At 67.3% G+C, this 112915-nt stretch carries 110 protein-coding genes and 3 pseudogenes (2 of these 113 only partly in view); 55 read left to right on the plus strand and 58 right to left on the minus strand.

What is annotated here, in order from left to right:
- From NI2_RS07070 to NI2_RS07080, 3 genes are all read left to right on the plus strand, one after another.
- A protein-coding gene (locus NI2_RS07070; protein WP_133734169.1) for an RsbRD N-terminal domain-containing protein crosses the window boundary here: on the plus strand, nucleotides 1-462 show its 3' end. Its footprint begins 759 nt before the window's first position; 462 of the gene's 1221 nt are visible here — the last part of the coding sequence; its start codon lies beyond the left edge, outside the window; its stop codon occupies nucleotides 460-462.
- Nucleotides 463-669: 207 nt separating this feature from the next.
- Nucleotides 670-837, plus strand: a complete 168-nt coding sequence (locus NI2_RS34375; protein WP_166655812.1) for a hypothetical protein — start codon at nucleotides 670-672, stop codon at nucleotides 835-837.
- A gap of 93 nt (nucleotides 838-930) precedes the next feature.
- Nucleotides 931-2193 carry a PucR family transcriptional regulator gene (locus NI2_RS07080; RefSeq protein WP_067487859.1) on the plus strand — a complete coding sequence of 421 codons (1263 nt, stop codon included), beginning with the start codon at nucleotides 931-933 and terminating at the stop codon, nucleotides 2191-2193.
- An 80-nt stretch (nucleotides 2194-2273) separates the two neighbouring features.
- Here NI2_RS07080 and NI2_RS07085 read toward each other — a convergent pair whose 3' ends face one another.
- Together NI2_RS07085 and NI2_RS33615 are read right to left on the minus strand one after the other, a co-directional pair.
- Nucleotides 2274-3209 (minus strand): Rossmann-fold NAD(P)-binding domain-containing protein, encoded by a 936-nt coding sequence (locus tag NI2_RS07085; RefSeq protein WP_067487645.1) that lies wholly within the window; start codon nucleotides 3207-3209, stop codon nucleotides 2274-2276.
- The gene (locus tag NI2_RS33615; protein WP_133734168.1) at nucleotides 3206-3619 is read right to left on the minus strand and encodes a hypothetical protein; all 414 of its coding nucleotides are present in this window, start codon (nucleotides 3617-3619) and stop codon (nucleotides 3206-3208) included. The genes NI2_RS07085 and NI2_RS33615 overlap by 4 nt, the downstream gene beginning before the upstream one ends.
- Nucleotides 3620-3763: 144 nt before the next feature.
- Here NI2_RS33615 and NI2_RS07095 point away from each other — a divergent pair, with 144 nt between their 5' ends.
- Nucleotides 3764-4426 (plus strand): TetR/AcrR family transcriptional regulator, encoded by a 663-nt coding sequence (locus NI2_RS07095; RefSeq protein WP_067487647.1) that lies wholly within the window; start codon nucleotides 3764-3766, stop codon nucleotides 4424-4426.
- 229 nt (nucleotides 4427-4655) lie between these two features.
- Entirely contained in the window at nucleotides 4656-6716 is a 2061-nt protein-coding gene (locus tag NI2_RS07100) for an AMP-binding protein (protein WP_067487650.1), read from the plus strand.
- 23 nt (nucleotides 6717-6739) lie between these two features.
- Here NI2_RS07100 and NI2_RS07105 read toward each other — a convergent pair whose 3' ends face one another.
- A complete protein-coding gene (locus tag NI2_RS07105; protein WP_067487652.1) occupies nucleotides 6740-7408 on the minus strand; it encodes a hypothetical protein in 669 nt (222 codons plus the stop codon).
- Between the two features lie 605 nt (nucleotides 7409-8013).
- Between NI2_RS07105 and NI2_RS07110 the strand changes: the two genes are divergently transcribed.
- Genes NI2_RS07110 through NI2_RS07120 form a run of 3 tightly spaced genes read left to right on the plus strand, consistent with a single transcriptional unit; the run spans nucleotide 8014 to nucleotide 11479 of the window.
- The gene (locus NI2_RS07110) at nucleotides 8014-8952 is read left to right on the plus strand and encodes a polyprenyl synthetase family protein (RefSeq protein WP_243750058.1); all 939 of its coding nucleotides are present in this window, start codon (nucleotides 8014-8016) and stop codon (nucleotides 8950-8952) included.
- Between the two features lie 41 nt (nucleotides 8953-8993).
- On the plus strand, nucleotides 8994-10520 hold the full coding sequence (gene crtI, locus NI2_RS07115) for a phytoene desaturase family protein (RefSeq protein ID WP_067487863.1): 1527 nt from the start codon (nucleotides 8994-8996) through the stop codon (nucleotides 10518-10520).
- Entirely contained in the window at nucleotides 10517-11479 is a 963-nt protein-coding gene (locus tag NI2_RS07120) for a phytoene/squalene synthase family protein (protein ID WP_067487656.1), read from the plus strand. Before crtI ends, NI2_RS07120 begins: the two co-directional genes overlap by 4 nt.
- Before the next feature lie 36 nt (nucleotides 11480-11515).
- Here NI2_RS07120 and NI2_RS07125 read toward each other — a convergent pair whose 3' ends face one another.
- Genes NI2_RS07125 through NI2_RS07135 form a run of 3 tightly spaced genes read right to left on the minus strand, consistent with a single transcriptional unit; the run spans nucleotide 11516 to nucleotide 13934 of the window.
- Entirely contained in the window at nucleotides 11516-12991 is a 1476-nt protein-coding gene (locus NI2_RS07125) for an SDR family oxidoreductase (protein ID WP_067487658.1), read from the minus strand.
- Between the two features lie 6 nt (nucleotides 12992-12997).
- Nucleotides 12998-13465 (minus strand): hypothetical protein, encoded by a 468-nt coding sequence (locus tag NI2_RS07130; protein WP_067487659.1) that lies wholly within the window; start codon nucleotides 13463-13465, stop codon nucleotides 12998-13000.
- Nucleotides 13466-13472: 7 nt separating this feature from the next.
- Nucleotides 13473-13934 (minus strand): SRPBCC family protein, encoded by a 462-nt coding sequence (locus NI2_RS07135; RefSeq protein ID WP_067487661.1) that lies wholly within the window; start codon nucleotides 13932-13934, stop codon nucleotides 13473-13475.
- 246 nt (nucleotides 13935-14180) lie between these two features.
- Here NI2_RS07135 and NI2_RS07140 point away from each other — a divergent pair, with 246 nt between their 5' ends.
- From NI2_RS07140 to NI2_RS07155, 4 genes are all read left to right on the plus strand, one after another.
- Nucleotides 14181-14852, plus strand: a complete 672-nt coding sequence (locus NI2_RS07140) for a TetR/AcrR family transcriptional regulator (protein ID WP_067487663.1) — start codon at nucleotides 14181-14183, stop codon at nucleotides 14850-14852.
- Nucleotides 14853-14858: 6 nt separating this feature from the next.
- Nucleotides 14859-15863 (plus strand): SDR family NAD(P)-dependent oxidoreductase, encoded by a 1005-nt coding sequence (locus NI2_RS07145; RefSeq protein WP_084476054.1) that lies wholly within the window; start codon nucleotides 14859-14861, stop codon nucleotides 15861-15863.
- The gene (locus NI2_RS07150) at nucleotides 15853-17505 is read left to right on the plus strand and encodes an AMP-binding protein (protein WP_067487664.1); all 1653 of its coding nucleotides are present in this window, start codon (nucleotides 15853-15855) and stop codon (nucleotides 17503-17505) included. Before NI2_RS07145 ends, NI2_RS07150 begins: the two co-directional genes overlap by 11 nt.
- Nucleotides 17506-17722: 217 nt before the next feature.
- The gene (locus NI2_RS07155; RefSeq protein ID WP_067487665.1) at nucleotides 17723-19048 is read left to right on the plus strand and encodes a lipase family protein; all 1326 of its coding nucleotides are present in this window, start codon (nucleotides 17723-17725) and stop codon (nucleotides 19046-19048) included.
- 96 nt (nucleotides 19049-19144) lie between these two features.
- On the opposite strand, the gene NI2_RS33620 is transcribed toward NI2_RS07155, so the two are convergent.
- Nucleotides 19145-19372 carry a hypothetical protein gene (locus NI2_RS33620; RefSeq protein ID WP_133734166.1) on the minus strand — a complete coding sequence of 76 codons (228 nt, stop codon included), beginning with the start codon at nucleotides 19370-19372 and terminating at the stop codon, nucleotides 19145-19147.
- A gap of 778 nt (nucleotides 19373-20150) precedes the next feature.
- A complete protein-coding gene (locus NI2_RS07165) occupies nucleotides 20151-20504 on the minus strand; it encodes a histone-like nucleoid-structuring protein Lsr2 (protein WP_067487667.1) in 354 nt (117 codons plus the stop codon).
- A 200-nt stretch (nucleotides 20505-20704) separates the two neighbouring features.
- Here NI2_RS07165 and NI2_RS33625 point away from each other — a divergent pair, with 200 nt between their 5' ends.
- Nucleotides 20705-20863, plus strand: coding sequence for a hypothetical protein (locus NI2_RS33625; RefSeq protein WP_157104653.1), 159 nt, complete (start codon nucleotides 20705-20707; stop codon nucleotides 20861-20863).
- A 38-nt stretch (nucleotides 20864-20901) separates the two neighbouring features.
- Nucleotides 20902-21699 carry an SDR family NAD(P)-dependent oxidoreductase gene (locus tag NI2_RS07170; protein WP_067487669.1) on the plus strand — a complete coding sequence of 266 codons (798 nt, stop codon included), beginning with the start codon at nucleotides 20902-20904 and terminating at the stop codon, nucleotides 21697-21699.
- Here NI2_RS07170 and NI2_RS07175 read toward each other — a convergent pair.
- Nucleotides 21686-22351, minus strand: a complete 666-nt coding sequence (locus NI2_RS07175; RefSeq protein ID WP_084476097.1) for a cyclase family protein — start codon at nucleotides 22349-22351, stop codon at nucleotides 21686-21688. The genes NI2_RS07170 and NI2_RS07175 overlap by 14 nt on opposite strands.
- A 374-nt stretch (nucleotides 22352-22725) precedes the next feature.
- Between NI2_RS07175 and NI2_RS07180 the strand changes: the two genes are divergently transcribed.
- Nucleotides 22726-23349, plus strand: coding sequence for a hypothetical protein (locus NI2_RS07180; protein ID WP_067487671.1), 624 nt, complete (start codon nucleotides 22726-22728; stop codon nucleotides 23347-23349).
- Nucleotides 23346-24419, plus strand: a complete 1074-nt coding sequence (locus tag NI2_RS07185) for an NAD-dependent epimerase/dehydratase family protein (RefSeq protein ID WP_067487673.1) — start codon at nucleotides 23346-23348, stop codon at nucleotides 24417-24419. Before NI2_RS07180 ends, NI2_RS07185 begins: the two co-directional genes overlap by 4 nt.
- Nucleotides 24420-24584: 165 nt before the next feature.
- Here the strand turns inward: NI2_RS07185 and NI2_RS34980 are convergent, their stop codons facing one another.
- Nucleotides 24585-24707, minus strand: a complete 123-nt coding sequence (locus NI2_RS34980; protein WP_243750057.1) for a hypothetical protein — start codon at nucleotides 24705-24707, stop codon at nucleotides 24585-24587.
- A 193-nt stretch (nucleotides 24708-24900) separates the two neighbouring features.
- Between NI2_RS34980 and NI2_RS07190 the strand changes: the two genes are divergently transcribed.
- The 4 genes from NI2_RS07190 to NI2_RS07205 are packed head-to-tail and all read left to right on the plus strand — an operon-like array spanning nucleotide 24901 to nucleotide 27808.
- Nucleotides 24901-25641, plus strand: coding sequence for a hemerythrin domain-containing protein (locus NI2_RS07190; protein ID WP_067487675.1), 741 nt, complete (start codon nucleotides 24901-24903; stop codon nucleotides 25639-25641).
- A complete protein-coding gene (locus NI2_RS07195; RefSeq protein ID WP_067487677.1) occupies nucleotides 25638-26156 on the plus strand; it encodes an SRPBCC family protein in 519 nt (172 codons plus the stop codon). The genes NI2_RS07190 and NI2_RS07195 overlap by 4 nt, the downstream gene beginning before the upstream one ends.
- 15 nt (nucleotides 26157-26171) lie before the next feature.
- Nucleotides 26172-27341: a zinc-dependent alcohol dehydrogenase gene (locus NI2_RS07200; RefSeq protein ID WP_067487679.1), complete on the plus strand. Its 1170-nt coding sequence runs from the start codon at nucleotides 26172-26174 to the stop codon at nucleotides 27339-27341.
- The gene (locus NI2_RS07205; protein ID WP_067487681.1) at nucleotides 27338-27808 is read left to right on the plus strand and encodes a DUF1360 domain-containing protein; all 471 of its coding nucleotides are present in this window, start codon (nucleotides 27338-27340) and stop codon (nucleotides 27806-27808) included. Before NI2_RS07200 ends, NI2_RS07205 begins: the two co-directional genes overlap by 4 nt.
- Before the next feature lie 188 nt (nucleotides 27809-27996).
- Here the strand turns inward: NI2_RS07205 and NI2_RS07210 are convergent, their stop codons facing one another.
- Both NI2_RS07210 and NI2_RS33630 read right to left on the minus strand, forming a co-directional pair.
- A complete protein-coding gene (locus NI2_RS07210; protein ID WP_067487683.1) occupies nucleotides 27997-29190 on the minus strand; it encodes an MFS transporter in 1194 nt (397 codons plus the stop codon).
- The gene (locus NI2_RS33630) at nucleotides 29187-29369 is read right to left on the minus strand and encodes a hypothetical protein (protein ID WP_133734165.1); all 183 of its coding nucleotides are present in this window, start codon (nucleotides 29367-29369) and stop codon (nucleotides 29187-29189) included. The genes NI2_RS07210 and NI2_RS33630 overlap by 4 nt, the downstream gene beginning before the upstream one ends.
- A gap of 91 nt (nucleotides 29370-29460) precedes the next feature.
- Here NI2_RS33630 and NI2_RS07215 point away from each other — a divergent pair, with 91 nt between their 5' ends.
- Complete coding sequence (locus NI2_RS07215) at nucleotides 29461-30045, plus strand: helix-turn-helix domain-containing protein (protein ID WP_067487685.1); 585 nt, start codon at nucleotides 29461-29463, stop codon at nucleotides 30043-30045.
- 96 nt (nucleotides 30046-30141) lie between these two features.
- Here NI2_RS07215 and NI2_RS07220 read toward each other — a convergent pair whose 3' ends face one another.
- The 3 genes from NI2_RS07220 to NI2_RS07230 form a co-directional block, all read right to left on the minus strand.
- A complete protein-coding gene (locus NI2_RS07220; RefSeq protein ID WP_067487687.1) occupies nucleotides 30142-30447 on the minus strand; it encodes a hypothetical protein in 306 nt (101 codons plus the stop codon).
- A 160-nt stretch (nucleotides 30448-30607) separates the two neighbouring features.
- Nucleotides 30608-31831, minus strand: coding sequence for an ABC transporter substrate-binding protein (locus NI2_RS07225; protein ID WP_084476055.1), 1224 nt, complete (start codon nucleotides 31829-31831; stop codon nucleotides 30608-30610).
- A gap of 131 nt (nucleotides 31832-31962) precedes the next feature.
- Nucleotides 31963-32844 (minus strand): DMT family transporter, encoded by an 882-nt coding sequence (locus NI2_RS07230; protein WP_067487689.1) that lies wholly within the window; start codon nucleotides 32842-32844, stop codon nucleotides 31963-31965.
- A 404-nt stretch (nucleotides 32845-33248) separates the two neighbouring features.
- On the opposite strand from NI2_RS07230, the gene NI2_RS07240 reads away from it, so the two are divergent.
- Nucleotides 33249-34181: a phosphotransferase family protein gene (locus NI2_RS07240; RefSeq protein ID WP_208115392.1), complete on the plus strand. Its 933-nt coding sequence runs from the start codon at nucleotides 33249-33251 to the stop codon at nucleotides 34179-34181.
- Nucleotides 34182-34254: 73 nt separating this feature from the next.
- Here the strand turns inward: NI2_RS07240 and NI2_RS07245 are convergent, their stop codons facing one another.
- On the minus strand, nucleotides 34255-35127 hold the full coding sequence (locus NI2_RS07245) for a TetR-type transcription factor C-terminal domain-containing protein (RefSeq protein WP_067487696.1): 873 nt from the start codon (nucleotides 35125-35127) through the stop codon (nucleotides 34255-34257).
- A 128-nt stretch (nucleotides 35128-35255) separates the two neighbouring features.
- Between NI2_RS07245 and NI2_RS07250 the strand changes: the two genes are divergently transcribed.
- From NI2_RS07250 to NI2_RS07270, 5 genes are all read left to right on the plus strand, one after another.
- Entirely contained in the window at nucleotides 35256-36464 is a 1209-nt protein-coding gene (locus NI2_RS07250; protein ID WP_067487698.1) for an acyl-CoA dehydrogenase family protein, read from the plus strand.
- Nucleotides 36461-37483 (plus strand): phosphotransferase family protein, encoded by a 1023-nt coding sequence (locus tag NI2_RS07255; protein WP_067487700.1) that lies wholly within the window; start codon nucleotides 36461-36463, stop codon nucleotides 37481-37483. The genes NI2_RS07250 and NI2_RS07255 overlap by 4 nt, the downstream gene beginning before the upstream one ends.
- On the plus strand, nucleotides 37480-38217 hold the full coding sequence (locus tag NI2_RS07260; protein ID WP_067487703.1) for an SDR family NAD(P)-dependent oxidoreductase: 738 nt from the start codon (nucleotides 37480-37482) through the stop codon (nucleotides 38215-38217). Before NI2_RS07255 ends, NI2_RS07260 begins: the two co-directional genes overlap by 4 nt.
- A 228-nt stretch (nucleotides 38218-38445) precedes the next feature.
- Nucleotides 38446-39993: an MFS transporter gene (locus NI2_RS07265; protein WP_067487705.1), complete on the plus strand. Its 1548-nt coding sequence runs from the start codon at nucleotides 38446-38448 to the stop codon at nucleotides 39991-39993.
- A complete protein-coding gene (locus NI2_RS07270; RefSeq protein ID WP_067487707.1) occupies nucleotides 39993-40628 on the plus strand; it encodes a TetR/AcrR family transcriptional regulator in 636 nt (211 codons plus the stop codon). The genes NI2_RS07265 and NI2_RS07270 overlap by 1 nt, the downstream gene beginning before the upstream one ends.
- A gap of 23 nt (nucleotides 40629-40651) precedes the next feature.
- Here NI2_RS07270 and NI2_RS07275 read toward each other — a convergent pair whose 3' ends face one another.
- Nucleotides 40652-41011, minus strand: a complete 360-nt coding sequence (locus tag NI2_RS07275) for a nuclear transport factor 2 family protein (RefSeq protein WP_067487709.1) — start codon at nucleotides 41009-41011, stop codon at nucleotides 40652-40654.
- Between the two features lie 17 nt (nucleotides 41012-41028).
- On the opposite strand from NI2_RS07275, the gene NI2_RS07280 reads away from it, so the two are divergent.
- Nucleotides 41029-41400, plus strand: coding sequence for a YybH family protein (locus tag NI2_RS07280; RefSeq protein ID WP_067487712.1), 372 nt, complete (start codon nucleotides 41029-41031; stop codon nucleotides 41398-41400).
- Between the two features lie 51 nt (nucleotides 41401-41451).
- Here the strand turns inward: NI2_RS07280 and NI2_RS07285 are convergent, their stop codons facing one another.
- The 3 genes from NI2_RS07285 to NI2_RS07295 form a co-directional block, all read right to left on the minus strand.
- Entirely contained in the window at nucleotides 41452-42033 is a 582-nt protein-coding gene (locus tag NI2_RS07285; RefSeq protein ID WP_067487714.1) for a TetR/AcrR family transcriptional regulator, read from the minus strand.
- Nucleotides 42020-43540 (minus strand): MFS transporter, encoded by a 1521-nt coding sequence (locus NI2_RS07290; RefSeq protein WP_067487715.1) that lies wholly within the window; start codon nucleotides 43538-43540, stop codon nucleotides 42020-42022. The genes NI2_RS07285 and NI2_RS07290 overlap by 14 nt, the downstream gene beginning before the upstream one ends.
- A gap of 338 nt (nucleotides 43541-43878) precedes the next feature.
- Nucleotides 43879-45312 carry an FAD-dependent oxidoreductase gene (locus NI2_RS07295; RefSeq protein ID WP_084476059.1) on the minus strand — a complete coding sequence of 478 codons (1434 nt, stop codon included), beginning with the start codon at nucleotides 45310-45312 and terminating at the stop codon, nucleotides 43879-43881.
- Between the two features lie 225 nt (nucleotides 45313-45537).
- Between NI2_RS07295 and NI2_RS07300 the strand changes: the two genes are divergently transcribed.
- Complete coding sequence (locus NI2_RS07300) at nucleotides 45538-47487, plus strand: ABC transporter ATP-binding protein/permease (RefSeq protein WP_067487717.1); 1950 nt, start codon at nucleotides 45538-45540, stop codon at nucleotides 47485-47487.
- Between the two features lie 46 nt (nucleotides 47488-47533).
- Here the strand turns inward: NI2_RS07300 and NI2_RS33635 are convergent, their stop codons facing one another.
- The 3 genes from NI2_RS33635 to NI2_RS07310 all read right to left on the minus strand — a co-directional run bounded on the left by NI2_RS33635 (nucleotide 47534) and on the right by NI2_RS07310 (nucleotide 49531).
- The gene (locus NI2_RS33635; RefSeq protein WP_157104654.1) at nucleotides 47534-47704 is read right to left on the minus strand and encodes a hypothetical protein; all 171 of its coding nucleotides are present in this window, start codon (nucleotides 47702-47704) and stop codon (nucleotides 47534-47536) included.
- 66 nt (nucleotides 47705-47770) lie between these two features.
- Nucleotides 47771-48262 (minus strand): DUF4189 domain-containing protein, encoded by a 492-nt coding sequence (locus tag NI2_RS07305; protein ID WP_243750056.1) that lies wholly within the window; start codon nucleotides 48260-48262, stop codon nucleotides 47771-47773.
- 111 nt (nucleotides 48263-48373) lie between these two features.
- Nucleotides 48374-49531: an MFS transporter gene (locus NI2_RS07310; protein WP_067487719.1), complete on the minus strand. Its 1158-nt coding sequence runs from the start codon at nucleotides 49529-49531 to the stop codon at nucleotides 48374-48376.
- 57 nt (nucleotides 49532-49588) lie between these two features.
- Between NI2_RS07310 and NI2_RS07315 the strand changes: the two genes are divergently transcribed.
- Nucleotides 49589-50326 carry a helix-turn-helix transcriptional regulator gene (locus tag NI2_RS07315; protein WP_084476060.1) on the plus strand — a complete coding sequence of 246 codons (738 nt, stop codon included), beginning with the start codon at nucleotides 49589-49591 and terminating at the stop codon, nucleotides 50324-50326.
- Nucleotides 50327-50442: 116 nt separating this feature from the next.
- Here NI2_RS07315 and NI2_RS07320 read toward each other — a convergent pair whose 3' ends face one another.
- Nucleotides 50443-50850, minus strand: coding sequence for a hypothetical protein (locus NI2_RS07320; RefSeq protein ID WP_067487722.1), 408 nt, complete (start codon nucleotides 50848-50850; stop codon nucleotides 50443-50445).
- Between the two features lie 256 nt (nucleotides 50851-51106).
- On the opposite strand from NI2_RS07320, the gene NI2_RS34990 reads away from it, so the two are divergent.
- Complete coding sequence (locus NI2_RS34990; protein WP_255284004.1) at nucleotides 51107-51229, plus strand: hypothetical protein; 123 nt, start codon at nucleotides 51107-51109, stop codon at nucleotides 51227-51229.
- Nucleotides 51230-51338: 109 nt separating this feature from the next.
- Here the strand turns inward: NI2_RS34990 and NI2_RS07325 are convergent, their stop codons facing one another.
- From NI2_RS07325 to NI2_RS07345, 5 genes and pseudogenes are all read right to left on the minus strand, one after another.
- Entirely contained in the window at nucleotides 51339-52541 is a 1203-nt protein-coding gene (locus NI2_RS07325) for a Dyp-type peroxidase (protein ID WP_067487724.1), read from the minus strand.
- Nucleotides 52534-53094 carry a copper chaperone PCu(A)C gene (locus NI2_RS07330; RefSeq protein ID WP_067487726.1) on the minus strand — a complete coding sequence of 187 codons (561 nt, stop codon included), beginning with the start codon at nucleotides 53092-53094 and terminating at the stop codon, nucleotides 52534-52536. The genes NI2_RS07325 and NI2_RS07330 overlap by 8 nt, the downstream gene beginning before the upstream one ends.
- A gap of 57 nt (nucleotides 53095-53151) precedes the next feature.
- Entirely contained in the window at nucleotides 53152-53703 is a 552-nt protein-coding gene (locus NI2_RS07335; protein ID WP_067487727.1) for a hypothetical protein, read from the minus strand.
- A gap of 275 nt (nucleotides 53704-53978) precedes the next feature.
- Nucleotides 53979-54732: pseudogene (locus NI2_RS35595) on the minus strand (nucleotidyltransferase domain-containing protein).
- Nucleotides 54733-54790: 58 nt separating this feature from the next.
- The gene (locus NI2_RS07345; RefSeq protein ID WP_067487729.1) at nucleotides 54791-56041 is read right to left on the minus strand and encodes a flavin-containing monooxygenase; all 1251 of its coding nucleotides are present in this window, start codon (nucleotides 56039-56041) and stop codon (nucleotides 54791-54793) included.
- Between the two features lie 242 nt (nucleotides 56042-56283).
- Here NI2_RS07345 and NI2_RS07350 point away from each other — a divergent pair, with 242 nt between their 5' ends.
- The 5 genes from NI2_RS07350 (at nucleotide 56284) to NI2_RS07370 (ending at nucleotide 61020) form a co-directional block, all read left to right on the plus strand.
- Nucleotides 56284-56718, plus strand: coding sequence for a RidA family protein (locus tag NI2_RS07350; protein ID WP_243750055.1), 435 nt, complete (start codon nucleotides 56284-56286; stop codon nucleotides 56716-56718).
- The gene (locus NI2_RS07355) at nucleotides 56715-57383 is read left to right on the plus strand and encodes a DUF1028 domain-containing protein (RefSeq protein WP_067487731.1); all 669 of its coding nucleotides are present in this window, start codon (nucleotides 56715-56717) and stop codon (nucleotides 57381-57383) included. Before NI2_RS07350 ends, NI2_RS07355 begins: the two co-directional genes overlap by 4 nt.
- A 4-nt stretch (nucleotides 57384-57387) precedes the next feature.
- Complete coding sequence (locus NI2_RS07360; protein ID WP_067487733.1) at nucleotides 57388-58560, plus strand: M20 family metallopeptidase; 1173 nt, start codon at nucleotides 57388-57390, stop codon at nucleotides 58558-58560.
- On the plus strand, nucleotides 58557-60011 hold the full coding sequence (locus tag NI2_RS07365; RefSeq protein WP_067487735.1) for an aspartate ammonia-lyase: 1455 nt from the start codon (nucleotides 58557-58559) through the stop codon (nucleotides 60009-60011). Before NI2_RS07360 ends, NI2_RS07365 begins: the two co-directional genes overlap by 4 nt.
- Before the next feature lie 91 nt (nucleotides 60012-60102).
- On the plus strand, nucleotides 60103-61020 hold the full coding sequence (locus NI2_RS07370; protein ID WP_084476099.1) for a LysR family transcriptional regulator: 918 nt from the start codon (nucleotides 60103-60105) through the stop codon (nucleotides 61018-61020).
- 3 nt (nucleotides 61021-61023) lie between these two features.
- Here the strand turns inward: NI2_RS07370 and NI2_RS07375 are convergent, their stop codons facing one another.
- On the minus strand, nucleotides 61024-62457 hold the full coding sequence (locus tag NI2_RS07375; protein WP_067487872.1) for a purine-cytosine permease family protein: 1434 nt from the start codon (nucleotides 62455-62457) through the stop codon (nucleotides 61024-61026).
- A 232-nt stretch (nucleotides 62458-62689) separates the two neighbouring features.
- Nucleotides 62690-63328 carry a TetR/AcrR family transcriptional regulator gene (locus tag NI2_RS07380; protein WP_067487738.1) on the minus strand — a complete coding sequence of 213 codons (639 nt, stop codon included), beginning with the start codon at nucleotides 63326-63328 and terminating at the stop codon, nucleotides 62690-62692.
- Between the two features lie 100 nt (nucleotides 63329-63428).
- Here NI2_RS07380 and NI2_RS07385 point away from each other — a divergent pair, with 100 nt between their 5' ends.
- Both NI2_RS07385 and NI2_RS07390 read left to right on the plus strand, forming a co-directional pair.
- The gene (locus tag NI2_RS07385) at nucleotides 63429-64913 is read left to right on the plus strand and encodes an aldehyde dehydrogenase family protein (protein WP_067487740.1); all 1485 of its coding nucleotides are present in this window, start codon (nucleotides 63429-63431) and stop codon (nucleotides 64911-64913) included.
- Nucleotides 64914-64957: 44 nt separating this feature from the next.
- On the plus strand, nucleotides 64958-67033 hold the full coding sequence (locus NI2_RS07390) for an oxidoreductase (RefSeq protein ID WP_067487742.1): 2076 nt from the start codon (nucleotides 64958-64960) through the stop codon (nucleotides 67031-67033).
- A gap of 303 nt (nucleotides 67034-67336) precedes the next feature.
- Here the strand turns inward: NI2_RS07390 and NI2_RS07395 are convergent, their stop codons facing one another.
- Together NI2_RS07395 and NI2_RS07400 are read right to left on the minus strand one after the other, a co-directional pair.
- Entirely contained in the window at nucleotides 67337-68215 is an 879-nt protein-coding gene (locus NI2_RS07395) for an MEDS domain-containing protein (protein WP_084476062.1), read from the minus strand.
- A 3-nt stretch (nucleotides 68216-68218) separates the two neighbouring features.
- A complete protein-coding gene (locus NI2_RS07400) occupies nucleotides 68219-69211 on the minus strand; it encodes an MEDS domain-containing protein (protein WP_084476064.1) in 993 nt (330 codons plus the stop codon).
- A 425-nt stretch (nucleotides 69212-69636) separates the two neighbouring features.
- Between NI2_RS07400 and NI2_RS07405 the strand changes: the two genes are divergently transcribed.
- The gene (locus NI2_RS07405) at nucleotides 69637-71142 is read left to right on the plus strand and encodes a hypothetical protein (protein WP_067487749.1); all 1506 of its coding nucleotides are present in this window, start codon (nucleotides 69637-69639) and stop codon (nucleotides 71140-71142) included.
- Nucleotides 71143-71320: 178 nt separating this feature from the next.
- On the opposite strand, the pseudogene NI2_RS35005 reads toward NI2_RS07405, so the two are convergent.
- Nucleotides 71321-71479 (minus strand): annotated as a pseudogene (locus NI2_RS35005) (alpha/beta fold hydrolase); the annotation flags it as partial.
- A gap of 353 nt (nucleotides 71480-71832) precedes the next feature.
- Between NI2_RS35005 and NI2_RS07410 the strand changes: the two are divergent.
- Nucleotides 71833-73422 carry an ABC-F family ATP-binding cassette domain-containing protein gene (locus NI2_RS07410; protein WP_067487751.1) on the plus strand — a complete coding sequence of 530 codons (1590 nt, stop codon included), beginning with the start codon at nucleotides 71833-71835 and terminating at the stop codon, nucleotides 73420-73422.
- 57 nt (nucleotides 73423-73479) lie between these two features.
- Here the strand turns inward: NI2_RS07410 and NI2_RS07415 are convergent.
- Nucleotides 73480-73752: pseudogene (locus tag NI2_RS07415) on the minus strand (alpha/beta hydrolase); the annotation flags it as partial.
- 378 nt (nucleotides 73753-74130) lie between these two features.
- Here NI2_RS07415 and NI2_RS07420 point away from each other — a divergent pair.
- On the plus strand, nucleotides 74131-75006 hold the full coding sequence (locus NI2_RS07420; RefSeq protein WP_084476069.1) for a nitrilase-related carbon-nitrogen hydrolase: 876 nt from the start codon (nucleotides 74131-74133) through the stop codon (nucleotides 75004-75006).
- Between the two features lie 333 nt (nucleotides 75007-75339).
- On the opposite strand, the gene NI2_RS07425 is transcribed toward NI2_RS07420, so the two are convergent.
- On the minus strand, nucleotides 75340-75804 hold the full coding sequence (locus NI2_RS07425; protein WP_067487757.1) for a pyridoxamine 5'-phosphate oxidase family protein: 465 nt from the start codon (nucleotides 75802-75804) through the stop codon (nucleotides 75340-75342).
- Nucleotides 75805-75876: 72 nt separating this feature from the next.
- Complete coding sequence (locus NI2_RS07430) at nucleotides 75877-76785, minus strand: universal stress protein (RefSeq protein ID WP_067487759.1); 909 nt, start codon at nucleotides 76783-76785, stop codon at nucleotides 75877-75879.
- A 277-nt stretch (nucleotides 76786-77062) separates the two neighbouring features.
- On the opposite strand from NI2_RS07430, the gene NI2_RS07435 reads away from it, so the two are divergent.
- The 3 genes from NI2_RS07435 (at nucleotide 77063) to NI2_RS07445 (ending at nucleotide 79301) form a co-directional block, all read left to right on the plus strand.
- Nucleotides 77063-77866: a ribosome hibernation promotion factor gene (locus NI2_RS07435; protein ID WP_084476071.1), complete on the plus strand. Its 804-nt coding sequence runs from the start codon at nucleotides 77063-77065 to the stop codon at nucleotides 77864-77866.
- Nucleotides 77866-78633: a dienelactone hydrolase family protein gene (locus NI2_RS07440; protein WP_133734164.1), complete on the plus strand. Its 768-nt coding sequence runs from the start codon at nucleotides 77866-77868 to the stop codon at nucleotides 78631-78633. Before NI2_RS07435 ends, NI2_RS07440 begins: the two co-directional genes overlap by 1 nt.
- Before the next feature lie 236 nt (nucleotides 78634-78869).
- Nucleotides 78870-79301, plus strand: coding sequence for a pyridoxamine 5'-phosphate oxidase family protein (locus tag NI2_RS07445; protein ID WP_067487876.1), 432 nt, complete (start codon nucleotides 78870-78872; stop codon nucleotides 79299-79301).
- 101 nt (nucleotides 79302-79402) lie between these two features.
- Here the strand turns inward: NI2_RS07445 and NI2_RS07450 are convergent, their stop codons facing one another.
- From NI2_RS07450 to NI2_RS07480, 7 genes are all read right to left on the minus strand, one after another.
- Entirely contained in the window at nucleotides 79403-81157 is a 1755-nt protein-coding gene (locus tag NI2_RS07450; RefSeq protein WP_067487763.1) for a GAF domain-containing sensor histidine kinase, read from the minus strand.
- Nucleotides 81158-81215: 58 nt separating this feature from the next.
- Nucleotides 81216-81848, minus strand: coding sequence for a response regulator (locus NI2_RS07455; RefSeq protein ID WP_067487766.1), 633 nt, complete (start codon nucleotides 81846-81848; stop codon nucleotides 81216-81218).
- Between the two features lie 86 nt (nucleotides 81849-81934).
- Nucleotides 81935-82789, minus strand: a complete 855-nt coding sequence (locus tag NI2_RS07460; protein WP_243750054.1) for a universal stress protein — start codon at nucleotides 82787-82789, stop codon at nucleotides 81935-81937.
- 82 nt (nucleotides 82790-82871) lie between these two features.
- A complete protein-coding gene (locus NI2_RS07465; RefSeq protein ID WP_067487770.1) occupies nucleotides 82872-83321 on the minus strand; it encodes a hypothetical protein in 450 nt (149 codons plus the stop codon).
- A gap of 17 nt (nucleotides 83322-83338) precedes the next feature.
- The gene (locus NI2_RS07470; RefSeq protein WP_067487772.1) at nucleotides 83339-83602 is read right to left on the minus strand and encodes a hypothetical protein; all 264 of its coding nucleotides are present in this window, start codon (nucleotides 83600-83602) and stop codon (nucleotides 83339-83341) included.
- Between the two features lie 130 nt (nucleotides 83603-83732).
- Complete coding sequence (locus NI2_RS07475) at nucleotides 83733-84611, minus strand: universal stress protein (protein WP_067487773.1); 879 nt, start codon at nucleotides 84609-84611, stop codon at nucleotides 83733-83735.
- A 96-nt stretch (nucleotides 84612-84707) separates the two neighbouring features.
- Entirely contained in the window at nucleotides 84708-85121 is a 414-nt protein-coding gene (locus NI2_RS07480) for a hypothetical protein (protein WP_067487776.1), read from the minus strand.
- A 127-nt stretch (nucleotides 85122-85248) separates the two neighbouring features.
- Between NI2_RS07480 and NI2_RS07485 the strand changes: the two genes are divergently transcribed.
- Nucleotides 85249-86973: a SulP family inorganic anion transporter gene (locus NI2_RS07485; protein WP_067487777.1), complete on the plus strand. Its 1725-nt coding sequence runs from the start codon at nucleotides 85249-85251 to the stop codon at nucleotides 86971-86973.
- Nucleotides 86974-87051: 78 nt separating this feature from the next.
- Nucleotides 87052-87954 carry a universal stress protein gene (locus tag NI2_RS07490; protein WP_067487779.1) on the plus strand — a complete coding sequence of 301 codons (903 nt, stop codon included), beginning with the start codon at nucleotides 87052-87054 and terminating at the stop codon, nucleotides 87952-87954.
- 77 nt (nucleotides 87955-88031) lie between these two features.
- Here the strand turns inward: NI2_RS07490 and NI2_RS07495 are convergent, their stop codons facing one another.
- The 6 genes from NI2_RS07495 to NI2_RS07520 all read right to left on the minus strand — a co-directional run bounded on the left by NI2_RS07495 (nucleotide 88032) and on the right by NI2_RS07520 (nucleotide 93662).
- Nucleotides 88032-89030, minus strand: coding sequence for an Acg family FMN-binding oxidoreductase (locus NI2_RS07495; protein ID WP_067487781.1), 999 nt, complete (start codon nucleotides 89028-89030; stop codon nucleotides 88032-88034).
- 83 nt (nucleotides 89031-89113) lie between these two features.
- Entirely contained in the window at nucleotides 89114-90022 is a 909-nt protein-coding gene (locus NI2_RS07500) for a universal stress protein (RefSeq protein WP_067487878.1), read from the minus strand.
- A gap of 26 nt (nucleotides 90023-90048) precedes the next feature.
- Entirely contained in the window at nucleotides 90049-91557 is a 1509-nt protein-coding gene (locus NI2_RS07505) for a bifunctional aminoglycoside phosphotransferase/ATP-binding protein (RefSeq protein WP_067487783.1), read from the minus strand.
- Nucleotides 91554-92297, minus strand: coding sequence for an SDR family NAD(P)-dependent oxidoreductase (locus tag NI2_RS07510; protein ID WP_067487785.1), 744 nt, complete (start codon nucleotides 92295-92297; stop codon nucleotides 91554-91556). The genes NI2_RS07505 and NI2_RS07510 overlap by 4 nt, the downstream gene beginning before the upstream one ends.
- A 91-nt stretch (nucleotides 92298-92388) precedes the next feature.
- Entirely contained in the window at nucleotides 92389-93045 is a 657-nt protein-coding gene (locus tag NI2_RS07515) for a hypothetical protein (RefSeq protein WP_067487881.1), read from the minus strand.
- Between the two features lie 59 nt (nucleotides 93046-93104).
- Nucleotides 93105-93662 carry a flavodoxin domain-containing protein gene (locus NI2_RS07520; RefSeq protein WP_067487787.1) on the minus strand — a complete coding sequence of 186 codons (558 nt, stop codon included), beginning with the start codon at nucleotides 93660-93662 and terminating at the stop codon, nucleotides 93105-93107.
- A gap of 351 nt (nucleotides 93663-94013) precedes the next feature.
- Between NI2_RS07520 and NI2_RS07525 the strand changes: the two genes are divergently transcribed.
- The 3 genes from NI2_RS07525 to NI2_RS07535 are packed head-to-tail and all read left to right on the plus strand — an operon-like array spanning nucleotide 94014 to nucleotide 99479.
- Nucleotides 94014-94319, plus strand: a complete 306-nt coding sequence (locus NI2_RS07525) for a hypothetical protein (protein WP_067487789.1) — start codon at nucleotides 94014-94016, stop codon at nucleotides 94317-94319.
- Nucleotides 94316-96631 carry a PEP/pyruvate-binding domain-containing protein gene (locus NI2_RS07530; RefSeq protein WP_067487791.1) on the plus strand — a complete coding sequence of 772 codons (2316 nt, stop codon included), beginning with the start codon at nucleotides 94316-94318 and terminating at the stop codon, nucleotides 96629-96631. The genes NI2_RS07525 and NI2_RS07530 overlap by 4 nt, the downstream gene beginning before the upstream one ends.
- Nucleotides 96612-99479, plus strand: coding sequence for an alkaline phosphatase D family protein (locus tag NI2_RS07535; protein WP_067487793.1), 2868 nt, complete (start codon nucleotides 96612-96614; stop codon nucleotides 99477-99479). Before NI2_RS07530 ends, NI2_RS07535 begins: the two co-directional genes overlap by 20 nt.
- On the opposite strand, the gene NI2_RS35640 is transcribed toward NI2_RS07535, so the two are convergent.
- The gene (locus NI2_RS35640) at nucleotides 99439-99846 is read right to left on the minus strand and encodes a three-helix bundle dimerization domain-containing protein (RefSeq protein WP_371851941.1); all 408 of its coding nucleotides are present in this window, start codon (nucleotides 99844-99846) and stop codon (nucleotides 99439-99441) included. The two genes, NI2_RS07535 and NI2_RS35640, sit on opposite strands and share 41 nt — an antisense overlap.
- Nucleotides 99847-100024: 178 nt before the next feature.
- Between NI2_RS35640 and NI2_RS07540 the strand changes: the two genes are divergently transcribed.
- The 4 genes from NI2_RS07540 (at nucleotide 100025) to NI2_RS07555 (ending at nucleotide 104261) form a co-directional block, all read left to right on the plus strand.
- Complete coding sequence (locus NI2_RS07540) at nucleotides 100025-101038, plus strand: Acg family FMN-binding oxidoreductase (protein WP_067487795.1); 1014 nt, start codon at nucleotides 100025-100027, stop codon at nucleotides 101036-101038.
- Nucleotides 101035-101958, plus strand: coding sequence for an ABC transporter ATP-binding protein (locus NI2_RS07545; protein ID WP_067487797.1), 924 nt, complete (start codon nucleotides 101035-101037; stop codon nucleotides 101956-101958). Before NI2_RS07540 ends, NI2_RS07545 begins: the two co-directional genes overlap by 4 nt.
- Nucleotides 101955-103559, plus strand: a complete 1605-nt coding sequence (locus NI2_RS07550; RefSeq protein ID WP_243750053.1) for an ABC transporter permease — start codon at nucleotides 101955-101957, stop codon at nucleotides 103557-103559. The genes NI2_RS07545 and NI2_RS07550 overlap by 4 nt, the downstream gene beginning before the upstream one ends.
- 123 nt (nucleotides 103560-103682) lie before the next feature.
- Nucleotides 103683-104261: an Rv1733c family protein gene (locus tag NI2_RS07555; protein WP_133734163.1), complete on the plus strand. Its 579-nt coding sequence runs from the start codon at nucleotides 103683-103685 to the stop codon at nucleotides 104259-104261.
- 37 nt (nucleotides 104262-104298) lie between these two features.
- Here NI2_RS07555 and NI2_RS07560 read toward each other — a convergent pair whose 3' ends face one another.
- On the minus strand, nucleotides 104299-105522 hold the full coding sequence (locus tag NI2_RS07560; RefSeq protein ID WP_067487885.1) for a globin domain-containing protein: 1224 nt from the start codon (nucleotides 105520-105522) through the stop codon (nucleotides 104299-104301).
- A gap of 100 nt (nucleotides 105523-105622) precedes the next feature.
- Nucleotides 105623-106024 (minus strand): hypothetical protein, encoded by a 402-nt coding sequence (locus tag NI2_RS07565; protein WP_067487801.1) that lies wholly within the window; start codon nucleotides 106022-106024, stop codon nucleotides 105623-105625.
- A gap of 424 nt (nucleotides 106025-106448) precedes the next feature.
- On the opposite strand from NI2_RS07565, the gene NI2_RS07570 reads away from it, so the two are divergent.
- Nucleotides 106449-107426 (plus strand): CHAD domain-containing protein, encoded by a 978-nt coding sequence (locus NI2_RS07570; protein WP_067487803.1) that lies wholly within the window; start codon nucleotides 106449-106451, stop codon nucleotides 107424-107426.
- 25 nt (nucleotides 107427-107451) lie between these two features.
- Here the strand turns inward: NI2_RS07570 and NI2_RS07575 are convergent, their stop codons facing one another.
- The 5 genes from NI2_RS07575 to NI2_RS35860 all read right to left on the minus strand — a co-directional run bounded on the left by NI2_RS07575 (nucleotide 107452) and on the right by NI2_RS35860 (nucleotide 111665).
- Entirely contained in the window at nucleotides 107452-108225 is a 774-nt protein-coding gene (locus NI2_RS07575; protein ID WP_067487805.1) for a sulfite exporter TauE/SafE family protein, read from the minus strand.
- 60 nt (nucleotides 108226-108285) lie between these two features.
- Nucleotides 108286-108693: a DUF302 domain-containing protein gene (locus NI2_RS07580; RefSeq protein ID WP_067487807.1), complete on the minus strand. Its 408-nt coding sequence runs from the start codon at nucleotides 108691-108693 to the stop codon at nucleotides 108286-108288.
- 55 nt (nucleotides 108694-108748) lie between these two features.
- A complete protein-coding gene (locus NI2_RS07585) occupies nucleotides 108749-109018 on the minus strand; it encodes a metal-sensitive transcriptional regulator (RefSeq protein ID WP_067487809.1) in 270 nt (89 codons plus the stop codon).
- Between the two features lie 85 nt (nucleotides 109019-109103).
- Nucleotides 109104-111176, minus strand: coding sequence for an MMPL family transporter (locus tag NI2_RS07590; protein WP_067487811.1), 2073 nt, complete (start codon nucleotides 111174-111176; stop codon nucleotides 109104-109106).
- Between the two features lie 258 nt (nucleotides 111177-111434).
- Nucleotides 111435-111665 (minus strand): DUF8730 family Cys-rich protein, encoded by a 231-nt coding sequence (locus tag NI2_RS35860; protein ID WP_503826286.1) that lies wholly within the window; start codon nucleotides 111663-111665, stop codon nucleotides 111435-111437.
- A 73-nt stretch (nucleotides 111666-111738) separates the two neighbouring features.
- On the opposite strand from NI2_RS35860, the gene NI2_RS07595 reads away from it, so the two are divergent.
- A protein-coding gene (locus NI2_RS07595) for an MBL fold metallo-hydrolase (protein ID WP_067487813.1) crosses the window boundary here: on the plus strand, nucleotides 111739-112915 show its 5' portion. It continues 209 nt past the right edge of the window; 1177 of the gene's 1386 nt are visible here — the first part of the coding sequence; its start codon is at nucleotides 111739-111741; its stop codon lies beyond the right edge, outside the window.

A 112915-nucleotide genomic window follows, 5' to 3' on the forward strand; every position in this document is an offset into this window, starting at 1 on the left:
CGGTTGGCCCGGGAGCTGCGCGCGACACCGGTTCTGTCGATGGCCGTGGGGGATCCCGCGCCGGGGCTCGCGGGTTTCCGGCAAAGTTTCCACGACGCGCAGCGGGCTCGCTCGGTGGCGGTGGCCGCCCGATCGCGCGGCGTACTCGCCTACGCGGACGTGGCGCTCACCGGGCTGCTCGCCGACGACGCGACGCGGGTTCAGGTCTGGGCGGGGCGCGTGCTCGGCGGACTGATGGGCACCGACGAGACGGCGGCCAGGCTCCGGGAGACGGTGCGCGTATTCCTCGACGCGCGAGGCAGTTACACCGATGCCGCCGCGCGCCTGCACGTCCACAAGAACACCGTGCACTATCGGGTGCGCAAAGCCGAGGAGGTGCTCGGGCATTCACTCACCGAGCACCGGCTCGACATCGAGGTGGCGCTGCTGGCCTGTGCGCAGCTGGGGTTGCCGAGGCCCTGAACCGTCGCGGTGGCAGCGCTCGCATACATACCCGATGCGGGGCGGAAACGGCCGTCACCATTTGTTGTGGATTCCTCCGAGGATTGTGTGGCGAGCGAAATGGGAACGTCAAAACCTCGGCCGGACGAATGAGCTCCGGGAGTCGTCGTGATCTGATCGAGATGTCCCGAGGATGGGATGTTCACGAGCACAATCGAGGAAGTACATATGAACGCCAAAATCAGCCGCCCGCTCGCCGTTGCCGCGCTCGTCATGTCGGCCGCCGCGCTGAGCGCGGGCACCGCCACCGCCGCCGCGCCCGCACCTGTTTCGGGTTCGGTCGAGGTCTGCCTGCCGCTGCCGCTGGGGCCGCTGGAAGTGAGCTTCTGCCTCTGATCTGCCAGACCGTGCGGCGGGTGTGGGCGAGCGTCGGGGCGCCCGCACCTGCCCGTGCCCGGTAACTACGAACTCGGGTGGGAAGGATTCACCATGGCTGTTTCGACCTCCATCGAACCGTTCTTGACCGCCGCGGGCCGCCCGGTATCGACGCCCTTGAGCGATGTGCGCGCGATCTCGCGGCAGATGGTCGTCCATTTCATCGAAAACGTCGTCCCCTGCGGCACACTGCCCGGTGAAGCGCTCGACGGCGATATCACCACCGTCACCAGAATCTGCCTGGAACTCACCCGGAGCATGCTCGACGGCCGCGATCTGCCCGGCCGAGTGGAGCGCGTACAGGCCGCCGCCGCCGACTGGGCGCGCGAGGGCATTCCGATCGACACCATCCATCACGCCGTGTACGAAGGCTTCAAACTCGGCTTCGACCTCATCATCACCAATGTCACCAACCATGATCACGACACCATGGTCGGCGTGGTGCGGCGGCTGATGGACGCCCAGGACATGATCACCGCCGCGGTGTCGGCGGCGTATGTGCGGGAACTGCGTGCTGTCGTCAGCGAGCACCATACCGCCGTGCACACCCTCACCTCGGCGCTGCTCGGCGGCCAGAACACCGCGACGATGGCCAGGGAATGCGGCATCGAGATCGACACCGAATATCACGTCATGGCGCTCGAACTTCCACCCCATGCAAAAGAATCCGAACCGGGGTTGAACGCGAAAATAGTCGCCCGACGCAAGCTGCGGCGAGTCCAAGCCGAACTCGCCGACCGATGCGACGGCAAGGCACTCTCGCTGCTCAGCGTGGACGGCGGCACATTGCTGCTGCCTGCCTCCGAGTTCGCCGGAGCAGACCTCGACGACCTGGTGACACGCCTGTCCGCGGCCGCCCAGGTACCGCTCCGCGCGGTGGTGACGACGGCGGCGCCGACGGAGATCCCGCGCGCCGCCGAAGAGGTCCACGAACTCATCGAAATAGTGCACCGTCTCGGCGGGCCGAGCAAGGTGTACCGCCCGCGCGAATTGGCATTCGAATATCAGCTCACACGACCGGGACCCGCCCGCGACTATCTGAGTTCTGTCCTCGATTCCCTCGAACCGCATCCTGAATTGATGCAAACCCTCGAGGTGTATTTGGCGACGAATATGCAACGTGCGCGCACCGCGCGAAAAATGTTCATCCACACCAATACCGTCGATTACCGACTCAAGCGGATCACCCAGATGACCGGATTCGACCTCAACGACATCACCGGGCTGTGCTATCTCCGCGCGGCCCTGCTGATCCGAGCGCACCGCAGCACGAAAACCGTCGAAGTCCCCGAAGATCCCGGCACGCGCGCGAGCTGACCCGTCGCGACACGGGTCACTGCGCCGAGACCGTCGGCCCGCGAATTCATCCGACACCTCGCCGCTGTTGCGGAAGTCGGTCAGCGGCCCGGCTCCGGGATGTCGAGTTCGATGTCATCCATCGGCAGGTCGGCCAGTGTGAGAACGCGATGGAGAGAGTGGATTCCGTGGGGGAGGTGCGGCGCGTGAGTCGCGGCTGCGGCAGCCACGATCGCGGTCGCGCGGGATTGGTTTGTTCCGCGTGCCCAGCGCGTGGTCCCGTCGTGGCCGCGGGCCAGCACGATCCATCGGTCGGTCCCTGGGAAGTGGAGTCCGCGTGGCGCTTTCGCGGCGCCGGGGAGCCAGGTGAGTGCGGCGAGTGCGGTGGTGGCAAGTCGGGAATCGAGGCCGAAGAACGTGCGTACAGCAACTTCGAAGTCGCGCTGGAGGGTGTGCTGGTCGGCGAAATCGAGTCGGTAGAGCCGCCGTGGTCTCCGGTGCCCGGGTAGCAGGAAGGTCTCGGGCTGTGTGTAGTTGCGGATGTAGCCGTCACCGCCGCGGAAGTGCTTGCCCAGCAGCCGATATGACCATTCGACGGCGGCAGCGCCGTGATGTTCGCCGGCGCCGAGGAATACGGCGAGGTCGATCGGGCCCGGCGAGGTTCGGTGGACTGCTGCTGCGAGCAGGTTGGTGAGCCCAGGGGCGAGGCCGACCTCGACGACGACCGGAGACCCCACATTTGTCCGTGCGAGGTCGTCGAGATATTCGGAGGTGGCCGAGATTTGTATGAACGCGGACCCGTGGTCACCGGCGAGGGCGGCCAATCGTGGATTTTCGGCTCCCGAGGCGTTGACTGTCACATCGGTGCCGGGCAGCGCCGCACGATAGGCCGACAGCCGAGGGTCTTGGAGATCGATGACCATGTCCGAGCGGGCCGGATCGCGTCCGGCGACGACCACCGCGTCTCCTCGGCGGCGGAGCTCGGTGACGAGATGGCCGCCTACGGCGCCGTAGCCGCCGAGCACCAGGACCCTCATCGGTTTGTTCCGGGCGAGGCGTCGAGACGCGCGGATGGGTCGGTTGATTTCCTGGCTCGTAGTACGCCGACGCCGACGAACCCGTAGACGAGACCGGTGCCGATCTCGGTGATCGCGCTCAGCCAGGAGAACCAGGTGACGTTGGTGTGCGGCAACGAGATATAGCTGTCTTGATAGTCGGCCCAGAATGTCGGTAGCAGGTGGGCGTAGGTGAACACGGCCGCGCTGCCGAAACCGATGCCGATCGCCGCTTCCGGCGCCCGGTACCGGTAAGTCATCGTCATCAGAACGGCGACGGCGACAAGCACTGCCTGCACGTTGCCGCCGATCATGATCGACATCGGCGAAGCGTCCATGCCGCGGCGCAGATGATCCAAGCCGTGGACGCCGAACCCGATCGCGAACGTCACAGCGGCCAGTCGCAGGTTTCGTGTCCGACGTCGATTGTCTTGGATGGCCATTACCTACCTCTATACCCGGCGCAATATGTCCATACTGTTGTGCAATATGAACGTATCGTGACACAGTATGCTCGTATTGTCTATGGTTGATGCGTGCAGCCCACGTCGCCATTTCCCCTACCGGCAGACCCCGGCCCCTCGGCCGCGGACCGGATCCGCGCTGCCGCGTTGAAGTGCTTCGCCGTCGACGGGGTTTCGGCAACCTCGCTTCGTGCGGTGGCGGAGCAGGCGGGGGTGTCGATCGGGCTGGTGCAACATCACTTCGGCACCAAGGCCGGACTCGTTGCCGCTGTCGACGAGTACGTCCTGCGAGTCGTCGCGACAGCGGTCGCGTCTCGGCCCCTACCACCACCACCAGAGGATTCGCTCGGCGAGCTGGGGCACCGGGTCACCTCGATCATGACCGACCACCCAGAGGTCGTCGACTACATCGCCCACGCGTTCATAGAGGGCGACACCATCGGCACGACCGTCTTCGATGGACTGGTTTCCATCAGCTCCGCCCAGTGGAACCAGTTCGATGAACAGGGCCTGCTACGGCCCGACGTCGACCGCACGTGGGCATCGCTGCATCCATTGATCTTGGTCATCGGCACGGCCGTGTTGCGGAAACAGATCGGCCGGCACCTGCCCGAGCCCCTCACCGCACCGGCACAACTGCATCGCTGGGACGATGCGGTCGCCCAGCTCCTGCATGGCGGATTGTTCGCTGATCCGTCACCACCGACCGTCGATCCTGCCCAGCGAGTGGACTGAAGCGCGCAGGCCTACCCGCATTCGGATCGGCCGACGATTGGCAGTGTTCACAGCCGGTGCGCGTGTTCTTCGGTAACCGTCAAGCATCCGGAGAATTCGCGTTCGGCCACGGCGCCGTGCGCGACCATGACTTCTGGTGCAGTGCCTGACGAAAGGCGCCGTCGCGGCACAGTGGCCGGGATGCGTGGGCACTTCCCGGCAGCGTGGCCGGGCCGAGAGAGGCGCAGAGATGTCGAGTGATGTCGTGGATGTGACTGTGGACTTCGCCGTCGCGAGGCAGGCGTTGTGGGAGGTGCTGCTGGAACCGCAGAGCTATCCGCGGCTGTGGTCCGGCATCGGAGGATGCCAGCGGTTGACCGGCACCGAGGGGGACACGAGGTGGCAGGTCCGCATCGGCGACGCGGATGTCGGCGTGCGAACCATCGATCTGGCGTTGCGGATCGGTCGCTGGTACGAGAGTTTCGAACTGCACAACCCGGAGACGGGCAGTTTCGCGCTGATCCGGCTCGCCGGTGACCAGCAGCGAACCAGCGTGAGCGTCACCGCCTTCGCCGCGCCGCGGCTGCATCCGGCGCTGGCGGACGCTCGCGACGCCGAGACCGTCCGGTGGATCAGGGCCGGTTTGCGGCGTGCCGTCGATGTGGTGCGTGGGGCGCAGACATCGGTGGTGGGAAACGGCGACCGGGCGCCGATCCGCCGCAAGTCCGAGCTTGTGCGCTGGGTGGTGAATTCCGGGCTGGTCGCGCCGCCGGTGACCTCGGCGCGGCAACTGCGGTCCTTGTACCGGTGGGGTTTCAACCTGGCGGGCGGTTACGCGGCGGGCGCCGCGCACAGTCCCGACCAGCTCGCCCTGATCGACACCGTCAGCACGGCCACATTCGCCGAAACCGACAAGCGCACCACCGCGCTGGCCGGCGCTATGTACGAGGTCGGATTGCGCGCGGGCGACGCGATCGGGTTGCTCGCCGCCAACCACTGCGGCATGGTCGAGACGATGGTCGCGGCGGGCAAGCTGGGCGTGGACGTCGCACTGCTGAACGCCGGCCTGTCGGGCAGGCGGATCGAGGAGATCGTGCAACGTCACCGGCTTTCGGCGTTGTTCGTCGACACCGACCTCGAGCACCTCGTGCAGTATCTGCACAACGGCGTGCCGCGCTTCGTCACCGACGACCTGCCCGCGGACCCGGGCCGGATCACCATCGAGGATCTGATCGCCATGGGTAGCACGACTTTTCCGGTCCCCACGGTGCCTGGGCGTCAGATCGTGCTCACGTCGGGAACCAGCGGTACGCCGAAGGGCGCCAGGCGACCGCATCCGAAGGGATTCGACACCCTGGTCGCGCTCCTGTCGCGAATCCCGATCCACGTGGGCAGCACGATGATGATCCCGGCGCCGCTGTTCCACACGTGGGGGCTCTCGGCACTGCAATTGAGCACCGCCGTACGCGCCACCGTGGTGCTCGCTGAAGGATTCGATGCCGAGGAATGCCTTCGTCAGGTCGCCGCACACCGGGTGAACACCCTCATCGCGGTGCCGACGATGATCCAGCGCATGGTCGACCTGCCCGCCGCGGTGCGCGCTCGCCACGACCTGAGCAGTCTGCGTCATGTCGTCAGTTGTGGTGCTCCACTCGTCGCGGCGACCGTCGATCGCTTCCTCGAGGACTACGGTGATGTGCTCTACAACCTCTACGGTTCCACCGAGGTCTCCTGGGCGAGCGTGGCAGCGCCCGAGGACCTTCGCGCCGCCCCGACCACGGCGGGTCGTCCGCCGCTGGGGACTCGGATCGCGATCCTCGGCGCCGACAACCAGCCGGTGCCGATAGGGGTGACCGGACGGATCTTCGTCGGCAATCACATGCTGTTCGACGGCTACGTCAACGACACTCCGCCCGAGGAGGCCGACGGCATGCTGAACACCGGCGATCTGGGCTACCTCGACGCGGAGGGCAGACTGTTCGTGGACGGACGCGACGACGAAATGATCATCTCCGGTGGCGAGAACGTCTTCCCACGTCCGGTGGAAGAGGCGCTGTCGTATCTGCCGCAGGTCAGCGATGTCGCGGTGGTCGGGGTACCCGACCGTGAATTCGGTCAGCGATTGGCCGCATTCCTCGTCAAACAGGAAGGCTCCAGCCTGGATTCGGGCATGGTGCGCACCTACATCCGCAACCGGCTCAGCCGCTTTTCGGTCCCGCGCGATGTCACTTTCCTCAATTCGCTGCCCCGTGGGGAAACCGGCAAAGTGCTCAAGCGCCTGCTCGTCGATCCCGCGGGTTTCCCCGAGTGAACGATTGAATTCCGTTCACTCGATCACGAGGCATGCGGATATCCGATTTCGGAGATGTCTCGGGCCAGGTCCACCAGGGCGGCCTCTCCGTTCAACGAAGACACGAGTTCCTGGTCCAGCGGCCGCAAGGCATACACGTCACGCACCGCTTCCAGGTCGAGAGAGATCTCGTAATAGTCCTCGGCGAAGCGCTGGAACGCTTCAGGTGAGCGGTCGACCAGAAGTTGGAACAGATACTTCGCCCCATCAGGGTCGACATGGTCCGGGGGGAAGTCGATCGTGCCGTGGTGCCACTGGTCATCCGTCGCCTCCCGCCACAAGCAGGCCGTCACAGCAAGCACGCCGTCCTCGTCGGTGAATGCCGGTTCCTCGACCAAGGGCATGAAGACTTCGGGAACTTCGTCGATCACTCCCGGCCAGGGCAGGCGGTCATGGCCATACGGGCTCATCGGCGACTCGTGGCTAAAGCCCCGGACATATGCCCCGGCCACCGAGAAAACGATGGAGTATTCGTCTCCCGACCCGTTGCGCATCGAAGCCATCTCCTGGCCTTCGGACCAGGCGCCGTTGAAGGAGTAGTAACGGCTTTCCCAGTCCGGGGTCAGGATCGCGTCGAGCATCGCAAGCGAGCGGCACAGGTCCCGCAGGTCGGCGATGGCAGGAAGCCGACGGGCTACGTCATAGACAGTCACGCGCTCATCCAACCGGATCCCTCTGACACCCGGCCGCGGTGCGGAACAACTTGTGCCGGCGTGGCGCGAAGCCCCGGTGTACTCCTAGGCCGACGACGATAAGATCGCGGCGCTGGTGGCGCTGGTCGCCCAGATCAATCAATACGGCCACTCGGCTCGGCGTGATCTTGCGGCAGCAGGGTGGCTCCTACACGCCGGGGCATGTACGACGCCGAGACCGACTGAAGTTCGAAACCCGCTCAGGCCCCGGATCATTCACGCCGGGGCCGGGCTTCCACCGAGCGCGCGGCCGACAAGATCGGGGTCATCCGGGGCAAGGTCCGTCTTCGAGGATCGGTGTCACGGCGAGGCAGAGTCGACGCGGCATCAATCGACGCACAAACGATGCATTTTTGGAAAAACGGTGTCACAATCGTGGCGTGAATGCAGAGCGAGCTGCGACCGCAGCCGGACCTCGCGGACTCTCCACCGACGACGGCTCGAGGCAGTTCGAACGGTGGGTCGCGCAGACACAGAGATCGGTTCGCGATCACGTCGATGAGTTCGTCCGGGCGCGTTGCGCGGCGGAATTGGACCCGGCGGGGTTCTCGCTGCCAGGTCAGCTGATGATCGACTTCGCGTCGGGTGGCAAGTGCGTGCGGTCGGTGTTCGTCTATCTCGGCTGGCTGTGTGGTGGCGTCGGCGAGTCCGAACCAGCGCTGCGCGCGGCCGCAAGCGTGGAACTGCTGCACGCGTTCGCGCTCGTGCAAGACGACGTGATGGACGAGTCCCGCGTCAGACGGGGGCGACAGTCGACCCACCTGCGGCTGGCCGCGTGGCATACCGAGCAGGGGTTGTCGGGATCGGCGGCCCGATTCGGCGAATCCGCGGCGATCCTCCTCGCCGACCTGTACTTGGTGTGGGCCGAGCGCATGTTGCGCGAAAGTGGCGTCGGTACCGCCGCGTTGGATCGGGCATGGCCACGCTACGACGCGATGCGCAGCGAACTGGCAGTAGGTCAGCTCGCGGACCTGTCCAACGACGCGAACCGCTTTCCGTCCTTGACCGCGGTGATGGACATCGCACGCCGTAAGTCCGGCAATTACACCGTGCGCCGACCCCTGGAACTCGGTGCGGCGATGGCCGACTGCGACGACACCGTGATGGATGTTCTCGGTGCCTACGGCGTACTGGTCGGAGAAGCATTCCAGCTTCGCGACGACCTGCTCGGCGTCTTCGGCGACCCGTCGACCACCGGAAAGCCTTCCGGTGACGATGTCCGAGAACGCAAGGCGACCACGCTGATCGCACTGGCCGATCAGCTCGCCGGGCCGTCGGACCGCGCCCGGCTGCGAGATCTCTGGCGGGAAGAGCTGATCGACGAGCAGGGCGTCGCCTTCGCACAGGCGGTGATCGTCGACAGCGGCGCGCGGCAGTGCGCCGAGCGGATGATCCGCGACCGAGTCGAACACGCGCGTGGGCTTCTCGATCGCGCCGACCTCGAATCGTCGGTGGCCGACGCGCTGCACCGAATGGCGCTGTTGTGCACCGACCGTACGTCCTGACCGGCCCGCGTGCCATCGAGAAGTCCGACTGGAAGGTAGAGATGCGAACGATACCGGGAAGAACCGATGAGGTTGTCGTCGTCGGGGCCGGTCTGGCTGGTCTGGCCGCCGCGCTGCACTTGGCGGGACGCGGCCGCGGTGTCACGGTGGTGGAGCGTGACTCGGTCGCAGGCGGTCGAGCCGGACGGCGCGATATCGACGGTCTTATGCTCGACACCGGGCCGTCGGTACTCACCATGCCCGACATCGTCGCCGACACCCTCGCCGCGGTCGGGGAAAGTCTCGACTCCCGGCTGGACTTGCTGCCGGTCATCCCTGCCTACCGCGCGCACTTCGCCGACGGCAGCGGGCTGGATATTCACAGCGACGCCGCGGCGATGGAGGAATCGGTCGCGGCTTTCGCCGGGCCCGAGGAAGTCGAAGGGTATCGCCGACTGCGGGCGTGGTTGAGCGAGCTGTACCGCGTCGAATTCGATCGGTTCATCGCCACGAACGCCGATTCTCCGTTCTCACTGCTCACACCGGCGTTCGCGCGGTTGATCGCGTTGGGCGGCTTTCGTCGTCTCGACCGGGCGGTCGAGTCTTTCCTGACCGACGAACGGCTGCGGCGGGTGTTCACCTTCCAGTCCCTCTACGCGGGTGTGTCGCCACAGCGAGCCCTGGCGCTGTACGCGGTGATCTCCTACATGGATACCGTCGGCGGTGTGTACTTCCCGCGCGGCGGAATGCGTGCGCTACCGGACGCCCTGGCCGCCGCTGCCGTGGATGCCGGCGTGCGGTTCTGCTACGACGAAACCGTCCACGATCTGGAACGGAACGGTTCACGCATCACTGCTGTGTTCACCGAGAAGGGTCGCAGAATCCCCTGCGACGCAGTCGTTTTGGCAACCGAATTGGCCACAGCGTACGAATTGCTCGATCGCTCTCCGCGGCGTCCGATCAGCTGGCGTCCGGCACCGTCCGCGGTCGTCATGCATGTCGGCTTTCCCGTCGGCGTGCCGACCGCACATCACAACCTCGTCTTCGGTGCCGCCTGGAAACAGACCTTCGACGAACTGATCAATGGGGGAGAGTTGATGACGGACCCGTCGCTGCTGGTCACCCGACCCACCGCGACCGACCCGGCCCTCGCCCCTCAGGGGCAGGATCTGTTCACCGTTCTCGCTCCGGTTCCGAACCTGTACCGCAGCAAGGATCTGGACTGGGATCGCCGAGCCACCGCCTACAGCGAGGAACTCGCGGCGATTGTCGAGGACCGTTTGATTCCGGGCTTCGTTAGGAACTCTACGATCGTGCATGTGGACACCCCCGCCGATTGGCAACGGCAGGGCATGCTGGCCGGAACCCCGTTCTCCCTCGCGCATACCTTCGCCCAAACCGGTCCGTTCCGTCCCGCGAACATGCCACGGGGAGCGACCAATGCGGTGCTGGCCGGCTGTGGCACCGTTCCCGGCGTCGGCGTGCCGACGGCACTGTTGTCGGGTCGTCTCGCCGCCGACCGCGTGACCGGCACCGTGACTACCTCGCGGTCTTCGTTTTCCACCGTGACCAGGGACGGACGACGATGACTCGCACCGAACTCGACGCCGCCGGTATCCGTGACGCGGGGTTGCGCGCGTCCTATCAGAGGTGCCGGGAACTCAACGCCCGGCACGGGCGCACATTCTTCCTCGCCACCCGACTGCTCGCGCCCGCCCAGCGCCCAGCGATCCACGCGCTCTACGGCTTCGCCCGATGGGCGGACGACATCGTCGACGAACCCCCGACCGGCGACGCGACCGGTTCTGCGGCGGCACGCCTGGACGCGGTGGCGAAGACCATGCGCGACAGTCTTCGCGGTACCCACGACGGCGACCCGATCCTTGCCGCGCTCGCCGATACCGCCGCCAGATACGGGATCGAGCACTCGCTGTTCGACGATTTCCTCGACTCGATGCGGATGGATCTGACGGTGACCGACTACCCGGATCGGTCCGCGCTGGATCGCTATATCCACGGTTCGGCAGCGGTGATCGGCCTGCAGGTACTGCCGGTGCTCGGCACCATCGGCCCCCGATCCGATGCCGCGCCCTACGCGGCGGCGTTGGGAAAAGCCTTCCAGCTCACCAACTTCCTTCGCGACGTCGCCGAAGACCTCGACCGTGGCCGGGTATATCTGCCTGCCGACGAGCTGGCTGCTTTCGGTGTGGACCGCGCCCGCTTGCAGTGGTGCCGGACCAATCGGCGCACCGACTCCAAGGTGCGATCGGCGCTGGCCGCTCAACACGCCGTCGCCCGAGACTGGTACCGGTACGCCGATGCCGGAATCGCGTTGCTGCACCCCATATCGCGACCGTGCGTCGCCACCGCGGCCGTCTTGTATTCGGAGATCCTCGACCGGATCGAACGGAGCGAGTTCGCGGTGTTCACCGCGCGGGCGACCGTGAGCAACGCGCGCCGGACTCGCGTCGCCGGTTCGGCGCTGGCTCGTGCGTTGTGGGCGCGGCGAGGTAGCCGGGCACGGGCACTGACCCCCACCGAAGGCTGAGGCGATCGGGTCGAGCCGAAGGAAATCGCTGAATCTTCAACCTGTCGGCGTGCTATCGGGGGTGCGTTCCGCGGTGGTCGTGATGTTGCGGACCATGCCTCCGAAAACGGCGCTGTGGAAGGGACTGATCGCTTTCCAATACAGGTGCCCGGCGAGTCCGTGCGGTTGAAAGATCGCGCGCTGACGGTATCGCGAACCACCGTTCGGGGCGGGTTCGACACCGAGCTCGAGCCACGCCAGGCCCGGGACCCGCATCTCGGCGCGAAGGCGCAGCAGGTGTGGTCGGTCGATATATTCGACGCGCCACCAGTCCAACGCCTCGCCGGAGTGCAGGCGCCGCGGGTGTTTACGGCCGCGACGAAGTCCGACACCTCCGGCCACCCGGTCGATCCAGCCGCGTAGCGACCAGGCAAGCGGGAACGAATACCAGCCGTTCTCGCCGCCGATGGATTCGATCACCGTCCATACCGTGTCCGGGTCTGCGGACGTGTGATGTTCCCGAACGTCCTCATAGAGCGAGCCGCCGGACCAGTCCGGATCGGTGGGTAAAGGATCGGAGGGTGCGCCGTAGGTGCTGGCATCGGACCAACGGGTAGGCACCTCGGCGTTGCGGATACGGGTCAGCGCCAACTCCACGGCACATCCGTAGCGGGTGAGGCCCTCCGGGGGATCCGAGACGTACGCGGCGATGTCGTGCTCGCCACAGACGACCTCGTGGACCAGCGACTCGATGAGCGGCACGGCGAGCGCACGGGGCACCGGCGTCACCAGGTTGACCCACTGCGCGGACAGCCACGGCGTGAGCACCGGAACCGGCAGCACGACTCGACGATTCAGCCCGGCCACGACGGCGTATTCGCGCATCATGGTCAGGTAGGTCATCACGTCGGGCCCGCCGATATCGAAGGCGCGGTTGACGTCGGCCGGCAACTCCGCGGCGTGCACCAGGTAATACAGAACGTCTCGAACAGCAATCGGCTGAATCCTGTTGTGCACCCACCGCGGGGTGACCATTGCGGGCAGGCGTTCGGACAGATACCGCAGCATTTCGAAACTGGCCGACCCGGAACCGATGATCACCGCCGCACGCAACTCCGCGGTGGGAACACCGGACGCACGCAGGATCTCGCCGACCTCGGCACGGGAGGCCAGGTGGCGAGACAGTTCGGTGTGTGGCGGGACGATCCCGCCGAGATAGACGATGCGCCCGACCCCCGCCGACAACGCGGCCGCCCCGACGATCCGCGCGGCCTCACGATCGATATCGGCGAAGTCACGACGGGTCAAGGAGTGCACCAGGTAGTAGACGACGTCCTGACCGGCCACCGCCGAACGCACCTGGTCGCTGTCGGTGACATCTCCCTCGACCACCTCGACCCGATCGAGCCACGGCACTTCGGCCAGTTTCGCCGGTGTTCGGGCGACCACCCGGACATCATGACCGGCCTGCAGCAATTCGGGCACCAACCGGCCACCGATGTAGCCGGTCACCCCGAAGATCACACACCGCATGCTCGTTCAGCCTTCCGTGATATCCGGTCGGGCAGCGTGGCCCGGTAGGCCCTGAGTACGTCGTGCCTCCTTCATCTCGGCCTCGTAGACATGGGTGCGGCCGCCCACAAGGCGGTCACGAACTGTCCGCTCGAGCTCGCGAAACACCGAGTAGTAACCCTCGTCGTACTCTTCCACGACCTGGAAGGTCCAGCGGCCGGCCAGAACGTTGCGGCCTATCAGTTCGGTCGACAGCCGATCAGCGAGTCGGTTGTGGCCTGCCAGGCGAAGCATGTCGGCTGCTTCTCCGAGCGCGAGATCGGCTCCGCCGGTGAGTTGATGGAACTCGTAGAGGTGTCCGCGCGCGCGTTCCGTTGTCTCCAGCGCCTCCGACAACTTGCCGACCGCAGCGACAGTTTCGTCGCTGATACCGCTGGGCCGCCGGTGGCGGTCGGCCGGTCGGCCGTTGTCGGCCCGGTTCTCGTTCGTACTCATCGCACAGCTAGGGCTTGGGACGATCGACATCGCCACGCCACGCTCCCGTTTCCGATCCACGGCCTTCGATGAAGTCCTTGAAGCGGCGCATGTCCCCCTTGATGCGGCGATCGAGCACACCTGTTTTGTCCGCGATGTTCTCGACGAAGCCCTCCGGGTCGATGTCCATCTGCACGGTGACCCGGGTCGTCGAGTCATCGATGCGGTGAAAAGTGACCACGCCGGCATGCTCGGGACCCTCGTCGGACTTCCAGGCGATGCGTTCCTCGGGATGCTGCTCGGTGATGGTGGCATCGAATGTCCGGGTGGCACCGGCGATGTCGACGGTCCATCGGGTATGGGTGTCATCGAGTTGTTCGATCCGGTCCACCCCGTGCATGAACTGAGGGAACGATTCGAACTGGGTCCACTGGTTGTAGGCGGTCGCCACCGGCACGTGCACGTCGACAGCTTCGATGACAGTGCTCATTCTCGGCCTCCTCGGATCGAATTTTCTACATTCAGCGGCCGAGTGCCCACTCGCCCCGCGTTCACACCGATTGATGCAGATTCGCTTCAAAGTGGGCGCCTACTCCACTCGCGTGAGGCGGTTGCGCGACAGTATCGCCTCCCACCCCGTCGGATTTGAATCCTATTCAGGAAATCCTTGACCGGCGTCGATGATGCCGCCTACGCTCCAAGGTACTGAATCTAATTCAAGAACTTGGGAGGTGTGATGGTCGGCAATCGGCGCGGTGAGGCATCGCGTGCGGCGCTGCTCGCGGCAGGCAAGGCTGCGTTCAGCAGCGACCGCTACGAAGAGGTCTCCATCGTCGACCTCGCGCGCTCTCTGGGGGTGGCGGCCGGTTCGATCAGCTATCACTTCGGCGGGAAGCGAGGGTTCTACCTCGCGGTACTGGAGCAAGCCGCCGAGGAGTTCTGGGGAGATCTGCTGGCCATGCGCGGGCCGGCGCTGGATCGGCTGAACCGGGGCATCGACCGGCTGCTCGATGAAGCCGAGCAGCAGCCGCGCGCGTTCGAAGCGCTGTTCGCCGATGTCGCCGACGCCGAAGTGCGTCAGATCCGCGACCGGCACCGCACCCAATTGACCGAAGCTCTGCTCATCGAGGTGACCGGCTCGGACTCGTCACCGGTATTGCGGGCGGCGATAAGCGGTTTCGTGTCCTTCATCGAAGGTCTGGTCCTGCACTGGTCGCGCACCCGCGAGATCAGCCGCGAGCAGGTCAAGGACCTGGTCGTCGGCAATATGTTCGGCACGATCCTGGCCGCCCTGCGCACCGACCCCGATATCGAGCTGACCCAGCGGGCGATCGACGCCACGCTGTCAGATCCCCAAGCATTGGCCTTTCTGGGCTCCCTGTCCACCATGTCGAAGACGACGGAGTGATCACTGATGTCTGAAGTTCTGCCCACCGGTCCCTCGCGGATCGTCGAAACTCCGTTCGCCCGCGCGGTCGCCTGGGTCATCGGACCGCGCGGGTTGCGCAGTCAGGCGGCGTTGCGTCGTGAGGTCGAGGGCAAGGTGGTCGTGATCACCGGTGCGTCGTTCGGCGTCGGCGAAGCGACCGCGCGATGGTTTGCCGCGGCTGGTGCCCGGGTCGTGATCGCCGCTCGTTCGATGGACCGGTTGCTCGAGGTGGCCGAGGAGATCAATGCCGCTGGGGGAGAGGCCTATCCGTACCGGCTGGACCTGACCGATGAGCAGTCGGTCGCCGAGTTCGCGGCGTCTGTGCGTTACGACCTGGGCGAAGTCGATGTGCTTATCCACAACGCGGGCAAATCCTTGCGCCGTTCGGTCCACCTGTCCTACGACCGGCCCAAGGACATCACCGCCACCACCGGTGCGAACTATCTCGGGCCGATGCGCCTCACCCTGGCCCTGCTGCCGGGGATGCGGGCTCGCGGTAGCGGTCACATCGTGAACGTCTCCACGGTGGGGATCATGTTCCCGAATGCTCCCAAGTGGGGGTTCTACCTGTCGTCGAAGCTTGCTTTCGACTGGTGGATGCGTGCGGTGGGGATGGAAGCGCGCGCCGACGGGGTCACCTTGACCACGTTCTACGGCGGGTTGCTGCACACGCGGATGAGCGCGCCGAGCCGGTGGATGCGGGTGCTGCCCGGTCAGACTCCCGACGACGCGGCGAAGGTGCTGGCCAAGGCGGTGGTGAAGAAGCCGCGCACGATGACTCCGCTGTACGGATTCCCGTCGGCGATCAACGCGACCGTGTTCCGGTGGCCGCTGGAAGTGATCGTCGAGCGGATCTTCCGCAATCTCGGTGACACCGAGGCCTCGCTGTCCCGGCTGCGCCCGCACGTTCCGGTGACGCCGGCCGAGGCCACCGCACCGCCGGTCACCGACCCTTCCGGGAACGGGCAGGTGCGCACGGATGTCCGCTGACCTGAATCACAGTCTGCGTCAGTGGGGTTCGGCGATCCCGGCGGTCCTGTCGTCGGGAATGCTCACCCCGGTCGGCCCGCGCAAGGCCGTGGCATTGGCGCGCAGCTTCTACCGGTACGGCCCGACTCCGGCGATGTTGTTGGCGGCGACCGCCATCCGGCATCCGGACAAGGTCGCGATCATCGACGACACCGGGCAACTGACCTATCGCCGACTGCAGCAGCGGGCCGAAGCGATCGCCGCGGCCCTGTTCGCCGCGTGCCCGGCACCGCCGAAATCGGTGGGCATCATCTGCCGCAACCATCGCGGATTCGCCGAGGCGATGGGCGCGGGCGCGCAGCTGGGCGCGGAGCTGATCTTCATCAACACCGAACTGCCCGCCCCGCAATTGCACGCGATCCTCGCCCGGCACAAGCCGGATGTGCTGATCTACGACGACGAATACGCCGTGACTGTGGAGAAGGCGAACTTCACGGGCTTGCGGGTACTGGCATGGCGCGAACCCCATGCTGATCTCGCCGGGTTGCCGACACTCGACGACTTCGCGGCTCGAAGCCACCCGCGCCCGCCCCGGGTCCGGCACGCGGTGAAGCTCACCCTGCTGACCTCGGGGACCACCGGCCTCGCGAAAGGTGTCCCGCGCGCGGTCGAGCCGCAAGCGATCGTGGCGCTGACGTTGACCGCGATGGCGATCTTGCGCCTGCGTTCGACGGACCGCGTCTTGGTGGCGCCGCCGATGTTCCACGGCTTCGGGCTGTTGTCGCTGCTGGGACCCCTGGCACTGGGTGGGACGGCGATCTGTCGGCGGCGTTTCGACGCCACGACCGCGCTGGCCGACATTGCCCGTCATGAGGTGACTGTGGTGATGGCGGTGCCGGTGATGTTGCAGCGGTTGCTCGCCGCGGCAGGGGCGGCTGAGGCTGCCGCAGCGCGACGGCATCTGCGGATCATGGTGACCGGTGCGGCACCGATCTCCCCGACCACGATTTCGAAGCTGATCCAGGCCTTCGGCCCGATCCTGGTCAACGGGTACGGCTCGACGGAAGCGGGAATGGTCACCATCGCGACCCCGGCCGACCTGGTCGCCGCGCCCGACACGATCGGTCGGCCCGCGCTCGGGGTGTCCGTGCGTGTCCTGCGGGCCGACCGTACCGAGGCGGCGATCGGTGAGATCGGGGAGATCTTCGTGCGCAGCGGTCTGGAATACACCGGCTACACCCCTGACCCCGCGGCGAAGGTCTCGACCAAAGAGGTCATCGACGGACACGTCTCCACCGGGGACATGGGGCATTTCGATCCCGAACGCAGACTGTTCATCGATGGCCGCGCCGACGACATGATCGTCTCCGGTGGGGAGAACGTCTTCCCCGGCGAGGTCGAAGACCGCCTCGCCGCCCACCCCGACATCACCGACGCGGTCGTGATCGGTGTGCCCGATGCCGAGTTCGGACAGGTCCTCAACGCGTTCGTCGTGCTCGAGCCTGGTGCCGCCGTGCCGGGGGAGGACGCGCTCAAACAGCATGTGCGCCAGGGTCTCGAGCGCTACAAAGTGCCCAAACGGTTCGTCGTGCTCGACGAGATTCCCCGCAACGCCAGCGGCAAGGTCCTGCGGGCCGAACTGCACGCCGCGGCTGGTTCCTGAGCCCTTGCCGGTTCGAACCGACAACCCCATCCGTGGTGAGCGGTCACATCTCGATCGTGTGCCACCCGGGCAATGTGACCGTTGACACTCTCGCCATGGCATGGGAATCTGAATCGAATTCATATTGAATTCATTTCAAAAAGGGGAATCGATGTCCAGAGGCACGATCTCGGGTCGGCGAACACCGGGTATGGGCGGGAGCGGACGATGGCCGGCGATGCTCGCTGCGGTGGTTCTCACCGCCACCACGGCGCTGACCATCGGAGCCGGACCCGCCATATCGGCACCGGGCACCGGTTCAGCCTCGGGTTCGTCGCAAGGTGGAGACTTCTACCTCCCGCCCACGCCCCTGCCTGACGGCAAACCAGGCCAGATCCTGCGCAGCGAGCCGTATGCGCTGGCCTGGGCCATCCCTGGGCAGCAAGGCCAGCTACCCGCCGATGCCACCCGCATCATGTACCTGAGCGCCGACACCCACGGTGAACCGGCCGCAGTCACCGGTTCCTATCTGGAACCCACGCTGCCGTGGCACGGGCCGGGCCCACGCCCGCTGATCGCGGTCGCGCCGGGCACCCAGGGCCAAGGCGACCAGTGCGCACCGTCGAAAACCTTGGCCGAGCTGATCCACTACACCTTCCCCCTCGACATCTGGGTCAGCTACGAGATGATCACCGTGTACGCGCTGCTCGCGCGCGGTATGGCCGTGGTCATGACCGACTACCACGGCCTGGGCACCCCCGCCGTCCACGACTACGTCAACCGCGCCGCCGAAGCCCACGCTGTCCTCGACTCCATCCGCGCAGCCGAAGCACTGACCGGAATCTCCCGCCCCACCGGCATTTTCGGCTACTCCCAAGGCGGCGGAGCCGCAGCAGCCGCCGCCGAACTGCAGGGCGAATACGCTCCCGAACTCGACGTGCGCGGCACGTACGCCGGAGCTCCTCCTGCGGACCTGCACGATCTCATGCTCAGCGCCCCGGCCGTCAACGGGATCATCCCCGGTGTGATCGGCGGCTTCGGAACGGGATTGCTGGGCTATGTACTCAACGGAATCGTCGCCAACCATCCCGAAACAGCCCCGATCATCGACGCCGCGACCAACCCCGCCGGCAAGCAGATGATGGCGGAGCTGGCCGGCACCTGTATCGGCGAAGCCGTCTTCCGCACCATGCTGAGACCGGCAACCTGGTACATCACCAGCGGACGCACGCCCGCCGAGATCATCGAGAGCTCACCGGAATTGTCGGCCATTGTCGACGAGCAGCGCATCGGCAGGCGCAAGCCCATCGCACCGGTCCTGATCGCCGCAGGCACCAACGACGATGTCCTGACATACCCTCAGGTCCGCCAACTTGCCGTCGACTGGTGCGCACACGGCGCGGCCGTGCAACTCGACACCACCGCCTGGCTACCGCCACTGTTCCCCAGCACCGCGATCGGGCACCTGCTGGCATACCTACCCGCCACCTTCGCCGCCCATGACTGGCTCACCCAGCGCCTCGCCGGTGCGCCTGCACCGAGCAACTGCTCCGCACTGCCCTGATCTGCCGGAAGCCCCGCAACAGCAAGCCATCTGAGGCGCGCGATGATGGACACCGCCGATGGCTCCGCCTGCGATCGCGGCGAGTCCGACCGCTGTCTAACGACGTCGACGACGTGCTCGAAGGCGCAGACCTGCGGGCTCGAGGGTCAGGGTTTCGCGCACGTCGAGGTCATATTCAGGGTCGGGTTCCAGATCGAGCTGGTGCAGAAGTGATCGGCCGCAGAGCGTGGTGTCGTGCTTGGCGCGCCGGAAGCATCCGGGGCCGGTCTGCCATAGTCGCAGGGTCTCGTCGATGACGCGGCGCAGACTGCGGAGCTTGGCCACGTCGTCTTACCGGATATCGGGAATTCCGCTGTGGGCCAGCGCTCGTCGAGTTCGGCTCGGACGCCGGCGGCGATGTCGGGACGGGTCGAGAGGTAATGGAGAGCGAAGGCGATGGCCTCGACCCCGGTGACGATGACTGCGGGGTAACCGAACATCTTCAGCTCGAAGACCGCCCCCGACTCCCGCGCCTGCTCGGCGAGTCGCTGGCACGGCTTCGCGAAAGCGGTGGTCGAGACGTCACCGAGCAACGGCAGCCGAAACCGGGGATGCGGTAGCTTCTCGGAGAGCTCGGATGCGGGAATGCTCTCTCGCACTACGAAATTCGCGGACACGTCGGGTTCCGCATCGCGAGTGTGGGCGCAACTGGGTCGGCGAATGCCGAACGCAACGCTCCGGTCGATGACGCCCGGAGCGTTGCGTTTCGCGGGCAGGGGTCCGGCCGCACGAAGTTGACCTGCAACGCGGTTGAAATTGCACAGTGGCCGGATGCGGATGAATCAGATCACTATCGGTGTTACCGAGCTTGCGCGGTCCGAGCAGTTCTATGCGCCGCTCGGGCCGCACCTGATCGTCAAAACCGACCACTACCTGCGTTTCCGATGCAGTGCTGCGGGCGTGGTGTTCGACAGTTCGCCCGTCGACACACCATGGCTGTGGCGCGAGGCATGGCTGCAGCGTCAGCAAGCTCACCGACTGGCGATCGGCATCATGACAGGGCACCGGGCATCTCGGCGGGACTGGTCGAGGTTTCCGGGCTGGGGGCGCTCTCCACCCCTGCCTATGCCGAGGCTTCGTCGTAGGCGGCGATGATCTCGGCGGCGATGCGGCCGCGGGTGGAGACGGTGTGGCCGTTCGCGATCGCCCAGGCCCTGATGGCCGCGAGGTCGGTGCGGCGACCTGTCTGGGCGGCGGGGGTCGCGGTGGCGTGTCGGCGGGCGTTGCTGGTTTTGGCGCGGCCGGTTCGCCGGGCGTAGGGGATCCACTGTTCGAAGGTGTTGCGCAGTTTGGTGGCGTTGGTTTCGGACAGGTCGATCTCGTAGGTGTGTCCGTCGATGCCGAAGATGACGGTTTCTTCGGCGGCGGATGTGCCGTCGAAATCGTCGACGAGGGTGACAACGACCTTGCGCGCCATATGGATTCCTGTCAGTTGTGTATGAGGGTTCGGTTCGGCGATGGCCAGGGTAGTAGCACTCGGCGCGGGTCGTACATGCGGACCGTGCGATCCACTTGTCTGGTTGAGGCGGACCCCGTCCCCGCGGGCGGCGGATCGCCGACCCGGCGTCAGGATTGCGGCCGACCGGCAGTCGATCAGGGCTTTCGGTCACCGCGCGAGTGACTGCTCATCCTTCCTGCGGGTTCACCGATGCCCAGCGCCGCATCCCCCGGCCCTTCCTGCTGACCGGCCCGATCGGCTCCTATCGCGGAGACATCGGTAAAGCCCGCCGCGACTTCACCCCGGGCACCCGCGAGCTGCCCGGCACGCCCGCCTGACACCACTCACTTCTCGGCCGTATCCGAACGAAGGAATCATGACCACAAATCCCCGCACCGCGCTGATCACCGGCGCGTCCGCCGGCATCGGCGCGGCGTTCGCCCACCACCTCGCCGCGAACGGTTACCAACTGCTGCTCGTCGCCCGCCGCGCCGATCGTCTCCGGGAACTCGCCACACAGCTGACCGCACGCCACGATGTGCGGTGCGAGGTGTTCGCCGCCGACCTCACCGACAACGCCGCACCAGCCGCGATCGTGGACTACGCCGACCGGCAGGGCTTGCCCGTCGACGTCCTGATCAACAACGCCGGTCTCTCGGGCAAGACAGCATTCGCCGACACCCCGTGGAACGCCCTGGCTGGGGAGAACCAGTTGATGGTCACCGCCCCGACGGAACTCGCCCACCTGGTCATCCCCGGCATGAAGAAGCGCCACTGGGGTCGCATCGTCAACCTGTCGTCGGTCGCTGCCTTCGCCCCGCCCGGCGCCGGCTTGCTCTACACGGGCATCAAGTCCTACGTCCTCGACACCTCGCAGGCCCTCGACATGGAACTCGAACACCACGGCATCCACGTCACCGCGCTGTGCCCCGGCTTCACCCGCACCGAATTCCACGATGTCATGGGCACGCGCGACAAAGCCGACCATCTGCGCCGCATCCTCTGGCAGCAGCCCGACGCTGTAGTCGCCGAGGGCTGGGACGCTGTGATGAAAGGCAAGCCCGTATGTGTCCCGGGCATCGTCAACAAGATCTCCGCCGCCGCCATGAAGCCCTTGCCCGTCCGCCTGGGCTACCTCCTCGGAAAGACCTTCAACCCCTTCAAGAACAGCTGAGGTCGCCGACCCGGGCGACCGCCCGGATCGGTGCGCCGTCGGCCCCACGCAGCGGCAGCGGAAACAGCGAAACCTCGATCGATTCGCCTGACGCCTGCGCGTTCGACAGCTCGTCGAGTGCGGTGAGGTTCTCGGCGATCACGGCGTGCGCACCGCACAGGATCCGGTGTGCGGGGAGGTCAAGGTCGTCGGTCCCGGACGGATCGATGCTCGGCGCGTCGATGCCGATGGTCCGGATTCCCTTGTCCACCAGCAGTTGTGCGGCTTCCAGGTGCAGGTATGGGTGGGTGAAGTAGTCCGGGGTGCCCCATCGCGACGACCAACCGGTGGCGATCAGCACGACCGTGCCGGGTGGCAGGTCGACGTCGAACAGGGTCGGTCCGATCGCGGTGTGCGCGGGCACCGATCGCGCATCCACGATCCAGGCTGGTCCGACGAAGCGCTCGAGGGGCAGTTGGTCCAATGTCGGCAGACTGTCGTCCAGATGAGCGGGCGCGTCGACGTGCGTCCCGGATTGCGACCCGAGATGCACGCGCAGCACGTTCACCCCGTCGGTGGCGGCACGCAATGCCGGTTCCAGCAGAACTTCCGGATCGCCCGGGAACACCGGCATGCCGGTGTGGATCGGCCGGGTCAGATCGATCAGGCGCACCACGTCAGCATACGAGAGCCGTCGACCGTGCTGGGGCCGCTGTGCTCCAACCACGCGAAAACCGTTGGTGCTACGTGATATTCGACCGATAACCTGGATCAGACCCGCCGAGTAGCTCAGGGGAGGAGCGAAACTATGTGGGGTTGGGGGAAATCTGTCGCCGAGCACGCGGCCGCCACCGCGTGGACCACCTGGCCGCCGCCGGAAAAGCCACCGACCGTCGTCGACCCACCGCCGGGTCGCGCGGCACGACCATTTGAAGCCGGTCGTGCCGAGTGGTTCGACAGCGGGTCGGGTCGGTAGGTACGCAGCACCTGGTCGAAGGTCGGTTTCCGATCGTATTCAGGGGTATACGGGCCCCGAGGGAGGTGTCCATGTACGACCAGTTCACAGCGGCCGATGAGCAGCCCGTCTCGTCGGCCTACGCGCGCATCGCATTCGCCGACAATCTGTTGCGGGCCGCAACCCGACCGGAACGCATCGCCGAGGTGTTCGCGACGATCATCGGCGACCGCATCGAAACCGGCCCGATCACCGTCGGCCCGGGTGGGTTGGTCTCCGCGACCGCGGCAGGCCGCACCGAGCGCGCGCAGGTCACACCTTCACAGACGGATTGCTGCGAGATGGCGGTGTTGGTACCGGTCACGTTCCGGATTCAGGCAAGGCTTGGTGGAATCCCTGCCCACTACCTCGCCGCAGCATGTGTGCGGACTCGAGTCACCGTTGTCCCCGCCGCCCCGTGTGCGCTGGTGGTTCGGCATCAGTCGATCTCGCGGCACAATGTGACCATCAAGGTGCGAGCGAAGAACGCCCTCGCTCGACTCGCCGAGCCCTTCGCGCACCTGAACTCCCTGATCACCGATCAGGTGGTCAGCTACGTCAACAGGCTGGTGACGAGCCCGCGGGTGCGTGAGTTGAGCCGCATCGACGTAGCCCAGCTCATCGAACGCGCCTGGGACACCGGACTTGTCACCGGCCGCATGGTCGGTCATCAGTGAAGGTCGTGATCACCGGCGCGAGCGGCAGTGTAGGTACGGCACTGCTGCGCACCGTGCGTGCGGAGGGTTGTGAGGTGGTGGGTGTCGTCCGGCGCCCACCACCAGCAGACTGCCCTCCCTACACCGGTGTGCGCTGGGTTCGCTGCGATATCGGCGACCCGGCGGCGCTGCCGCGGCTGACTCACGCGTGCACCGGCGCGGATGCCCTCGTCCATCTGGCGTGGGCGATCAATCCGCGCACCGGAGATCCGCCGATGGAACGGACGAACCGCGTCGGCACGGGCAATGTGCTGCAAGCCGCCGCAGCCTGCGGGGTCACCCACCTGACATGTGCGTCTTCGGTGGCGACCTGCACACCGACCGCACGATGGCGACGAGTCGATGAGCGGTGGCCGCAGGACGGCATCACCACCAGCGCCTACAGCAGGGGGAAGGTCGTCCTCGAACAACAACTCGACGCCTTCGCCCGCGCGCACCCCTCGATACGAATCGCACGGATCCGTCCGTGTGCTGTCGCGCAAGACGCCGCCGCCGCCGAGATCGCCGACTGGGTACTGAGCCCGTGGCCGGCGCGTGCCGTCATCGGTCACCGCCTGCTGCCGGTGCCCCTGTGGCGCGATCTTCGCCTGCAGCTGGTGCACGCCGAGGACGTGGCCGCCGCGATCTGGCTGATCGTGCGCGAACGGGCGACGGGAGCCTTCGGTCTCGCCGCCGAACCGGTGCTTTCGGCGCCCGTTCTCGCCACGATCTTCGGCGGATTCCGGCTTCCTGTGCCACGGCCGGTGCTGGCCGCTGCCGCATGGGCAGGTTGGCGGCTGGGATTGCAACCGTTGCACCCCGGCTGGCTCGATCTGGCCGACCAGGTGTGCTTGGTCGACGCGGGCCGCGCCCACCGAGAGCTCGGCTGGTCACCGAAGCACGACGCCATCGCCGTCGCCACTGAACTCGCCGCCGGGTTTCGCGCGCACCGACGCGGCGACAGCCCGGCGCTGGCACCGCCACGAGTACCTTTTCATTTCGGATCGCCGACGCATCAGAGCCAGGCCCCGCCGCGCCGCGCCGGACCATGAGCGGAACGCAGCCTCGGTGCTCACTGAGCGCGCGCTACGACGGTGTGAGCAATGCCGGTCTTGTGGATGCGCACACGTGCCGGCCGCTGCGGCCTTGTCCAGCATCACCAGGCCCCGATCCGGAAACCGCTCTCTCCCAGCGAAACCGGTGATGCCCGTCGGCTGTCATCGCGTCGAGTCACGGCCGACGTGGAACCGGCCTTGCTCCGCGCCGAGGTCGGCGTACTTGCACAGCCTGCGCGCCACCCGACCCAGTGCAGGCCTCGGCCACCACGGCTCTGGACCCATCGTCGTCACCGACAATCCCGACTCCCGACATCACACGGTTCACTCCTGGATTGCCCGATCCGTGCGCGAGCAATATCGCGCCGCGATCACCTCGTGCAATCGACACCTCGAACACGCGCGCGGAACGTGGCGATGCGGTTTGTGGCCCCGAGCACCGGGTAGGCATCGCATACCCGCACTGGGAGGAGGACAGGTGCCACGGTCACTATCCGTCCAAACAGAAGACGAACTCGGTGGCGCGCTGAGTGTGTTGACGCTGCAACGCCGCGACCACCATCGGCTGGACCTGCTCTTGGAGCGCGTCGCGAACACCACCGGCAGTCAGCGCCAAGATGCTCTGACCGCGCTGTGCCGCCTCGTCTTCCCACATGCGTTCGCGGAGGAGGCGGTGCTGTGGCCGCTGGTTCGCCGGACCCTGCCGGACGGTCCGGCGCTGACGTTGCGGGTGGAACAGGAACATCAGGAGATCAACGAGCTGTTCGCCGAGCTGGAACGGACGGATCCAGACAGCCCGCAGCACCGTCGATTGTTCGAGCGTATCGCCCAGCTACTCCGGCAGGACGCGCGAGACGAGGAGGACCTACTTCTGCCGAAGCTGCAGGAGGCGCTGGATCCGCGTGCGTTGCGCCGGGCCGGCCTGCTGTGGTCGGCGCTGCGGTACACCGCTCCCACTCGTCCGCACCCGACCGTCTCGCGACGGCCACCGGGCAACGCGCTCGCCGCGCTGCCGCTGACCGGACTGGATCGGGCGCGGGATCGGCTCGACCAGGCTGCTCGACGAGCACCTGCCTCGTTGGCGGCCGGATGCCGAAACACCAGCCACGTCCTCGCCTCTGTCGCCGGAGCCGTCGAGCACCTGCCGCTGCTGCGTCGCGGCGAGCATTCGACCACGCGAGCTGGCACTTCCGAGAGGTTTCGAAAGGGAATGTCATGAGTTACATCGAGAAGGCCAAGGAACAACTGACAGATCTCGTGGGGAAGGTCGTCCATTCCGGCAGTAGCGGTGGCGGCGCGCAAACCGTCACGATCAGCCGCCCGCGCGCCGAGGTCGAACAGTTCTGGCACGATCCCGAGAAGCTGTCGCAGATGCTCGGTGACGTGGCCGGGGTCCGTTCGACGGGACCGACGAGCTACGAATGGGTTCTGCACCGCCGGGACGAGGACCCGATCACCTGGGACACCATTCTGGAGACCCAGGAAGACGGCCTGCGTTTTGTCGGTGCCACCGAGAACGGCGTCCACGCCGGGCCCGCCGAGATCCGCGTGACATTCCGGGACGCGCCCCGCGGTGCCGGGACCGAGGTGAGCTTGCGGGTCGAGTCACCGGTACCCGACTTTCTCATCGGCGCAGCCACATTCAAGGTGCTCTACCGGGCGCGCGCATTGCTGCAGACCGGTGAGGTACCCACCCTCGCCCACAATCCGAGCGCGCGTGCGGCCGCGCACTGACCTAGGAGGCGACACATGCGTGCACTCTGTTGGAACGGCGTCAACGATCTGGCGGTGGAAACGGTCGACGACCCGTCACTGCTCAACCCGCACGACGTCATCGTTCGGGTCGGCTTGACCACGACCTGCGGATCGGATCTGCATTTCATCGACGGCTACCTGCCCGGCATGCGCGAAGGCGACGTGTTCGGGCACGAGTTCATGGGTGAGGTTGTCGAGGTGGGCCGTGAAGTCACCGCGCGCAAAGTCGGTGACCGCGTGGTGGTTCCGTCGTTCATCGGGTGCGGGTCCTGCTGGTTCTGCGAGCACGACCTGTGGTCGTCGTGTGACACGACGAATCCGAATGCTGAACTGCAACAGCCGATTCTGGGGTATCCGACCGGGGGAATCTATGGATACACCCATCCGTTCGGTGGCTATCAGGGATCGCACGCGCAGTATGTGCGCGTGCCGTTCGGCGACGTCAACTGCTTCACCGTCCCCGAGGGCATCACCGACGAGCAGGCGCTGTTCCTCTCCGACGCCGTGCCGACCGGCTTGATGGGCGCGGACTTCTGCGACATCGCACCCGGTGACACGGTCGCGGTGTGGGGCAGTGGTGGGGTGGGCCTCATGGCCGGGCATACCGCCCGCTTGCTCGGCGCGGGTCAGGTCATCGTCATCGATCGGTATCCGGAACGATTGGCTCTGGCGCGCGAACGGTTCGGTGCCGAAACCATCGACTACACCGCGGTCGACAGCGTGCTGGAGGCGGTGCGGGAGATGACCGGGGGTCGCGGCCCGGACGCCTGCATCGAGGCGGTCGGGATGGAAGCGCACGGCACCGGATTGCAGCAGGTCTACGACCGCGCAAAGCAATTGTTGCGGCTGGAGACCGACCGCGCGACTCCGTTGCGTGAAGCGATCGTCGCGTGCCGCAAAGGCGGGGTCGTGTCGGTACTCGGTGTCTACGGGCTGACCGACAAGTTCCCGATGGGTGTGGTGACCAACAAGGGCCTGACGATCCGATCGTCGCAGCAGCACGGTCAGCGATACATGCCGCGGATGTTCGACTACATCCAGCAGGGCGATCTCGATCCGTCGTATCTCATCACGCACGACTTACCGCTGGAGGACGCGGTGCGCGGTTACGACATCTTCAAGAACAAGCGCGAAGGTTGCATCCGGGCGGTATTTCGCCCATGAACGAGAGCCAGCGCCGCTTGAGCGGGTACGCCGCGACGATGGGGCTCTACGCGGTGGTCGTCGCCGCTGTCGCACTGTTGAGCAGAGTGACCGATCGTCGACTTCCGCGCGCCATGACCGTACCGGAACTGATCACCACCGCCGCTGCCGCACACAAACTCTCCCGCACTGCAACAAAGGCGGCCGTCACCAGACCCGTGCGAGCCCCGTTCACCGAAGAGGTCGGCACCGGTGGCCCCGGCGAAGTGATGGAGCGACCGAAGGGCCAACAGGGCATCCAGCACACGATCGGCGAATTACTCAGCTGCCCTTTCTGTTTCGATGTGTGGGCAGTCACGGCGCTCACGGTCGGACACGTCTTCGCACCCGGTACGACCCGCTTGGTAGCCGACGGGATGACAGCCCTGGTCGGCGCCGACTTTCTGCACCTCGCGTACGCCGCGGCCCAACAGCTGGCCGAAGGTTAGTTCGCGGTCACGCCGTCGGTCTACGTTCGCGAGGGCCAGGTGCCCGGAAGCTCGACCACTGGCCGGCTCAGGTCTTCGGTCAGACCACATCGAGGAGTCACTGGTCTGTCCGGCCAGGTCCGCTTGCCTACGGCGCCGGCGCGAGAGTCTTCGGAGACCGAGCTCGCGCCGGCGCGTCGAGCGGCGGTCTAAGGTGCCGGTCGTGACTTGTCGAGCCGGATCAGGGGGCCGGCCAGCACTGCGAGCACGGCTCCGAGCAGGCAAACCGACGTCAGAGCCATCTCCTGCGTGAGGATCACGGCCGCCAACACCGGGGTGCAGCTGATACCCAATTGAAAGGCTGAGACCGTGGTGGCTCCCGCGAGAGTCGGCGCGTCGCCGGCGATGGTGAACACCCGGCCGTACAGGGCGGGGTTGATCACAAACGCCGCCACACCCAGCAGAAATACCGCAGGAACGACGATCCAGATCTGTCGCATCGACACCGCGAGCACCACGGACAGAATCACGATCGCGCCGGTTCCGGTGCCCAGTGCCAAATGGGGGCGCCGGTCGGAGATCCGGCCACCGATTGTCAACCCGGCGAAGGCCCCGATGCCGAACAGCGCGAGGACGGCCGGGATCCAGACCTCGCCGATATCGGTGATGTCGCCCAGCATGGCGGCCAGGTAGTTGAACGTGAGCATGTATGCCGCGGTGGTCGTGATGGTGATCGCATAGATCACCCACAGCTTCGGCTTGCGTATTGTGGCGAGTTCGCGTGTCACGACCGATCCGGCGCCTGGTCGGGAATCCGTTGCGGTAGCGGGAATCCCGAGAACACAACCGGCGATCCCGACCAGCGTGAGGGCGACCACGGCCCAGAATCCGCCCCGCCACCCACTGAAATGGCTCAATAGTGTGCCCAAGGGTCCGCCTGCGACCATCGCGACGCTGAGCCCGCTCACCACCACGCCGGACGCGCGAGCGTTGCGGTCGGGAGTGACCAGGCCGATCGCGGTCACCGACGCGATCGCGAAGAATCCGGCATAGGCGATACCGGCCACGACTCTGGAGGCCAGCAGTACCGGATAGCTGCCGAGCAGGCCGATCGCGATGCTCAGGGCGAAGACGACCTGTGTGGCCAGCAGCGCGGTGCGGCGCGGCAACCTCAGGCTGAGTACAGCGAACGGCGGTCCACCGAACACGACACCAAGTGCGAAGGCGGTGATGAGCATGCCGGCCGAGGACAGCGGCACATCGAGGTCGGTGGCGACATCGGGAAGCACACCCGCGAGCAGGAACTCGGCGGTGCCCATCGCGAACAGGCTGAAGCCGAGCAGGTATACCCCGGCGGGCAGGCGGTCGCTGCGTCGGTCCGTGAGCTGTGTGGTGACGGTCATCGACGATCACCTGCCGACGCGACGTCACGCACGGACCTGTGTATCAGGCGCACCCCGTAGTCTGCCAACCGTTCTCGTTCGGCCTCGATTCCGTCGACGCCGGTCGCGTCGAACTCCGTCGGCGGCATGCCGCCGCGGGATGGAAACCCATGCATAGCCGTATCCACTGTTTCGTTCATTTGTGAGCACCTCCGAGACGAGCATCGGTGTGCCTGTGCGGTATCGGCAAACAACCTTGCCGATTCCGGGATGGATTGGTTGGCTGGCCGGATGGATGACCAACCGACCGTGGGCGCCGTGATCGAGCAGATCGCGCCTCGTTTGCGACGTGCCCGCGAACAGCGGAAACTCAGTTTGGCCGACCTTGCCCGAGCCACCGGTCTGTCGACCAGCACGCTGTCCCGGCTCGAATCCGGGCAGCGCAAACCCAGCCTCGAACTGCTCCTGCCGATCACGGTTGCGCTCGGAATCCCGCTCGACGAGATCGTCGCCGCACCCCGGATCGTCGATCCTCGTGTGCCGCAGGAACCGACCAAGAACGACGGCCGGGTGCTGGTCCCACTGTCCCGGCACCAGGGCGATCTCCGCGCCTACAAGATGATCATCCCGGCTCACGATGAAGAGCCCTACCTGCGGACCCACGAGGGCAATGAATGGCTTTACGTGCTGCGCGGACGACTACGCGTCCGGCTCGGCGAGCACGATTTCGTGATGGACGCCGGTGAGGCAGCCGAGTTCGACTGCCAGATCCCGCACTGGTTCGGTGCGGCGGGCCGAGGCAGCGTCGAACTCCTGAGCCTGTTCGGACGACACGGCGAACGCATCCACGTCCGTGCCCGGACCTCCCGCCACTGACAGCACACCACGCACGATCCCAGTTCCACAAGGAGATGTAAGCACGGTCCGTACTCACGTTTTCGCTGGTACGGGACGGCCAGAACTATCGAATGGTCATCGCCTGCGGTCGCACTCGACCCCTTCGACGATATCTCCGGCGACCATGCCGGAGCTGCAGATCCACCGTGCGCCGTCGTCGGGGCGTGTCACCACGAATTCGCCGTCGATCGGGCCTTCGGTGGGCGCATCCTCGCCCGCGGTGCAGCCGGTGCCGACGATGTCGGGGAAGTTCGGCTCGACCGTGGTGCAGGTGTAGGACCACACCGATTCGGCGGCGGCTGTCGGTGCGCCGAGCAGCAGCGTGCCCGCCACGACGACCAAGGCGGGTAGGAGCGTGCGGGCGATGCGAGTACTTGTCATGAGATCTCCTTGTTCTGTTCCGTGGAAGGACGAATCGGTCGTCCACCCGGAGCGGCAGAAAGCGTGGCGCGCCGGGAATCCGGGTGGGCCATCAGGAGAAATGCGAATTGCCATCGAACGATAACGCGGTGGGCTGGGCATTCAGGGGCGACACGCGTGCTCAGCAGACCACCAGATCCGCGGTCGGCCGCAGACCCTCGACACTGCCGGGGGTGATCACGGCGAGGTCGTATGCGTGCCCAGCCGTGACCTGCCACTGCCCACCGGCCAGCGGCACGACCGCGACGCCGGGCACCGGTCCCGAGGTCCAGTCCAGTCGGCCGGCCATGGTCCGGATATCGGTGCGATGCAATGCGTTTGCGATCGCGTCGGGGTCGGTGGGGTCGTCGGCGGCGCGCAACGCGTGGAAGGCGACCTCGAACAGCGCGTAGGCCAGGCCGAGGGGCTGCAACCACGGCCGTCCGGTGCGCTGGGCGTAGGCGTCGGCGAGTTCGGCGGCGGTGGTGCCGTCGAGGGAGGACCGGTAGGGGTGCACAGGCGTCCAGTAGACCAGGGTGCCCACGTTGTCCTGGCCTGCCTCGCCGCCGGAGCAGGTGGCGGTAGGTGGGTAGGCGAGCCAACGGGAGCAGGTTATCAGGCGCGGGTGCCAACCGAATTCGATTGCCCTGCTTCGGAACAGCGTGAGGTCGCGGGTGGTGGCCGCGCTGGTCACCAGCTCGGCACCGCTGTCCCGGAAGGCGCGCAGGTGAGTGGCGAAGTCGGTGGCGGGCTCGTGATAGCCCGTCGGGTCGACCAGTCGGTGACCACGTCCTCGTGCGACGGGGGCGAAACCGTGGACGTGGTGGCGCGACCAGTTGCCCTGGGGGCCGTCGTTCCACAGGCAGCCGACCGTCGGGCCGTCGGGCGCCGCGCGCTCCCACAGGTCGGCGAACACCTCGGCGATGTCGTCGAGACCCCAGCAGAAATGGAACGCCCGCTTCAACGGCCGATCGCCTCGGCCGTAGTAGTGCACCTGCCAGGGGAAGGTGCTGGAAACGCAGACGCTGCCGAGACTGTCGCACGTGTCGGCGACCACCGGCAGAACCCGGGTTCCGGCCAGGGTGAGCACGATGCGCGCCCGCTCGTCCCGGACGAGTTCGGTGACCGCCTGGCGCGCCCCGTCGGCGGTCGACTTGCTGTCGCGGCCGACGATACGCAGTCGGGTGCCGCGGGGCGCCAGACGGCGCAGGTGTGGGGTGAGCTCCGCGAGGGCGAAGTCGAGTGGGTCGCCCAGGCTGGAAAGGCGGCCCGAGCGCGCGACGACCACCCCGATGGTCAGAACCGGTCGGCCTGCTTCGATCCGGGGGAGAGGTGCCTCGCTGCGGGCGGTGGGGCCTGCGTCCATGACATCTCCTGTCGATGGCGGGGTGCGAGTGCAATGAACCGTGCGAGACGAGCGCTCGTATCTGCCAAAGGATCGCATGCCGAGTCGAAGAATCGGCGCAGCCGACGTGTCGATCGGGCGGTTTCGTGTGTTCAGGTCCGAACGGGCACCGCGTCGCGCACGCGTGCGGTGGCGCTGCGGGTGCCGATGATCGAGCCGATGATGACGAGCGGGAAGCCGATCGCCATGCCGATCGTCAACGGCTCGCCGAGTGCCGCGATGCCGAGGACGATCGCCACCGCCGGATTGATGTAGGTGACCACGGTGGCCCGGGCCGGACCGACCTCGGCGATGAGCGCGAAGAACACGAGAAACGCGGCGGCCGTGCAGATCACGGCCAGCCCGAGCACCGACCAGGCCGCGTCGGCGGGGATGTGTTCGGGCCAGGACACCGCGGTGAACGGTGTGTAGACCAGGGCCGCGAGCAGCAGCGAGGCCGTGACCACGCCGAGCGCGGGCAGATCGGCGAGGGTGCGGTCGTAGATGATCGGGCCGATGGCATAGCCGATGGTCACCACGGCCACCGCGCCGAGCGCCGCCGGTGCGGTGAGGTCGATGTCGAGACCGACCAGCGCCGCCACACCGGCGAAGCCGACGGCGAGACCGAGCGTGCGGCGACCATCGAAGCGGTCGTGGCCGAGCATCGTCACCAGGACGACGGCGATCAGCGGCACCGCGGCGAGCAGAATGCCGACGGTGGAGCTGTGCAGGGTCTGTTCGGCGTAGCCGAGCAGCACCCACGGGCCGATGATCTCGACCGCGGTGTAGGCGAGCAGCATCCGCCAGCGCGCGAGGACGCCGCGAAAGGCGTTGGTGTACAGGGCGACCGGCAAAAGAAGCAGGCCACCGATCGCGGTGCGACCGAACGCGACGACCACCGGGTCGATGCTCTCGACCGCGATGCGGATCATCGCGTACGGCACACCCCAGATCACTCCGAGGGCGAGGAACAGGACCCACCCGCGCCTACTCACCCGGCTCACCCACCATTTCCCATCCCATGGGGAGCACGGCGCTCACCCATTTTCATCCTATGATTTCGGCGGTCCGGGCCTCCCGCTAGTGGCTGATATGACAACTTTCGTCAATATCGCGCCAGTTCGCTGAATGATCGAGATGGCCCCCGCCTTCTTCCATCTACACCGAGCTCGCCGAAACCGGGAGGGCCGCTTACGAAAGGCGCGTCCCACACACGATCGCACCCTCGAACGAGCACTCGCCGACGCCGAGGCGATCCCCGAACTTGCGCCGCTCGTGGGCCTTCTGCACGGCGTTCCGGCGCCGCGCTGAGCAGGACAACGGTTTGATCCGTAGTGGCCATGGCTTTGTGGCCGTGAACCCTTCGACCATGGCACGATCGGTGCCCATGTCGTCCCCCATGAGTACCGCTGAACTGGCCGACCGCACCGCGCGTGCCGTCGATGCCGCCGTCGCCGCCGGCCGCGAACAGGGGCTCACCGTGACCGACCCCGCTGTCCTGCACGACGTGTTCTCCGTGGTGGTACACCTCGCCCCCGCACCGGTCGTGGTGCGGGTGCCGACGGTGGTCACCCTCCCTGTCCACGAGCAGTACCTGCGCCAGCGCATCGAACTCGATGTGGTGTCGTGGCTGGCCACCCGGCAAATCCCCGTGATCCCGCCGAGCCCGCTGGTCTCGGCCGAACCCGTACGCCGCGACGGCTTCTCGATGACGTTCTGGCAGTACGTCGACCAGGACCCCGACGGCGAACCCGACTACGTGCGCAACTCCGCCCGCGTCGCCGACCTGCACCTCGCCCTGCGCGACTATCCCGGCGACCTGCCATTCCTCGCCGCCGCCGAACCACACACCATCACCTCGAGCCTGACCGTGCTCGCCGAGCGCCCCGATCTCCTCGCTCCGGCTGACCTCGACCGAGTCCGCCGCGAATGGGCACTGCTGGAACCCCTGGTCTCCTCGCGCACCGCGTTCGACGCCGAGTTCCCCGGCATCACATCGCAGCCCATCCATGGCGACGCGCCCGCGGTCAACATCGTCACCACCCGCACCGGCCACCTCTACGCCGACTTCGAACTCACCTGCCTCGGCCCCATCGAATGGGATCTGGCCGCCATGGGCCCCGAGGGGGCCGCCGCCTACGACGCCGCTGCCAGTGCCAACGGAACACGTCCGCTCGACCCGCGCGTCGCACAGTTCGCCGACGCGGTCGGCATGGTCCGTGCCATCACCTGCCTCACCCTGGTCGACCAGCAGCCGATCCTCGCCGACGCGCTCGCGCCCGCTCTCGACGCCTGGCGAAAGCAACCGTTCACGAGCGGGCTGTTCGACTGACAACCCACCGAGGAGTGCCCGCGCTACAGCCTGGCGGCACGCTCCGGGATCGCGGTCGATCCGTATCGGAAATTCACCGACTTACGCCGAGTAGGCCGAGGGCGAAGTCGGCGTAGGCGGTAGCGATCTGCTCAGGGGTGGACGGGCCGTCGAGGCGGAACCATTGTGGGAGGGCGGTGCACATTGTCGCGATCGCGCGTCCGGCGGCTTTCGCCTGGTCGGTGGCGCGGTTGTCCTCGGCGAGGGCGGTGTCGATGGCTTCGTCGAGCAGGTATTGGATCTTGTTGCGGGAACGGGTGATTCGCTGCCGATCGGCAGGATCGAGGCTGCGCATCTCGCTGGCGCCGATGAAGGCGAGTTCGCGGCGATGGGTGTGGAACAGCGCGAGCGCCTCGACCGTGCGGATCAGCCGGTCGCGACCGGTGGCCGCCTCGCTCCGGGCCGCGCCGACCCGCCAGTGCAGCTCGTCCATGGTGAGGTCGAGTGCCCGCACCAGCAGGTCCTGTTTGTCGCGGTAGTGATGGTAGACGCCGGGCACGCTCATGCCGGCACGGTGTGCGATCGACCGCATGGTCGCGCCGTGGTAGCCGGTTTCCACGAAGGATTCGATCGCGGCGGTGAGCACGGGATCGATGTCGAGCGGCGGGAACTCACGCCATGCGCGGGTCGGCTCGGTGATCGGCTCGGTGACGGCGCCGCACGGACGCTGTGTGGTCACCGGGTTTCGTGACTCGTCGAGCAGCCACTGCGTCGTGGTGCCGAGTTCGGTGGCCAGTCGGCGGAGCCGGGGTACCGAGACGCCCGTTTTGCCGGTCTCCACGGCACTGAGCGTGGCCGGGCTGACCCCGATGCGGCGCGCGGTCTCCCGCAACGACAGCCCGGCCGCGACTCTCGCTTCTCGCAGCCGCGCACCCAAATCTGTCGGTCCGTTGTCGAGCGTGTTCATGGTGTTCAGAATAGCTGAACACAACACGAGACGGAGATGCGCTGTAGTTGACAGCTATTAGCCGACATGTCAGTGTGCTGGGTGTTCAACGCCGAACGATCGTTCGGTCTGGGAGCGAGGAGTGTTTCGTGGCGATCGATCTGTCCTACCCGCCCGAGGTGCAGCGGCTGGCCGACCGCACCCGCGGGTTCGTTCGCGATCGGGTGCTACCGATCGAGGACGCGCACGACGGCGACATCACTGCCGCGGGCGGCGACGCACTGCGCAAGGATCTGCAACACGCCGCACGCGAAGCCGGAGTGTTCGCACCGCACGCACCGACCGAATACGGCGGGCACGGACTGGGAATGGTGAACCGCGCACCGATCTTCGAAGAAGCGGGCTACTCGTTGTTCGGCCCGACGGCACTGAACATCGCGGCCCCCGACGAGGGCAATGTGCACATGCTCGCCCACATCGCCGATCCCGAGCAGAAACACCAGTTCCTCGCCCCGCTGGCGCGCGGCGAGGTCCGCTCGGCCTTCGCGATGACCGAACCCGCCCCCGGTGCGGGCTCGGACCCCTCCGCGCTGACCACCCGCGCCGTGCGCGCCGAGGGCGGATGGCGGATCAACGGTCACAAATGGTTCATCACCGGCGCCGACGGCGCGGGCTTGTTCATCATCATGGCCCGCACCTCGGGTGAACCCGGAGATCGCGGTGGCGCGACCATGTTCCTCGCCCCGGCCGAGACCCCGGGAATCCGAGTGGGCCGCCATATCGACACCCTGGACCGATCGATGCTCGGCGGCCATTGCGAGGTGTTCTTCGACGACGTGCTCGTCCCCGACTCGGCTGTACTCGGGGCGGTCGACCGCGGCTTCGAATACGCCCAGGTGCGGCTGGGACCGGCCCGCATGACCCACGTGATGCGCTGGCTCGGAGCCGCCCGCCGCGGTCACGACGTCGCGGTGGCGCGGGTGGCCGAGCGTCGCGGATTCGGTTCGCGGCTCGGCGATCTCGGCATGATCCAGCAGATGATCGCCGACAACGAGATCGACATCGCCGCCACGCGGGCACTGCTGACCCACGCATGCTGGGAACTCGACCACGGCGAACCCGCCGCGAACGCGACGTCGATCGCGAAAACCTATGCGGCCGAAGCGATCTTCCGGATCATCGATCGCAGCATGCAGATGTGCGGTGGCCTCGGCGTCTCCGCCGACCTGCCGCTGGCTCGGCTCTCCCGCGAGGTCCGGCCGTTCCGGATCTACGACGGTCCGTCCGAGGTGCACCGCTGGGCCATCGCCAAACGCGCGGTGAGCACGGCCCGTCGCGCACAGCAGGACATGAAATGAGCCTTCCCGGAATGGATGTCGTCGCACTGGAGAAGTTCCTGCGCGACAGTGGCGTCGCGGTGCGCGGTGAGCTGCGGGTGGACCTGATCGGCGGTGGCCGCTCGAATCTGACCTTCGCGGTCGCCGACGACGAGTCGAGCTGGGTGGTGCGCCGTCCGCCCGTCGCCGGGCTCACCCCCTCCGCCCACGATATGGCCCGCGAGTTCACCGTGACCCGGGCGCTCGAGGGCTCGGCGGTGCCGGTCGCGAAGACCGTCGCATTCGATGCGGAGGGCACCGCGCTCGGCGTCCCTATGACCGTGGTCGAATACGTCGACGGATCGGTGATCCGCGACCAGGACGACCTCGCCGCTCTCACTGACACCCAAGTGGCGGCGAGCGCGGCCGAGTTGGTGCGCGTACTGGCCCGATTGCACGAAATCGACCCGGACGCGGTGGGGCTCGGCACGTTCGGGCGCCCCACGGGTTTCGTCGAACGGCAGGTGAATCTGTGGGCGGCCCAATGGGATCGGGTGAAGACCCGTGAGCTCGCCGATGTCGCGGCGCTGCACGCGGCGCTGGCGGAATCAGTGCCGAACGCCTCCGCGGCCTCGATCGTGCACGGCGACTTCCGGATCGACAACACGATCCTGGACGCGGCCGATCCGGCCCGGGTGCGTGCTGTCGTGGACTGGGAGATGTCGACACTGGGGGATCCGCTCACCGATGTCGCGCTGATGTGTGTGTACCGCTCGCCGGTGTTCGACCTGGTTCTCGGCTCCTCGGCCGCGTGGACCAGCGATCGGATGCCCACCGCCGACGCTCTCGCACAGGCCTACGCGACGGCCTCCGGCCGAGACCTGGGCGACTGGGGGTTCTACCTCGCGCTCGCCAACTTCAAACTCGGCGTGATCGGCGAGGGCATCACCCACCGCGCGCTCCAGGGCTCGGGCGCCGGAGCAGGCGCCGAACGTGCGGCCGAGGCGACGCCGGAATTCATGGCGGCCGGGCTGCGGGCAATGAAAGGACACCGGAAATGACCAGGTCCGCGCTCATCAGCGGCGCCTCCCGGGGCATCGGCCTCGGCATCGCGAAACACCTGGCGCGGCAGGGCTATTCGCTGACCATCACCGCGCGCGACGTCGACCGTCTGCGAGCAGTCGCCGAGGAATTGCGTGCGGACGGCGCGGCGGAAGTGGTCGTTGCCGCTGCCGACATGTCCGACGAGGAGGGCGTCGCGCGCGTGCTCGGCGCGCACACGGATCGATTCGCGACGATGTCGGCCCTGATCCTGAACGCGGGTGTCGGTACCGCGGGCCCGCTGGCCGAATCGTCGATGCGTCGCTTCGACAAGACCATGGAAGTCAACGTCCGCGCTCCCATCCAGCTGATCCAGGGCGCGCTGCCGCTGTTGCGCGCCGGAGCCCGGGAAAACCCCGGTCGCGGTGCGAAAGTCATCGCGCTGTCATCGATCACCGGCGTCTACGCCGAGGCCGGGCTCGCCGTCTACGGCGCGGCAAAAGCGGCGCTGATCTCGCTGCTGGCCACCCTCAACGCCGAAGAATCCGGAAACGGAGTCACCGCCACCGCCATCGCACCCGCCTACGTCGACACCGAGATGAGCGCCTGGATCCACGATCAGGTCCCCCCCGACCAGATGCTCGCCGTGAACGACATCGTCGAGATGGTCGACGCGCTGCTGCGATTGTCCGTCCGCGCAGTGGTGCCGACAATCGTCATGTCCCGCGCGGGCACGGACGGTTACAGGGCCTGACTGCGCTGTCGCGATCAGCTCTTGGCCGTTTCATCAGCTCCATCAGGCTGGAGAAGCTGCGCATCCCGTCCGAAGAGTCTGAGCTCACGGGGTTTGGTTCGTCCGCTTTCGTGCTCGCCCACCGTTTCGTCGTCGACCTCGAACGGAGCTGTTGCCAAGCGGAGTCGTCGCGAGTAACTTGAACTATCGTACAAATAGTACGTTAGTTCAACTAGGTGGGGTTCGGCGATGAGCGGTGATCAGGAAAATCGGCGCGCGGGATGGCGGGAATGGGGTGGGCTCGCGCTGTTGGCGTTGCCGACCATGCTGCTCGGCCTTGATGTGACGGCCCTGTACTTGGTTGTTCCGAGTTTGGCCGTTGATCTGGATCCCTCCGCGACCGAGACGTTGTGGATCATGGATGCCTACGGCTTCTTGATCGCCGGGCTCCTGATCACGATGGGAACGCTGGGGGACCGGGTCGGTAGGCGTCGGCTCCTGATGATCGGAGTGGCGCTTTTCGCGACAGCCTCGGTCGCGGTGGCATTCGCTCCGACGGCCTTGTGGTTGATCGCGGCGCGTGCGCTGCTCGGAGTGGCCGGGGCAACGCTGATGCCTTCGACCCTTTCCCTGATCAGCACGATGTTCACCGATCCCGGGCAGCGAGCATCGGCCATCGGTGTCTGGGCGACAGCGTTCGGCCTGGGGATGGCCGCGGGCCCGATCGTGGGTGGCGTGCTGACCGCGGCACTCTGGTGGGGTGCGGTCTTCCTCATCGCCGTCCCGGTCGCCCTGCTGGTGCTGGCGTGCGCGCCGACGCTGCTTCCGGAGCGATGGTCACCTGCCGGTCGGCTCGACGTGCTCAGTGCCGGGCTGTCACTGGCAGCGATACTGCCGGTCGTCTACGCGATCAAGCATGCCGCCGCGCACGGTATCGACCTCCCCGCGGTGGCGGCCGTTGTCGTCGGTGGTATCGCCACCGTCGCGTTCGTCCGCCGTCAACTGCGTCTGCCGGAACCGCTGCTCGACGTGAAGCTGTTCACCAGTTCGACCTTCTCCGCGGCTCTGTCGGTGCTGTTGATCGGCCTCGTCGGATTCGGTGGCGCGATGTTTCTGGTGACGCAATACCTGCAGCTCGTCGCGGGCTTCTCCCCGACAACGGCCGGTTTGTGGATGGGTCCGCCCGCGCTTGCCATGCTCGTCGGCGCCATCGGGGCACCGTTGCTGGCACGGCGTGTCTCGCCCGGTGTGGTCATAACGGCGACTCTGGCGTTGTCGCTGGCGGGGTATGCGTTGTTGGCACTGGCGGGCACCGACGGCAACGGCACCGTCGTCGTGGGCTTCGCCCTTGTCTATCTCGGCCTCGGAGTTATCGCCGCGCTCGGCACCGATATCGTTGTCGGCGCGGCGCCGCCGGACAAGGCAGGATCGGCGGCCGCACTGTCCGAGACCGTCCAGGAACTCGGCATCGCAGCCGGTGTGGCACTCTTGGGAAGCTTCACCACCGCTATCTACCGCGGCAGCATCGAGGTTCCCGCCGGGTTGTCGGCATCGATGGCCGCGACCTACAGTGACAGCCTCGCCGGCGCGTCATCGTTCGCGAGCCGGATATCAAGTGACGCTTTGGAGCATGCGCGAACCGTGTTCACCGTTGGACTCAACACCGCGTCTGTGGCAGCGGGTGCCGCGATCGCGATCGCTGCCCTGGTGTGTTTCGTGACGCTGCGGCACCTCGAACCCCTCGGTGCCGTCGACCGGCCGGCCGAGGCGGCGGCCTCGCGATCCGGGAGCGAGTGATGAACGACGACAAGGCGGTGGCAGTCGAGCCGGACGTTGCCGACGGACGTAATGCGCGTGGCCACCGGCGACGAGCTCAGATCATCGAGGCAACATTGGAGATCGTCCGCCGCGATGGCGCGACGGGTGTCACCCACCGCACCGTCGCCAAGGAAGCCGGGATCACCACCAGCCTGACCCTCTACTATTTCGCCACCCTGGACGATCTGCTGGTGGCCGCCTTGACGAGCGTCACGCAGCAGTACACCGACCGCATCCAGGATCTCATCGACACCGACGACGATCCCCTCGACGGCCTGTCCGAACTCATCGCGGAATCCGCCGGCCCGGGACGTGAACGAGCTCTCGCCGAGCGGGAGCTGTCGACCCTCGCGGCGCGCCGTCCGGCGCTGCGCCCGGCCGCGCGCGCCTGGCGCGACAAAGTCGCCGAACTCGCCCGAACACAGACCGACGACCCCGATGCGATCGAGGCTTTCGTCGCGCTGTCCGACGGTTTGTGTACTGCCATCCTCCTCGATGACCGGGACGCCGACCCCGGACACATTCGAGCGGTTCTCCGGAAAGCGCTGTCGCGAAGCGGCTCGATCGACAGTGATCGAGTGTCGCCTCCGAGAGCTCGCGGGCGAGGCGATTGAACTGAATTGTGGTTACAGGAGCATCAGTCCATCGCGCTGGCGTGTGCCGCGATAATCCGCCAGCCGTGCTCGTCGTCGTGCAACCATGAACGCGTGTACCGCATCCTGGCTCCGAAAGGCTCGCCGTTGACGGTCCCCTGGATCGTCCCGAGAAACCAGGTCACCCCGGCACGTCCGTCGGTGAGGACGTTCAGTTCTTCCTCGACCAAGGCCGTCACCACCTGGGTCCGGGTGCGATGAAGCTCCAGATCATCGGCTTTGGTGTAGACGTCTGCGCCGAAGGTGAAGATCAACCGGTCATCCAGCAGATGATCGAGTGCCTGCACATCCCCGGCGAGTTGTGCGGCCTGCAACCGCCGCTCGGCGTCCCGCAAATTCTCCATGCACCTCACCCTGCCTGATGGCGGAGATCGCGGACGACGTCGAATCCTACGAACACGACGCACCGCTGCTCTACACCGGCGCGGACAACGTCCGCGAGGTCTGCCGGCGGGGACTCGAATCCGCCCCCGGGCGGGTGACCTGGGACGTCCCCGAAATGGCAGTCGAGGTCCGCGGTGATCTCGCCGTGGTGTGGGGCCTCAACCACATGAGCGCCGAGGACGCCGATGGGCAGGTCGATCACTCGTGGTCGCGAGGCAGTCGGGTATTCCGCAGGCGTGGTGGACGGTGGTTGCTCGTGCACCAGCACGTGTCCTACTCCGACGATCCGGAAACCGGTGTTGCGGCAACAGATCTCGTACCCGAGGACGAGTCGCCGCGAAGTGCGTGACCAACCTGCGTCGGTACTGCCGCGTTGCAAGGTGGCCGCAGGTCGGTGGGGTCATTCGACCTCGGTCATCGCGAGTAGTTCAGCGCGGGCGGTCTCGAGGTCTTCGTCCGACAGGTAGGGGCTGGCGGCGGCGACCGCGAGCCCTTCTGTGGCGTATCGGATCAGGAGGACCCGGGTGTGGGGGAGGCCGTCGGCGGCGAAGGCATCGGCCAGGATGCGGGCGTCTCGTTCGTAGAGGGCTTCGCGCTCCGGTGAGGTGCCGAGGGTGGTGATGAGGCTGGTGGGGGCGAGGACTCGTTTCACGTATTCGCTGTCGCCCGTGAAGGCGCGGATATAGGCCCGGGTGAATTTTCCGGGCCTGTTCTCCGACAGGTCGATCTGGGCGCGCACCTCTTCGTGCAAGCGGGTGAGGATGTGCTCGGCGACTCCGTTGACGAGTGCTTCGCGGTGGGGAAAGTGGTGCATGAGACCGCTTTTGGTGACGCCTGCCGCGACCGCGATATCGGCCAGGGCCACATTGGCGCCGCGTTCGGTGAATACCGCCTCGGCCGCGTCCAAGATGGCGCGGCGGGTTCGTTCCTTGTCGCGGGTAGCGGTGCGGTCGCCGGTGGTTGTGCGGTCAGACTTCGTCATGTCGAGCTTCTTTCACAGTGCCGTGGGAAGGGATGGCACGCCAAGCGAGGATCGCCGCGACGGCGAGGATCGCCGCCGCGATGAACGATGTGGTCTGCATGGCGTGGGCGAAGGAGTCCTTGGCCAGCGCGACGATGCCGGGGTCGTCGACCGTCGCGACGGTGGCGGCGAGCGAGTCCTCCACGACGGCGGCGCGGGACGGGTCGGTATCGGCGGGCAGGTTCACATGCGAGCGGTAATTCGCCAACTGGATGGACCCGAGAACCGCGATTCCCAGCGCCCCGCCGAGTTCGTACGCGGTCTCCGCGATCGAGGACGCCGCGCCCGCGCGTTCCCGGGGCACGGCGGTGACCACGGCGTCGACCGCCAGGGTCATGGCCACGCCCACACCGAGACCGAGTACCGCCAAGGCGACACCCAGACCCCAGTAGCCGGAGTGGGTGGCGGACAACCCGAGCAGGAGAAGGCCAACCGCGGCAGTGGCGAGACCTGCACCGATCGAGCGGCCTGGGCCGAATCGGGTGACGAGCACACCGACGAAGGCGATCACCACGATCGACGCGATCGTGGCCGGAAGTTCGGCCATCCCGGCCCGCAGCGGCCCGTAACCGCGCACGAGCTGAAGGTACTGGGAGAAGAAGAACAGCAGACCCATGAACGCGAAGATCGACAATGCCGACGAGGTGACCGCACCGGTGAATGCCGGTCGGCGGAACAGTGCGATATCGAGTAACGGGTACTCGAGATTCAACTGCCTGCGCACGAACAACCATCCTGCCAGCACACCCGCTGCCGCGAAAGCGACCACGGTCCAGTCGAAACCCGTTCCGACCCAATGCTTTATCGCGTACACCAGGGGCACGATCGCGACAATCGACAGCGCCGCCGAGATGAGGTCCACCGGCCGGGTGGCGTCGCCGCGCGACTCCGGGAGCAGCACGACGCCCGCGACGAGGACGACCAGCATGATCGGCACGTTGATCAGGAACACCGAGCCCCACCAGAACCGTTCGAGCAGCGCACCGCCGACGAGTGGCCCGAGCGCGGCACCTGCTGTGGCGCCCGCGGACCAGATCGCGATCGCGGTGGTGCGTTGCCGTGGATCGCCGAACAGGTGACGGACGATCGACAGTGTCGAGGGCATCAGTGTCGCGCCCGCGACGCCGAGTAGCGCGCGAGCGGCGATGAGCGTTTCCGGGTTCGGCGCGAACGCGGCCAGTACCGACGCACAGCCGAATGCCGCCGCGCCGATGAGCAGCAGCCGTTTGCGCCCGATCTTGTCGGCCAGATTGCCCATCGTGATCAGCAAGCCCGCCAGCACGAACGAATAGATGTCGCCGATCCACAACAGTTGGGTCGCGGTCGGTGCGATGTCGGTGGTCAGCGACGGGACAGCCAGGTACAGGACTGTGCCGTCGATCGTGAGCAGTAGCACCACCAGGACCAAGGCGGCGAGCGCCCACCATTCGCGTCTACCCGCACGGTTCGTTTCGAGGTCTGGGCTCACCGCACCAGCCTAACCGTCCGCCTGTCTGGTTGTACAGTCCAAATGGACTTTAGACGTGTCATGACGAAAGCCCAGTTTGCTCGAATCACCCCGACACGACCCCCCAGGACGCGGTCGCCGTCATCCTGGGCGACGGCGGGGTGATCGTCGAGAGACTTTCTTCGGTGAGGTCGGTTCACCTCGAGAACGGTGCCGATTCCGCCGGCCGGAATCGGCCCGAACGGCCCCGGTACTGATCGCCTATCGAGAGGACGCCTGGTCGACGCGTCCACGGTCCTCGCGTTCGTGCGCAATGCCCGCCAGGATCTGGTGTGCCCGCTCGCGGTGAAGTTCTGCCTTCAATCCTTCTCGTTCGTTCGACCGTTGTGGGCCGTCTGGTTCACCGCATCCGTCAGGTTGCCGACGATCCGGCGAATCTCTTCGATGTGGTTGTCGCAGAGCTGGTGCGGCGTGAGGTCGTACTTCAGACACAGTGCGGCGGCAGCGGCCGTTGCGATCGAGTGCTGAGCTCCGTTGCCCATGAACTTCGTGACCGAGCCGGCGATATGGGTGACGCTGATGTGCTTGCCTGCAATCATCACGTTGTCCAGGTCTGCTGAATACAGGCATCGGAACGGCACTTCGAACGGGAGGCCGTCGCGGGTGTCCCACTTCCAGTCCTTCAGGCGGAAGTCGTATTCGTCGTCGATCGGGTAGTGCAAACAGAACGCCCCGGAGTTCATCGCCACTGTGTCGGGGAAGCGTCGGTGCTCGCGAATGTCGTTCTCGGTCAAGACGTATCCGCCGAGATATCGTCGGAACTCCCCTTGCCCGGCGACGAAAGCGACCCAGTCCAGCGCCAGGTTTGCGTAGGTATCCGGTTCTAGGGCCTTGACGTTGGCGAAGGTTCCATAGATCGCGCACAGCAAGTGATCGCGAATTTTCTCGCCCTGGGTATACGGATCGAGCCATTGGCCGTACTCCCAGAAGTGCGTGGCGGGGAACAGCATTCGGCGTCGGGTGGCCGGATCCGGATCACGGAATCGCCCCGCCACGGGGCCTGTCCCGTTGTCGACCCCTGGCTCCACCAGTTGCCCACCGAGATTCGCGTAGTCCTTCGCGACGGCCTGTGCCCAGGGGACATCCGGAAACGGCACCGGCTCCGAGTGTTCGCGAGTCCGGAAGAACAGCGTGTGACCGTGATGCTGGTCGAGATGCTCGGCTGGAGCCGTCGGTTCGTTGTACTCGGCCCGGGATTCGTGGCCGAACAGGGTTCGTGCGCCTGCGAGCAGGCCGACGATCGCCGTCCCGCTGCAGTCGATGACGAGCGGAGCGGAAAAGCGATACTCCCGCCCGGTCCGTGTGTCGCGGGCATCGACCGCGGTGACCCGTCGCTCGGCGGTGATCACGCGGAAGACTTGGTGCTCGGTGTAGAGCGATGCGTTCGACTCCGCCTCGAGGACCTGGCGTGCCATCAGATCGCCGTCGGGGTGGCGCTTCGACAGCTCATGCACGAGCGGTCCGGTCTCGCCGCGGGGAGTGAGGCCGATCTCGACGCTCGCGTTTCCCCCGAGGACGGGCCGATTGTGCAGGAGGGCGACCCGTAGGCCCAGCCTGGCGGCCGCCAGTGCTCCGGCGGCGCCCGTGACGCCTCCACCTACAATGACGACATCGAAATCGCCTGCATCCATAGGTGTTTCAGGAAGGCCACGCAGTCGGCGGCGCCACTCGCGCGACTCAGCGCCGTCCAATCGGCCGCGGTGCTGCTGGCCGCGGTCGGGATCGGCATCCATCTGCTCGCCGATCTGCTCACGCTGCTGGTGAGCCCGCGTGCGCGGCAGGTAGCGATGGGAGACCGGAGATGAGGAACCGCGACAGGATTCGCTCCGCGTGGCTCGTGGTCACCGTCGCTGTGCTGCTGCTGGTGGCACTGGGTCCGCTCCTCGCGCCCTACTCGCCGACCGCGGTGACGGCACCGCCGTTCCAACCACCGTCGGCGCGGCACCTCCTCGGTACCGATGCGGCCGGTCGACGCCATCACCGTGGTGCCGTGGTTTCTGCTGCTCGCGGTGATCGCCACCGCGATGGGGGCGGGGCCCGCGGCGATCATGGTGACCGCGGCGCTGGCATCGGTGCCCTGGATCATCCGCACCGTCCGCACTGGTGTGCTCGAACTCGCGTCGACCGGTTATGTCGAATCCGCCCGAGCTCGAGGGGAACCGCTGTGGCGGCTGGGGCTGGTCGAGGTGCTGCCGAACCTGCGGGCCGTGGTGCTCGCCGACGCGGGTGTTCGGATGTCGGCGACCATTTCGCTGGTTGCGGTGAGTGGATTCCTCGGGTTGGGACTGCGCCCGCCCGCGCCCGACTGGGCGTTGATGATCACCGAGAACCGACCCGGATTCGCTCTGCAACCGTGGTCGGTGCTCGCGCCGGCGCTTGTGATTATGGTGTTGGTGGTTTCGGTCAATATGGTCACCGACCGAGCCTTCGGCACCGATCAGCCCAGCGCGGCGCATCAGCCGGTGCGGGATTCCGAAGCGGGACCGGGGCTCGCGGTGAACGGTCTCTCCGTCCGGAATCCCAGCGGAGCCCTTGTACTGGAGGATGTTTCGCTCCATGTGCCGCCCGGCAGCGGCGTGGCCGTGGTCGGAGCGTCCGGTGCCGGAAAGACAACGCTGGCGCTGGCGGTGCTCGGTGCGCTACCGCCCGAACTGACCGCCGTCGGCTCGGTCGGCATCGGCCGATCCGGTGGTCGCCGCACGGTCGGCTACGTCCCGCAGGACCCGGCGACCGGGCTCAACCCGGCGCTCCGCATCGGCACCGCCCTGCGTGAAATCGCCAGGCGGTATGACGTATTGGGGGCCGGCAACGGTGTAGCGGAGGCATTGCGGCGGGTCGACCTGCCCGATGATCGCCGATTCCGACGCCGATTCCCGCACGAGCTGTCCGGCGGCCAGCAGCAACGGGTATTGCTGGCCATGGCGCTCCTCGGTGATCCGGCACTGCTGGTTCTCGACGAGCCGACCACTGGACTCGATGCGCAAGCCCGAGACCGACTGGTGCGGACACTGCGCCGGATCCGGTGCGACCACTCCACCACGCTGCTCGTGATCACCCACGACTCGGCGGCGCTGGAACCGCTGGTGGACCACGTGCTCACCCTGGACCGGGGTCGGGTCGAATCTATGGCTGCCCCTCGAACATCAAGGGCGACACGAGTCGCGCGGGTGTCCCGCATCGAAACCGCGACCTCGCCGATACTCAGGGTCGAGAACCTGTCCATGACGCACCGGCGCGGCCGCAACCCCGAGCCAGTCATCGACGGGTTGTCGTTCACCCTGCACCCCGGTGAATGTCTCGCCATCACAGGCAGATCCGGGACGGGCAAGACCACGCTGGCACGCGCCCTCTCCGGCCTGCACGCGCCGATGGGCGGCATTATCGAACTGGACGGCACAGCACTGCATCCGCGCGTGGACCGGCGCCCGCCGGCGCACCGCCGCGCCATCCAACTGATACCGCAGAATCCGGCGACCTCACTCAATCCGTCCTATCGCATCGGCGGCCAGATCAGCCGACCGCTGCGCCACCTACACGGCATGAACAGCGCTGCCGCCTCGGCACGGACCCGAAGCCTGCTCGACGGGGTAGGCCTCGATTCCGAACTGGCGACACGGCGTCCCGACCAGCTGTCCGGCGGCCAGCAACAGCGCGCCGCCATCGCCCGGGCCCTCGCCGCCGCACCCCGCATCCTGATCTGCGACGAAATCACCACCGCGCTCGACCCGAATTCCCAGAACATGGTGCTCGACCTGCTCGAAGACCTGCGCCGAAAAGGAATGGCGCTCATCGTGATCAGCCATCAGGACACCGTAATCGACCGTCTCGCCGACCGGGTGCTAGGACTTTCGGGCAGGGATGCGGCAATGAGCTGGAAGAGCAGACAACCGGGGGTCACAGCCTTGTGAATCTGCCGTGAAAGGGCCCGCCGATAGACCATCATTTCCATGCGAATCAGCTGTCGCTCGTGCCCATTGGTGCGACCGCTCCGTCCTGCGGGCGCAAGGACCTGACCGATGCGCGCCGGTTGCGCGACCGGCCGATCAGCGCTGTCGACAGCACTATCACCGCGAGTATCGCCAGATGCCCGGCAAACAGGGGCGTCTGTTCGTTCACGCTGTTCACGGGAATCCTCAGCACACCAGGGCCCGGATCCAACGCGAGGATCCGGGTCCGAGTGCTAGGCGACGATCAGCGCGCGTTGTCCGTGCAGACCACGTCGATGACCTTGGTGCCGCTGAGATCGGACGACCCGAAGTTGGCCAGCTGTGCGACCGGAACGCCCTCGGCCAGCTTGTCGATAGCCCTGCGCACAGCCTCGCTGCGGTTCGCTGCCGCCGCGGCGGCGACCCAACCTTGGTCGTTCCAAACCAATGCCCCGCAGCCGTTCGCCCACGTGACCATCACCTCGCAGTCCTGCCCGCCGCCACAGTTCTCGATCGCGCGGGCGCGCGCCTGCTCCTCGCTGGAGTAATTCGCGGTGGTGAAGCCATACCATTGCGGCACGCTGAACACGATCGCTCCCCACTGGTCGCCCGCAGCGTCTGCCGGACCTGCGCCGAACACCGACCCAGCCGCAAGACCGAGCGCCGCAACGGCGAAGCCGGCCTTACCCATGAAACTCATTCGAAAGATCTCCTCTGAAAACTGATTCCGGAAGTCCGGAACGTTCCAGATAGTCACCGAAGACCGGTCACAGCCAACTCCACAGGAAAACGTCATACCGGATTGATCACCCGCGACGAAAACTTGTGTGTGGCAGGGCTACTGGGAGAGGTGGCGGTCACGGCGGGATCAGCTCTGGCACCGCCCGCCGAATCCGGCAGGATCGCGCAGGGTGCCGAACAGCAGCCAGCTGAGCACCGGCATGAGCACCAACGGCATCAGTGCGATCTGCAAGGTGGTGGCGTCGGCGAGCGAACCGAGCAGCGGGCCGGCCAGACCGCCGATGCTGACGGTGAGCCCCAGGGTGACGCCGCCGGCGGTGCCGACCCGGGTGGGCAGGTAGTCCTGGCCGAGGGTGACCTGCAGGGAGAACGGCACGTAGAGCCCGATCGAAGTCAGTGCGACGAACGCGTACACCGCCGGTCCGGGGGTCCACACCACACCGGCGATCGCGGCCGCGGCCACCAGGTAGGACCGACGTGAGACCAGCACCCGGTCCCAGCGCTCGGCCAGCGATCCACCCAGCACCGACCCGATGACCCCGCCCAGGTAGAGCACGAACAGCGCGACCGTGCCGGCGGTGGCGCTGCCGCCCAGGCGCTGGGTGATGTAGAGGGAGATGAAGGTGCTCAGCCCGACGAAGGCGATCGAACGGAAGATCACCGCTGCCGACAGCCGCAGGAACGAGGCCATGTCGTCGGGACCGGGCGGGGTGAACCCGCTGTCTCCGGCCGCCTGGCGCTGCGCCAGGGCGCGCAGCACCGGCAGGGTCAGCGCGGCACCGGCCAGGGCGGGCAGCACCAGCAGCGGGGTCCAGTCCAGCCCGCCGACGGATACGGTGGCAGCGACCAGCAGCGGCGCCAGCGCGAAACCGATGTTGCCGCCGGTGGAGAAGTAGGCCATCTGGGTGTGGCTGCCGCCGCCGACCGCCCGCGCGATCCGCGCGGATTCGGGATGGTAGGCCGCCACTCCGATCCCCGAGATCGCCACGAACACCAATGTCAGCGCGTAGGAACTGCTCAACCCGCTCATCGCGATCCCCGCACCACCGACCACGGTGGCCACCGGCAGCAGCCACGGCATCGGCCACCGGTCGGTCAACGCCCCGAACAACGGCTGTACCACCGATGACAGCAGCGACGCCGCGAGCACGATCCCCGAGGCCGCGGCGTAGGTGTAGTCGCGCTCGACGACGAAGAACGGCACGAGTGCGGCGACCGCGCCCTGATAGACGTCGACGCATGCGTGTCCGGTCGACAGCAGCAGGGTTGAGGTATTCCGTCGCATCCAACGATGCTGCGCGAGCAGGCCTTTGACGCGCTTCCGATAAACTGACAGACAATAATGGAAATCCGCCACCAATCCGTCGCGCCGACTCGCGCCCAGCTCCTGGCCCCCGGCGAGGAGATCGACGCCCACCGCCACGACGATCACCAGATCGTTTACGCAGGCCGGGGTGTGCTCTCGATCAGCACCAGCGCCGGAACCTGGGTCGCGCCCGGTACGCATGCGATCTGGGTGCCCGCCTGCACCGTTCACGCTCACCGCGCCTACGGCGAACTCGAACTGCACCTGCTCGGCCTGCCCGCCGCCGACAATCCCCTGCACCTGAACACTCCCACCGTGCTGACTGTCGGGCCGTTGCTGCGAGAGCTGATCATCGCCTACACCCGCGACAGCGCAGACACCCCACAACGTGCCCGGATGCGTGCGGTCCTGCTCGATCAGCTGCACGCCGGCCCGCAGCAGCCCCTGCACCTCCCCATGCCGACCAACCCCGTTCTGCGCGCGGTCTGCGACATTCTGCGCGCGGACCCCGCCGACCCCCGCACCCTGGCCGAACTCGGCCGCGAGGTCGGCGCGAGCGACCGCACCTTGTCCCGGCTGTTCCGCAACGATCTGGGGCTGACCTTCCCGCAATGGCGAACCCTGCTGCGCCTGCACCACGCGCTGATCCTGCTCGCCCACAAGACCCCGGTCACCACAGTGGCCCATCGTTGCGGGTGGGCGACCGCGAGCGCGTTCATCGATGTCTTCCGCACCACCTTCGGCCACACCCCGGGCACCCACCTGCACCAGTGACGCCCCCGAGCCCAGGCGGGGCAGGCAAGACGGCGCCGTGCTGCGGCGCACCGTCAGTCCGGCACCAGCGGCTCGGCTGTCCGGTGCTGTGCGCCCTCCAACATTGCCCGACCTGATCAGCGAGGTCTGCCGACCTCGTGTGCGAGGTCCGAGACCCGCTGGTCGTGATCGCGCAGCAGCCGCGTCCTGTTTGCGAGCCACATGGTCAAGAAAGGGAACACAACCCCGACCACCAGGGCGGTCAATGCGACCTCGGACGGAATCGACGGCGGCCCGCCCTCGGCAGGGAGCGTGTGTGGGCGATCGGTGGTAACGCCATACAAGACGAGCAGCAGGACGAAATCCGTTACGAACAGCCAGCATCCACCGACGATCACCGCCGGACGCGCGATAACCGCGCCGACCGCCAGCGCGACAGCCCCGATTCCGACAGTGATCGCTTCGACGACCAGAAGCTCGTTCACACCCGGCGCGACCTGCGCGTCGGGTGCCCCGCCCACCAGCCACGCAAAGCCGTAGACCAAGACGAGTCCAGCACCGGTCGAACTCCCGAATCCAGCAAGTACCCTCGCCCGTATCTGTACCGATCCCACAAGATGACTTCAGCACAGAAATATGGGGATTCAGTGAAGAAACCGGTCAGAAACGCAGCACGTCTGGTCGATGAAGACGGTTGCACGTCGGCAAGACACTGATCCGCGGAGCCGCACCGTGACCGGTCGGCACATCAGCGGCGGATCCACTGGTCTGGAACCAACGCCACCTCGGCCGGGAGATCCAGTGCCCGCAGCTCAGCGTGCCGAGGTCTGCTCATCGGGGCGCAGGCGGACCGCCGTTGGCCTCACGCAGGAGCGCGGCGGCGCCATCGCCCCGATGATGTCGTTCCTCGACCCCGCCTCGTGAACCCAGCGGATCCGCCATGATCGGGCGATCCGGCGCCTCATCAGCAGCCCTCGGTCCCGGGCAGCTGTGCGGGGTCCGGCCGGACCCCGGCAGGTCCGGCCGGACGTGCTCAGCTGTCGAACAGCTGCTGACCCAGGTAGTTCCCAGGACCTGGGACACCCGGTGGGATCACGAAGACGGCGGAGCCGATCGGTGTGGTCCATTCGTTGAGCGCGTCGACCTCGGCCAGCCGTTGTTGCACCGGCAGGAACTGGGTGTCGATGTCGCGTTGGTAGGCGACGAACAACAGCCCCGAGTTCGACACCTGCCCGGGTTCGGGTGGTTCGTCGTAGTTGAACCCGCGGCGCAGGAACCGTTCGCCGTCGCTGGTGTGTCTGGCTCGGGCCACATGCGAGGACGGCGGGATCACCGGGATTCCATGGCGGTCGAGGGCGGCCAGGTCCGGCTCGTCGAACTCGGTGGTACCGGTCAGCGGCGCACCGTTGGACAGTCGTCGCCCGACGGTCAGTTCCCTGGCCTCGACGTCGAGCTCGTCCCAGCGATCGAGGTCCATCGCGATGCGCCGCAAGACCAGTGACGTGCCACCGGCCAGCCACGGCACCGACGCACCGTCTTCCCAGACCAAACGTTCGAAATCGGGCGCGGCGATGGTGACCGTTCCGTCGACCTGTCCCATGAGGTTGCGCATGGTCGCACCCGACGGTGGGTCCCGGAAACCCCGTTGCACCCACCGCACCCGAACCAGCGACTGCACGTGCTTGGACAGCACCCGAACCGCGTGCGCGACGGTGGTCGACTCCTCGGCGCAGACCTGTATCAGCAGATCGGCGCCGGTATAGGCGGGGTCGAGCCGGTCGATGGGGAAGGCGGGTAACGGTCTTAGCCACGAGGGCCGCCGCTGTGACAACCCGGCGATCGTGAACACTTCCGGCCCGAATCCGACGGTGATCGTCAGTTTGGCGGGCCGGGCGGCCAGTTCCGGTTCGGTGTCGGCCAGCGCGGGCAGACCGCTCGTCAGACGAGCCGCGTCGTCGGTCCAGATGCGGAGCAGGCCGATGATGTCGTCCCGAGTGGTGCCCGCGACGAGGTCGAAGCCGGCGAAAGCGACGTGCCGCTGTGGGATGGTCTCGATACCGGCCTGGTGCTTGCCGTAGAACGGCACGGTGTCGAGTGCGGCGTCACGTTCGGGCTGGGGATCGGTGAGACCGGCCGCGCCCCAGCCCGCCGCTGTCGCGCCGACCAAGCCCGCTGCTGCGGCTCCCCCGCCGAGCAAGTGCCGACGGGAGAGCCTGCGTTGCCGCGGATCAGCCATCGTGCGAAGGGCTCTCGGCCCCGGGGACATAGTTTTCCTTGCCGCCCGCGAAGTCGCGGACCTGCGCGGTGACGACCAGTGTCTGCCCGTCGGCGAAGGTCAGGGTGATCGTGGTCTGCGCGCCGGTACGCAACGGCTGAACCAGGTCCATGAACATCAGGTGGTCGGCGCCGGGTTTCAAGGTCACCTCCCCGTTCGCGGGGATGGTGATGCCCCCTTGCTTGGGTCGCATGGTCTTGGTGCCGGTGCTGTCGGGCACGACTTCGTGGATCTCCACCCGCTGCGACGCGGGACTGGTCGCGGCCACCAGCGTCACCGGGGCGTCACCGGTGTTGCGCAGGTTGCCGAAGGCCGCCGACATGCCGGACTCGGCGGCTTTGATCCACTGATCGGTCATGCTGACCGGGGCGGCGCTCGGCGCCGTGCCCGCCGAAACGGATTCGGCACCGGAACAGCCCGCGGTGAGCGCGGCCAGTGTGGCCATGGCGACGGTAGCGCCGAAACCTCGCACGACACGAGGTGAGCGCAAGCGGGTACGCGGAGAGAAGGACATGACGAACTCCGATCATCAGGTGAGGGGGAACCCGGACCGGCGCGTGGATTCGAACCGCTATACCGGTGCGGGGTGAGATGCGCGTAACCCGTGCCGCGGCGGGCCGCGCAGGCTGATGACGGGCCGACGAAGAAGTTGTCGAACGATCGCCCGTTCGGCGTCCGGCACCGGAACTGTCGGGCGAGAAGGCACACCGACGACGCCGACCAGCGCGATGACAAGTCGACACACGCTGCTGATCGCCCGCCCGAGCCCGACTTCGGCACCGCGGATCGCCAAGGCGCCCAGAGGGATCGCCACCAGGTGCGCGATCACCATCGCCACGGTGACGCCGTGATGGGAATGGCCGGGGCCGAGGGAAAGCGCCATGTGCCCGACGTATTGCCCCACAGCCAGAACCGCCATGGTCGACACCGCGTGGGCGCCGCGCGGGAACGTGCCCGCGACGACACCGACGAGGGCGCAAGCAGCGAACAACAGGACCAGCGAAGAGCTCGCGGGCACTCCGCTCGCACCACCGAGTCCGTGCGCGAGAACCGCGACCGCCCCGGACGCCGCACCCACACTCACACCCCGGACACCCGCGGTCTGATCGGTGGGGGAGCGCACCAGGTCATCCTACGACGACGTGTCGTTGTTCTGGATACGAGGGCGGGTGAGCAGCTTTGATGCCAGTCGCCATCTACCGTGCGTAGCGGTCTGCGGCGCCGGGTGGGGTCGAGACCGATCGCGACGGGTGCCGACACGCAGCATGATCGTTGTCGCCGGGAGCGTCAGCGTGGCGGGGCGGTGCGGACGCGTCGCGAGCGCGCACTATCGGCGGCGATTTCGGTAGCGAAGCGCCGCCGATAGCACGGTCGACTGGTCGGGTGAGGCGGTCGGCGTTAGTCAGCCGAACGCAGCAGCAGTTCTTGTGCGTGCGACAGCATCCGGTCCAGCGTCTCCGGTTCCGGGCGGCGTCCGGCGATGATTTCGTCGAGCTCACGCAATCCCGCCCGATGCAGGAGTCGCTTCTCGTTGGTGACCCACTCGCCGCGTGCGGCCAGCACGGCGTGCGCGGCCTGCATGCCCGCGGTGGCGAGCGCACCCGCGACTTCGGCGACCTGGCCGCGTGCGGCGTAGGCGCTGCGGGCGTACCGCAATGTCAGTTCGGCCTTGTCGCGCCAGATCGGTGGGGCGGCGTCGCGCAAGGCCCGCGGGAACCGCGGGCGGGGGAGCTGCCCACGCAGGACCTGGTTGAGGGCCAGTTCTGCGACCAGCAGATAACTGGGGATCCCGGCCAGGTGGAACATCAGCGGCTCCCCAATGGAACCGGCCCTGGCGTGCCTCGGCGAGGTGGTGTTCGACGACATCGAGATCGCGATAGTGGATATCGGCGGCTCGGCCGTCGATGGTGAGCCACGCGCCGCCGTTGAACACCCCGCCGCCCCACGCACCGATCTCGGAGACCGTCCCGGGCCAACCGACCTCACGTAGGTCATCGGGAGAGAAGGGGCCCCGATAGTAGACGGCGAAATCCCAGTCGCTGTCCGGGGTGTGGGTGCCGGTGGCGCGGGAACCGCTGAGTGTGACGGCTTGCACGGTGGGCAGGGCAGCCAGGCGTGCGGCGACCAGATCGCAGAATTGTTTGTCGGTCATGAAACCGGTCGCCGCCGCACGAATGTCCTGATCGGCTCACCGCAGACCCGTACACATATCAGGCGCGGTCGTACGCGAGGTAGCTGCGCTGGGTGGCGATATGCCCGGCGACGTATCGGGCGTCGTGCCACACCCCCCAGATGAAGGAGGATCCGCGACGGGACAGCCAGGGCAAGCCGACGAAGTAGAGGCCGGGCTCGGCGGAGACTCCGCGGCGGTGCTCGGGCCGTCCGTTCTCGTCGAACGCGTCGACCTTCAGCCAGCTGTAGTCGGTGGCGAAGCCGGTGGCCCACACGATCGACGTGATGCCGACGGCGGCGAGGTCGAGCTCCAGGATGGGGTCGATGACCGAGGCCGGGTCGGGGCCGAGGACGCGTGCCTCGGGCTCCTCAGGGAGGTCGGCGTTGTTGCGTTCGGCCCAGGCATCGGCCTGGTCGAGGAGCTCGAGGTAGTTGGCATCGCCTGCGGCGATGTTGTCGGCGAGGTCCGGCGCGAAGCGCAACACGCCGTCGTCGTACGACTCGGCCCTGCCGACGAGGTGGATTCCCTGGGCGGCGAGTTCGCGGAAGTCGACCGTGTGCCCGCCGCGAGCGCCGCTGACCGCGATGGTCACGTGCTCGGCGCCTGCGGCGGGGGTCTCCATGTCCCAGAGGCCGAGGACCCCGAGCCACCAGCAGAAGTCGCGGCCCCGATAGCTGCGTGGGGGCCGGTCGTGTGGGCCGACCGAGAGGTATACCTCGCGCCCGGAGCGCTGGAGCTCGTCGGCGATCTGCACGCCGGACGACCCGGCGCCGACGACCAGCACGGCGCCCTCGGAGAACTGGTCGGGGTTGCGGTAGCCGCTGGAGTGGATCTGCACCGGTACGGCTCCCTCGGGCACGATGGGCGGGATGATCGGGCGCTGGAACGGTCCGGTCGCGGCGACAACGAACTGTGCGTCGATGACGCCCTCGGAGGTCTCGACCCGGAATCCGCGCTTTCCGATGTGCCGCCGCACCGAGGTCACTTCCACGCCGCATCTGATCGGCGCCGCGATCTTCTCGGCGTAGGCCTCGAAGTACTTCGCCACCTGGTCCTTGGACGCGAACGCCGAGGGGCTGACGTCGTCGAACTCGAGGCCGGGGAAGCGGTCGTGCCAGGCGGGCCCGTTCGCGACGAGTGAGTCCCACCGCTCGGTGCGCCACCTCTCCGCGATCCGGTGTCGCTCCAGCACCAGGTGCGGAACGCCACTGTCGCTGAGGTGCTCGCTCATCGCGACGCCGGCCTGCCCGGCGCCGACGACGAGGACCTCGATCTGCTCGCTCGCCACTCCAACCTCCACACTCTCGACGGCCACCAGTTCGGGTGTGCCGTGCTTGTCCGCAATCCTCAGCCCTGGACTTACCGGTGTCCAACAGATGTTGTTGTCGCTCTAGTTCTGTTTTATAGATGCAAGGACGACGGGCTTAGCTATCGGATCAGCTGATGCAGATGCTCACAAACATCTGTTGGACATATCGCTTTGGGTGCAGTGGACTGGGGCCAGTCACCTGTCCAGGAGTGAGGAATCACGTGAGCATCGTCGCCGGCGGCCACACCCGCATCCGTCCGTTCAACACCCGGGAGACCTATCCCGAGCAGAACCTCGACAACGACCTGTGCCAGGCAGTGGTCGCGGGCAATACCGTCTACGTCCGCGGCCAGATCGGCCAGGACCTCGACACCAGCGCCTCGGTCGGCATCGGGGACGTCGAGGCCCAGACCGAGCGGGCGATGGCCAATATCGACATGCTGCTCACCGAAGCCGGCGCCCGCATGGAGCACCTGGTCAAGCTGACGATCTACATCGTCGACCCGCGCTATCGCGAGACGGTCTACCGCACCATCGGACGCTGGACCAAAGGCGTGCATCCGATCTCGACAGGGCTGGTCGTCTCGGCCCTCGCCCGGCCGGAGTGGCTGGTCGAGGTCGACGCGATCGCCGTGATCCCGGGAGCCGAACAGTGACCTTCTCCCTGCTGGCCATCGACGGCGACGGCGCCATCGGCATGGCGGTCACCTCGTCCAGCCCGGCGGTGGCCGCGCGCTGCATCCACCTGCGGGCCGGTGTCGGCGGCGCCGCCTCCCAGAACGTCACCGACCCCCGCTTGGGCACGGCCCTGTTGGATGCGCTCGATACGGGCTTGGATGCGCCAGGCGCGATGGACCGTGTCGTGGCGGATCGCGACCACATCGACTTCCGCCAGCTCACCGTTCTCGGTCTCGACGGCGCAGGCGCCGCCTTCTCCGGAGCCGGTGCGCTCGGCATCCACGCCGATCGAGTCGGCCCGGGTGTGGTCGCGGCGGGCAACCTGCTCGCCCGCCCGGAGGTCGTCGACGCGGTCGTCGACGGTTTCGCCGCCGCCACCGGTGAGCTCGAGCAGCGTCTGGTCGCCGCGCTGGTCGCCGGTCAGGCGGCGGGCGGCGAGGTGGACCCGGTCCGCTCGGCCGGACTGGCCGTCGTCCGCGACGTGCCGTGGCGGGTCACCGACCTCCGGGTGGACTGGAGCGAGCAGCCGATCGAGGACCTGGGTCGCCTGCTCGACGTGTGGCTTCCCCAGCGCGACGACTACGTGACGCGCGGGCTGAACCCGACGGCGGCGCCGTCCTTCGGCGTCGGCGGAGACGAGTAGACCGATGATCCAAGACTTCAGCACGACGTCCAGGTCCGACGGTGCGGCACGTCGCAGCGCCGCGGGCACCGTGGCCGCGGACGCCGACCGTCTGATCGCGCTCTCCGAACTGCTGCACGCGAACCCCGAAACCGCCTGGGAGGAACACCGCTCCTCGCGCTGGGTGGCCGAGGCGCTCGCCGAGGCGGGTTTCACGGTGACCACGAACTATCTGGGACTGGAGACCGCCTTCCTCGCCGGCTACGGCAGCGGCCCGTTCCGGCTCGGCCTGTGCGCGGAGTACGACGCGCTGCCCGGACTCGGACACGCGTGCGGCCACAATCTGATCGCGGCGATCACTGTCGGCGCGGCACGCGCGCTGGCGCCGCTCGCCGATGCGGCAGGCCTCACCATCGAGGTCTACGGGACCCCGGCAGAGGAGGGCGGCGGCGGCAAGATCGAATTGCTGGAGCGCGGCGCCTTCGCGGGGCTGGACCTGGCCATGATGGCCCACCCGGCGCCCGTCGACGTCGCCGAGGCGCAACCGTTCGCGGTCTCGCACTCCCACGTCTCCTACCGGGGCAAGGCGGCGCACGCCGCGGCGTACCCCGAGCAGGGCGTCAACGCGGCGGACGCGTTCACGATCGCCCAGGTCGCGGTCGGACTGCTCCGTCAGCAGTTGCCGCCGACAGTCCGCGTGCACGGCGTGATGACCAATGGCGGCGAAGCACCCAACGCGATCCCCGCGCACACCGAGGGGCGCTGGTATGTCCGTGCGGAGAGCCTGGCCCAGCTCGCCGAGACCGAGGAACGGGTATGGCGCTGCTTCGAGGCGGGGGCCATCGCGACCGGCGCCACTCTCGACATCGCCGCCGAGAGCAAGCCGTACGCCGAGTTCCGCACCTACCAGACGGGGCTCGACGCCTACGTCCGCAACGCGCAGCGGCTCGGACGCGTCTTCGACACGGACTCGCCTGCCCGCCGAATGAACAGGGCCTCCACCGACATGGGCAACGTTTCCCAGGTGGTGCCCGCAATCCATCCCTACATCGGCATCAATTCCCTTCCCGCCCTGAACCATCAACCCGAGTTCGCTGCCGCCTGCGTCGGCGGTGACGCCGAGAAGGCAATTCTCGACGCCGCGACCGCTCTGGCCTGGACGGCGCTCGACATCGCCGAGGACACCGTCACGCCATGAGCACCGCGCCCTTCCGCACCGAGCACGATTCGCTCGGCCCGCACGACGTGCCCGCCACCGCCTATTGGGGTGTTCACACCGCCCGCGCACTGACGAACTTCGCGATCAGCGGCACGCCGGTCGGTGCGCACCGTGAGCTCGTCGCCGCTCTCGGGGCGGTCAAACTCGCCGCCGCCCGCGCCAACCACGATCTCGGCCTGCTCGACGATCGGCGATTCGACGCCATCGCGGCCGCCGCGGACGAGGTACGCATCGGCGCCCTGGACGGACAGTTCGTGGTCGATGTGATCCAGGGCGGGGCCGGTACTTCGACCAATATGAACGCCAACGAGGTCATCGCCAACCGCGCGCTGGAGATCCTCGGACTCGCACGCGGTAGCTATCACGAGATCCATCCACTCGACCACGTCAATCGCTGCCAGTCGACCAACGACGTCTACCCGACCGCGGTGCGACTCGCGCTGCTGACGATGACCGAGCGGCTGAGCGAGTCCATCACCGCCCTGGCCGATGCGTTCGCGGCCAAGGCGACAGAATTCCGCACGGTGTCGAAGATCGGACGCACCCAGCTGCAGGATGCCGTCCCCATGACTGTGGGCCAGGAACTCGGGGCCTACGCCGTGACTCTTCGCGAGGAACTGGCCCGGCTGGCCGACTCGCGCACGCTGCTGTGCGAGATCAATCTCGGAGCCACCGCGATCGGCACCGGCATCACCGCCCACCCGGACTATGCCCGCCGAGCAGTCGCGCATCTGGCCGAGATCGTCGGCCGGCCGGTCACCGGGGCCGGTGACCTGGTCGAGGCCACCAGCGATACCGGCGCGTTCGTCCAGGTCTCCGGCGTCCTCAAACGGATCGTGGTCAAGGCCTCGAAGATCTGCAACGACCTGCGTCTGCTCGCGTCGGGACCACAGGCCGGTCTTGGCGAACTCCAACTGCCCGCGCGCCAGGCCGGATCGAGCATCATGCCCGGCAAGGTCAACCCGGTCATTCCGGAGATGGTCAATCAGGTCGCCTTCTGGGTGATCGGGAACGACCTCACGGTGACGATGGCCGCGGAGGGCGGTCAGTTGCAGCTCAACGCCTTCGAGCCCGTCATCTGCCACGGGCTGCTCCAGGGATTCGCGTGGACGGCCGCGGCCTTCGACTCATTGCGTGAGCACTGCGTCGACGGCATCCGCGTCGACGCTGTCAAGCTCGCCGCGGCCGCGGCAGGCAATGCCGGTCTGGCCACGGCGCTGACGCCGTTGCTGGGTTACGCGCGCTCCGCCGAGATCGCCAAGGACGCGCTGAGCGGGGTCGCGGATGTCCGCACGCTCGCGCTCGCCATCCATGGCGTCGAGGCCGAGGCCCTCGACGCACTGCTGCGCCCGGAGCACCTGGCCAATCTCCTTCCCGAGTCGGCCGACGACAACGCTCGGATCGCCTCGCAGAGCAGTCCGCCGCACTGACCGGACCGTGGAACGAGCTCGCCTACCATCACTACTGATCGGGCCCATCCGGCCCTCGGCCCCTGGTAGCGGAATGGACAAGGACGCCCGCGTGACGAACTACGGTTTCACCCTCGTGCAGTTGCGCTATTTCGCCGCCGCCGCCGAGCTGGGCAGTATGACGGCCGCCTCCCGGAAGTTGATGGTCTCCCAGTCCGCTGTCTCGACCGCCGTCGCCCAGCTCGAGAAGGAGCTCGGCGTGCAACTGCTGCTGCGCCAACACGCGCGAGGGCTCACGCTCACCGCGGCCGGTGAGGAGTTCTACCGGGAGCTACGCAATTATCTTGTGCACACCGCGGAGCTGGCCGAGGTCGCACGCACCGCGGGCCGGGCGCTGATCGGAGATCTCACCATCGGTTGCTTCTCGACGCTCGCCCCTTTCGCGTTGCCGCAAATGCTGGCGGCCTGTGAGCAGGAGCATCCCGGTATTCGCGTGTCGGTGGTGGAGGACGAGCACGCCGTACTGAAGCAGGCCCTGCGCAGTGGCCGGTGTGAGTTGGCGTTGATGTACGGCTACGACCTCGAGGAGGACATCGACCATGTCCGCGTCGGCGTCGCGTCGCCGTATGCCCTGGTCGCGAAGGGGCATCCGCTCGGGCGTCGCAAGCGGATCACGTTGCGCGATCTCGCCGATGAGCCGATGGTGCTGCTGGACCTGCCGCACAGCGGCCGGTATTTCGAGCGCCTCGTGGAATCGGCTGGTTTTCAGCCGGTGATCCGGCATCGCACGTCGGGGTTCGAGACCGTCCGGGCGCTGGTCGCCAACGGCCAGGGCTGGTCGGTGCTCAACCAGCGCCCGGCGAGCAATACGACCTACGACGGATCCGAGGTGGTCGTCCTCGAGATCACCGATCGCGTGGAGCCCCTCGACGTCGTCCTCGCATCGATGGCGGGCACGCGCCGTACGGCGCGTGCCCAAGCCTTCATCCGATCCTCGATCCGCGCGGCACGGAGCCGAGCGGACCACTGAACCTCAGTGTGTACCGGCCGGTGGGGTGAGGGGCGCCCGCGACTTCTCCGGGGCATCCGCCGCTTCGGTGCTCGAGAAGCGGACCAGGAGCAGGTACACCACGGCGGTCACCGCGAACCCGACGAGCCACGCGAGGTCGAGGTTGTGCAGCGGTGCCGCGAGCGGGCCGGTGAACAGCGGTGTCACCATGAAGGGCAGCTGCGCCGCCAGGCCCACCGCGTAGCTGATCAGCCCGACTCGATTCCATCGGCCGTACTGCCCGCCGTCGCGCATGTAGAGGTCCGCGACGACGTAGTGCCCCTTGCGGACGATGAAGTAGTCCGCGAGGTTGATGGCCGACCACGGGATGAGGACGTAGAGCAGCAGCGACAGGAAGCTCTCGAACGTGGTCATGAAGTCGCCCTGCCCCAGGAGGGCGACCAGGGTGGCGACCGCACCGCACACCAGGGTTGTCAGCACGCGGGTACCGGCCGTCACGGTGACCTTGAACATCGACTGCAGCACGGTCAGCGCGTTCATGACCGCGGAGTACAGCTCGACGCTGTTGATGAGAGCCGAGGTGACCGCGAAAACGATGAGCGCGATGACCCCGATCCAGCCGAGGTGGTCGGAGAGCGCGGCGAGAGGGCTGGCGACATTCGCCGCACCGAGCAAAACACCCAGGGTCATGACGAAGACGGAGCTCCCGACGAGTCCGAGATAGGTGCTCCAGAACGCCGATTTGGGACCGGTCTGCTTCGGCAGGTAGCGCGTGTAGTCCGAGACGTACGGTGCGTAGGCGAGCTGCCAGACGATACCGATGGCCAGCATTCCGAACAGGCCCTCGAAGCTGAAGGCAGCCTCCGCGCGCTCTGCGGTGACTTCGGGCTTCATCCAGAGCAACGCCATCGTCACTGCGACCGTCACGCCGATCAGGACGGACATGTACACCATCGTTTTGCTCAGCAGGTCGTAACCGAACACGCACAGCACGACGCCGATGACAGCGAAGACGACGATGACCAAAGAGCCGTTCAGCTCCGGAAACACCACGGCGAGAGCATCTTTGGCGACGATCAGGATGCTGGCGAAGAAGCCGAGGAACATGATGAGCGCGATGACCGCGAAGAGGCTGCCGCCCTGGAACCCGAACTGGGCGCGGGCTTGCAGCATCTGGGGAATGCCGAGGTGCGGTCCCTGTGACGCGTGGAGCGCGGCGCCGACGGCCCCGATCACATTGCCGACCAGGATGGCGAGGATGCTCCAGCCGATGGTGAGGCCGTAACCGCTGCTCGCGACCGCGCCGGTGACAACGGCCAACGGCATCATGTTCAGCCCCACCCAGATCGCGAACAGCGACCACGGGGTCCCGGTGCGTTTGTTCTCCGGGATGGGCAGGATGTGCTCCTGCTCGAACTTCGCGAATGTCGTGGTGGCGACCTGTGGTTCGTGGGTCATGATCACTCTCTCTCGGCGCATCACCGCGCGGCTCCGAAGTGGTGCGGATCACGCCATCTTCCCGACGAATCAGCCATCTGTACACTTCACAAAACTGAACTTCGGCATCTGGAAAACAGATGAATGGCCCGCCTCGAGCCGTTCGTTCCGTGAGAACGTCGCGCCGTTGGCGGGTAGCAAGGCGCCGCACGAAACCTCGGCCGTCGGTGATTCCTTGCCGTTCAGGGCAAAGTTAGGCACCGACGACGCTTGTCTCTCCGGGAGCCACGGGGACGATCCGGACGCCCGTCGCCGAGTGTGCGTAGCTGGCCAGCTGCTGCTCCGCGCGAGCCAAGGTCATCGACGAATTGTGCGCCAGCAAGTGCAGTCCGAGGGCATCCTCGAGGGCCACGAAGTTACGCGCGATCACGTCGGACCCGTCGGTCAGGTCGAACTCGCCGAGCGCCCGACCGACCTCGAGGACCGAGGCGTAGAGCGAGACCTCACGGTCGAAGAGCAGCGTCATCAGGGTGGCGTGGATCGGACTGCGGCTCGCGCTCACCGAGATCTCGTCCAGCACCTGGCTGAGCAGCAAGTCCTTCCCGCGCGGAAGACCCGAGTACATCAGGCGTGCGAGCTTGACGGTCGGGCTGTGATCGCCTTCGATGTCGCGTTGCCGCGACCAGTAGTAGCGGTCGGTGGCCGCCCGGTGAGCGGCCTCGATCAACTCGTCGAGCTCCGGGTAGTAGTACGCGATGAGACGGGACGAGACGCCGGCCTCCTCGGCGATGTTCTTCATCGTCGCGCCGGCCAGTCCATGGCTGGCGATGGTGGTGAGAGTCGCCGCGATCAGATGCTCGCGGCGACCGGCCTGGTCCTTGAGTCGCGCCATGGAGTCACCGTAGCGCTCCCGCCGCAGGGTCGGACACCGAGATTGACAGCGGGTGTGTTCCACGGCATATTTGCGGTCCAGCGCAAAGAAAGGTTCGCTCGTGAGAACTCACCAGGACTGGATCGAGCTGGCCGCCGCGGCCACGCTCCACACCCGATCGTTCATCGGCGGCCGCTTCGTGGAGACCGGCGAGGCAGCATTCGAAAACCGCAACCCCGCGACGGGCGCGCTCCTCAGCGAGGTGGCCGACGCCGGACAGGAGGGGGTCGACGCCGCAGTTCGCGCCGCCCGCTCCACCTACGAGTCGGGGGTGTGGAGCCGCGCCGGTGTGGCCTTCCGCCGTGAGCGGCTGCTGCGCTTCGCCGATCTGCTGGCCGAGCACTCGGCCGAACTCGCGGTCCTCGACTCGCTCGACATGGGCAAGCGGGTCGTCGATGCCCACGATCTCGATCTGCCCTTCTCGGTGAACCTGTTCCGCTACTACGCGGAGGCCATCGACAAGATCAACGACGAGGTCGCGCCGACGCCGCCGGGCACCCTCGGCCTCGTCCGGCGGGTGCCGCTGGGCGTGGTCGGCGCGGTCATCCCCTGGAACTACCCGGTCGACATGCTGGCGTGGAAGGCCGCGCCCGCGATGGCGGCGGGCAACTGTGTGGTCCTCAAACCGGCCGAGCAGTCGCCGTCCTCGGCGCTGCGGATAGCCGAACTGGCGGTCGAGGCCGGAATCCCCGAAGGCGTCCTCAATGTGGTCCCCGGTCTCGGCGAGACCACCGGGCGGGCATTGGGTCTACACCCGGACGTCGACGTGCTCGCGTTCACCGGTTCCACTCAGGTAGGACGGTTGTTCCTGCAGTACGCGGGCCAGTCGAACCTCAAGCAGGTGTGGCTCGAGTGCGGGGGCAAGAGTCCGCACCTGGTCTTCGCCGACGCCGAGGACCTCGCCACCACCGCCGAGCAGACCGCGCTGGGCATCTGGTTCAACCAGGGCGCGGTGTGCTCGGCCCACTCACGCGTGCTCGTCGAACGCTCCGTGCACGAGGAGTTCGTCTCCTTGGTCGCGGCCGAGGCGGCGGCGTACGCGCCGGGGGATCCGCTCGACCCGGCGGCCGGTATGGGCGCGATCGTCTCCACAGAACAGACCGATCAGGTGATGGCGTTCGTCGACGGGGCCCGCGCCTCGGGCGCGCGCCTGGTGACCGGAGGCGAGCGTCTCACCAGAGGCGACAGCGACTGCTACGTGCAGCCCACGGTGTTCGATGACGTCGACCCGGCTTCCGCGCTGGCTCGCGAGGAGGTGTTCGGCCCGGTGCTCGCCGTGACGCCCTTCGACAGCGAGGAGCAGGCCGTCGCGCTGGCCAACGACTCGGCCTACGGGCTGGCGGCCTCGGTCGCCACGAGCAACCTCTCCCGCGCGCATCGCCTGACCGACCAGATCCACGCGGGCACGGTCACCGTCAACGGTGTGGACGCCTTCAGCGCGTGGACCCCGTTCGGCGGCTTCAAGGGATCCGGCTTCGGCCGCGACCTGTCACTGCACGCACTCGACAAGTACGTCGGTCTGAAGACCGTGTGGATCAACCACTGAGCCGCGCCGGCGCCACTCACCCAGCCTGACCTAGGAGATCTCCCATGACCGAGCAGCCGCCCGCCGTGGCCGCCCCGTACGACATCCTGTTCGAGCCCGTCAAGATCGGGCCGTTCACCACCAAGAACCGCTTCTACCAGGTGCCCCACTGCAACGGCATGGGCTATCGCGACCCCAGTGCGCAGGCCGCGATGCGCAAGATCAAGGCCGAGGGCGGCTGGTCGGTGGTGTGTACCGAGCAGGTGGAGATCCACGCGACCTCCGACATCGCCCCTTTCATCGAGCTGCGGATCTGGGACGATCAGGATCTCCCCGCGCTGAAGCGGATCGCCGACGCGATTCACGAGGGCGGCGGCCTGGCGGGTATCGAGCTGGCGCACAACGGTATGAACGCACCGAACCAGCTCAGCCGCGAAACCCCGCTCGGCCCCGGACATCTGCCGGTGGCCCCCGACACGATCGCGCCGGTCCAGGCGCGGGCGATGACCAAGCAGGACATCGCCGACCTGCGACGCTGGCACCGCAACGCGGTCCGCCGTTCGATCGAGGCCGGCTACGACATCGTCTACGTGTACGGCGCTCACGGCTACAGCGGCGTCCACCACTTCCTGTCCCGGCGCTACAACCAGCGCACCGACGAGTACGGCGGCTCGCTGCTCAATCGGATGCGGCTGCTGCGTGAGCTGCTCGAGGACACCCTCGAGGAGTGCGCGGGCCGGGCAGCCGTCGCGTGCCGGATCACCGTGGAGGAGGAGATCGCCGGCGGCATCACGCGCGAGGATATCGAGGGCGTACTGCGGGAGCTCGGGGAGCTTCCCGACCTGTGGGACTTCGCGATGGGCAGCTGGGAGGGCGACTCGGTCACGTCCCGGTTCGGTCCGGAGGGCAGGCAGGAGGAGTTCGTCGCCGGTCTCAAGAAGCTGACCACCAAGCCGGTTGTCGGCGTCGGGCGCTTCACGTCACCGGACGCGATGGTCCGCCAGATCAAGGCAGGCATCCTCGACTTGATCGGCGCGGCCCGCCCGTCGATCGCCGATCCCTTCCTGCCCAACAAGATCCGTGACGGCCGGTTGAACTTGATCCGCGAGTGCATCGGCTGCAATATCTGCGTCTCCGGAGACCTCACCATGTCGCCGATTCGTTGCACCCAGAACCCGAGCATGGGTGAGGAGTGGCGGCGTGGCTGGCACCCGGAGCGGATCCGGGCGAAGGGCAGCGACTCCCAGGTCCTGGTGGTCGGTGCCGGGCCTGCCGGTCTGGAAGCGGCCCGTGCGCTCGGGGTGCGCGGATACGACGTCGCCCTCATCGAGGCGCGCCGAGAGCTGGGCGGCCGGGTGCGCCAGGAGTCGCGACTGCCTGGCCTGTCGGCGTGGGGGCGCGTCCAGGAGTACCGCGAGGCCGCGATCGCCGAACTGCCGAACGTCGAGGTCTTCCGCGAGAGCCCGATGACGGCCGCCGACATCATCGAGTTCGGCTTCCAGCACGTGCTGGTGGCCACCGGTGCGACGTGGCGCACGGACGGTGTCGCCCGCTTCCATACCACACCGCTGCCGATCGCCGAGGGTGCGCAGGTGCTCGGGCCGGACGACCTGTTCGCGGGTCGACTCCCCGAAGGCAAGACGGTCCTCGTGTACGACGACGACCACTACTACCTCGGTGGAGTCGTCGCGGAACTGCTCGCCCAGCAGGGCTACGACGTCTCGATCGTCACCACCCAGTCGCAGGTGTCCGCCTGGACGAACAACACCTTCGAGGTCAACCGCATCCAGCGCCGTCTCATCGAGAACGGCGTCACCCGGATCACCGACCACGCCGTGACCCGCGTCGGTGCCGGAGGGGTCGAGGTGACGGACGTGTACGCCGGCGCAGTCCGCGAAATCGAGTGCGACGCCGTGGTCATGGTGACCGCCCGCTTGCCACGCGAGGAGCTCTACCTCGAACTCGAGGGGCTGCGCGCGGAGGGCGAGCTGCGGTCGGTGCGCGGCATCGGCGACGCCTGGGCGCCCGCCACGATCGCCGCGGCCGTCTGGTCGGGCCGCCGCGCCGCCGAGGAGTTCGACGCCGAGCTACCGTCCAACGACGAGGTGCCCTTCCGTCGTGAGGTGACCCAGCTGGCCTGAGGGTCGGTCGACCGACTCTGTCCACAGGGCGGTCGACCCCACCCCGCGTGTTCGAGCGGAACCGGATCCACCGTCGTCGATCAGAACTGCACCGCCGAGTCGACGCGGTGGTCGTGTCCGGCCGAGCGATGAGGCAAGGCTCGTAGCGGACGGTGAGGATGGCAACGTCGTTCAGTGGGCTTATCCGCACGGAGAGATGCGCACCACTTCGAACATGCCGAGGGTCGGTTGACACGCCTTCGCCGGGTGGTGAAGTCGCGATCGAACCGATAGGCCACGACGGCAATCCGCACGGAAGCCGGCTCAGGAATCGGTGCGCTCGATCAACCGTCGGGGATCGAAATCCATCACGTTCCATACCCGCTCGACGACGGGATGGGCGTTGGCCAGCCGTATCGACCGGTGTGCACGCTGGGACGGATCCATGCCCGCCAGTACCGCCGAGGCGCGCACACTCAGGAACGCCAGACCGCTGACGTCGAGGTCGGCGCCCTCGCTCGGCAAGACCTCGAGCGCGCCGATCAGGGCGGGAATGCCGAATTGATCGATCTCTCCCTCCAGGAAACGGTGGCCGTCTCGCCAGTACATCCCGAACGTCGTGGGGACCCGGGAGGGGCCGTGGCGCAACGGGTGTACGGCCATGACCGCGCCCAGATCCTGCCCGGTCGCGGTGAGGTCGTAGGCACACATCGCGGCTACCGGGTTACCGCCGGCCATGAACGCGTCCGCGACGTGTTCCCACCGGACGTGACCGGGACGGCGTGCGGGATCGAGGTTCAGGGCGGTGATGTCGGTGAAGACGCGAATGCCCGCGAAACCCGCGTCGAGGGCCGATGCGACTTCGCCGCGGAAATGAGCAAGCTGGGCTTCGGCGTCGATCGGCGCGGACAAGTCGTAGACCTCCCCGAGGGAGGTATGGGTCAGTTCGTGGCCGGCATCGGCCGCGGCGAAAGCGGCTCGCAAGCGGTCACCGGCATCGTCGTCGTCGGTGACCGCGAGCAGCCGCTGCCCGAGCGCGGCACCCTCGAGCAGCCATTCCACGGCGGCGCGGTCGCGTTCAGCGCGGGTGGTATACGCCATACAGGCATGATCGTGGCAGCCGCCGCTTCGCTTATCGATCAGCGCACCCGCCGCCCTGGCCACCGAGGAACCGCGCGCGGGTGCGGAGAGATCGATCGACATACCTCAGATTCCTTCCCTCAGGTCAGGGGAGGGGATTTCGCACCACACGTTCTTGGCGTGCCCTGCCGGGTCCGGTTCGATGCCCCATCGGCTGCCCAGTGCCGCGATCAGGATCAAACCACGTCCACCGACCGCACTTCCGCGGTCGGTGCCCATGACCGGCCGGCGCGGGCTGAGGTCCTCTGCCTCGATCTTCACCGTCCCCTCGGCCTGGGACAGATGGATCCGGAACGCGGTGTGCGCGTGGGCAACCGCGTTGGCGGCGAGTTCGGAAACGACCAGGGCGGCATCGTCGATGACCGCGGGGCCGTGCTGCCATTCCCCCAGCCTGCCGGTGACGAATCGGCGCGCGGCGCTGACTGCGCTGGGTACCGGCAGATAGGATCGAGAATCGCTGTCCGGGTCGGCGCTCGGCCCGAGCGCGGGCTGGGCGGCGGTGTAGCTGTCGGGAGCGAGGATCTCGGAATGCTGGGCGCACACTTGCTGCAGGCGCATCAGATCGTCGGCGCCGGCGAGTATGTCACGCGGATAGGCACAGTAGAGCAGGAACCGATGGCTCTGAGCCAACTCGTTCCACATCGCTTCGAGCTCGATCGCGGCGGCCGGATCGCCGTCGGCCCACAGCAGCGCCACCATCTCACCGAACGCGCGCACGGAACGCCCACCCGCACTCGCAGCGGCGATGACCTCGCCGATCACTTCGGCGAAACGAGCCCGGTCGAGCGCGCCGTCGATGGTGAAGCTCGCCAAGGTCTGCTCGGCATCCAGGGTTCGATAGCGGCCGGCCGCGGCCAAGGCAGCCAAGTCCGAGCCGTGCTCGCTCAACCGCGTCGCGATGGCTTCCCGATGCGCGGGTGTGGCGATCACCACGGCCGCACCGTCGGTGTCCAACCCCTGCCCGAGGAAGTCGCTGACGTTGCGGGCCAGTTCCTCCAGCCCGTCGTAAATGCTCACGACGTGGTCGTGCGGTGAAGCCACCCCAGCCTGGACACTCATAAGGACGAGGCTACGGTATCCGGCCGGTCACCGGGACCGCGATTCCGAGCGGATAGAGCCGCGTGGGCCCGGCGAGGCTGCCGACGCCTCGGGCCTGGTTTGCCTCCGCTGATGTCGTCGGTTTCTCGAGGCTCTCAGATTGAGCGGTGTTGAACCCCAAGCGCTCTGCCTGCGGTTTCGCGACTCGCACGCTTGTCCTGATGCTGACCGTGGTCGGCTTCACCGACACCGGGCTGTACCTGGTGTTCGACAGCTGAGGCGGGGAACGGCAGGCGGATCGGCATTCAGGGTCGAAACCGAGGACCGAGACCGGAATGGGTGACGAAACCTCGTTGACGGCGTGTCATTCGGGGCCTTCGCGGGAGTCGGCGCACACTACAGCACACGCATCGATCGCGAAGATTTCATACAGAAGGGCCTTCTGGATGAAGACATCGATTCTCGCCCCGCTCGGACGAATTCGCGTCGGAAATACGGTGCTCGCGTTGGTCGCGAGCACGCTGTCGGTGATGGCGGCTGTGCCCGGCCCGGCGATGGCAGCGCCCGCCGATTCCTTCACGTCCGCCGACGTCGGCTTCGCGGAAGGCTCAGGTGACGGTGCGGACATCGTGCGGCGTCTGCCCGCCATGCAGTCCGCGGTGGCGCCCAAGGTTCCGCTGCTGCGCCTCGACCTCGACTGGTGGTCGGTCGAACCGGCCCGTGGGGCGCCGCTGCGGTGGGACCGGTTGGACCCGGTCGTGGATGCCGCCGCCGCCCGCGGAATGCGGGTTCTGCTCGTCCTCGCCTACGCGCCGCCGTGGGCGAACGGCGGTCACAGCGGCGACAAATGGTTCCCGACCCGCGACCAGGACTGGACCTCGATCGTGGAACGCACGGTCGAGCACTTCGGCGGCAAGGTCCAGGCATACGAGATCTGGAACGAACCGAACTTCGTGAACTTCGCCAACTTCGTCGGCGACCGCAAAGCGCGATACTGGCAGCTCGTCAAACTCGCCTACCCGCGGGTGAAGGCGCGCTGTCCCGGCTGTGTTGTTCTGGCCGGGGCGTCGGGGGCGGGAACGGTGCAGGGTGGGACCAATCCGAACGCGCCGTCGGTCTGGTTGGACTGGGCGTACAGCCGTGGGTATCGCAACTATTTCGATGCTGTCGCGCACCACCCGTATCCGGCGTGGAACTCGGGCAAAGGCCCTGCCGACCCCGAATGTGTCAATCGTTGGTGGAATATGTTCGGGCCACCCTCGGAGTCCACGCCGTGTGGTGAGCTCGCCCTGGTGCACTCGGTGATGGTTCGCCACGGCGACACCGCGAAGAAGGTGTGGGCTACCGAATTCGGCTATCCGACAGCCGGACTCGCGGCCATCCCGAGCGCGAGCACCGTCAGCGAGTACCTCGTGCAGGGCGTCCGGATGTGGCGTGCGCTGCCGTATGCGGGTCCGCTGATCGTGTACTCCTACCGTGATCGCTGCACCGCCGCCGATGATCCCGAGTGCCACTTCGGCCTGGTGACCACGACGATGGCGAGCAAGGAGCCGATCACCGCCGATGTCAGCGCGGCCCTGCGTGGTGACGGTGTCACGCCGGTCCCGAGTTGGCCCGAGCGGTTGGCAGCGGGGGCGACCCTGCCCCGCGCGTCCGCGCTCCGGTCCCGCAACGGACTCTACGAGCTGTGGCTACAGGGTGATGGCAACCTGGTGCTTTATCGGAACAGCGGGGAAGTGCTGTGGTCGACCGCGACGACGAACGGAGAGAATCTGGTCAACCAGAACGACGGCAACCTGGTCCTGTACACCGGAAGCGGGGCCGCGGCGTGGTCGTCGAGGACGTGGACCACGGGCCCGTCGACGTTGGTCCTGGAGGACACCGGCAATCTGGTGCTCTACCGCAACGACGGAGGAGCGATCACCTGGTCCACGGGAACGGCACAAGGATAACCGAAGGCCCCGAAACAGGGCCCACACCGTATGTGCGGGCCAGTTTGTCGTAACGAGTCGTGACACCATGCCAATGCTGCGCTTTGTTGAACGCCCGCTCGAGCACATCGCGCCCCTTAATGAGCGTCTAGTCGAACCCGGGCGGGCATCCACCGGCACTGCCACGGCGTTTCCAGTTGCTGGAGTTACCGAAACTGCGGCGATCGTAGGTGATCACCCGGTAGCCGGCCGCGAGCAGGACGCGTTGTTGCTTCTCCCGGGACGCACCGTTGAACGGGTACCCGTGAATGAGCACGACAGGGCGGCCGCTGCCGTGGTCCTCGTAGTAGATGTCGATGGTGTCGCTGTTTTCGCGACCACACTCAGTTTTGCCATAGCTGAAGTCTTGTTCGGCGCGGGTGCCGGCGGCATCGGTCGCCTGACGCTGTAGGTGACGTGATCCCGGCCGCGTCAGCTCGGTGGTAACGTGGCGGTGTGCTCATGGAAGAGGTCGACAGACTGTAGCCGCCCTCTCGAAGGCGGCGCTCTCGACGACACGTTCCCTCAACTCTGGAATGTGCCTTCTGCCTGTGCTTTAGTGCGCCGCGATGGCGCGCACCCTCGGCCTCGCCGCGTCGCTTTCGACGGCATCCGCAAACATCCGAGTCCTTTGCGGTCGCTCGTTTCACGAGCAGGAAGAGTCGAACATCCATGTCTACATCCACGCCCTCGGCGATCACTTTGCACGACCTGTCCTTCGAATGGCCCGACGGAACCGTCGCGCTGTCCCGGATCAACGGAGCATTCGGCACGGGTCGCACCGGTCTGGTCGGCCGTAACGGTGCCGGCAAATCAACGCTGCTGCGCCTGGTCGCCGGGCTCCTCACGCCCAGCTCCGGGCGCATCGACATCACCGGGGAGGTGGGGTACCTTCCCCAGACACTCACCCTCGGCCGCGACGCGACTATCGCCCAATTGCTGGGCGTCGCAGACAAACTCGCCGCCCTGCGTGCCATCGAGTCCGGTGCGACCCGCGAAGAACCCTTCGAGACGATCGGCGACGATTGGGACATCGAGGCTCGCGCCGACGAGGCCCTGCACGAGATCGGTTTCAGCGCAGCCGATCTGGACCGCCGCGTCGGCGAGATCTCCGGGGGGCAAGCTGTTCTCGTCGCAATCACAGGGCTGCGTGTTCGGCGCACCCCGATCACCTTGCTCGACGAGCCCACCAACAATCTCGACCGTGGAACCCGGGCCGTGCTTTCCGGATTCGTGGATTCGTGGCCCGGAACCCTTGTGGTGGTCAGCCACGACCTCGAGCTGCTCGAGCGCATGGATGCCACCGCGGAACTGCACGGTACGACCCTGGAGGTGTTCGGTGGGCCCTACAGCGCCTGGAAGCAGTACGTCGAGCAGGAACAGGCCGCGGCGCAGCAGGCCGCGCGCACTGCCGAGCAGGCGTTGAAAGTCGAGAAGCGGCAACGCGTCGAGGCCGAGACCAAGCTGGCCAGGCGGGAACGCACGGGAAAGGCTACGCAGCGCGACGGTGGCATTCCCCGGATCCTGGCAGGCAATCGTGCCAGTAAGGCGCAAGCGTCGGCGGGGGCGATGCGTTCCACGCTCGATGCGAAAGTGTTAGCGGCCCAGAGTGTTCTGGACCAAGCGGCGAGTCGGGTACGGCGTGAGGAGCACATCCGACTCGATCTGCCCGATCCCGACGTGCAGCGCGGCAGGCGCATCGCGGAACTCCACGACGGCAACCGCAGCGTCATCGTTCAAGGGCCCGAACGCGTCGCCATTGTCGGCCCCAACGGCGCCGGGAAGTCGACGCTGATCGAGAACTTGCTGCGGGATAGCGGATCCGGCACATTGTTCACCGATCGGGTCGGTTACCTCCCGCAACGCCTCGATGGCCTCGACGACCAGGTCAGCGCACTGGAGAACGTGCACGCGGCGGCCCCGGCCACGCCGCCCGCCACCATCCGCAACCACCTGGCTCGAATGCTGTTACGCGGCACCAGCGTCGAGCGACCGGTCTCGACGCTGTCGGGCGGTGAACGGTTCCGAGTTTCTCTGGCGCGCTTGCTGTTCGCCGATCCGCCGCCTCAGTTGCTGGTCCTCGACGAGCCGACGAACAACCTGGATATCGCCAGCGTCGACCAGCTTGTCGACGCGCTGGTCGCCTATCGCGGCGCTGTGCTGGTCGTCAGCCACGACTACCCGTTCCTGCGGCGCCTCGGCATCGACACCGTCATCGAACTCGATGCCGATGGCCGCTTCCGAGACCGCGGATCTTTGTGAGGCGATACCGAAGCCGCCGGACCGGTAAGCGCTACCGGCCCGGCGGCCCGGGGGTCCTCAGAGGTGGTCGGCGTTGATAATCGCCTGGGCGAACGGGCGCGGGGCCTCCTGCGAGACATTGTGGCCGATCCCATCGAGGACACGGTGTTCGTATCTGCCGGTGAACTCGGCGCGGTAGCGCATGCCGTCCTTGGTGGGGCCGCGAAGTCGCTGGCCAGGGGTGATGGTGGGCACGGTGATCACCGGGCCGGTGGCGAGTTGCTGTCCGTAGGCGTCGTACTGGGGTTCGCCCGGAGCCAGGCTCAGCCGCCACCGGTAGTTCGAGACGACGCTCTCTGGTTCAGATGGAATCTTTCGCAGCTGCGGTCCGTGCGGGAGTACACGCCGATCCGTCGATCGAGTGGCGCGCGCCCGCATCCGTTCTCGACGTCCTCAAAAGGGCCGCGATCAGGACTTGCGAAATTCGGTTGTGCGGTGGCGGCGGTGCAGCTCGCCGATCGCGGTGCCGTCGGCGGTGTTGAACGCGGCGAACAGGGTCGTGGTGCCACGACGTGCGTAGTCGTTCCAGATCCCAGCACTCGCGTGTGCTGCGCGACCGATCGGAGGCGGCGGACTCGGTGACTGTGATCTCAGCTGTCGGTGCGTGAGGACCGGCGGTGTCGCGTGTCCTTTCTCGTGAAGGTGTCACAGCTGGATCGAGGAGAGACGATGACGAGCAGGGTGCGAGTGGCGGCTGTGCAGGCCGAGCCTCGGTGGCTGGATGTGGCCGCCGGCGTCGACCAGGTCATCACGTTGATCGAGGCCGCGTCGGAGCAGGGCGCCCGGTTGGTCGCCTTCCCCGAGACGTTCATACCCGGTTTCCCATGGTGGATGTGGTTGCGCGCGGTCGAGTGGGACGGCGACATCCTCGCCAGGTACCACGCCAATTCGATGACCGTCGACGGCCCCGAGCTGCGCGCGATCCGCTACGCCGCACGCCGCCGAGGCATCCACGTCGGACTCGGCTTCTCCGAGCGAGCCGGGAACCGCGTGTTCATGTCCCAGGCGCTGATCGACGATCAGGGCGACATCACCGTCTCCCGCAAGACGCTGCCCACCGCCCTGGAACGCAGCGTGTTCGGCACGGCGGATGGGCCCGCGCTGCTGCGTGAGACCGCACTCGGCACGATCGGGGCGCTCGGTGGCGCCGACCATTTCCTGTCCGGCGCGTGCGGGGCGATGCAGCGGGCGGGCGAGCACATCCACCTGGCGTCCTGGCCCGGATTCACGTTCTGCCGCGGTGACACCCGGATCGACGCGGCGGAACTGAGCACCGCTGCCAGCCGCCGGTACGCGCGGGCGGCTCGCAGCTACCTGCTGGCCCCGACCGCGGTAGTCCCGGTGCGCGGATGGCAGGCCGCGGCGGAGGGCCGCGCTGACGTGCTGCACGGGGGCAGCGGTGTCGCCCGGATCCTCGGCCCCGACGGGCACGACCTCGCGATCCCGATGGATCCCGACCAGGAAGGGCTGCTCGTCGCCGACCTCATCGTCGCCACCGCGCGCTATCGCCCCGCCTTGCCGTGCGCCGACCGCGCGCTCGCCTGACAACTCAGCGACACACCCCACGGTCCGCGCGCCTCGGTGCGACGACGGCTGAGAAGTTGTCATGGTCGGCCCCGGATGGGACCGGCGAATACCGATAACTTCCGGGTCGGACTGCAGCGCCGTCCATCCATGCGGCGGGTGACACTGGCACAGGGGTAGAGATCGGTGCGCGAGACCGGCCCGATGAACCCGCGAGGGCAGTCGATCGCGGAGGTCGCTGTGCTGCTGTTAATCGACCCCGATTCGGAGTTGCCATCCGACGAGAAGAGTTTCGCTGGTAGCCGTGGCGAGGATCGGTTGGTTGGCGTGGTCCCGGTGGTACCGGCGAGCGTTCTACTCCATCGGAGATCGTCGTGTACCGGAAAGAGGAGTTCGCCAAGCTGCGGGATCGGCAACAGCGAATCTGCGACCGGTCACCGAGGTGGGTACGAGCCGGATGAAAAAGTTCTTCGCGCCACCCTGCCACGGGGACAGGGGGAGATCCACGGTGTCCATCAGGTCACCGATTTCACGAATCCCTTCAGCGCTCCCTTTGACCACTACGCTCCAGGCTTCGTGGGGCTCGGGCAGGTAGCCGTCGACCTCCAACGCGACGCGCGGATTCGACAACGCGGCGGACATCTTCGTACCTGGCGCGGATCTGAACACGATGGTTCCATGGTCGACCACGTAGTTGAGAGGGAAAATATCCGGGTCGTCGTCCACCGACACGGCGAGGCGGCCTATTTCCTTGGTGCGGAGCAAGGCCCAGCATTCGTTGACAGCGAGTTCTTCGACTTTCGGGTTGTCGTTTTCCATTTCGCAGCCTTTCTGTCGTGAACGTCGGCCGATGGTCGTCTTCCCGCAGGAACACTTCACAGTGTGCTGGATTCAGTCCGGATGCACGACCATGACCGGGCAGTCGGCGTGCTGAACCAACCAGTTGCTGGTGGAACCCAGGAGCAAGCCGCGGAATCCGCCGCGACCTCGGCTGCCGACCACGAGCAGCTGGGCCGTCTTCGACCACTCGGCCAGCCGTTCGCGTGGCCCGGACACATCGACTTCGCGACGGACCACGACGTCGGGGTATTTTTCGGACCAACCGGCCAGCCGCTCGGCCAGTAGGGCCTGCTCGGCCGCTTCGAAACCTTCGATCGGCATGTCGAGGTAGTCGGTGCCGCCGTACTCGCCTCTGGACAGATCGCTCCAGGCGTGGACGGCGACGAGTTCGGTTCGGCGGTGAGATGCTTCGGCGAAGGCGGCGCCGATCGCCGGCTCGCCCACAGAACTGCCGTCCACACCGACGACGACGGGGCCGGTACGGCGATTCGGGTCGGTGCCGCGCACCACCACGACAGCGCCGCGTGCGTGGGAGGTCACCGCGAGCAGGGTCGTTCCGAGGTGCCGGATCGTGTGCGCGCGAGTAGCGGCGCCGAGCACCACGAGGTGGGCGTTCGACGACCGCTCGACCAACACCCCGGCCGGACTGCCGGTGGTGAGTTCGGTGGTCACGGAAAGCCCGGGGCACGCGTGTGATGCCTGTTCGGCGGCGATGGAGAGGGCCCGCTCGGCTTCGAGTCGGATGCCCTGCATGGTGACGAAGACGAAGGAGTCGTACGGTCCACGCGGCGGCCTGGTGTGGATCGGGTCGATGCTGTGCAGGATGTGCAGCCGTCGGCCACGATCCTCCGCGGTCTTCGCGGCCCAGGTTACGGCGGTGGCCGCGTCGCCGGATCGGTCTATCCCGACCACTACCGGGGCGGATGTTGTTCGGTGTGTGTCGTCGTTGTGTTCGGTCATGAACTTCTCTCCGAGTGTGGTGGCCGCCGGGTCGTTCGCTCGGCTGGAAGGTGTGCTACCAGCGTGGCCCGGCGCGGCCGGCCCCTGCTACGGCTGAAAGTCCCGTTCCTGTGCTGCATTGGTCCCAGACGGCGGGTCCCGCCGCGCAAGTGGCACGAGCGAGGGCCGAAAGTCCCTCGAACCTATGGCCATTGTGCGGAATGGACCGGTACTGCGGCCCTCGCTGACCCGGGTTGCCGTCGGCGAGCCTGGTCGGGTGAGATCGAAGGAGGACACCATGCTGGTGAGCACGGAACCCACGGACGCGATTGTTCGAATCTCGGTGGGGCGCCACGTCTCCGCCGCTGCGGCGGAATACGTCCGCGAGAAGATCGGCGGCGCATTGCGTTACGCCTCGGAACCGATTCTGTCGGTACGGATTCGGCTCGAGGGCCATGGGGACCCGGCGGTCGCCGATCCGATCGTGGCGCAGGCGAATGTGAATATGCCCGGGACGGCGGTGCGCGTGCAGGTGACGGCGGCGACGACCCGTGCCGCCGTCGACGGCCTCGTCGATCGGCTGCGTGCCCGTCTCGAGCGTGCGGCTCGCCGATCGGACGGCCAACACGATCGCCACCGCGGCGGCGAGCCGCCGACATGGCGCCACGGTGCTGCTCCCCGCACGCGGCTCCCGTACTTTCCTCGGCCGATGGAGGAGCGTGAGATCGTGCGCCGCAAATCGTTCGCGTTGGCCCAGGCGACCTGCGACGAGGCGGCCTTCGATATGTCGTTGCTGGACTACGACTTTCATCTGTTCACCGAGTCGGGAAGTGGCGTCGACAGCGTGCTGTATCGCTCGGGGCCCTCCGGCTATCGGCTCGCGCAGCTCGTTCCACAGCCCGACCGGGTGCTTCAGTGTGCTGAGCTCGTGGCGATCAGCACCGCGCGCCCACCGTCGCTCGCCCCGCGAGCCGCTGCCGAGCGGCTGGAGGTGACCGGATGGCCGTTCGTCTTCTTCCACGATCCCGACCTGGGCAGAGGGTGCGTGCTGTATCACCGCTACGACGGGCACTACGGCCTCATCACTCCGGCGGTCGCGTGATGCCGATCATCGAGGAGCGCCGAAAGACCGGTGCACGCCACCGAACCGAGGGCAGCCACGGAGCACCGGTGCTCGCGGCGAGAACACCGGCACCTGTGCGCGAGCGCGAGATCGTGATGCCCTTCGAGGACGTTGTGCTCGAAGGCTGTCTCCAGCTGCCCGCGCGCCCGATCGGTCTCGTTGTCCTCGCGCATGGCGGCGGCGAAAGCCGCCACGCGCCGCGGAACCGGTTCGTGGCCGACCTGTTGGCGGGACACCGCCTCGCGACACTGACGATGGACCTGCAGACGGCTGCCGAGGACCAGGCCACGATGTTCGACGTCGAGCTACTCGGTGATCGATTGGCACGAGTCCGACGCCGGTTGCGGGTGGTCCCGGAGCTGCAACGTCTCCCGGTGGGCTACTTCGGCATCGGGCCGCACGCACCGGCGGCGCTGTGGGCGGCCACCGAACCCGATGCCCAGGTCGGGGCTGTGGTCGTTCGTGGCGGTAGGCCCGATCTGGCGGGGGACCGTCTGGGACTGATCATGGCACCGACCTTGTTTCTGGTGGGAGGGGTGGACGAACGCGTGCGTGAGCGCAACTATCGAGCGGCCGAGGCGATGATCGGGGAACGCCGGGTCTCCGAGTTGACAGCGCCAGGCCTGCCTCGGCGCGCGGGGTACCTGTCGTGGCGCGCTGCCTATCTGGCTGCGGTGTGGTTCACCGAACATCTGACCGTCGACGCGGCGGCCGACGCCGCCCCGGCAGCGGCCCGAAGTATGTGACGAGGAAATGGCGGCTTGTAGCTCACGCGGAAGTGGCTGGAGGAATTCGGTCCCTACTCGTGTGGACCTTCGGCCCTAGGAACCGGTGAAGTAGCCCTGATGACATAGGCGGAGCCGAGAACAAAGAAGGCGAGGTCGGTACTCATGTGGGTGATCGAGCGGTTGCCGCTCGCCGTCGCGAAGGGGGCGATACCGTGATCGACCCCAGCGACGACGTGGACGCGCGGCGGGCGGTGATGGAACTCGGCAGAGCCGAGGCCATACGGCTGCTGGCGAGCGTGCCGATGGGCCGGGTGGTGTACACCCGCGACGCCCTGCCCGCGATCCGTCCGGTGAATCACCTGGTCGACGAGGACGGATCGATCGTGATCCGCACGCGTCTCACGTCGTATCTGAGCGGGCTCGCGGGCCACACCACAGCACTGGTCGTCACCTACGGCGCCGATGAGATCGATCCGGTGCGACGCGTGGGCTGGTCGGTATCGGTGACCGGGTTCGCTCGGACGGTGACCGACCCCGCGCGGGTGGCCCGCTACGAGCGGCGGCTGCGGCCCTGGGTGGACGGTCTGATGGACAGCGTCATCACCATCACTCCGGACATGGTCAGCGGAATTCGTCTCGTGGATCGTCTGAATTCCGTCGAGAACCGCGATACGGCAGCGGGATGATCTCGGCGGCACGCCTCCTCCGACCGGCGCAGAAGTCCATGTGACATCACCGTGGCCGATGCGCACCCGTCCTGACCGCGCGGCTGTTCTCGCCGCAACCGTTACGGCAGTGGCGCCGACCAACGCAGGGTCGTTCCGCCTTCGGGGCGGTTCTCGATATGGAACGACCCGCCTGCCTTTTCCGCGCGGACGGCGAGGTTGGCCAGCCCGCTGCGGCGGGTGATGTCGGGTGGTACTCCTCGGCCGTCGTCGGTGACCTCGATGCTCACCTCGTCACCCACGCGAAGTTCGACGGTGACCAGGTTGGCATGGGCATGGCGAACGACATTGCTGACCGCTTCGCGCAGGACCGCTTCGACGTCGTCGGAGAGCGGCGGAGCCAGCACGGTGACCGGTCCGGCGAGGCGGACAGTGGTGCGCAGCCCCGTATCGGCGGTCGTGTCGACGATGATGCCGTGCAAGTACTTTCGGTACTTCGACGAGTCGGCGGTGTTGTTGCTCTGCAGATCGAAGATCGAGTGCCGGATGTCCTGGACGATGGATTGCACTTCGTCGACTGTTTCCATGAGCCGGGATTTGACCTCGGGTGTCCGTGCTCGCTGAACCGTTCCCTGGAGCGACAACCCGACTGCGAAGAGGCGTTGGATGACGTGGTCGTGCAGGCCCCGGGCGATACGGTCACGATCGGACAAGACATCGAGTTCACGCATCCGACGCTGGGTGTCGGACAGTTGGAGCACCAGGGCAGCCTGGTCGGCGAACGCGACGAGCATCGCTCGGGTGTCCTCGTCGAGCGGCTGCACATCGGCCGGTCGGATGGTGGTGAGTACACCGATCACGTTGTCGCCCACGCGTAGCGGCACCACGACGGCCGGCCCGAACTGGGTTCTGGTGTGGGAGAACAGGTTGTAGGGCAGTTTGTCGGCCGTGATGATCTCGTCGGAGCGGTAGGCGACTCCGGACTGGGAGTCCTCGACGTCGAGTCGCTGCCCGACGATGTCGTCGGCGTCGATTCCCGCGGCGGCGATCACGATCAGCTCGGTCACTTCGTCGTGCGGAATCTCCGGGTCTTCGGGCAGGGCAACGAAGGTGCACGCCGACTGGGTGAGCGCGAGCGCACGCTGGGTGACCAGGTCGAGGACTTCGTCGGGTTCTCCGCCGGCGAGCAGCGCGGTCGCGACGTCCTTGGTCGCTTCGAGCCATTGCTGGCGGACCCGGGATTCCTCGTAGAGCCGTGCGTTGGCGATGGCGATCCCGGCGGCAGCGGCCAGCGCTTGCACGACGACCTCGTCGTCCTCGGTGAATTCCTGACCGCCGGCCTTCTCGGTGAGATAGAGGTTGCCGAACACTTCGTCGCGGACTTTGACCGGCACACCGAGGAAGGTGCGCATCGGCGGGTGATTGGGTGGAAAACCTACCGACGACGGATGATCGGACAGAGTCGACAGCCGGATGGGCTTGGGCTCGTGGATGAGCACGCCGAGTACGCCGTGGCCGCGGGGCAGATCGCCGATGAGGACTCTGGTGCGGTCGTCGATGCCCTCGTAGACGAACTCGGAGAGCTGGTTGCTGTTCTTGTCGGTTTCGCGGACACCGAGTGCGCCGTACTGAGCGCCGACGAGTTCGATGGCGGTGTGCACGATCGAGCGCAGCGTGTCATCGAGGTCCAGGCCCGAGGTGACCACGAGCATCGCCTCGATGAGGCGATCCATGTTGTCGCGCACGTCGACGATCTGCGCGATGCGATCTTGGACCTGGCTCAGCAGCTCACGCAGCCGGAGCTGAGACAAGGTCTCGGTAACCGGTGGCTGGGCACCGGTGGAAGCGTTCTGATTCTGCCCATCCACGTCGGCCATTGTCGCACCTCGATGCTCACAGCGATGCCGCGAGCGCGTTGTCAACTGACGACAACGCTCATTGCTCGAGTTTGGAGGCCATGACCGCGGCTTGAGTCCGGCGTTCGACGCCGAGTTTGGTGAGTAGCCGGGAGACATAGTTCTTGACGGTTTTCTCGGCAAGGAACATGCGAGCCGCGATCTGCCGGTTGGTCAGGCCCTCACCGAGGAGTGCGAGAAGGGTGCGTTCCTGATCGGTGAGGGTGGCCAGTGGACCGGTCTTCTCCTCGGCCTCGGTGCGAAGTTTGGCCATCAGTGCTGCGGCCGCGCGGTTGTCCAGCAATGATTTTCCGGCGCTGACGTCGCGGATGGCCTGGATGAGTTCCAGACTCTTGATGTCTTTGATCACGTAGCCGCTGGCGCCGGCCAAGATGGCGTTGAGCATGGCTTGCTCGTCGGTGAACGAGGTGAGGATCAGACACCGCAGCTCTGGATTCGCCGAGAGCAGCTCGCGGCAGAGTTCGATACCGTTACCGTCGGGCAGCATCACGTCCAGCACCGCCACATCCGGTCGCAGGGCGGGAATGCGAGCCAGCGCCTGCGAACAGCTGCCTGCCTCACCGATGACCTCGAGGTCGGGCTCGAGGTCGATGAGGTCGGCGACGCCCTTTCGCACGATTTCGTGATCGTCGACCAAGAAGACCTTGACCATGAGTTCGGACCTTTCCGTTCAGGTGACTGTTCCAGCTTACGACCCGGTGGGACCGGACACGGGCTGCGGCGGGAAACCGCCCACAGTCAGCAGTGTGGTCGTGCGACGAGGACCGGCACCGTGGCGCGGTCGAGGACGGCTCTGCTCACCGAGCCGAGGGTGAACCCGGCGAGTCCTCGGCGGCCCCGGCTACCGACGACGACCAGTTGGGCGTTCTCGGATTCCTGGAGCAGCCGCCGGGCCGGGTCGTCTTCGGCGACTATCCGTCGTGTCGGCACCTGTGGATACTTTTCGGCGTACCCGGCCAGGCTCTGTGCGAGGACGGCCTGTGCATGCTCCGCCATCTCGGTGTCGTCCGTGTGGTTCTCGGGTGCGGTCCACGCGAGCACGGCGACGACCTCGACGTTTCGGATGGCGGCCTCGTCGAACGCGACGTCGATCGCGCGCACACTGGCGGACGATCCGTCGACGCCGACCACGATAGGCTTGTCTCGCGGCGGCAGGTCGTTCGGGGGAATCACAACGATGGGACAGACCGACCGCCTGACCAGTGCTCCGCTGACAGAACCGAGCAGGGCCCGGTCGATGGCGTCCATGCCTCGAGAGCCGACCACGAGCCGCCGTGCGGTGCGCGACTTCTTGGCAAGTACCGATACCGGGGCCGGCCATACCAAGTCGACCGAGACGTCGAGTGCGTCCGGTTCGGCCGCCTGGCGGGAAAGGTGCTCGGCGGTGGTCAGGGCCGCGACGCCCTCATCGTGATATGCCTGATTGCGCAAGGTCACCACGCCGAGACGAGGGCCGAGGTCCCATCCGATTCCGATCGCGTGCACCAGATGCAACGGCGCGTGATGCAGCGCGGCCTCCTCAGCTGCCCACCGTACCGCCGACATGGCGTGTGCGGAGCCGTCGACGCCGACAACGATGGGGCTTGCGGTCACTGCTGTGCCTCCAGAGATGTGGTCGGACGAGGCGGCGACACTGCTGTAGTTCTTCATTGTGTGCGGGCCGTCGCTGAGCACGTCATGCCGGTGAGGCGGTGGTCGGGAACTTCGCTGAACCGATGCCCGTGACGGGGCGGCGCAGCCGGTAGCTCAACGCACACACCGCGGCGCCGAGCAGTCCGAAGACCGGTTGCAGCCAGTTGAATTGACCGATGACGAACGGCTGGACCGTGACCCAGCCGAGCAGTAGCAGACCCGCGCCGATACCGGCGAGCGCCGTGTGCGCGAGGTCCCGCACCGCGAGCGCGGCGGTGAACGCCATCGGCAGGCCGACGATCACGGCCAGCAGCACCCCGGCCAGTGCCGGACTCGCGAACGGAAGCCGGTGGGTGATCTCCGCACCGAGGTCCGCGCCGCCGCCGATCAAACCCACGGCGCCGACGAACGCCCAGAACGCCACGAAGCCGGCGACACCGGCCAACGACGCGCGCAGAGCCCGCTGGGTTCGGCGCTGCTCGAATGTCGACATGTATTACTCCTTTGTGCCTAGTTCAGGTCGCTCGCGGTGCGTGATGCCCAGGCGATCGGCGGTCGCGATCGCCATCCCCAGCGCAACAGCAGCACGGCGAGGATCGAGTAGAGCGAGAAAGCTGTATACACCAGCGTTGTGCCATAGGCGTGTGCCCACAGCGGTAGTCGGGGTAGTTCGGCAATCGCGACGGCCAGCAGCACACACGCCACCGCGACGGCGGGATAGGCAAGCGGTGCGACCGCCGGGTCGGTAGCCGAATGATCACGATGCGATGACATGTATCGAGTGTCTCCAGCCGGAGGCCACGGGGTCAGGGCCTCACTGCCCTTGCTCGTGGGACCAAAGTAGGTGATGGCGCGGGTACTTCGAATCGACGCCACGTGAGATCCACTGACCCCTGCCGGCGGCTCAGTGGCGCGCGCGGGGGCGGGCGATGATCACGGGGCTCTCGGCGCCGTGCAGCACCGCTTGCGCCACCGAACCGAGGGTCATGCCCGCGAATCCGCCACGGCCGTGGCTACCGACGACGATCAGTTGCGCTCCCTCGGACGCGTGCAGGACCGCCCGGGCCGGACGGTCCTCCACGACGACCCGATCGACCTGCACCTCGGGGTACTTCTCCGCATACCCGGCAAGGCTTTCCGACAGCAGCGCTTCGGCTTCGGTCTGCATCGTCGAGCGGGCCTCGTAGCGGTAGAACTCCGACCAGGCATTGACCGCCACCAGCCGGACACCGCGGCGAGCCGCTTCGTCGAAGGCGATACCGATGGCGTCGACGCTGCACTCCGAGCCGTCGACACCGACAACGACGGGGCCATCGGCATGGACGAGAGCTTCCGGAATCACGGCGACCGGACAGTCGGCGTGCCGGGCGATGGAGGTGCTGACCGAGCCCAGCAGCGTGCGGCGCAGCGCACCGAGGCCTCGGCTGCCGACCACAACCAGCCGCGCGGAGGCGCTCCGGCTGCGCAGCACGGCGACCGCGGAACCTTCGACGGCGGTGGCGGAGACCGGGATCTCGGCGATCGCCGCGGCCGATGCCGATGCTTCGGCCGCGGCTTCGTCGGTGACCTCTTTCCCGTAACGGTGCAGTGCTACCGGGTCGTAGAGCGGACCGGCGAGTCCCGGCCCGTAGTAGTCGGCCGGGATCTCCATCGCGAAGACGATGTTCAGCGGCGCGCGGTGGTGTGCGGCGAACTCGGTGGCCCAGCGCAGTGCGAAGCGGGATTCCTGCGATCCGTCGACGCCGACCACGACAGGCTGCTTCTGGTTTTCGTGAGGGGACATGATGGGTCCTTTCTGTTTCGTTCACTGTGCTCTGCGCGCTGAGGCGCCCGGCAGAGTCGCTCGGCCCACACAGAGGGGCCGTTGGTCGGCATCCGTCTATCGGGGCGACCCGCTGCGGGACTTCGTGTCCGACATGCCGAGCGCCGCCACCGCGACAGCGAGGAGGACGGATACCGGTTGCAGCCAGGTCAACTCGCGCAGGACGACCAGCTGCAGCAGGGTCCAGGCGATCAGCGCGGCCGCGGCGGTCGCTGTCGTCGCCGCGCAATGCGGGTCCCCGTGTGCGGCGGTGAGCGCGACCACGGTCATCGGCAAGCCGACCACCAATGCGAGCGTCACCCCGGCCAGGATCGGGCTGTGCCAGGGCAGGCGGCTCTCGGCCGCGCCGAGGGATACCACGCCGGTGATCAGGCCGAGCGCACCGGCGAACGCCCAGGTCGCCACCAGGCCGGCAAGCAGGCACAGAACGGAGCGGCGAGCATCGGTGTGCGAGAGATAGTGAGAGGTCATGTGTCGAGCGTCGCGCTGCTTCCGCCGTGTCGGCAGAGCCGAAGGTCCTGCGAGGAAGGGACCGGCGACCCGATCGAGTGACATTCGGCAGTGACCGATCCAGGCCCGGTTCGGACATGCTGGGGCAGTGGTAGCGCGGATACCGCCGGGCTTGCGGCAACTGCAGGGCTATCGGCGTGAGTGGGTGCGGTCGGATGTGATCGCGGGCGTCACCGTGGCGGCGTATCTGATCCCGCAGGTGATGGCCTACGCGACGGTGGCGGGTCTGCCGCCGGTGGCCGGATTGTGGGCGACGATCGGACCACTGGCGGTCTACGCGCTGCTGGCCACCTCCCGGCAGCTCTCCGTCGGACCGGAGTCGACCACTGCGCTGCTCACCGCGGTCGCCGTGGCGCCCCTGGCCGCCGGCGATCCGGACCGGTACGCGGCGTTGGCCGCGGCACTGGCGCTGGTGGTCGGCGGATTGTGTCTGCTCGGCGCCGCGATGCGACTGGGAGTGCTGGCCGACCTGCTGTCCCGCCCGGTGCTGATCGGTTACCTGGCCGGGACGGCGGGGCTGATGATCGTGGGTCAGCTCGGACGGGTCACCGGCGTACCGGTCGACGGGGATTCGGTGACCGCGCAGGTAGGTTCGTTCGTGGCCGACATCGATCGGTGGCATCCCGCGACCGCGGCGCTGGCCGGTGCCGTTCTGGTGATGCTGTTGATCATGGCGAAGTGGCTGCCGCGCGCGCCGGGTCCGTTGATCGCCGTGCTCGCGGCGACGGTGGCGGTCGCGGTGTTGTCGTTGCGGCGGTTCGGGATCGAGGTGGTCGGTGAGGTGCCCGCCGGTTTGCCGGTGCCCGCGCTGCCCGCCGTGGGCGCTGGCGATCTGACGGCGTTGTTGTTACCCGCCGTCGGTATCGCCGTCGTCGGCTTCTCCGACAACGCGTTGACCGGCCGGGCGTTCGCGGCGCGCCACGGTACTCACGTGCAGGCCAATACCGAGCTCGCCGCGCTGGGGGCGACGAATGTCGCCTCTGCGCTGACACACGGATTCCCGGTGAGCTGTAGTGGCAGCCGCACCAGCATCGCCGACCTGATGGGTGCTCGCACGCAGCTCTACGCACTGGTGTCACTGGCGGCGGTATTGGTCGTGCTTTTCGGCGCACGGGGTGTGCTGGCCGGATTCCCCTCGGCGGCGCTGGGAGCGCTGGTGGTGTACGCGGCGCTGCGGCTGATCGACGTGGGAGAGTTCCGGCGCATCGCGCGGTTCCGCCGCAGTGAGCTGTTGCTCGCGCTGGGAACGGTGGCCGCCGTGCTGGTGCTCGGAGTGTTGTACGGGGTGCTCGTGGCGATCGCGTTGTCGGTCTTCGATCTGCTGCGCCGGATCGCGCGCGCCCACGACGCCGTGCTCGGTTTCGTTCCCGGCGTCGCGGGCATGCACGACGTGGACGACTACCCCGACGCGAAACCGATACCGGGACTGGTGATCTATCGCTACGACGCGCCGCTGTGCTTCGCCAACGCGGAGGATTTCCGTAAACGCGCACTCGGAGCGGTGGACTGGTGGGGTGAGCGAGGTGAGGAACCGGTGCGCTGGTTCGTGCTCAACGCCGAGGCGAACGTCGAGGTGGACCTGACCGCCCTCGACGCGGTCGAGCAGGTGCGAGCCGAGCTCGTCTCGCGCGGAGTGGTCTTCGCGATGGCCCGGGTCAAACACGACCTGCGTGACGATCTCGACGCGTCAGGGCTGACCGAGCGGATCGGACCCGACAGGCTCTTTCCCACCCTGCCGACCGCGCTCGACGCGTTTCGCTCGGACACCGGCACGAGGCCGATCGACCATCGCGGCGATGACCTTGTCCCCTGACACCGGCCGCCGGAACTCGGCCATGCTCGAGAGACGAATCCGACGCCCGAAACGAACATGCCGACGAAAGGAAACGACATGTCATCCGACGACATCCGTCCCGCCCAGCATCGGACCGCGCCAGTGCTTGCCGCGGTCGACGGTTCGGCAATCTCCTATCAGGCCGCCGCCTGGGGAGCTGCCGAAGCCGTGCTGCACCACCGGCCACTGCATATCCTCACCTCGGCCGCCCTTCCGGTCGGCTCGGGGCCCGCGCTGTCGTTGGGTGAGGCAGATCTCGAGTGGTTGCGCGTCGATGCCGAGCGCATCGTCGGTGAAGCCGCCAGGGTGGCGCGTGCGGCGGTTCCCGACGAGGATCTCGTCGTCACCACCGAGGTGAGTTTCGAATCAGCGGCCCCACTGCTGATCGAGCGCTCGGCTTCTGCCCGGATCCTGGTGGTCGGCAGCAGGGGGCTCGGTGCCTTCCAGCGCGGTCTGCTCGGTTCGATCAGTACAGCGGTAACCCGTCACGCGCGCTGCCCCGTCGCGGTGATCCATGGGAACGTCGCGACCGACCCGGTGTCGGCCGCGCTGCCGGTGCTCGTGGGCGTCGACGGGAGCGCCAACAGCGTCCCGGCGGTGGAACTCGCCTTCGAGGAGGCCTCGCGGCGGAAAGTGGATCTCGTCGCGTTGCACGCGTTCAGCGACTACAGTGCCGACCTGCCCACGATCGGCTGGGAGATGGGCAGGCAAACCGCGGAGGCCGAGCTCGGCGAAGCTCTGGCCGGGCATGCCGAGCAGTATCCGGACGTAGATGTCCGCAGGATCGTGGTGGCCAACCGTCCGGTTCGTTCGCTGCTCGACGCATCGTCTTCGGCGCAACTTCTCGTCGTGGGTAGTCACGGGCGCGGTGGCTTCGCCAGCATGGTGCTCGGTTCGACGAGTAACGCACTGCTGCATTCGGTGGAGATCCCCATGATCGTGGTCCGCGATCGCGGGTGACGGGTTCGCCCAGCCACGGGTGCAGCGAAGAAAGGGCGCCCATCGCTACTGCGGTGGGCGCCCTTTCGCGGTGGGGGTCACTTCTCTGTCAGGACATCGACCAGCGGTCTGCGCGGAGTGGGTGGTGGTCGCCGGTCGTCGGGTGCGGTACCGATCCGCACGACGATTTGTGGAACACCGGGATGGCTGATGAGCGCGGCCAAGAGGCGTCGGCCGCCGGCGAGTTCGGTGATATGCGTCAGTGGACAGGTGGACAGCCCTGCGGCGGTGCATTCGAGCAGGACGGCCGACAGTGCTTCGCCTGCTCGAAGCCAGCTCATGGGTTCCTCGCCGGTCGCGGTGAGAACGAGCAGGCGCGCGTGGTCGCGCAGGCCACCCCGACGCGCGGACGGACCGGGTGAGGGGAAGTCGCGAGCCACACCGACCCGGGCGAGCTCGGAGTCCGAGACCAGTGCTGCGGGCGGCACACCGTCAGGAGTATCGGAATGGCCTGCCCACCAACGGATCTCGGCCTGGTACTCCATGTCGTACCGGTGCAGGGCTCCGGCTTGCTCGGAGGTCAGAGACAACCGCGCCCGCGCGTCTTCGTCGAGGACGTCGAGGGTGAGGTGATGGGGGACGACGAGTTCGTCCAATGCCATACGCACCGACGCCCATCCGATCGGCTCGTTCATCGGCAGCCGATCGGTGTAGCGACGCTCGACCGCGTCGGCTCGACGGAAGATCCCGATCGGCGGTTCCGGCCACGGCCGGAATTCGAGAGTCGCCATCAGTTCCGGACGTGCCGGGTCGGGCAACCGCACCACGTCGGTGTGCCAGCACTGAGAGGCCAGCACGGTCCGCACGTGGTGCAGGACAGCGCCGCAGCTGATGATCGCCTGGCGGGCGTGTGGGTCAGCGGCGGTCAGACGGCGATCGGAATCGCGCCACAGCTCGAGACGGGCACCGTCGAACACCCAGTGCCACGGTTGGGTGTTGTGGACCGACGGTGCCCGACACCCGAGCCGAATCGCTGTGCGGACCGTGGCACGGGCGGGTGCTGAACGCGTTGCGGGAAGGTCTTGTTCGTCACTCATGTCCCCAGTCTGATCGGTGCCCGCGGTTTTCCGAGACGGTCTTTACGCACGTTCGCCGGTGACCAAATGCCTTCCTGGTCTGATCAGCCGGGGTGCACGACCATGACCGGACAATCGGCGTGCTGTACCAGGAAGTTGCTGGTCGAGCCGAGTAACAGACCGCGGAACCCGCCGCGGCCACGACTGCCGACCACGAGCAGCCCCGCGGACCGTGACAACTCGGTCAGCCGTTCGCGCACACCGTACACCACGATCTCGCGGCGCACGACGACGTCGGGAAACTGTTCTGTCCAACCGGCCAGTCGTTCCGACAGCAGTGCCGCGTCGGCTGTCGCGATGTCATCGATCGGCGGCGACAGAAAGCTCGAATCGGCGAAGCCACCGCCTGACAGGTCACTCCAGCCGTGCACGGCCAGGAGCTCGGTACCGCGTTGTGAGGCTTCGGAGAACGCCGCCGCGATCGCCGGCTCACTGATCTTGCTGCCGTCCACTCCGACGACGACGGGACCGGAGGTGCGGTCGTCGGTTCCACGCACCACGACGACCGCACCACGCGCGTGTGAGGTGACCGCGAGCAGCGTCGAACCCAGGTGCGAGATCGCCCCTGCCTCCGATGCGACGCCGAGGACGATGAGGTGCGCGTGCTCCGACGCCGCGATGAGCGCGTGGGCCGGGCTACCGCCGCTGACGAGTTCGGTCGTCACTGTGACACCGGGAGCGGCGGTGCTTGCCTGTTCCCGGGCAGTGGCCAGTACGCGCTCGGCCGCGCCGCGGATGTCCTGCATAGTGGCGAAGATGAACGCGTCGTAGGCGCTGTGTGGCGTTCTGTCGGTGACCGGACCGGTGCAGTGCACGATGTGCAGCGCGCGGCCGCGGTCGGCGGCAGTGCGGGCCGCCCAACACACGGCAGCCCGCGAGCCCGGAGATCCGTCGGTTCCGACGACGACCGCGGCGGCGGGGTTCCGGTGTGGGGATTCACTGTGCTGTTTCATGGTCGGCTTCCTGTCGTCGAGGTGTGTCACACCGGGCTTCGGACGGGCTCGGGGCTGAGATCGGGGGAGTCGTGCCACACGCGACAGGCCGTCGCGACGGAGTCGGCGAGGCGACCGGCCGTATCGATGTCGACTGCGCCGGGCCAGGCGGGGTTGGTGGCGGCCATCGCCTCCGCGATCTGGGGCGTGGCGTCGGACTCACTGTCGCGACGCTCACGGATACGCTGGAAGGCGAGTTCGGCCGGGCACACGCACCGCAGGGCGACGAGCTCGGCGGCGACATCATCGGCCAGTGCGGCGGCGCGGTGACGTTGCTCGGGATCCGACCAGCTCGCGTCGAGCACGACCGGAACACCGGAAGCCAGCAGCACGTTGGCGCGCCACAGAAGTTCGTCGTAGACCCTTGCCTTGTTGGCCGGAGTGTATCGACCGGCGCCGAACTGCCCGACGTGACCACCGACCGCGCCGACACGGGCCAATTCGTTGCGGACATGGTCGCTCGAGATGAGTACGGCCCCGGTCCGAGCTGCGAGTTCCGTGGCGACAGTCGACTTGCCGGTGCCGGGCAGGCCGCCGATAGTGGTGAGCCGTACCGTGCCGCGGGCCAGACGGCGTTCGGCCAGCGCGAGATGGTCGCGCGCCCGATCGGCGGCGGTGTGGTCACCCTGGCCGGCGCGGATCACGTCGACCTTGGCTCGTACGGTGGCCCGGTAGGCGATGTAGTGGTCGCGTAGTGACGCCGGCGCGGGATCCGCGGACTCGCGCAGGTACTCGTCGACGAACCGATCGGCGAGGTCTGCCTGCCCGACAGAATCGAAATCCATGGCGAGAAAGGCGACATCGTCCAAGCGGTCGACGTAGCGCAACCGATCGTCGAAATCCAGGCAGTCCAGCACCCGGAAGCCGTCGGGTAGCTCGAAGATGTCCTCGGCCAGCAGGTCGCCGTGGCCGTCGACGATCCGCCCGTCGGCGATCCGCTGGTCCAGCAGCGGGGCCCGGCCGTCGAGGTATCTCATCGCGCGTCGGTCGATCCGCGCGAGCACGTCGGGGTCGATGATGTCGGCCGCTGCCTCGTGTAACGGGTCGAGAAGCGAACGCCAGCGGGTACGCAATGCCTTCGCCGTGCCTGTCCGATTGATGTCGGGCCTGTGCGGGGATTCGTCGTGGAAGCGGACCAGCAGATGTATCAGGCTGGTAAGGGCATCCGTGGAGTAACCCGGTTGCGCGAGCAGCACCGACAGTCGCCGATCCGCAGGCATCCGCCGCATGATCAACACCGGCTCAGCCGGGCCGCCGGTGGGGTCGCCGAGGTGAGCGACCCCGAGGTAGACGTCAGGATTGATGCGCCGATTCAGCTCGAGCTCGCGGGCGCACGCGCGCTCGCGCAGCACGGTCGTGCTGAAGTCGAGAAAGTCCGTACGCAACGGCTTCTTCACCTTGTAGGCGCGGTCGCCGTAAAGAAGGACCACTCCGCTGTGGGTCTCGTGGACCTGGGCGGGCTCCGGCGGCGGCCGGTGCCCTGGTTCGCCGTTCATGAGGGCAGAACGAGCGAGGCGCCCGCGGTCGCGCCACCGTCGAGGACGAATTCCGACCCGGTGGAGAAGGTGGCCTCGGTGACGACGAAACCGACCATCGCGGCGACTTCCTCGGGCTCGCCGAAACGTGGAAGTGGCTGCCCCGCGGCGACACTCTCGTCCATACTCGCGGTCATCGGGGTGTGGATCGGGCCGGGATGCACCGAGCAGACCCGCACGCCGTCCTTGCCGAGCTCGAGCGCGGCGGCTTTGGTGAGCCCGCGCAGTCCCCATTTGCTGGCGACGTAGCCCGCGATGCCGGAGTAACCGATAAGCCCTGCTGTGGAGGAGACATTGACGATGACACCGTCGCCGGCGGCGCGCAGCCGGGGCGCGGCCAGATGCATACCGAGCCAGGCACCGACCAGATTCACATCGAGGACATGGCGGAACTGCGTGGGAGTCTCGGATTCGACGCCGCCGAAGTCGAGGATGCCGGCATTGTTCACCAGCACCGCCAGTGGCCCGAAGTCCGCTTCGGCGTCGTCGAGCACCCGCTGCCACTCGTGCTCGTCGGTGACGTCGAGGTGGCGGAAGACTGCCCTGGATCCGATGGCCTGCGCGACGGCGTTGCCGTCACGTTCCAGCAGATCGGCGACGACGATCCCGGCGCCCGTCTTGGCCAACGTGTGCGCGACGGCCGCGCCGATGCCGCGTGCGCCGCCGGTGACGACGATGCTGCGTCCTTGGAGATCGAACATGGTGATCGGACCTTTCTGTGGATTGTGGATGAGAGGTCGGGGCCGGTCCGGCTCCGTGTCCCGGTAGGCATTGGCCCCCGGTGGGCTGCAGTCAGACGGGTGCCGGCTGGACTATCGGGCCGGTCGGGGCGTGGCGTTCTGCGCGCTGTTTGATGCCGAGCAGCATCTTGCGCTCCATCACCCAGCTGCCTGGCTCCATGATCAAGCGATTGAACAGACGGGCGGCCGGTGAGGCGGAAGGGGCCGCTATCCGGTTGCGACTGATCAGTCGCGTGCGACTCCCGTCGGGGTACAGGGCGAAAGCCCACACCCAGTTGCCGTCGGTCGAGCTGAAGACGAGGGCACGCGCGGGGTCGAGGACTGCCACGCGCATCGTCGGCCCGCTGTCGCCGAGAGCGAAAGTGTCTCCGACGGAGAGCTTCTGGAATTCGGGCAGGATCGAGTCGGCGCTGTGCATGTTCAGGCCGAGGAGGTTTTCGATCCAGTCATAGGTGTAGGCACCCCCACGGCCTGGACCGAACTGGACCAGCCACGGCCATATCTCTGCTGCCTCGACATCAATGGCCACGGCGCGAGTGGAGACGATGTCGGGCCGGGGGAGCAGGTCGTCTCCGGGCATCTCGCGTGTTGCTTCTTCCGGTGTCGCTCCCCAATGCAAGCACCGTTCGCGCAGCAAGTATCGGTAGCCCATCACCCACGCGGTGCCGACGACACAGATTGCGGTCGCGAACACGGTCGTCTTCTTCATCACGCAGTCCTTCATAACCCCAGCTGACAGCAGTCTTTTCGGTTCATGCGGGTGGTCGATCAGGGATGGACGATGCTCGCCGGGGCGTGCGGCAGGGCGAGGGCATCACCGATTCTGGTGGACCACTCGCGTACGGCCTGCCAGTCGCGCAGATCGCCGTAGCGAGCGCCGCCGAGTACCCGGTACATGGTCCTGGCTCGCCAGGAGACGCCCGCGCGTTCGTACTTTCCGGCGAAAGGGGTGTAATCGTGCGGATGCACCATGCTGATCACCGCGGCGATCTTGCGTGGGATCTGACGGCCCGCCCACCGCCCGACGGGCCCGCGCAGCGCCGGTCCGAGCCCGACGCTGAACAGCCAGACATCCTTGTCCTGCAACGTTTTCAGGTTGTGGCGGAGGTACGCCGTGGCTTCCGGGAGGAAATCCATGTCGTGGATCGCGCTGCCGATGACCACGGTGTCGATGGTGGACAGATCGGGTGCGTGTCCGACGTCGTGCAGTTCGGCTCTGGCACCGCGGGCGGCCAGGTTGTCGTAGATGAATTCGGCGATGTCGCGCGTCGAGCCCTGCGCGGTGGCGTACAGGACGGCGATCCGGGGCGAGGAAGTTGTAGTCATGTCGTCAGCGTCGCTCGAGTCGACGGTCGACGGTCAGAGCCGGGATGCCTCCAATCGAAGGACCAAGGGCCTGTCCGGTAGGTGCTGGATGCGAAACAGATCCGGAACCGAGTTCCGTCCGCGACGCGCGGTGCCCAAGGACTCTCTCGGTCGGGACCACGGCCCCTAACGGCGGCCGCGGCGTCCTGGTCGAATGTTGATCACCGTCGCTGTCGTCGTTCTCCGAGATCGCGGCGGCTTCTGTCCGCGGCGCCAACGCAGCCGATACGGGGTGCTGAACAAGGTCACGCCCGGGATTTCTCACAAGGAGACCACGATGCGCAGTAATCGTTTCGACATCGGAGAGCGGCGATGATCGCCGACACGGCCGCACGCTGGATGATGCTCGCCGTCGGCATGCTCGCGACTGTGGGCCTCGTCGACGCCGCGACCGGCCGGAACTGGGATCTGGTCGCTGTTTTCGGAGCCATCGTGGTTCTGGGCCTGGTGGCGGCGCTGAGGCTGCCGAGTCGTCGACGCTCGATCCGCATCCGTGGCGACCTGGCGCAGTGGCTGGTACTGCGGGCCGCCGACGGCGACGAGCCGGTCGGCCGGATCGCCGACCGTGCCGTCGCCGCCTACCGTTGTGGCCTGGCCGGCGAACGGGAATCGTCATGACCGGGACCGAATTCCTCGCACCGACCACACCGCCGGAGCAAGGCTGTGTGCGGGTACTGGACGGCGCGGGAGCCGCCGGGAAGATCGTCGGCGGTAAAGCCGCAGCGCTCGACCGGCTGATCGGTTGGGGTGTCCGGGTACCGCCGGCCGCCTGCGTCACCGCTGACGCCTACCGGGTCGTCGCCGCGGAACCTCCGGTCGGGGCGTTGCTCGCACGGCTCGAACGGGGAGAGGTCGTCGCCGCGACCGAGGTCGACGCGGTCTTCCACCGAGCCGGGCTGCCCGGTGCGCTGCTCGACGAGGTATGCGCGGTCGCCGCCGGGTTGGCTGACGGGCGCCCCGTGGCGGTGCGCTCCTCGGCGACGGTGGAGGACATGGATTCCTCGTCCTTCGCCGGGCAGTACCACTCGGTGCTCGATGTCGACCCGGCCGACCGCGCCGCGGTCGCGCATGCTGTGTTGTCGGTGTTCTCGTCGCTGCACCATCCGGCCCCTCGCGCGTACCGCAGAGCGCTGGGTCTCGCGGACGACGATGTGGCGATGGCGGCGCTCATCATGCCGATGGTGGCGGCGCTGCGCAGCGGGGTGCTGTTCACCCAGGATCCGACTGGACCGGCCGCAACGGTGCGGATCGAAACCGTCCACGGTCTCGCCGAGGGCCTGGTGTCAGGGAAGCGTACTCCGGCGGTGCTGTTGGTTCCGGGCGGCGCGGTGCCCGATGACAGCGCCGAAGAGATCGAGCCGTTGATCACCGTCGCGCGAGAGATAGAACGCCGCGCCGGCTGCCCGCAAGATGTCGAGTGGGCTTGGGACGGAAGCACTTTGTGGATCGTGCAAGCCCGACCGATCACCGTGCTCACCACCGACCGGGATCCCTTCGACACCGACGCGGAGGAGATGACGGGCCACCACTTCACGACCGCGGGCATCGCCGAAATGCTGCCGGGGGTTCTGCCGCCACTGCGCTGGGAGGTCTGCTCTTTCGTCGTAGAGGAGGCGTTGCGCACGATGTTCGACGTCCTCGGCACCACGACACCGGACGGAATGGCGTCGCCGCATCGGCTACTTCGCCGGGTACAGGGGCGAGCAGCGCTGGATACGGCCGCCGCCGAAGCCGCAGCCGCCCACCCGACAGGCCGCATCGATGCGCTCGGGCACCATGTTCGAGCCGGTCGGGCGCGGCGCCGAGCCGTATTCGACGCCGATGTCGTGATCACCGCCGCGCGGGAAATCGGCCGCGAGGCAACATCGTTGAGTGCGCGCAGTGGCGCGGAGCTGGCCCGGTACCAGCTGGCGCTGATCGATCTGATGACGCGTGCCATGGCTGCCGAGATCACCGTCGCGGCGGACGCGGGGGCGATCCACGAGGGGCTTCGGCAGCTGCTGAGACGCTTCGGCCCGGATTCCGAGGCCGACCGGTTGGCGGGAGCGCTGACTGTTCCGGAGACCGTCATCACTGTCGATTCGCGCGCCTCGATGGCGGTTCCGGGTGGCCCGACGTGGATCGAGTCGGGCCGGGAGCCGTCGGTCGTGACGCAGCACAGGGCTCAGCCCGTCGGCGTCGACGCCGCGATGAAGCTGATCGAGGCAAGTCCTCGGCGACCGAAGACCGACATCACCCGGTGGCTACGACTGCGCCAACTGGAACGTCTTGTCACCGAGGCACGTGCACAGTTCGAACGGCGTGAGCGCACCAAAGCGGCGATTCTGTCGCTCGGCGGTGAGCTTCGCCGGGTCCATCTCGAAGTCGGCCGCAGATCGGCGGCCGACGGGGTGCTCGCGTGTGCGGCGGACGTCGAACTCCTCACCGTCGGGGAATTCCGGGCACTGTCGGTGGGTGACCCTCCGCCGGTCCCGGCGATACTCGATCGGCGCAGGCGCCGGTTACGCAGGCAGGAGCAGCTCGATCCGCTCCCACAGACCTTCTCCGGGGAAGACGAGTCGGCTGGTTCCACGGCCACCCTGCACGGTCGGCAGCTGACCGGATGGGCGGCGGGCAACGGCACGTTTCGTGGGACCGGCCGCCGTCTCACCACCCCGGATGAACCTCTCGGCAGCGATGAGATCCTGCTGGCCACTACGACAGATCCCTCCTGGGCGCCGCTGCTGATGCGTTGTGGGGCAATGGTGATCGAACAGGGCGGCCCGCTGTCGCACGCGGCGATCCTGGCCCGTGAGTTCGGCGTGCCCGCTGTGTTCAATCTGCCCGGTGCCGCACGGGCCCTCGACGGGCACAGACTCGAGGTCGACGGCACCGCCGGGACCGTGACTATTCTCGACGAAGGACGTTCCGATGACCTCGCCCGCGCGTGACCGCGCCCGCGCCGCACTACTCGGCGTAGATCGGTTGCATATCTTCGTCCCCGCGATCATGAGCGTGGGTTTGCTGTTCTGGCTCGCCAGTGAATTGCGTGAGTTGGTCCGCAGCAGCGGCGACGCCTCGCGCGCCAAGCGGGCAGGCATCGCGGGGCATGCGCTGGCTCGGTTCACGACCGCGACGTCGGAGCCGGATACCGCGGCCCGGCGCGGCCTTCGTCCGCGCCCCGTCTACCTGCTGATCGCGCTGACCCTGGCGGGGGGAGCGGTGTATGTGACGATCGGGTCGGTCGCCAATTTCTTTCAGCAACCCGGCTGGGTGGCCGATATCGCCTGGCTGCTCAGCCTTTCGCTCGCCGTAGCGGTCGCGGCCCTCGCCTACGCGGTGGTCTCGGCCTTGGTGTTCGTCCACTACCCGTCGCCCCCTCGGCGGTTGGCGCGCGTGCTCACCAACACCCCCTTGACGACGCGGCCGGTGGACGGTGCCGAATGGTCGGCCCGCCCACCCTGGCAACTCGGTGCCGGGTTCATGGCCGCGGCGGCCGCTTCGGCGCTGCTGTCACTGGTTGTCGCGGCGTCTCCCTATGTGGTCGACGGGTTCGATCGCCGGGTCGCGGCATGGTTCGACGGGTTGTCGACTCCGGCCTTGTCCCGCTTCACGGACGCCGCGTTCGATACCAGGACGGTGCTGGTACTGGTGGTCCTCGTCGGGCTGGCGTCGATCCGGTGTCGCGCGCTCGCCGTCACCTATGCGGTGGCCACCGGTTTCGGGTTGCTGGCCAGTGTGGGACTTCGGGCGGTGATCGAACGACCTCGCCCGCTCGATGGGCCGATGGCCGGTGCGCTGGATTCCTACCCCAGCGGACACGTGATGCAGGCGGTCCTCATCGCGGGATTGGTTCCGCTGGCGGTCGCGACGCTGCTGCATCGCCGCCGGCTCATTCCGGTGCTCACCATGGTTCTGGGGGTAACGGCCGCGGCCGCCGCCGTCGATCGCGTGGCCGAAGGTCTGCACAGCCCGACCGATGTGTTGGGCGGGGTGGGGATCGGCTTGGCTCTGGTGCTCGGAGCGCGCTGGGTGATCGTGCGCCCCCGCGCCCACGTAGCCTGCCGGAACTGTCTGTGGTCGCCGCATCCGCAACAGCCCCATGCCGCGCGCGGCGCGATTCCGCTGACGGCGTCGGCCGCGCAGATCGTGCGATTGCTCGCGCACCTGTCCGCCGCGGTTGTCGCCCTGACCCTGGCCGTGCTCACCCTGACGGTGGGTGTGCCCTCGAGTGGTGAGGGCTTCGTATTCGGTTCACGCGTCGAGACGCCGGTGCAGTTGGCGCTCGCGGGTGTGGTGTCGCTCGGTGCGTTGATCTCGTGGCGGTGGGAGGCGGTCGGTGCTGTGCTCATCGCGGTAGCGGCGAGCTGCCTCGGTGTGTTCGCCGCTGTCGAGTACGAGCCGATCTACGCCATGCTGCTCGCCGGCGGCGCGATGGTGCCTTCGGTGTTGCTGTGGCTCAGTTGGCAGCACCGTCGCACGGCCGTGGAACTGGTCGCGCTCGCGGTGGTCACTCTGCTGTTGCTCGCCGGTACCTGGTTCGGGGCGAACCGGGTGTACGCGATCTATTTCGGGCCGACCCACCCGGAGAGCAGCGCCCCGGCACTGTCGGTGGACCGGGTGGAATGGGTCTGGTCGGGCGGTCTGCGCAGCGACGGGGTCACCGTGAACGCCAGGTTGGCTTCCGGCCGCAGTACTGCACTGCTTCGGGTCACCGCGGCCGACGGCGGTGTCGTGGAGTCGGAACCGGCAGTCGCGCAGGAACATCGGATCGCTCGCATGGAGGTCGACGGGTTGCGGCCAGGCATCGCCTACACCTACCAGGTCGTCGTCGACGGAACACCGGACAGTTCGCGCGGTACCGGGCGTTTCACCACGCCGGTGGACGGTCCGATGTCGTTTCGTGTCACCGCGGGCGCCTGTGCTCGGGTCGGTTCCAACGGCGCGGTCTTCGACGCGCTGGCAGCCGAGAACGGACTGTTCCACCTCGCCCTCGGCGACCTGCATTACGCGAATATCGAAAGCACCACGCCCGGTGAGTTCTTCGCGGCGTACGACAGGGTACTGACCAGTCCCGGCCAATCCGCCCTCTATCGGGACAGCCCGGTGGCTTACGTGTGGGACGACCACGACTACGGCCCCAACGACGCCGGCGCCGACTCTCCGGGACGAGACGCGGCGCGCACGGCGTTCGGCGCCACCACCCCGCATTATCCGTTCGGCTCGACGCGAGGAACCATCAACCAGGCCTTCACCATCGGCCGGGTGCGGTTCATCATGACCGACGGCCGCTCGGAGTCGACGTCGGAGTCGGTGCTCGGCATCGACCAGCGGAACTGGCTGATCGAGGAGCTGACGCGTTCGAGCCGTACCCACGCCCTGGTGGTGTGGGGCAACTCCCTGCCGTGGATCGGGGAAGCGCGTGCCGGTGGGGACGGTTGGCCCGGACATGCCCGCGAACGCCAGGAAATCGCCGACGCGATCGCCGACGCCGGGATCCGAAACTTGGTGATGGTCGGCGGCGACGCGCACATGGTCGCGATCGATGACGGCACCAACAGCGACTATTCCGGCAAGGGCGGTGCGGGTTTCCCGATTCTGCAGGCGGCGGCTCTGGACCGCCCCGGCAGTGTCAAGGGCGGTCCCTACAGTGGTGGGACATTCCCCGGTGGCGGACAATACGGGGTGCTCGACATCACCGACGACGGGACGAACCTGCAGGTCGATCTTCTCGGAAAACGCTGGGATGGAACCGTTCTCACCAGCTACAGGTTTCCGGTCCCCCAGCGGTCCAAGTGACCGGGTCGTTTTGTGAGCGGGCCTTTTCCAGCTGCGAGCGCGCCAGGTTGACAGTCAACGGGATCAGGTGCGTCCGGATGCGAGCGGTCCGGGCCAGCCGCTGGTGCGTGAGTTCTACTACTTGTCGTACGTATGCTTCGGGCAAGCTGGGGAACTTGGTGACGAACGCGCGCGCTATCGCATCGATCTCGTCTGTCTCCACTCGTGGTGCGGCGACGACCTCACCGGGGGATACGCCATCCGGTTCGGCGGCGGCGGTATCCGAACAAGCGTAGGTCGACCTGGTCACGAATCTCTCCCTCGATGAGAACTGCGCACATCTGTGAGATGTAGATTCGCCACTTCCCGGTCGGGGCCATAGGGGCATCCGGCCTCTGGGCGAAGATCGAACGGCCCTACTCGGTCCCGCTCGGCCACCGGTTCACGGTTCGTTCCAGCGACGATGACCCGAAGTCCCTCGCAACGGGGCCGTCCTGCCCTTCTCGGTGGCCAGGTCATACGTGGACAGTACGAGTACTGACCGATCGACACCGAGGACGGACACCATGGACCGCGGACTTCCCGACGACAACACCGTGAAGGCGGCGCTGGCACTGGCCGGCCGTGCGCCGTCCGTGCACAATGTGCAACCGTGGCGCTGGCGCATCGCCGACCACAGTATTCACCTGTATCTCGACCGTGAGCGGGCGCTGCCCGCCACCGATCCCGACGCGCGCGACTTGGTGCTCAGCTGCGGCGCCGCACTGCACCACCTGTCGGTGGCGCTGACGGCGATGGGCTGGGCGCCGGTGATCCACCGGATCCCCGATCCCGCCAACCCTGATCACCTGGCGGCGTTGACCCTGGTCAGGCATCGGCCCACCACACTCGATGTCGACCTGAGCAAGGCCATCACCGTGCGCCGGACCGATCGGCGTCACTACACTTCGTGGCCCGTGCCGCCGGGCTTCCTCGGATTGTTCACCGAACGTGCGGCGGCACTGGGCGCCATCGTTCACCGGATCGAGGACCGGCAACGGGTGATAGCAGCGGCACAGCAGGCGAGCGAACTCCATGCCGCCGACGAGTCCTACCGGTTCGAACTCGCCCTGTGGTCGGGTCGCCACAGCAGCGCCGACGGTGTCCCCGCACGCAACGCCCCACCCATCGATCCCGACGACGACTTTCCGCCACGAGCGTTCGCGGCGGCCGGATTCCTCGACCCGGCAACCGAGCCCGACCATGCCGAACTGCTGGTGGTAGGCACCGGGGCCGACGATCTCGGATCCAGGCTACGGGCGGGGGAGGCGCTGAGCGCGCTGCTGCTGACTGCGACGGGAATCGGGTTGGCCACCTGTCTGCTGACCGAGCCGCTCGAGGTCGGTTCGCAGCGCGCCCGGCTGCGCGACGAGTTGTTGTCCGGCACCGCCTATCCGCAGGCTTTCGTGCGCGTGGGATGGGCGCCGACCAGCGCCGGCCTTCCTCCGGAAACGCCGCGGCGTCCGGTGGAGGAACTGCTGCTCTCCGAGGAGGAGACCGCCGATCACGGGAGCACGCGGTGGACACCGGTCGGGAAATGAGCGATGTCAGCCCCGCAATCGCCATCGCGATCTCGGGGCTGACCAAGACCTTCGGTCGCACCAGGGCACTGGATGCCCTGAACCTCACCGTTCGCGCGGGTGAGGTCCACGGATTCCTCGGTCCCAACGGAGCGGGCAAGAGCACGACCATTCGGGTGCTGCTCGGGTTGCTTCGGGCGGACTCGGGCACGGTTCGAGTACTCGGGCTCGATCCCTGGGCCGATGCGGTCGCCCTGCACCAGCGGCTCGCCTACGTTCCGGGGGAGGTCGCCCTGTGGCCCGGCCTGACCGGCGGCGAGACCATCGATCTGCTCGCTCGGCTGCGTGGCGGTATCGACCCCCGCAGGCGTGCCGAGTTGCTCGCTCGCTTCGAGCTCGACCCTTCGGTGAAGGCACGCGCCTATTCGAAGGGGAACCGCCAGAAGGTGGCCTTGGTCGCCGCGCTGGCCTCGGACGCGCAGCTGTTGTTGCTCGATGAACCGACTGCGGGGCTCGACCCGTTGAAGGAGGCGGAATTCCAGCGGTGTGTGCGCGAGCTGGCAGCCGAAGGACGCACTGTGCTGCTGTCGAGCCATCAGCTCGCCGAGGTGGAGGCCCTGTGCGATCGCGTCAGCATCATCCGCGGCGGTGCAACGGTGCAGAGCGGCTCGCTGACCGAGCTGCGGCAGCTGCGATCCACCTCGATCAGTGTCGAAACAGTCTGCCCAGCAACGGGACTCGCCACGATACCCGGGGTGAGCGGCCTGACCGTGGAGGGTCGTCACGCTCGCTTCGAGGTGGAGGGCGCGCACTTCGACGCCGTCCTGCGTGCGTTGGCCGACCTCGGCGTCGTCGCGATGACCAGTAGCAAGCCGACGTTGGAGGACATCTTCCTGCGCCAGTACACGGGAGAACCGCAAGCGCTGGGAGCCGTCTCGTGAGCACCGACATGCTTCGCCGGGAGGCGACGGGCGTAGCGGCGCTCGTCCGCTTCACCTTGCGGCGCGAACGGTGGGTGCTGCCCTGGTGGCTGCTCGGCGCCGCTGCCCTGCTGGCCATGCAATCGGTGAGCAGCCAGAACTTCTACGACTCGCCTGCGAAGCTGGCGCAGCTGCGATCCACCATGAGTGCCAACGCGGCGATCGTCGCGATGGGCGGGCCGGTTCGTTTGCTGCAAACAGTCGGTGGGGAAATCGTTTTCGAGATATTCGCCTACCTGGCGATCGTCGTCTCGCTGATGAATATGTTCCTGATCGGCAGGAACACCCGCTCGGACGAGGAGACGGGCCGGACCGAACTGATCCGGTCGGCACGCGTGGGCCGGCGCGCGCCGGTCGTGGCAGCACTGTGCGTCGCCGCGCTCGCCGATGTGGCCGTGGCACTGCTGCTCGCCGTTACGGCGGCGGTGACCGGGTTACCCGTGCAGGGCGCTGTACTGATCGGGGTGGCGATCGGCGGGCTCGGGTTCACCGTCGCCGCGGCGACGACTGTAGCCGCACAGGTATTCGAGAACCCGCGCAGCGTCTACGGGGCGATCAGCGGACTGGTCGCGGTGGCGTATGTCCTGCGCGCGGTCGGTGATGTGGGAACGGATGCGGTCGCCTGGCTTTCGCCGATCGGGTGGGGACAGCGGACCTACCCCTTCGTCGACGATCGATGGTGGCCACTGCTGCTCTTCGCGGCGGTGTCGGTGGCGCTGATAGCGGTGGGGTTCGCGCTGGCCGAACGCCGGGATTTCGGTGCGGGGCTACTACGATATCGTCCGGGCCGCGACACCGCATCGCGCCGGCTCGGCTCGCCGATCGGTCTGGTGTGGCGTCTGCAACGGCACAGTGTTTTCGGGTGGTGCCTCGCGGCATTCGTGCTCGGCCTCGCCTACGGCTCCTTCGCCGACAGCATCGAGCAGTTCATCGCCGACAATCCTGAGATCGCGGCCTATCTGACGGGTAACGCGCAGGACGCCGTGAACGCCTACCTGGCAGTGACATTGTCGATCATCGCGCTGCTGGCTGCCGCGGCCGGAGTTTCGGCTGTGCTGCGTGCGCGGTCGGAGGAGGTCTCGGGCCGAGCCGATCTCATCCTGGCCGCGCCGGTAGGGCGTGGGCGGTGGCTCGCCGGATATCTCACCGTGGCGATGGGGGGCAGCGCCATGGTGCTGATCGCCGGTGGATCGGGTGACGGTCTCGCCTACGGACTGGCGACGGGTGATCCGATGCGGATACCGCACCTGGCGGCCTCGGCGCTCGGTCACGCCCCGGCGGTGTGGGCGATCGTGGCGGTGACGGCCGCTGTTGTCGGCTGGATGCCGCATCTCGCAGTAGCCGTGTCGTGGCTGTATTTCACGTACGTGGTCGTGGCAGCGATCTTCACCGAGGCGTTCGAATTGCCCAGGTGGTTCCCCAGGGCGTCGCCGTTGCACTACACCGACCGCCTGCCACTGGAGTCGTTCGACCCCCGAACGCATCTGGTGTTGCTCGCGCTGGTCGCCGGTGCGACGGGTCTCGCCTGGATGGGATGCGCCCGTCGCGATCTCGGCGACTGACGGCGTGACCGTCAGCGCCGAGGACGATCGGCCGGTCGGGCAGGGCCTTTCGCCCCTGCCCGCCGCCGTCGTCCCCGACGAGGCTGGGTACCGACCCCACTGCTGATGGAGAAGGAAGCCGCGATGACATCGACGACATTCCGTATCGACGCGCTGATGTCGCACGCGCTGCGCTCTTGGCGATGCCGTCCTTGGAACTCCAATCCACTGATGAGATGGCCGGATCGGCTGCTGGCCACAGTTCGGCTGATCAGCGCGATAGCGGTGCTGATCTCGATTCCGGTGGCAGCCGCGGTGGGCACGGTCGTTTACGCCGACGATGCCGCGCGGGTGCGCGTAGAGCGCTCGCAGACGACCGTTGTCGAGGCGCTCGTGCTGGACAGGCCGCACAACACCTCCCTCCACATCCGGGTGGCATCGGCGGCCTGGACCGGTGCTGAGGGTACGACTGTCGGTACCGTGCGGGTCGGCAACCGGGTGGAGAAGGGCGATCGCATCCAGGTGTGGTTGAACCAGTCCGGTGAACCGACCTCCGCACCACGCCCACCGGAAGGCCCGGTGATGAACGGGATCGGCGTCGCGGCCGTGATCATGGTCGGCACCGGTTTCGTCGCCTGGTGTTCGAACGCGCTGACCGAGCGGCTCGTAGCGTGGCGTCGCAAAACGATCTGGGATCAACAGCTTTCGCGATTGGTGGGGTGACAAGCGCGAAAGCTGTTGATCTGCACCGCTCGAGGTCTTACGCCGGGGCGGGCGCCCAGCGATCGGGGCCGAAGACCTCGTAGTGGATCTTCTCGACCGCCACACCCTTGTCCAGGAGCGCATCGCGTACGCCGAGCATGAAGGGAAGCGGCCCGCACACGTAGGCACGGGTGCCTTCGGCGATGGTGATCTCGCCGAGATCGGCGCGGCCTTCGCTGAGCCCGTCCCCGGGTCGACGGGCGCCGAGATCCTCGTACCAGCGATGCATGACGGCGAAGGGCAGCCGGTCGACGAGTTCGGCCAGTTCGGCTCGGTGGGCGTGGCTGCTGGGGGCGCGATCGGCGTGGATCACCGAGATCGGGCGGGTGTCGGCGGTTTCGGCGAGGTGGCTGAGCATGCCCATCATCGGGGTGCATCCGATGCCCGCCGAGATCAGCAGCAGCGGTGCCTCGTCATCGGTGAGTGTCAGGTCACCGAACGGGGTGGTCACGTCGAGCACGTCATCTTCGAAGATGTTGTGGTACAGGAAGTTCGATACCTCACCAGCCGGAGCGATCGAGCCGTCGGGCAGGGTGTGTGCGTCCACGCGCTTGACGGTGATGCGCCAGTCGCCCGCCGAGGGCGCCGAGGAGAGGCTGTATTGGCGGATCTGGCGGGCGCCGTCTTCGAGCCGCACGCCCACCGAAAGGTACTGTCCCGGCGCGTACGACGGGAGGGGGCTGCCGTCGAGCGAGGTGAGTACGAAGGACACGGCATCAGCGGATTCCTGGCGTCGTCCGCGCACGCGAGTCTGCCGCCAGACGTCACCGTCGGCGACACCTGCGGCCCGATACAGCCCGGCTTCCATCCCGATCAGCGTTTCGGCCATCAGCCAGTACAACTCGTTCCAGGCTGCGGCGACCTCGGCTGTGACCGCATCGCCGAGGACCTCGGCGATCGCTTCGAAGAGGTACTTGTGCACGATCCGGTACTGCTCGGGCCGAATGCCCAAGGAGGCGTGCTTGTTCGCGATACGCGACAGAATGAGATCGACACGAGCCTGATCTGGTTCGAGCTGCAGCGCGGCGAAGGCGGCGATGGCGCCGGCGAGCGCTTTCTGCTGGTCGCCCTGCCGCTGGTTGCCGCGGTTGAACAGGTCACGTTCGAGGTCGGGGTTGGCGGCGAACATCGTGCGGTAGAACCGCGTGGTGATGTCCCCGATGGCCGCGCCCACGGTGGGCAGAGTTGTGCGAATGGTTTCCTTCGCGGTGGCAGAGAGCATGTCATTCTCCATTCGTTGCGGCAGGTGCGAAGTCTGTGTCGCTGACCTGAGGTAGGGCGAGAAGTACTGTGCGCGTGGGTGAGCCGACCGAGGCACAACGTCAAGCCCGGCGGAGCAGGTAAGCCAGCAGGCAGACGGTCATACCGAGCAGTCCGAATATCGGTTGCCACCAGCAGAATCGACCGATCACGAACGGCTGGACCATGCCCCATCCCATGAGGACGGCGCCGCTGCAGACGCCCACCATCGAGTCGATCGGGTCCGCGCGCAGAGCGAGAACTGTGGTGGCAGCCGTCGGCGCGCCGATGATCGCGGCCAGCAGCAGCCCCGCCAGGACCGGACTGTTGAACGGCAGGCGCGCGGTGATCTCGTCGCCGAGATCGGCGGCGCCGCCGGCGAGGCCCACGGCGCCCACGAAGGCGGACAGGGCGACGAATCCGGCAGTGCCGACCAGGCCGGCGCGCAGAGCATGACGAGTCCTGCGTTGTTCGAAGGTCGACATAGCATTACTCCCGGTGAGCTATCGGCCCCAGCCGAGCACGTCGGGCAGGTCGGCGCGGCACGCCGGTTACGCCCCTTTGCCGGAGCACAGACCGGTCTGGGGGCACCGCGACTTACCTTGCCCGTGTCAGCCAGTGTGCGCGGACACCTCGCCCTCCGCGACGGCCGTTATGCCTGTTCGGTGAGGACCAAATGCCCTAGGTGTGTCGCCCGCGGTGACGCCGCGCTCGAGGCCGCACGGCGATCAGTTGCGCCGCAGCATCGACGACAGAGTCTCGAGGCGTGCACCGGTAGGCCCTTCGTCCTGGACATCCGCGCCGTGGATCGGGGACCGCAGCGGCCGAACGGCCCTGTTTTCGCGGGAGCCGGGGACGGAATCGTGAAAGGCGGATATCGAACGCCGTTGACACATCGAGGAGATCGTGATGAGCATCGAGACTCGAACGGACGCCGAGGCAGTGCCCGAGGGAGGGCAGGCGCAGGTGAGCCGGATGCTGGCCCGCTATCTGCACGCGCAGCGGGAAACCATCATGGACGGCCAGATCGCCGCGTGCCACGACGACCCGGACTCGGTGGTCGGGGTGGTCAAGGCTGCGCGCCGGGCCCGCTGTGCGCTCAGCGCACACCCGACGGCTGTCCGCAGACAGTCCGAAGTCCGTCGGCTCGTCGAGGAACTGCGGTGGCTCGGCATCACCACCGGCGCGGCGCATGACCTGCGAGCCCAGTCGGCCCGACTACACGCGGCGGTGGATGTGCTCCGCCCGCGATACGTTCGAGGCCCGGTGCGAGAGAGAATGGCGGCCTATTTCGACGTCCGCATCCGTCCGGCGTGGACCGCGGCGCGAGATCTGCTCGCTGCACCCCGGTTCGTGACCGTCGTCGAGGACCTGATGGCCGAAGAGCGGTTGCTGCACACCGGTGTGGTGCCCGGGATCGATGAACCGGACAACTCCGTGGTCCTGGACGCGCTGCTCGGCCGGGTTCGGCGACGGATGCGAAGAGTCGGTTCGGCAAGGGGCGAGGACGCCATCGATGCCGCGATGCACGATCTGCGGAAATCGGTGCGGCGCACCCGGTACTACGTGGAGTCGGTCCGTGATCTGGACCCGTCCCGAAGTGACCAGACCGTGGCGGGCCTGATCGCTGTGCAGGATCTGCTCGGCGAGTACCAGGACGCGGTGGTGGCCAAGCATCATCTGATCCAGCTCACCAGGGAAGCCGAGAACGCGGGGGAGTCCGCGTTCACCTATGGGCTGCTGCTGCAGCGCGAAATCGATCGCACCGCCGAACTCGCCGCGGCACTGCCCGGCACGTACTGGCGATCACTGCGCACTGCCCGTGTCATGGCCGACATCCATACCGGCACCGGCACCGGCGGCGCGGCTCCGCGAAAGACATCGTGAGAGTCACAGAGCAGCGGTGTGGCCGCTAGCGAATGAAGATCACGTCGCCCAGGACGAAGGCCGCCACCGCGAAGATCAAGAAGGCGAACCACCGCTGTAGCCGCGCGACGTCGACTCGTTGTCCATAGCGGCCCGCGAGTAGCGATCCGCCGATGGCCGTAGCGGCGAAGACCGTGGCGATTCGCCAGTCGAGGCTGAGGCCACCGAGGTAGGCGAGGAAACCGGAGGCCGAGTTGGCGGTGACGATCACCAGGGAGGTGCCGATCGCCACCGACATCTCGATGCCGAGCAGCAGGACGAGGGCGGGAACGATGAGGAATCCGCCGCCGACGCCGAACAGGCCGGTCAGGAAACCGACGCCGAGGCCGACCGGAACGGCACGTGAGGTGCATCGACGCCAATCGACGGTCGAGCCCTCCACTCGGCACGCGGTACCGATGCTGTTTTCACTCGCCAGCATCCGAGCTCCGGAGGCGACCATGACGAGCGCGAATCCGGCGAGGGTCAACGCTGGAGGAAGCTGGCGGTTCGCGGCGCTCCCGGCTAACGCGGCCGGCAGTCCGCTCACGGCGAACACGCCGGCGACCCGCCACTGGACTCGGCCGGATCGCATCTTGGGAACAGCGCCCACCAGTGCGGAGAGACCCACCACCAGCAGTGACATCGGAACCGCCTGTCCGAGTGGAATCCCGAGCCCGTAAACCAGCCCCGGCACTGCGAGGATCGACCCACCGCCGCCCAACAGGCCGAGCAGGATTCCGATGACAGCACCCAGCAGCGCGGTGACGAGGATCGTCATCGGTGACTCCTTTCGAGCCCAGGTGCTGCGGTGCCTCGTCCGGGCCCGGCACTCTCGCGGTCAGTCTTCGGCGGTGGTCAATGCATCGATCGCGGACTGCAGGCGGCGGCCCGCGTCGTCGGCGATCGGCGCGAGCGCGGGTTCATCGGTGACCTGCACGAGTAGTTGCGGATTCATTGCCTCGACGTGAACCGTGCCCGGCGCGGCCGGATCCTCGCGCACGATCACATTGCACGGCAGCAGCAATCCGATCTGCCGGTTCACCTCTACAGCTCGGTGCGCCAGCGGCGGATTACAGGCGCCGAGGATGAGATACCGCTCCATGTCGGTGCCGAGTTTGGCCTTCATGGTGGCTTGCATGTCGATCTCGGTCAGTACGCCGAAACCTTGTTCCTGCAAGGCCGCTCGGGTCCGAGCCACGGCTTCGTCGAAGGATGTTGTCAACGTGGTAGACACTGCGAGGTTCATCGGTGATCTCCGTTCTCGTCGGTCCAGGTTGGTGGTCGGGAGCTTGCGGTTTCTGTCAGGCCAGGGCGAGGAAGAGCTTTTCGAGCTCGGCTTCACTCATGGGTTCCTTGCCGTCGGCGGCGTCGCCTGCCAGGCATTCGCGTAGTCCACTGGCGACGATCTTGAACCCGGCCTTGTCCAGTGCGCGCGAGACCGCCGCCAGCTGCGTGACGACATCTTTGCAGTCGCGCCCGTTCTCGATCATCGAGATCACCCCGGCGAGCTGCCCGTGCGCGCGGCGCAGCCGGTTGAGGACCAGCGCGATACTCTCGTCGTTTCCGACCATGACGATTCCTTTCTCGTACCTGACTCCACTATACCCCAGGGGGTATGTGTGGTGCGGTAATCCGCACCACACATGATCTGACCCCTCAGCCGTGCGAAAAGCTGATCTTCGGCAGCGCGCGGCGTAACCAGGCGGGTGTCCACCAGGCGGCGTGACCGGTCAAGCGCAGCAGTACCGGCAGCAGGATCAGGCGGATGAACACCGCGTCCAGCAGCACCGCGACGCCGAGGATGATTCCCATCTCCTTGGGCGGCAACGGCTCGGCGAGCGCGAAGGTGAAGAACACCGCGACCATCACCGCTGCGGCGGCCGCGATGATGCGGCCCGAATGCGCCAGGCCCATGACATGCGCGACGTTCGGATCGCCTGATTCCTCATAGTGCTCCTTCGCCGTCGCGAGCAGGAACACCGTGTAGTCCATCGCGATCGCAAAGATCATCGCGAAGAAGAACACCGGGCCCCAGCCGTCCAGAAAGCCCTGCGGGGTGAAGCCGAGCAGGCTCGCCCCGTGGCCGTCTTGGAAGATCAGCTTGGCTACGCCGAACGCCGCCGCGGTCGAGAGCAGGCTCACCACGGTTCCGAGGACGGCGATGAGGGGAGCCTGGAGCGCGACCAGCAGTAGAACGAAGCCGAGCACGAGGATGACACCGATGATCACCGGCAGATAGTCGTCGAGTGCTTGTTGGAGGTCGAGGTTCTCCGCGGGGGCGCCACCGACCAGTGCACGCGTCGGCAGATCGGCGCGCAAGCGATCGAGGATCGCGCCCATCGCCTCATCCGACGGGTCGACAGCTGGAATCGCCTGGAGCATCACGAGATCGGAGCCGTCGGTGCTCGGCATCGGCGGGGTGACCATGGCGATGCCCTCGGTTGCCCTCGCGGCGGCGGTGATCGCCTCGGCATCGGCGGTGGGGCCGATGATCTGGAACATGCCGGGCGCTCCCTCGCCCATCTGGGCTTGAATCAGTTCGTAGCCCTGGCGCACCGAAGCATCGGCGGGCACGACTTGAATCGAAGGCATGGCCACTTTCAGGCCGAGTACCGGGATCGCCAACGCCGTCAGGGCCAGAAGGGAACCGATGGCGAAGGGCCACGGGTGCCTGTGCAGCAGATTGCCCCAGGATTCGAACCGGGGCGACCGGTGTTGCTGGCGGGTCGCGTAGGGCAACGATCCGGCGTTGATCTTCGGGCCGAGCGCGCCCAATGCCGCCGGAAGCAGCGTCAGCGTGGCGGCGAGGACGAAAGCGACGGCGAGCATGATGCCCACAGCCATGGTCCGCACCGCGGGCGCGGGGACGAGCAACACCGCGGACAGGCTCACCAGCACGGTCAGGCCGGACAGGACCACCGCCTTGCCCGCCGTGTCCATCGTCTCGGCCACGGCGGCACGGGTATCCGCGGCCTTTCGCAGCGCGTCACGAAACCTCGCGACGATGAAGAGGGCATAGTCGATGCCGAGCGCCAGGGCGAACATCATGGCGAAATTCATCGCCCACACCGAGATCGGCGTGGCGGAATTGAGCAGCACCAAGCCGCCCGCGGAGGCAACCAGGCCTGCGAGAGTCAGCAGCAGCGGCAGGCCCGCGGCGACGAGTGATCCGAACGCGAGCACCATGATCGCCAGTGTCACCGGCCAGGACAGCATCTCCGCCTTGATCATGGCATCGTGGTTGGCCTTGTTGAATTCGCTCCACAATGCGGACGCGCCGGTGGGGTAGACCTCGATGTCGTCGGTCGACAGTGCGCTCAGCGTGCTCCCGAGCTCGTCGACCGCCTTGACCATCTCGTCCGTGCTCGCGGCGGCGCCGGCGATCATGACGCCGGTGTGCCCGTCGGGACTGATCGTCATCCCGGGTCGAGGAGCGATGACCTCACCGAAGCGGTCGTCGCCCTGGAATACGGCGATCGCCTCGGTGAGGACCTCCTGCACCGCCGGATCGGACACCAGTGCGGTGTCGGAGTGTACGACTACCTGCACCGCAGCGGAGGAGTTCCCGCCGAAGTGCTGCTGTGCCAGCTCGCGGGCGCGCACGGACTCCGAGCCGTTGGCTTGCCAGCCCGCGCCCGCCAGGGCGTCGAACACGCTCGGTGCCGCGGCGCCGAGGGCGGCCAGCGCGATCAACCACACACCGAAAACCCACTTCGTGTGCGTGGCCATCCGCGCCCCCCAGCCGGCCAGCGCACCGCCTGGCCGCCCCGGCGGGGCGGATTCGTGCCCGCGTTTCGATGTCGTCGGGGTCTGCTCGCCGACGGTTGGGGTATTGCTGCTCAACACAAGACTCCTTATACGGGAGGGGGTATATTCTCGGGCGCGATTCGCCCCGAGGAGTAGGGAATCGGTGGAGGCGCGGCGCCTCAGGCGGTGTGGCCGCTCGTTACTCGGCCGGGCGGCTCATCGTGCCCCCGGCTCGGGTGCTCAGCGGCCCAGGATGCGGCCGAAGATTCCACGGTCGCCGGTGTGGTCGGGTTGTGTCTCGCAGGTGCACCGCCGAGATGCGGGTACTGAGTTCATCACGCCGGCGATGTGCGATCCGCAGCCGCCCCACGTGGTCTTCTTGCAGGTCGAACAGGTGACGGGGTAGCACATGAGCTCCTCCTGGGAAGTGTGGGAATGTGAAACCAAAGATACCCCGGGGGGTACTTGCATACCCTAGGGGGTATATGGCAATCTGTCCACAGCGGCAGCGAGCACGTGTCGTTCGCGGAATGGAGGAAGCGTGATGATTCTCGAGCAGTACTACCTCGAATGCCTGTCCCATGCCTCGTACCTGATCGGCGACGAGAGCACCGGCCGGGCCGTCGTCGTCGATCCGCGGCGCGATGTCACCGAGTATCTCGACGACGCACGGCGATTCGGGTTGACGATCGAAGGCGTCATCAACACGCATTTCCACGCGGATTTCGTCTCCGGGCATCTCGAACTGCTCGAGGCGACCGGCGCGTGGATCGGATTCGGTGCCGCGGCCGAGACCGCCTACCCGATCCGCCGGCTCGCGCACGGCGAACGCGTCTCGCTGGGCGAGGTCGAGCTGGAGGTGTTGTCCACTCCCGGGCACACCTGGGAATCGATCAGCCTGCTGGTGCGCGAAAACCCGACGGCCCGGCCGACGGCGGTGCTGACCGGTGACTCGCTCTTCATCGGGGACGTGGGGCGACCCGACCTGGTCAACCTGGGCGACGGCTCCACCACCGACCTCGCGCGAGCGATGTACCGGACCATCCACGAGACTCTGCTGGCCCTGCCGGACTCGGTGATCGTCATGCCCGCGCACGGTGCGGGCTCCTCGTGCGGGAAGAACCTGTCCGCGGAGCTGACCTCGACGATCGGGGAGCAGCGCAGAACCAATCCGTCGGTGCGGCCGATGAGCGAGGAATCCTTCGTCGCGCTGATCACCGACGGCCAGCCGGCGGTCCCGGAGTACTTCCACGTCGACGCGGCCCTCAACAAGGGCAACCGCGCGGTGCTGGATCCGCACCGTGCGATTCCGGAGTTCACCGCGCGGCAGGTTCGGGACGAATCGGCCTCTGGCACAGTGATCCTCGATGCCCGTACCCCTGAGGATTTCGCCGCCGGGCATCTGCGCGGATCGGTGAATGTCGGTTTCGACGGCCGCTTCGCCGAAACCGGCGGAATGGTGGCCGGGATCGGTGACCGGATCGTACTGATCGCCTATCCCGGCGAAGAACAGGACGCCGCGCTGCGACTGGCCCGCATCGGGTCCGACGAAGCGGTCGGCTACTTCACGGTCGACCACGACGGAGTCTTCCCCGCCGAGCTGGCGGATATCGTGCAGGCGGCACCGCGAACGACCGTCGAGCGGCTACGGCAGCTGCTCGACGCAGACCGGGTCGTCCTCGTCGACGTCCGCAATCCCGGCGAGCGGGAGTTCGGCTACA

It is taken from the genome of Nocardia ignorata NBRC 108230 (genome assembly GCF_001612905.1).
Taxonomy (GTDB): Bacteria; Actinomycetota; Actinomycetes; order Mycobacteriales; family Mycobacteriaceae; genus Nocardia; species Nocardia ignorata.

Coding starts and splice junctions, on each gene's coding strand:
- NI2_RS35640 (WP_371851941.1), bottom strand. CDS start 99,846: ATGCCCCTATGGCCCCGACCGGGAAGTGGCGAATCTACATCTCACAGA.
- NI2_RS07120 (WP_067487656.1), top strand. CDS start 10,517: ATGACTCGCACCGAACTCGACGCCGCCGGTATCCGTGACGCGGGGTTG.
- NI2_RS07225 (WP_084476055.1), bottom strand. CDS start 31,831: ATGGACGCAGGCCCCACCGCCCGCAGCGAGGCACCTCTCCCCCGGATC.
- NI2_RS07285 (WP_067487714.1), bottom strand. CDS start 42,033: ATGACGAAGTCTGACCGCACAACCACCGGCGACCGCACCGCTACCCGC.
- NI2_RS07125 (WP_067487658.1), bottom strand. CDS start 12,991: ATGCGGTGTGTGATCTTCGGGGTGACCGGCTACATCGGTGGCCGGTTG.
- NI2_RS07325 (WP_067487724.1), bottom strand. CDS start 52,541: ATGGCTGATCCGCGGCAACGCAGGCTCTCCCGTCGGCACTTGCTCGGC.
- NI2_RS07535 (WP_067487793.1), top strand. CDS start 96,612: ATGACCTCGCCCGCGCGTGACCGCGCCCGCGCCGCACTACTCGGCGTA.
- NI2_RS07360 (WP_067487733.1), top strand. CDS start 57,388: ATGATCCAAGACTTCAGCACGACGTCCAGGTCCGACGGTGCGGCACGT.
- NI2_RS07505 (WP_067487783.1), bottom strand. CDS start 91,557: ATGAACGGCGAACCAGGGCACCGGCCGCCGCCGGAGCCCGCCCAGGTC.
- NI2_RS07310 (WP_067487719.1), bottom strand. CDS start 49,531: ATGCGACGGAATACCTCAACCCTGCTGCTGTCGACCGGACACGCATGC.
- NI2_RS07265 (WP_067487705.1), top strand. CDS start 38,446: ATGAGCGGTGATCAGGAAAATCGGCGCGCGGGATGGCGGGAATGGGGT.
- NI2_RS07545 (WP_067487797.1), top strand. CDS start 101,035: ATGAGCGATGTCAGCCCCGCAATCGCCATCGCGATCTCGGGGCTGACC.
- NI2_RS07170 (WP_067487669.1), top strand. CDS start 20,902: ATGACCACAAATCCCCGCACCGCGCTGATCACCGGCGCGTCCGCCGGC.
- NI2_RS07220 (WP_067487687.1), bottom strand. CDS start 30,447: ATGACAAGTACTCGCATCGCCCGCACGCTCCTACCCGCCTTGGTCGTC.
- NI2_RS07380 (WP_067487738.1), bottom strand. CDS start 63,328: ATGGCGCGACTCAAGGACCAGGCCGGTCGCCGCGAGCATCTGATCGCG.
- NI2_RS07330 (WP_067487726.1), bottom strand. CDS start 53,094: ATGTCCTTCTCTCCGCGTACCCGCTTGCGCTCACCTCGTGTCGTGCGA.
- NI2_RS07155 (WP_067487665.1), top strand. CDS start 17,723: ATGCTCGCTGCGGTGGTTCTCACCGCCACCACGGCGCTGACCATCGGA.
- NI2_RS07135 (WP_067487661.1), bottom strand. CDS start 13,934: ATGAGCACTGTCATCGAAGCTGTCGACGTGCACGTGCCGGTGGCGACC.
- NI2_RS07560 (WP_067487885.1), bottom strand. CDS start 105,522: ATGCTCTCTGCCACCGCGAAGGAAACCATTCGCACAACTCTGCCCACC.
- NI2_RS07500 (WP_067487878.1), bottom strand. CDS start 90,022: ATGAAACAGCACAGTGAATCCCCACACCGGAACCCCGCCGCCGCGGTC.
- NI2_RS07140 (WP_067487663.1), top strand. CDS start 14,181: ATGGTCGGCAATCGGCGCGGTGAGGCATCGCGTGCGGCGCTGCTCGCG.
- NI2_RS07475 (WP_067487773.1), bottom strand. CDS start 84,611: ATGTCCCCTCACGAAAACCAGAAGCAGCCTGTCGTGGTCGGCGTCGAC.
- NI2_RS07445 (WP_067487876.1), top strand. CDS start 78,870: ATGGAACTCGGCAGAGCCGAGGCCATACGGCTGCTGGCGAGCGTGCCG.
- NI2_RS07315 (WP_084476060.1), top strand. CDS start 49,589: ATGGAAATCCGCCACCAATCCGTCGCGCCGACTCGCGCCCAGCTCCTG.
- NI2_RS07490 (WP_067487779.1), top strand. CDS start 87,052: ATGTCATCCGACGACATCCGTCCCGCCCAGCATCGGACCGCGCCAGTG.
- NI2_RS07375 (WP_067487872.1), bottom strand. CDS start 62,457: ATGACCCACGAACCACAGGTCGCCACCACGACATTCGCGAAGTTCGAG.
- NI2_RS07300 (WP_067487717.1), top strand. CDS start 45,538: ATGCGGCCGGTCGACGCCATCACCGTGGTGCCGTGGTTTCTGCTGCTC.
- crtI (WP_067487863.1), top strand. CDS start 8,994: ATGCGAACGATACCGGGAAGAACCGATGAGGTTGTCGTCGTCGGGGCC.
- NI2_RS07245 (WP_067487696.1), bottom strand. CDS start 35,127: ATGAACACGCTCGACAACGGACCGACAGATTTGGGTGCGCGGCTGCGA.
- NI2_RS07215 (WP_067487685.1), top strand. CDS start 29,461: ATGGATGACCAACCGACCGTGGGCGCCGTGATCGAGCAGATCGCGCCT.
- NI2_RS07455 (WP_067487766.1), bottom strand. CDS start 81,848: ATGGTCAAGGTCTTCTTGGTCGACGATCACGAAATCGTGCGAAAGGGC.
- NI2_RS07580 (WP_067487807.1), bottom strand. CDS start 108,693: ATGAACCTCGCAGTGTCTACCACGTTGACAACATCCTTCGACGAAGCC.
- NI2_RS07110 (WP_243750058.1), top strand. CDS start 8,014: ATGATCGACTTCGCGTCGGGTGGCAAGTGCGTGCGGTCGGTGTTCGTC.
- NI2_RS07100 (WP_067487650.1), top strand. CDS start 4,656: ATGTCGAGTGATGTCGTGGATGTGACTGTGGACTTCGCCGTCGCGAGG.
- NI2_RS07205 (WP_067487681.1), top strand. CDS start 27,338: ATGAACGAGAGCCAGCGCCGCTTGAGCGGGTACGCCGCGACGATGGGG.
- NI2_RS07525 (WP_067487789.1), top strand. CDS start 94,014: ATGATCGCCGACACGGCCGCACGCTGGATGATGCTCGCCGTCGGCATG.
- NI2_RS07590 (WP_067487811.1), bottom strand. CDS start 111,176: ATGGCCACGCACACGAAGTGGGTTTTCGGTGTGTGGTTGATCGCGCTG.
- NI2_RS07400 (WP_084476064.1), bottom strand. CDS start 69,211: ATGAGTGTCCAGGCTGGGGTGGCTTCACCGCACGACCACGTCGTGAGC.
- NI2_RS07575 (WP_067487805.1), bottom strand. CDS start 108,225: ATGACGATCCTCGTCACCGCGCTGCTGGGTGCTGTCATCGGAATCCTG.
- NI2_RS07570 (WP_067487803.1), top strand. CDS start 106,449: ATGAGCATCGAGACTCGAACGGACGCCGAGGCAGTGCCCGAGGGAGGG.
- NI2_RS07510 (WP_067487785.1), bottom strand. CDS start 92,297: ATGTTCGATCTCCAAGGACGCAGCATCGTCGTCACCGGCGGCGCACGC.
- NI2_RS07150 (WP_067487664.1), top strand. CDS start 15,853: ATGTCCGCTGACCTGAATCACAGTCTGCGTCAGTGGGGTTCGGCGATC.
- NI2_RS07410 (WP_067487751.1), top strand. CDS start 71,833: ATGTCTACATCCACGCCCTCGGCGATCACTTTGCACGACCTGTCCTTC.
- NI2_RS07240 (WP_208115392.1), top strand. CDS start 33,249: ATGAGTACCGCTGAACTGGCCGACCGCACCGCGCGTGCCGTCGATGCC.
- NI2_RS07540 (WP_067487795.1), top strand. CDS start 100,025: ATGGACCGCGGACTTCCCGACGACAACACCGTGAAGGCGGCGCTGGCA.
- NI2_RS07270 (WP_067487707.1), top strand. CDS start 39,993: ATGAACGACGACAAGGCGGTGGCAGTCGAGCCGGACGTTGCCGACGGA.
- NI2_RS07260 (WP_067487703.1), top strand. CDS start 37,480: ATGACCAGGTCCGCGCTCATCAGCGGCGCCTCCCGGGGCATCGGCCTC.
- NI2_RS07515 (WP_067487881.1), bottom strand. CDS start 93,045: ATGAAGAAGACGACCGTGTTCGCGACCGCAATCTGTGTCGTCGGCACC.
- NI2_RS07165 (WP_067487667.1), bottom strand. CDS start 20,504: ATGGCGCGCAAGGTCGTTGTCACCCTCGTCGACGATTTCGACGGCACA.
- NI2_RS07495 (WP_067487781.1), bottom strand. CDS start 89,030: ATGAGTGACGAACAAGACCTTCCCGCAACGCGTTCAGCACCCGCCCGT.
- NI2_RS34980 (WP_243750057.1), bottom strand. CDS start 24,707: ATGGGTCCAGAGCCGTGGTGGCCGAGGCCTGCACTGGGTCGGGTGGCG.
- NI2_RS07365 (WP_067487735.1), top strand. CDS start 58,557: ATGAGCACCGCGCCCTTCCGCACCGAGCACGATTCGCTCGGCCCGCAC.
- NI2_RS34375 (WP_166655812.1), top strand. CDS start 670: ATGAACGCCAAAATCAGCCGCCCGCTCGCCGTTGCCGCGCTCGTCATG.
- NI2_RS07255 (WP_067487700.1), top strand. CDS start 36,461: ATGAGCCTTCCCGGAATGGATGTCGTCGCACTGGAGAAGTTCCTGCGC.
- NI2_RS07430 (WP_067487759.1), bottom strand. CDS start 76,785: ATGACCGAACACAACGACGACACACACCGAACAACATCCGCCCCGGTA.
- NI2_RS07280 (WP_067487712.1), top strand. CDS start 41,029: ATGGCGGAGATCGCGGACGACGTCGAATCCTACGAACACGACGCACCG.
- NI2_RS07080 (WP_067487859.1), top strand. CDS start 931: ATGGCTGTTTCGACCTCCATCGAACCGTTCTTGACCGCCGCGGGCCGC.
- NI2_RS07195 (WP_067487677.1), top strand. CDS start 25,638: ATGAGTTACATCGAGAAGGCCAAGGAACAACTGACAGATCTCGTGGGG.
- NI2_RS07530 (WP_067487791.1), top strand. CDS start 94,316: ATGACCGGGACCGAATTCCTCGCACCGACCACACCGCCGGAGCAAGGC.
- NI2_RS07275 (WP_067487709.1), bottom strand. CDS start 41,011: ATGGAGAATTTGCGGGACGCCGAGCGGCGGTTGCAGGCCGCACAACTC.
- NI2_RS07435 (WP_084476071.1), top strand. CDS start 77,063: ATGCTGGTGAGCACGGAACCCACGGACGCGATTGTTCGAATCTCGGTG.
- NI2_RS07210 (WP_067487683.1), bottom strand. CDS start 29,190: ATGACCGTCACCACACAGCTCACGGACCGACGCAGCGACCGCCTGCCC.
- NI2_RS35860 (WP_503826286.1), bottom strand. CDS start 111,665: ATGCAAGTACCCCCCGGGGTATCTTTGGTTTCACATTCCCACACTTCC.
- NI2_RS07585 (WP_067487809.1), bottom strand. CDS start 109,018: ATGGTCGGAAACGACGAGAGTATCGCGCTGGTCCTCAACCGGCTGCGC.
- NI2_RS07390 (WP_067487742.1), top strand. CDS start 64,958: ATGACCGAGCAGCCGCCCGCCGTGGCCGCCCCGTACGACATCCTGTTC.
- NI2_RS07440 (WP_133734164.1), top strand. CDS start 77,866: ATGCCGATCATCGAGGAGCGCCGAAAGACCGGTGCACGCCACCGAACC.
- NI2_RS07295 (WP_084476059.1), bottom strand. CDS start 45,312: ATGGATGCCGATCCCGACCGCGGCCAGCAGCACCGCGGCCGATTGGAC.
- NI2_RS07405 (WP_067487749.1), top strand. CDS start 69,637: ATGAAGACATCGATTCTCGCCCCGCTCGGACGAATTCGCGTCGGAAAT.
- NI2_RS07395 (WP_084476062.1), bottom strand. CDS start 68,215: ATGTCGATCGATCTCTCCGCACCCGCGCGCGGTTCCTCGGTGGCCAGG.
- NI2_RS07480 (WP_067487776.1), bottom strand. CDS start 85,121: ATGACCTCTCACTATCTCTCGCACACCGATGCTCGCCGCTCCGTTCTG.
- NI2_RS07145 (WP_084476054.1), top strand. CDS start 14,859: ATGTCTGAAGTTCTGCCCACCGGTCCCTCGCGGATCGTCGAAACTCCG.
- NI2_RS07520 (WP_067487787.1), bottom strand. CDS start 93,662: ATGACTACAACTTCCTCGCCCCGGATCGCCGTCCTGTACGCCACCGCG.
- NI2_RS07450 (WP_067487763.1), bottom strand. CDS start 81,157: ATGGCCGACGTGGATGGGCAGAATCAGAACGCTTCCACCGGTGCCCAG.
- NI2_RS07565 (WP_067487801.1), bottom strand. CDS start 106,024: ATGTCGACCTTCGAACAACGCAGGACTCGTCATGCTCTGCGCGCCGGC.
- NI2_RS07465 (WP_067487770.1), bottom strand. CDS start 83,321: ATGTCGACATTCGAGCAGCGCCGAACCCAGCGGGCTCTGCGCGCGTCG.
- NI2_RS07200 (WP_067487679.1), top strand. CDS start 26,172: ATGCGTGCACTCTGTTGGAACGGCGTCAACGATCTGGCGGTGGAAACG.
- NI2_RS07425 (WP_067487757.1), bottom strand. CDS start 75,804: ATGGAAAACGACAACCCGAAAGTCGAAGAACTCGCTGTCAACGAATGC.
- NI2_RS07130 (WP_067487659.1), bottom strand. CDS start 13,465: ATGAGTACGAACGAGAACCGGGCCGACAACGGCCGACCGGCCGACCGC.
- NI2_RS07085 (WP_067487645.1), bottom strand. CDS start 3,209: ATGAGGGTCCTGGTGCTCGGCGGCTACGGCGCCGTAGGCGGCCATCTC.
- NI2_RS33630 (WP_133734165.1), bottom strand. CDS start 29,369: ATGAACGAAACAGTGGATACGGCTATGCATGGGTTTCCATCCCGCGGC.
- NI2_RS07555 (WP_133734163.1), top strand. CDS start 103,683: ATGACATCGACGACATTCCGTATCGACGCGCTGATGTCGCACGCGCTG.
- NI2_RS07470 (WP_067487772.1), bottom strand. CDS start 83,602: ATGTCATCGCATCGTGATCATTCGGCTACCGACCCGGCGGTCGCACCG.
- NI2_RS07180 (WP_067487671.1), top strand. CDS start 22,726: ATGTACGACCAGTTCACAGCGGCCGATGAGCAGCCCGTCTCGTCGGCC.
- NI2_RS07420 (WP_084476069.1), top strand. CDS start 74,131: ATGACGAGCAGGGTGCGAGTGGCGGCTGTGCAGGCCGAGCCTCGGTGG.